The organism is Aeromonas sp. 602200 (assembly GCF_049173895.1).
In the GTDB taxonomy this organism is placed as follows: domain Bacteria; phylum Pseudomonadota; class Gammaproteobacteria; order Enterobacterales; family Aeromonadaceae; genus Aeromonas; species Aeromonas veronii_A.
Map to the genome: position 1 here is coordinate 1 of NZ_JAAKSL010000016.1, position 115,343 is coordinate 115,343.

103 protein-coding genes and 2 tRNA genes (1 of these 105 running past the window's edge) are annotated in these 115,343 nt (G+C 59.6%); 63 read left to right on the forward strand and 42 right to left on the reverse strand.

The window, feature by feature from the left end:
- The first annotated feature begins 215 nt into the window (after positions 1 to 215).
- The 7 genes from G5221_RS16835 to G5221_RS16865 all read left to right on the forward strand — a co-directional run bounded on the left by G5221_RS16835 (position 216) and on the right by G5221_RS16865 (position 8,921).
- Positions 216 to 722, forward strand: a complete 507-nt coding sequence (locus G5221_RS16835; protein WP_227341338.1) for an NUDIX domain-containing protein — start codon at positions 216 to 218, stop codon at positions 720 to 722.
- A gap of 132 nt (positions 723 to 854) precedes the next feature.
- Positions 855 to 3,017, forward strand: coding sequence for an AsmA family protein (locus G5221_RS16840; RefSeq protein WP_227341336.1), 2,163 nt, complete (start codon positions 855 to 857; stop codon positions 3,015 to 3,017).
- Positions 3,018 to 3,162: 145 nt separating this feature from the next.
- Complete coding sequence (locus tag G5221_RS16845) at positions 3,163 to 4,545, forward strand: DUF3404 domain-containing protein (RefSeq protein WP_227341334.1); 1,383 nt, start codon at positions 3,163 to 3,165, stop codon at positions 4,543 to 4,545.
- A complete protein-coding gene (locus G5221_RS16850) occupies positions 4,542 to 5,189 on the forward strand; it encodes a response regulator transcription factor (protein ID WP_227341333.1) in 648 nt (215 codons plus the stop codon). The genes G5221_RS16845 and G5221_RS16850 overlap by 4 nt, the downstream gene beginning before the upstream one ends.
- Before the next feature lie 50 nt (positions 5,190 to 5,239).
- Complete coding sequence (locus tag G5221_RS16855; RefSeq protein WP_227341331.1) at positions 5,240 to 5,986, forward strand: DUF2861 family protein; 747 nt, start codon at positions 5,240 to 5,242, stop codon at positions 5,984 to 5,986.
- Between the two features lie 107 nt (positions 5,987 to 6,093).
- Complete coding sequence (locus tag G5221_RS16860; protein ID WP_421263613.1) at positions 6,094 to 8,295, forward strand: glycoside hydrolase; 2,202 nt, start codon at positions 6,094 to 6,096, stop codon at positions 8,293 to 8,295.
- A gap of 143 nt (positions 8,296 to 8,438) precedes the next feature.
- Positions 8,439 to 8,921, forward strand: a complete 483-nt coding sequence (locus G5221_RS16865; RefSeq protein WP_227343096.1) for a GNAT family N-acetyltransferase — start codon at positions 8,439 to 8,441, stop codon at positions 8,919 to 8,921.
- A gap of 88 nt (positions 8,922 to 9,009) precedes the next feature.
- On the opposite strand, the gene glnE is transcribed toward G5221_RS16865, so the two are convergent.
- The 9 genes from glnE to G5221_RS16910 form a co-directional block, all read right to left on the reverse strand.
- Positions 9,010 to 11,883, reverse strand: a complete 2,874-nt coding sequence (gene glnE, locus G5221_RS16870; RefSeq protein WP_227341327.1) for a bifunctional [glutamate--ammonia ligase]-adenylyl-L-tyrosine phosphorylase/[glutamate--ammonia-ligase] adenylyltransferase — start codon at positions 11,881 to 11,883, stop codon at positions 9,010 to 9,012.
- A 187-nt stretch (positions 11,884 to 12,070) separates the two neighbouring features.
- Positions 12,071 to 13,414 carry an NCS2 family permease gene (locus tag G5221_RS16875; RefSeq protein ID WP_005343409.1) on the reverse strand — a complete coding sequence of 448 codons (1,344 nt, stop codon included), beginning with the start codon at positions 13,412 to 13,414 and terminating at the stop codon, positions 12,071 to 12,073.
- 264 nt (positions 13,415 to 13,678) lie between these two features.
- Positions 13,679 to 14,008: a hypothetical protein gene (locus tag G5221_RS16880; protein WP_227341326.1), complete on the reverse strand. Its 330-nt coding sequence runs from the start codon at positions 14,006 to 14,008 to the stop codon at positions 13,679 to 13,681.
- Between the two features lie 126 nt (positions 14,009 to 14,134).
- On the reverse strand, positions 14,135 to 15,802 hold the full coding sequence (gene ettA / locus G5221_RS16885; protein WP_421263614.1) for an energy-dependent translational throttle protein EttA: 1,668 nt from the start codon (positions 15,800 to 15,802) through the stop codon (positions 14,135 to 14,137).
- A 187-nt stretch (positions 15,803 to 15,989) separates the two neighbouring features.
- A complete protein-coding gene (locus G5221_RS16890) occupies positions 15,990 to 16,820 on the reverse strand; it encodes a 5'-methylthioadenosine nucleosidase (RefSeq protein ID WP_216951989.1) in 831 nt (276 codons plus the stop codon).
- A 107-nt stretch (positions 16,821 to 16,927) separates the two neighbouring features.
- Positions 16,928 to 17,785 (reverse strand): lytic transglycosylase domain-containing protein, encoded by an 858-nt coding sequence (locus G5221_RS16895; RefSeq protein WP_216951988.1) that lies wholly within the window; start codon positions 17,783 to 17,785, stop codon positions 16,928 to 16,930.
- Positions 17,786 to 17,940: 155 nt separating this feature from the next.
- A complete protein-coding gene (locus tag G5221_RS16900) occupies positions 17,941 to 18,129 on the reverse strand; it encodes a hypothetical protein (RefSeq protein ID WP_421263615.1) in 189 nt (62 codons plus the stop codon).
- Between the two features lie 204 nt (positions 18,130 to 18,333).
- On the reverse strand, positions 18,334 to 18,939 hold the full coding sequence (locus G5221_RS16905) for a DUF2076 domain-containing protein (protein WP_245094942.1): 606 nt from the start codon (positions 18,937 to 18,939) through the stop codon (positions 18,334 to 18,336).
- A gap of 110 nt (positions 18,940 to 19,049) precedes the next feature.
- Complete coding sequence (locus G5221_RS16910) at positions 19,050 to 20,063, reverse strand: NAD-dependent epimerase (RefSeq protein ID WP_227341320.1); 1,014 nt, start codon at positions 20,061 to 20,063, stop codon at positions 19,050 to 19,052.
- Between the two features lie 307 nt (positions 20,064 to 20,370).
- Between G5221_RS16910 and G5221_RS16915 the strand changes: the two genes are divergently transcribed.
- Positions 20,371 to 20,982, forward strand: coding sequence for a YitT family protein (locus G5221_RS16915; RefSeq protein WP_005349421.1), 612 nt, complete (start codon positions 20,371 to 20,373; stop codon positions 20,980 to 20,982).
- Positions 20,983 to 21,083: 101 nt separating this feature from the next.
- Here G5221_RS16915 and G5221_RS16920 read toward each other — a convergent pair whose 3' ends face one another.
- The 5 genes from G5221_RS16920 to G5221_RS16940 all read right to left on the reverse strand — a co-directional run bounded on the left by G5221_RS16920 (position 21,084) and on the right by G5221_RS16940 (position 27,359).
- Positions 21,084 to 22,130 carry an ABC transporter ATP-binding protein gene (locus tag G5221_RS16920; protein WP_100654460.1) on the reverse strand — a complete coding sequence of 349 codons (1,047 nt, stop codon included), beginning with the start codon at positions 22,128 to 22,130 and terminating at the stop codon, positions 21,084 to 21,086.
- Complete coding sequence (locus G5221_RS16925) at positions 22,127 to 23,185, reverse strand: ABC transporter ATP-binding protein (protein ID WP_227341318.1); 1,059 nt, start codon at positions 23,183 to 23,185, stop codon at positions 22,127 to 22,129. Before G5221_RS16925 ends, G5221_RS16920 begins: the two co-directional genes overlap by 4 nt.
- Before the next feature lie 31 nt (positions 23,186 to 23,216).
- On the reverse strand, positions 23,217 to 25,034 hold the full coding sequence (locus G5221_RS16930; RefSeq protein WP_227341316.1) for an extracellular solute-binding protein: 1,818 nt from the start codon (positions 25,032 to 25,034) through the stop codon (positions 23,217 to 23,219).
- Between the two features lie 149 nt (positions 25,035 to 25,183).
- On the reverse strand, positions 25,184 to 26,227 hold the full coding sequence (locus G5221_RS16935) for an ABC transporter permease (RefSeq protein WP_013724081.1): 1,044 nt from the start codon (positions 26,225 to 26,227) through the stop codon (positions 25,184 to 25,186).
- A gap of 106 nt (positions 26,228 to 26,333) precedes the next feature.
- On the reverse strand, positions 26,334 to 27,359 hold the full coding sequence (locus G5221_RS16940; protein ID WP_031227629.1) for an ABC transporter permease subunit: 1,026 nt from the start codon (positions 27,357 to 27,359) through the stop codon (positions 26,334 to 26,336).
- A gap of 740 nt (positions 27,360 to 28,099) precedes the next feature.
- On the opposite strand from G5221_RS16940, the gene G5221_RS16945 reads away from it, so the two are divergent.
- The 8 genes from G5221_RS16945 to G5221_RS16980 all read left to right on the forward strand — a co-directional run bounded on the left by G5221_RS16945 (position 28,100) and on the right by G5221_RS16980 (position 37,250).
- Entirely contained in the window at positions 28,100 to 30,655 is a 2,556-nt protein-coding gene (locus G5221_RS16945; protein WP_227341314.1) for a TonB-dependent receptor, read from the forward strand.
- A 108-nt stretch (positions 30,656 to 30,763) separates the two neighbouring features.
- The gene (locus G5221_RS16950) at positions 30,764 to 31,528 is read left to right on the forward strand and encodes a DUF3450 domain-containing protein (RefSeq protein WP_005343435.1); all 765 of its coding nucleotides are present in this window, start codon (positions 30,764 to 30,766) and stop codon (positions 31,526 to 31,528) included.
- Positions 31,525 to 32,898, forward strand: coding sequence for a MotA/TolQ/ExbB proton channel family protein (locus G5221_RS16955; RefSeq protein WP_110303404.1), 1,374 nt, complete (start codon positions 31,525 to 31,527; stop codon positions 32,896 to 32,898). Before G5221_RS16950 ends, G5221_RS16955 begins: the two co-directional genes overlap by 4 nt.
- Positions 32,899 to 32,908: 10 nt before the next feature.
- Complete coding sequence (locus G5221_RS16960) at positions 32,909 to 33,436, forward strand: MotA/TolQ/ExbB proton channel family protein (protein WP_005338936.1); 528 nt, start codon at positions 32,909 to 32,911, stop codon at positions 33,434 to 33,436.
- 67 nt (positions 33,437 to 33,503) lie between these two features.
- Complete coding sequence (locus G5221_RS16965; protein WP_005338933.1) at positions 33,504 to 33,911, forward strand: ExbD/TolR family protein; 408 nt, start codon at positions 33,504 to 33,506, stop codon at positions 33,909 to 33,911.
- Between the two features lie 16 nt (positions 33,912 to 33,927).
- Entirely contained in the window at positions 33,928 to 34,563 is a 636-nt protein-coding gene (locus G5221_RS16970) for an energy transducer TonB (protein ID WP_064337222.1), read from the forward strand.
- Between the two features lie 11 nt (positions 34,564 to 34,574).
- Complete coding sequence (locus tag G5221_RS16975; RefSeq protein ID WP_216951981.1) at positions 34,575 to 35,819, forward strand: tetratricopeptide repeat protein; 1,245 nt, start codon at positions 34,575 to 34,577, stop codon at positions 35,817 to 35,819.
- A 510-nt stretch (positions 35,820 to 36,329) separates the two neighbouring features.
- Entirely contained in the window at positions 36,330 to 37,250 is a 921-nt protein-coding gene (locus G5221_RS16980) for a L,D-transpeptidase family protein (protein ID WP_227341312.1), read from the forward strand.
- A gap of 91 nt (positions 37,251 to 37,341) precedes the next feature.
- Here the strand turns inward: G5221_RS16980 and sppA are convergent, their stop codons facing one another.
- Entirely contained in the window at positions 37,342 to 39,186 is a 1,845-nt protein-coding gene (sppA, locus tag G5221_RS16985; RefSeq protein WP_421205867.1) for a signal peptide peptidase SppA, read from the reverse strand.
- 208 nt (positions 39,187 to 39,394) lie between these two features.
- Here sppA and G5221_RS16990 point away from each other — a divergent pair, with 208 nt between their 5' ends.
- The gene (locus G5221_RS16990) at positions 39,395 to 41,422 is read left to right on the forward strand and encodes an FAD-dependent oxidoreductase (protein WP_368209715.1); all 2,028 of its coding nucleotides are present in this window, start codon (positions 39,395 to 39,397) and stop codon (positions 41,420 to 41,422) included.
- A 114-nt stretch (positions 41,423 to 41,536) separates the two neighbouring features.
- Positions 41,537 to 42,085 (forward strand): NAD(P)H nitroreductase, encoded by a 549-nt coding sequence (locus tag G5221_RS16995; RefSeq protein WP_227341306.1) that lies wholly within the window; start codon positions 41,537 to 41,539, stop codon positions 42,083 to 42,085.
- A 382-nt stretch (positions 42,086 to 42,467) separates the two neighbouring features.
- Here the strand turns inward: G5221_RS16995 and G5221_RS17000 are convergent, their stop codons facing one another.
- The 3 genes from G5221_RS17000 to G5221_RS17010 all read right to left on the reverse strand — a co-directional run bounded on the left by G5221_RS17000 (position 42,468) and on the right by G5221_RS17010 (position 45,619).
- Entirely contained in the window at positions 42,468 to 43,022 is a 555-nt protein-coding gene (locus G5221_RS17000; RefSeq protein ID WP_167556678.1) for a sugar O-acetyltransferase, read from the reverse strand.
- Positions 43,023 to 43,186: 164 nt separating this feature from the next.
- Entirely contained in the window at positions 43,187 to 44,065 is an 879-nt protein-coding gene (gene prmA, locus G5221_RS17005; protein ID WP_005349476.1) for a 50S ribosomal protein L11 methyltransferase, read from the reverse strand.
- Positions 44,066 to 44,602: 537 nt separating this feature from the next.
- Positions 44,603 to 45,619: a zinc-binding alcohol dehydrogenase family protein gene (locus G5221_RS17010; RefSeq protein ID WP_181223327.1), complete on the reverse strand. Its 1,017-nt coding sequence runs from the start codon at positions 45,617 to 45,619 to the stop codon at positions 44,603 to 44,605.
- 100 nt (positions 45,620 to 45,719) lie between these two features.
- Here G5221_RS17010 and G5221_RS17015 point away from each other — a divergent pair, with 100 nt between their 5' ends.
- A complete protein-coding gene (locus tag G5221_RS17015) occupies positions 45,720 to 46,592 on the forward strand; it encodes a LysR family transcriptional regulator (RefSeq protein WP_005358412.1) in 873 nt (290 codons plus the stop codon).
- Position 46,593: 1 nt separating this feature from the next.
- Here G5221_RS17015 and G5221_RS17020 read toward each other — a convergent pair whose 3' ends face one another.
- The 7 genes from G5221_RS17020 to acs form a co-directional block, all read right to left on the reverse strand.
- Positions 46,594 to 48,021: a PTS transporter subunit EIIC gene (locus G5221_RS17020; protein ID WP_421263616.1), complete on the reverse strand. Its 1,428-nt coding sequence runs from the start codon at positions 48,019 to 48,021 to the stop codon at positions 46,594 to 46,596.
- An 89-nt stretch (positions 48,022 to 48,110) separates the two neighbouring features.
- Entirely contained in the window at positions 48,111 to 49,568 is a 1,458-nt protein-coding gene (gene panF, locus G5221_RS17025; RefSeq protein WP_421172937.1) for a sodium/pantothenate symporter, read from the reverse strand.
- Complete coding sequence (locus G5221_RS17030; RefSeq protein ID WP_254204220.1) at positions 49,558 to 49,821, reverse strand: DUF997 family protein; 264 nt, start codon at positions 49,819 to 49,821, stop codon at positions 49,558 to 49,560. Before G5221_RS17030 ends, panF begins: the two co-directional genes overlap by 11 nt.
- 207 nt (positions 49,822 to 50,028) lie before the next feature.
- A complete protein-coding gene (gene accC / locus G5221_RS17035) occupies positions 50,029 to 51,369 on the reverse strand; it encodes an acetyl-CoA carboxylase biotin carboxylase subunit (protein WP_216951972.1) in 1,341 nt (446 codons plus the stop codon).
- A 15-nt stretch (positions 51,370 to 51,384) separates the two neighbouring features.
- Positions 51,385 to 51,840, reverse strand: a complete 456-nt coding sequence (gene accB / locus G5221_RS17040) for an acetyl-CoA carboxylase biotin carboxyl carrier protein (protein ID WP_216951971.1) — start codon at positions 51,838 to 51,840, stop codon at positions 51,385 to 51,387.
- Between the two features lie 36 nt (positions 51,841 to 51,876).
- Positions 51,877 to 52,326 (reverse strand): type II 3-dehydroquinate dehydratase, encoded by a 450-nt coding sequence (gene aroQ, locus G5221_RS17045; RefSeq protein WP_216979390.1) that lies wholly within the window; start codon positions 52,324 to 52,326, stop codon positions 51,877 to 51,879.
- A 288-nt stretch (positions 52,327 to 52,614) separates the two neighbouring features.
- Positions 52,615 to 54,561 (reverse strand): acetate--CoA ligase, encoded by a 1,947-nt coding sequence (acs, locus tag G5221_RS17050; protein WP_139740027.1) that lies wholly within the window; start codon positions 54,559 to 54,561, stop codon positions 52,615 to 52,617.
- A 169-nt stretch (positions 54,562 to 54,730) separates the two neighbouring features.
- Here acs and G5221_RS17055 point away from each other — a divergent pair, with 169 nt between their 5' ends.
- Positions 54,731 to 55,009, forward strand: a complete 279-nt coding sequence (locus G5221_RS17055; RefSeq protein ID WP_227341301.1) for a hypothetical protein — start codon at positions 54,731 to 54,733, stop codon at positions 55,007 to 55,009.
- Between the two features lie 277 nt (positions 55,010 to 55,286).
- Positions 55,287 to 55,520 carry a hypothetical protein gene (locus G5221_RS17060; RefSeq protein ID WP_216951968.1) on the forward strand — a complete coding sequence of 78 codons (234 nt, stop codon included), beginning with the start codon at positions 55,287 to 55,289 and terminating at the stop codon, positions 55,518 to 55,520.
- Here the strand turns inward: G5221_RS17060 and G5221_RS17065 are convergent.
- From G5221_RS17065 to torC, 6 genes are all read right to left on the reverse strand, one after another.
- The gene (locus G5221_RS17065; RefSeq protein ID WP_227341299.1) at positions 55,510 to 56,133 is read right to left on the reverse strand and encodes a MipA/OmpV family protein; all 624 of its coding nucleotides are present in this window, start codon (positions 56,131 to 56,133) and stop codon (positions 55,510 to 55,512) included. The genes G5221_RS17060 and G5221_RS17065 overlap by 11 nt on opposite strands.
- Entirely contained in the window at positions 56,123 to 57,262 is a 1,140-nt protein-coding gene (locus G5221_RS17070) for a hypothetical protein (protein WP_227341298.1), read from the reverse strand. Before G5221_RS17070 ends, G5221_RS17065 begins: the two co-directional genes overlap by 11 nt.
- 170 nt (positions 57,263 to 57,432) lie before the next feature.
- On the reverse strand, positions 57,433 to 57,801 hold the full coding sequence (locus tag G5221_RS17075; RefSeq protein WP_227341296.1) for a hypothetical protein: 369 nt from the start codon (positions 57,799 to 57,801) through the stop codon (positions 57,433 to 57,435).
- A 7-nt stretch (positions 57,802 to 57,808) separates the two neighbouring features.
- Positions 57,809 to 58,477, reverse strand: a complete 669-nt coding sequence (torD, locus tag G5221_RS17080; protein ID WP_042060061.1) for a molecular chaperone TorD — start codon at positions 58,475 to 58,477, stop codon at positions 57,809 to 57,811.
- A gap of 99 nt (positions 58,478 to 58,576) precedes the next feature.
- Positions 58,577 to 61,069, reverse strand: coding sequence for a trimethylamine-N-oxide reductase TorA (gene torA / locus G5221_RS17085; protein WP_227341294.1), 2,493 nt, complete (start codon positions 61,067 to 61,069; stop codon positions 58,577 to 58,579).
- A gap of 27 nt (positions 61,070 to 61,096) precedes the next feature.
- Entirely contained in the window at positions 61,097 to 62,263 is a 1,167-nt protein-coding gene (gene torC, locus G5221_RS17090; protein ID WP_227341292.1) for a pentaheme c-type cytochrome TorC, read from the reverse strand.
- A 145-nt stretch (positions 62,264 to 62,408) separates the two neighbouring features.
- Here torC and torR point away from each other — a divergent pair, with 145 nt between their 5' ends.
- Positions 62,409 to 63,122, forward strand: a complete 714-nt coding sequence (torR, locus tag G5221_RS17095) for a two-component system response regulator TorR (RefSeq protein ID WP_042080622.1) — start codon at positions 62,409 to 62,411, stop codon at positions 63,120 to 63,122.
- Between the two features lie 36 nt (positions 63,123 to 63,158).
- Here torR and G5221_RS17100 read toward each other — a convergent pair whose 3' ends face one another.
- Together G5221_RS17100 and torT are read right to left on the reverse strand one after the other, a co-directional pair.
- The gene (locus tag G5221_RS17100; RefSeq protein ID WP_227341290.1) at positions 63,159 to 63,563 is read right to left on the reverse strand and encodes a GFA family protein; all 405 of its coding nucleotides are present in this window, start codon (positions 63,561 to 63,563) and stop codon (positions 63,159 to 63,161) included.
- A 37-nt stretch (positions 63,564 to 63,600) separates the two neighbouring features.
- Entirely contained in the window at positions 63,601 to 64,647 is a 1,047-nt protein-coding gene (gene torT, locus G5221_RS17105) for a TMAO reductase system periplasmic protein TorT (protein WP_227341288.1), read from the reverse strand.
- Positions 64,648 to 64,717: 70 nt separating this feature from the next.
- On the opposite strand from torT, the gene torS reads away from it, so the two are divergent.
- Positions 64,718 to 67,543 carry a TMAO reductase system sensor histidine kinase/response regulator TorS gene (torS, locus tag G5221_RS17110; RefSeq protein ID WP_227341287.1) on the forward strand — a complete coding sequence of 942 codons (2,826 nt, stop codon included), beginning with the start codon at positions 64,718 to 64,720 and terminating at the stop codon, positions 67,541 to 67,543.
- A 52-nt stretch (positions 67,544 to 67,595) separates the two neighbouring features.
- Here the strand turns inward: torS and G5221_RS17115 are convergent, their stop codons facing one another.
- Positions 67,596 to 67,880 carry a hypothetical protein gene (locus tag G5221_RS17115; protein WP_005343504.1) on the reverse strand — a complete coding sequence of 95 codons (285 nt, stop codon included), beginning with the start codon at positions 67,878 to 67,880 and terminating at the stop codon, positions 67,596 to 67,598.
- Positions 67,881 to 68,204: 324 nt separating this feature from the next.
- Between G5221_RS17115 and glyA the strand changes: the two genes are divergently transcribed.
- From glyA to G5221_RS17180, 13 genes are all read left to right on the forward strand, one after another.
- Positions 68,205 to 69,458 carry a serine hydroxymethyltransferase gene (gene glyA / locus G5221_RS17120; RefSeq protein ID WP_040068624.1) on the forward strand — a complete coding sequence of 418 codons (1,254 nt, stop codon included), beginning with the start codon at positions 68,205 to 68,207 and terminating at the stop codon, positions 69,456 to 69,458.
- A gap of 150 nt (positions 69,459 to 69,608) precedes the next feature.
- Positions 69,609 to 70,058, forward strand: a complete 450-nt coding sequence (gene nrdR / locus G5221_RS17125) for a transcriptional regulator NrdR (RefSeq protein WP_005338880.1) — start codon at positions 69,609 to 69,611, stop codon at positions 70,056 to 70,058.
- Between the two features lie 199 nt (positions 70,059 to 70,257).
- The gene (gene ribD, locus G5221_RS17130; protein ID WP_421263617.1) at positions 70,258 to 71,367 is read left to right on the forward strand and encodes a bifunctional diaminohydroxyphosphoribosylaminopyrimidine deaminase/5-amino-6-(5-phosphoribosylamino)uracil reductase RibD; all 1,110 of its coding nucleotides are present in this window, start codon (positions 70,258 to 70,260) and stop codon (positions 71,365 to 71,367) included.
- 55 nt (positions 71,368 to 71,422) lie between these two features.
- Positions 71,423 to 72,076 carry a riboflavin synthase gene (locus G5221_RS17135; protein WP_421263618.1) on the forward strand — a complete coding sequence of 218 codons (654 nt, stop codon included), beginning with the start codon at positions 71,423 to 71,425 and terminating at the stop codon, positions 72,074 to 72,076.
- A gap of 149 nt (positions 72,077 to 72,225) precedes the next feature.
- Positions 72,226 to 73,335, forward strand: coding sequence for a bifunctional 3,4-dihydroxy-2-butanone-4-phosphate synthase/GTP cyclohydrolase II (gene ribBA, locus G5221_RS17140; RefSeq protein WP_206900404.1), 1,110 nt, complete (start codon positions 72,226 to 72,228; stop codon positions 73,333 to 73,335).
- 276 nt (positions 73,336 to 73,611) lie between these two features.
- Complete coding sequence (gene ribE, locus G5221_RS17145; protein WP_005338866.1) at positions 73,612 to 74,082, forward strand: 6,7-dimethyl-8-ribityllumazine synthase; 471 nt, start codon at positions 73,612 to 73,614, stop codon at positions 74,080 to 74,082.
- A gap of 14 nt (positions 74,083 to 74,096) precedes the next feature.
- A complete protein-coding gene (nusB, locus tag G5221_RS17150; protein ID WP_005343514.1) occupies positions 74,097 to 74,510 on the forward strand; it encodes a transcription antitermination factor NusB in 414 nt (137 codons plus the stop codon).
- Positions 74,511 to 74,567: 57 nt separating this feature from the next.
- Positions 74,568 to 75,527, forward strand: a complete 960-nt coding sequence (gene thiL / locus G5221_RS17155; protein ID WP_227341283.1) for a thiamine-phosphate kinase — start codon at positions 74,568 to 74,570, stop codon at positions 75,525 to 75,527.
- On the forward strand, positions 75,524 to 76,018 hold the full coding sequence (locus G5221_RS17160) for a phosphatidylglycerophosphatase A (RefSeq protein WP_227341281.1): 495 nt from the start codon (positions 75,524 to 75,526) through the stop codon (positions 76,016 to 76,018). The genes thiL and G5221_RS17160 overlap by 4 nt, the downstream gene beginning before the upstream one ends.
- 487 nt (positions 76,019 to 76,505) lie before the next feature.
- Positions 76,506 to 78,230, forward strand: coding sequence for a dipeptide ABC transporter ATP-binding protein (locus tag G5221_RS17165; protein WP_100654430.1), 1,725 nt, complete (start codon positions 76,506 to 76,508; stop codon positions 78,228 to 78,230).
- A 70-nt stretch (positions 78,231 to 78,300) separates the two neighbouring features.
- Positions 78,301 to 79,857, forward strand: coding sequence for an ABC transporter substrate-binding protein (locus G5221_RS17170; RefSeq protein WP_164536188.1), 1,557 nt, complete (start codon positions 78,301 to 78,303; stop codon positions 79,855 to 79,857).
- 99 nt (positions 79,858 to 79,956) lie between these two features.
- The gene (locus G5221_RS17175) at positions 79,957 to 80,931 is read left to right on the forward strand and encodes an ABC transporter permease (protein WP_005343520.1); all 975 of its coding nucleotides are present in this window, start codon (positions 79,957 to 79,959) and stop codon (positions 80,929 to 80,931) included.
- A gap of 4 nt (positions 80,932 to 80,935) precedes the next feature.
- Positions 80,936 to 81,877 carry an ABC transporter permease gene (locus G5221_RS17180; protein WP_019445927.1) on the forward strand — a complete coding sequence of 314 codons (942 nt, stop codon included), beginning with the start codon at positions 80,936 to 80,938 and terminating at the stop codon, positions 81,875 to 81,877.
- A gap of 209 nt (positions 81,878 to 82,086) precedes the next feature.
- Here the strand turns inward: G5221_RS17180 and dxs are convergent, their stop codons facing one another.
- From dxs to xseB, 3 genes are read right to left on the reverse strand one after another with little or no spacing between them, the layout of a single operon-like run.
- Complete coding sequence (dxs, locus tag G5221_RS17185) at positions 82,087 to 83,955, reverse strand: 1-deoxy-D-xylulose-5-phosphate synthase (protein ID WP_227341279.1); 1,869 nt, start codon at positions 83,953 to 83,955, stop codon at positions 82,087 to 82,089.
- A gap of 21 nt (positions 83,956 to 83,976) precedes the next feature.
- Positions 83,977 to 84,867 carry a (2E,6E)-farnesyl diphosphate synthase gene (gene ispA, locus G5221_RS17190; RefSeq protein ID WP_216951956.1) on the reverse strand — a complete coding sequence of 297 codons (891 nt, stop codon included), beginning with the start codon at positions 84,865 to 84,867 and terminating at the stop codon, positions 83,977 to 83,979.
- Entirely contained in the window at positions 84,868 to 85,119 is a 252-nt protein-coding gene (gene xseB, locus G5221_RS17195) for an exodeoxyribonuclease VII small subunit (protein ID WP_421263619.1), read from the reverse strand.
- 210 nt (positions 85,120 to 85,329) lie between these two features.
- Here xseB and pomA point away from each other — a divergent pair, with 210 nt between their 5' ends.
- From pomA to greA, 3 genes are all read left to right on the forward strand, one after another.
- Positions 85,330 to 86,088 carry a flagellar motor protein PomA gene (pomA, locus tag G5221_RS17200; protein ID WP_216951954.1) on the forward strand — a complete coding sequence of 253 codons (759 nt, stop codon included), beginning with the start codon at positions 85,330 to 85,332 and terminating at the stop codon, positions 86,086 to 86,088.
- Between the two features lie 8 nt (positions 86,089 to 86,096).
- Positions 86,097 to 86,990 (forward strand): flagellar motor protein MotB, encoded by an 894-nt coding sequence (locus G5221_RS17205; protein WP_216951953.1) that lies wholly within the window; start codon positions 86,097 to 86,099, stop codon positions 86,988 to 86,990.
- Between the two features lie 155 nt (positions 86,991 to 87,145).
- Positions 87,146 to 87,622: a transcription elongation factor GreA gene (greA, locus tag G5221_RS17210; protein WP_227341275.1), complete on the forward strand. Its 477-nt coding sequence runs from the start codon at positions 87,146 to 87,148 to the stop codon at positions 87,620 to 87,622.
- A 54-nt stretch (positions 87,623 to 87,676) separates the two neighbouring features.
- On the opposite strand, the gene G5221_RS17215 is transcribed toward greA, so the two are convergent.
- The gene (locus G5221_RS17215) at positions 87,677 to 88,261 is read right to left on the reverse strand and encodes a PilZ domain-containing protein (RefSeq protein WP_227341273.1); all 585 of its coding nucleotides are present in this window, start codon (positions 88,259 to 88,261) and stop codon (positions 87,677 to 87,679) included.
- A 103-nt stretch (positions 88,262 to 88,364) separates the two neighbouring features.
- Entirely contained in the window at positions 88,365 to 88,661 is a 297-nt protein-coding gene (gene yhbY / locus G5221_RS17220) for a ribosome assembly RNA-binding protein YhbY (RefSeq protein ID WP_033114153.1), read from the reverse strand.
- Positions 88,662 to 88,758: 97 nt separating this feature from the next.
- On the opposite strand from yhbY, the gene rlmE reads away from it, so the two are divergent.
- The 15 genes from rlmE to pnp all read left to right on the forward strand — a co-directional run bounded on the left by rlmE (position 88,759) and on the right by pnp (position 104,160).
- On the forward strand, positions 88,759 to 89,388 hold the full coding sequence (rlmE, locus tag G5221_RS17225) for a 23S rRNA (uridine(2552)-2'-O)-methyltransferase RlmE (RefSeq protein WP_216951950.1): 630 nt from the start codon (positions 88,759 to 88,761) through the stop codon (positions 89,386 to 89,388).
- Between the two features lie 45 nt (positions 89,389 to 89,433).
- Positions 89,434 to 91,380: an ATP-dependent zinc metalloprotease FtsH gene (gene ftsH, locus G5221_RS17230; RefSeq protein WP_216951949.1), complete on the forward strand. Its 1,947-nt coding sequence runs from the start codon at positions 89,434 to 89,436 to the stop codon at positions 91,378 to 91,380.
- A 59-nt stretch (positions 91,381 to 91,439) separates the two neighbouring features.
- On the forward strand, positions 91,440 to 92,285 hold the full coding sequence (gene folP / locus G5221_RS17235; RefSeq protein ID WP_227341270.1) for a dihydropteroate synthase: 846 nt from the start codon (positions 91,440 to 91,442) through the stop codon (positions 92,283 to 92,285).
- Positions 92,286 to 92,300: 15 nt separating this feature from the next.
- A complete protein-coding gene (gene glmM, locus G5221_RS17240; protein WP_005338823.1) occupies positions 92,301 to 93,635 on the forward strand; it encodes a phosphoglucosamine mutase in 1,335 nt (444 codons plus the stop codon).
- Between the two features lie 131 nt (positions 93,636 to 93,766).
- Positions 93,767 to 94,531, forward strand: coding sequence for a triose-phosphate isomerase (gene tpiA / locus G5221_RS17245; protein WP_216951947.1), 765 nt, complete (start codon positions 93,767 to 93,769; stop codon positions 94,529 to 94,531).
- Positions 94,532 to 94,858: a preprotein translocase subunit SecG gene (gene secG / locus G5221_RS17250; RefSeq protein WP_005338811.1), complete on the forward strand. Its 327-nt coding sequence runs from the start codon at positions 94,532 to 94,534 to the stop codon at positions 94,856 to 94,858.
- A 7-nt stretch (positions 94,859 to 94,865) separates the two neighbouring features.
- A tRNA-Leu gene (locus G5221_RS17255) sits at positions 94,866 to 94,950 on the forward strand.
- A 92-nt stretch (positions 94,951 to 95,042) separates the two neighbouring features.
- A tRNA-Met gene (locus G5221_RS17260) sits at positions 95,043 to 95,119 on the forward strand.
- Between the two features lie 166 nt (positions 95,120 to 95,285).
- The gene (gene rimP, locus G5221_RS17265) at positions 95,286 to 95,744 is read left to right on the forward strand and encodes a ribosome maturation factor RimP (protein ID WP_005338809.1); all 459 of its coding nucleotides are present in this window, start codon (positions 95,286 to 95,288) and stop codon (positions 95,742 to 95,744) included.
- Between the two features lie 14 nt (positions 95,745 to 95,758).
- The gene (gene nusA, locus G5221_RS17270; protein ID WP_216979372.1) at positions 95,759 to 97,258 is read left to right on the forward strand and encodes a transcription termination factor NusA; all 1,500 of its coding nucleotides are present in this window, start codon (positions 95,759 to 95,761) and stop codon (positions 97,256 to 97,258) included.
- Between the two features lie 24 nt (positions 97,259 to 97,282).
- Positions 97,283 to 99,988, forward strand: a complete 2,706-nt coding sequence (infB, locus tag G5221_RS17275) for a translation initiation factor IF-2 (protein ID WP_421263620.1) — start codon at positions 97,283 to 97,285, stop codon at positions 99,986 to 99,988.
- Positions 99,989 to 100,043: 55 nt separating this feature from the next.
- Positions 100,044 to 100,481, forward strand: a complete 438-nt coding sequence (rbfA, locus tag G5221_RS17280) for a 30S ribosome-binding factor RbfA (protein ID WP_236296001.1) — start codon at positions 100,044 to 100,046, stop codon at positions 100,479 to 100,481.
- Between the two features lies 1 nt (position 100,482).
- A complete protein-coding gene (gene truB, locus G5221_RS17285) occupies positions 100,483 to 101,433 on the forward strand; it encodes a tRNA pseudouridine(55) synthase TruB (RefSeq protein WP_245094887.1) in 951 nt (316 codons plus the stop codon).
- Positions 101,434 to 101,579: 146 nt separating this feature from the next.
- Positions 101,580 to 101,849, forward strand: a complete 270-nt coding sequence (gene rpsO / locus G5221_RS17290; RefSeq protein WP_216979371.1) for a 30S ribosomal protein S15 — start codon at positions 101,580 to 101,582, stop codon at positions 101,847 to 101,849.
- 169 nt (positions 101,850 to 102,018) lie between these two features.
- Entirely contained in the window at positions 102,019 to 104,160 is a 2,142-nt protein-coding gene (pnp, locus tag G5221_RS17295; RefSeq protein ID WP_216979370.1) for a polyribonucleotide nucleotidyltransferase, read from the forward strand.
- A gap of 226 nt (positions 104,161 to 104,386) precedes the next feature.
- Here the strand turns inward: pnp and G5221_RS17300 are convergent, their stop codons facing one another.
- A complete protein-coding gene (locus G5221_RS17300) occupies positions 104,387 to 105,475 on the reverse strand; it encodes a ketoacyl-ACP synthase III (RefSeq protein WP_184234440.1) in 1,089 nt (362 codons plus the stop codon).
- A gap of 225 nt (positions 105,476 to 105,700) precedes the next feature.
- Between G5221_RS17300 and G5221_RS17305 the strand changes: the two genes are divergently transcribed.
- The 3 genes from G5221_RS17305 (at position 105,701) to G5221_RS17315 (ending at position 109,347) form a co-directional block, all read left to right on the forward strand.
- Complete coding sequence (locus tag G5221_RS17305; RefSeq protein ID WP_323913378.1) at positions 105,701 to 106,642, forward strand: LysR family transcriptional regulator; 942 nt, start codon at positions 105,701 to 105,703, stop codon at positions 106,640 to 106,642.
- A gap of 127 nt (positions 106,643 to 106,769) precedes the next feature.
- On the forward strand, positions 106,770 to 107,378 hold the full coding sequence (locus G5221_RS17310) for a LysE family translocator (RefSeq protein ID WP_058057313.1): 609 nt from the start codon (positions 106,770 to 106,772) through the stop codon (positions 107,376 to 107,378).
- Positions 107,379 to 107,475: 97 nt separating this feature from the next.
- The gene (locus G5221_RS17315; protein ID WP_421263621.1) at positions 107,476 to 109,347 is read left to right on the forward strand and encodes a peptidase U32 family protein; all 1,872 of its coding nucleotides are present in this window, start codon (positions 107,476 to 107,478) and stop codon (positions 109,345 to 109,347) included.
- Positions 109,348 to 109,414: 67 nt separating this feature from the next.
- Here the strand turns inward: G5221_RS17315 and G5221_RS17320 are convergent, their stop codons facing one another.
- Both G5221_RS17320 and G5221_RS17325 read right to left on the reverse strand, forming a co-directional pair.
- Positions 109,415 to 109,888 (reverse strand): methylated-DNA--[protein]-cysteine S-methyltransferase, encoded by a 474-nt coding sequence (locus G5221_RS17320; RefSeq protein ID WP_227341259.1) that lies wholly within the window; start codon positions 109,886 to 109,888, stop codon positions 109,415 to 109,417.
- The gene (locus tag G5221_RS17325; RefSeq protein WP_421263622.1) at positions 109,885 to 111,429 is read right to left on the reverse strand and encodes an AlkA N-terminal domain-containing protein; all 1,545 of its coding nucleotides are present in this window, start codon (positions 111,427 to 111,429) and stop codon (positions 109,885 to 109,887) included. Before G5221_RS17325 ends, G5221_RS17320 begins: the two co-directional genes overlap by 4 nt.
- Positions 111,430 to 111,823: 394 nt before the next feature.
- On the opposite strand from G5221_RS17325, the gene G5221_RS17330 reads away from it, so the two are divergent.
- The 6 genes from G5221_RS17330 to G5221_RS17355 all read left to right on the forward strand — a co-directional run.
- The gene (locus tag G5221_RS17330; protein ID WP_421263623.1) at positions 111,824 to 112,213 is read left to right on the forward strand and encodes a type IV pilin protein; all 390 of its coding nucleotides are present in this window, start codon (positions 111,824 to 111,826) and stop codon (positions 112,211 to 112,213) included.
- A 1-nt stretch (position 112,214) separates the two neighbouring features.
- On the forward strand, positions 112,215 to 112,631 hold the full coding sequence (locus G5221_RS17335; protein WP_421263624.1) for a GspH/FimT family pseudopilin: 417 nt from the start codon (positions 112,215 to 112,217) through the stop codon (positions 112,629 to 112,631).
- On the forward strand, positions 112,628 to 113,035 hold the full coding sequence (locus G5221_RS17340; RefSeq protein ID WP_421263625.1) for a type IV pilus modification PilV family protein: 408 nt from the start codon (positions 112,628 to 112,630) through the stop codon (positions 113,033 to 113,035). Before G5221_RS17335 ends, G5221_RS17340 begins: the two co-directional genes overlap by 4 nt.
- Positions 113,029 to 113,577, forward strand: a complete 549-nt coding sequence (locus G5221_RS17345; protein WP_227341254.1) for a PilW family protein — start codon at positions 113,029 to 113,031, stop codon at positions 113,575 to 113,577. Before G5221_RS17340 ends, G5221_RS17345 begins: the two co-directional genes overlap by 7 nt.
- Positions 113,574 to 115,205 carry a DUF7305 domain-containing protein gene (locus G5221_RS17350; RefSeq protein WP_421263626.1) on the forward strand — a complete coding sequence of 544 codons (1,632 nt, stop codon included), beginning with the start codon at positions 113,574 to 113,576 and terminating at the stop codon, positions 115,203 to 115,205. The genes G5221_RS17345 and G5221_RS17350 overlap by 4 nt, the downstream gene beginning before the upstream one ends.
- 94 nt (positions 115,206 to 115,299) lie before the next feature.
- On the forward strand, positions 115,300 to 115,343 hold the 5' portion of the coding sequence (locus G5221_RS17355; RefSeq protein WP_227341251.1) for a VOC family protein. Its footprint extends 358 nt past the window's final position; only the first 44 of its 402 coding nucleotides appear in the window; the start codon lies at positions 115,300 to 115,302; its stop codon lies beyond the right edge, outside the window.

A 115,343-nucleotide genomic window follows, 5' to 3' on the forward strand; every position in this document is an offset into this window, starting at 1 on the left:
ATTCGCCATGCGAGAGTAGGACACTGCCAGGCACCCAATACAAGAAACCCCGCTCATCGAGCGGGGTTTTTTATTGCATGCAATTTATTAAATCGTCTGATAATTGTCCCGTTTTATTCCTCTCCCTTTGAATGCCTAGTCTTCCCCGTCGGTTTTACTCATAAAAAACGGTCACAACAGCGTAAAATGGTGCTTTATTTCGTCGGAGATAGCCCATGTTTTGTCCAAAATGCGGTGGTCAAACCTTGCAGAGCGTCAGCCCTAAAGAGTTTCTCTGTGGCTGCGGTTTTCATTTTTTCCAGAATGTGGCGACGGCGGTGATGGTGGCGCTTTGCTGGCAGGATGAGGTGCTGGTTGCGGTGCGTGCCCGCAATCCGGGCAAGGGGTTGCTGGATCTGCCGGGCGGATTTGTCGATCCCGGCGAGTCGCTGGAGGAGGCACTGGTGCGCGAGTTGCAGGAGGAGCTGGGGCTCGATGTCAGCGCTCATCCTTGTACCTATCTCGGTTCCTTTCCCAATATCTATCTCTACGATGGCATCACCTATCACACCTGTGACACCTTTTTCGCTATCAAGCTGAGTGAAAAACCGTTCATCCAGCCGGCTGACGATGTGGCCGCCTGTCAGTGGCTGAAGATCAGCGATATTCCCTTGCCCCGCTTTGCTTTCGAATCGACGCGCACCGCGGTGGCGCGGCTGCAGCAATCCTCTTTGCAAGCCTGATCCCTGCTGATGACGATGGGGATTGGCAGCGACCATCCCTGTCTCATCCTTGTCCACTTTTGTCCCGCAGACGCCATTCGTCAGACGGTGAGTGGTATAGTCAGCAGTGGATCCGGATTCAAGGAGCATATCGTGAAGAAGATAGTTCTCATCTTGCTCGGCATCGCCGTGGCAGCCTTGCTGGCCATAGTGACGTTGATAAGCCTTATCGACCCCAATCAATTCAAGCCCCAACTGGCTGAACAGGTGCGCAAGAGCACGGGCCGGGAGCTGGTGATGGCGGGGGAGATTGACTGGCGTTTCTGGCCGAGTCTCGGGCTCTCGCTGGAGAAGGTGGCTCTGCGCAATCCGGCCGGTTTTGCCGAGCTGGATCTGGTTCGTTTCGAACAGGGGGAGGCCTCGGTGGCTCTGTTGCCGCTGCTCTCCCATCGCCTGGAGATTGGCAAGGTGACCCTGAGTGGCGCCCATCTCTTTATCCAGACCAAGGTGGATGGCAGCTCCAATCTGAGCGGACTGATCAAAGATGCCACTGCTGATGCAAGCGAACCGGTCGTCCCCGCAACCCCTGCGCCAACCGCTGATAGCAAGCCCTGGCAGATCAGCTTGCAGGGTGTCGCGCTCTCCCAGGCCAGTGCGCTGGTACAGGATGATCGCAGCGGCACCTCGCTGCGACTGGATCGACTCGATCTCGATATGGGGCAGCTGGCCACCGGTCAGTGGGTACCCGTGACGCTGGCCGCCAAGGGGAGTGCCGACAAGCTCGCTTTCGACGTTAAAGGGCAGACCCAGATCAAGCTGGCGCAGGAGGTGATGGCGAGTGAACTGAAAGATCTGAGCCTCAGTGGCAGCCTGAGTGACTCGTCCCTGCGACTCGACAGTTTCTCCATCAAGGGGGACCGACTGGCCCTGGGTGAGTGGAGCAACCTCACGTTGGCGCTGAAAGGGGTCAAGGTAGAGGGGCAGCAAGCTTCACTGGCTGGCTCGCTGGAAGGAACACTCAAGGGACGGCTCGATAAAGAGATGAAGCTGGCCGAGCTCTCCGATGTGCTGCTGACGGCAGCGCTGGAAGGTGATGCGCTGCCACGCCCGCAGATGAAGCTGAAACTGGCCGGGTTTGCCCGTGCCGAGCTCGACAAGCAGTTGATTACCCTGAGCAAGCTGGTGATGAGTGCCGATGAGGCGCTGTTGAGTGGTGATGGAAGCGTGCAGCTTGGCGCTGTTCCCTCGATCAGCTTCGATCTCAAGGGGGAGAAGCTGGATCTCGACAAATGGCTCGCCAGATCGGCACCGACCACACCAGCGCAGGCGAGAGAGGACAAACCAACGGTCGGTGCTTCCAATACCGCTGCAACTGGCGATAAAGAAGCAACCGGCAAGAGCGAAGCCCTCTCCGCGGTTGAACCGGATCTGGGCGCGCTCAAAGGTGTGGATCTGGATGGTCGGTTGCAACTCGGTAGCCTGCGCCTGAAAGGGCTGGATCTCGGTACTGTCGATCTGCAGGTGGTTTTGGCCAAGGGACTGCTGACGCTCAAACAGTTCAGCGCGACCGTGGCGGGCGGTCAGGTAAGCGCGAAAGGGGTTCTCGACGCACGCCAGCAACCCGTCACCTACAAGGTGCACAAGCAGGTGGCCGGAGTGAACATTCGTCCCTTGCTGCAGACTCTGGCCCAGAGCGATCTGCTGGAGGGTAAGGGCGATCTCGATGTGCAGGTGCAGGGGCGTGGTCTCTCTCCTCTGGCACTGCGCAACGGAATGCAGGGCAAGGTGACCTTGAAGCTGAGCGACGGCGCCCTGCATGGCATCAACCTGCCGGAGATGATCCGCGAGGCGCGGGCCACCCTCGCCGGCAAGGGGGCCGAGCAGGTGAAGGAGGCGCGCAAGACCGACTTCAGCGCTCTGACCGCCAGCTTCCAGATTGCCGATGGCATCGCCCGCAGCAACGACATCCAGCTCTTTGCCCCCGCCTTGCGGGTCAAGGGGGAGGGGCAGACGGCGCTGGTGCCGGAGAGCCTCGACTTCCTGTTCCTCACCTCCATTGTCGAGAGCAGCAAGGGGCAGGGGGGCAAGGATGTGGATGAGCTCAAAGAGATCACCATTCCGGTGCGGATCGGCGGTCACTGGCAGACCCCCAGCTACCAGCTCGATGTGAAGGCACTGCTCAGCAACAACAAATTGCTGGAGGATAAGGCGCGCAAGGAGGCCGAACGCGGCCTCAAGAAGCTGCTGGGTGACAAGGCCGACAACGAGGCCGTCAAAGGTGTGGCTGACCAGCTGCTCAAGGGACTGTTCAAATAGGTGACTGTTCATATGGGCTGGCGGGAGCCGCGTAAATGCCGTTAGCGGTTGACCGGATGTCAGCGCCATTGAAAAATGGCGCTGACATTTTTTATGGCGCAGTGATCTGCTGTGCCTTGATCCGGAGTCATCTCGAGTTGAACCCATGCGCCTGATCCTGCTGCTCTGCTCCCTGATCTGCTACGGCATGGCTTCTCCCGTGCTGGCCGGGCCGCTGGCGGATCGTCTGGCGGGCGAGCTGGCCAGGCAGGTTCCCGAACATACGCTGCCCCTTGACGAGGTACAGCGGCTCGACCGTCGCCTGATTGCTCCCGACTCCCTCTATCCCGCCTGGCAGCGCTATCCGCTGCGCCAGCTGCAGGCCATCTATCGCTACCAGCAGGAGTGCGGGACAGAGAATGACTTGCCCGCCGAGTGGCTGCCGCTGCTGAGGGCGCTTTGTGGCCAAGGGGCTAAGCCCTTGACCCGCTGGTTTGCCGCTCACCCCGTCTATCCGCTGGGCGGCTCCAGCGCGGCTCGCTGGCAGGCTGGTCATCCGGCGGCCGGGCTCGATGCTCTGCTCCATGTGCGGGAGCGACGCGACCGGTTGGGGCTGCTTGGCGAGCTCGGCGATGACAACCTAGACGCCCTGCTGCGGGGTGAGCGTTGGCTGCTGCAATCGGGTCAGCTCTGGCTGCTTGGCGATGGGCAGTGGCGCCGTTATGGTGCCGGGCAGTGGCAACCGCTGGCCGAGCGGCTTGGCGTGACGCTGGATAGTCGTATCGCGGGTACTTGTGAAGAGCGAGTCGGAGCGATCTGCTTCAATACTCGCCCCACGCTTGGTTGGCAGTGGCTGGCGCTGGCCAGCTCCCTTGCTTTCATCATGCTGCTGGGGTGGGCCAGCTGGCAGCGCTGGCGCCTGCTGCGGGAGCGGCGTGTCGCATTGCAGATGCTGACCCACGAGCTGCGTACTCCCATCATGGCGCTCTCCGGAATCAGCGAGGAGCTGCGCCACGATTTCGACCGGCTGCCCCCTTCCGCTCAGCAGAGCGTGGGGCAACTGCTGAGCAGTGTCGCCCGTCTGCATCAGCTGGCGCAGGCCAGTCGCCACTATCTGGCGGCTGAGACTCTGGAAGATGAGCGGGTGGCGGTCAGTCTCACCGAGTGGCTCACCCTGGCCTGCGAGCGGCATGACGCCACCTTCTGTCTTGAGCGGGAGATGACTCTGGCGCTCCCCTTTTACTGGCTCGATCTCGCCCTCGACAACCTGCTGCGCAACGCCAGCCAGCACGGCCGCGCGCCGGTTCGGATCTGTGCCAGCTGGCAGGCGGAGCGTCTGATCCTCGCGGTCAGCGATGGCGGCGAGCTGCCGGGGTACCGGCTCGCCACCTTGCTGCGCCGCGGTGCCCGTGCCGATGGTTTGGGGTTGGGGCTTGCCATCGTGCGCCATCTGTTGCGCCGCCTTGGCGGGCGCCTCACCCTATCCGGCCCGCCCACCACCTTCACCCTGACGCTGCCCTGCCAACTCTGGAGCACCCCCGAATCATGAAGACCATCCTGCTTGTCGAAGACGAGGCGCTGCTGGCGGAGAACCTGCAACGCTATCTGACCCGCGAAGGGTATCGCTGCCTCTGGTGCGACACTCTGGCTGCGGCGGAGCAGCAGTGGCTGGCGGCGGATCTGGTGCTGCTGGATCGCACCATGCCGGAGGGGGATGCCCTCGGCTGGCTGCCCCAGTGGCTGGCGCGCAAGGCGCTGCCGGTGATCGTGCTCACCGCAAGGGTGGAGGTGAGCGATCGGGTGGCCGGGCTCGATGCGGGGGCGCGTGACTACCTGACCAAGCCCTTCTCCCACGACGAGCTGCTGGCGCGGATCCGGGCTCAGCTGCGCCAGCTGGGGGATGGCACTCAGGCGGTGGGCGGCTTGCAGCTTCATCCCGCCAGGATGCAGGCGAGCTGGCAGGATGCGGAGGTGAGTTTTACCCCCACCGAGTTTGCCCTGCTCACCCTGCTGGTGCGGATGGCGGGGCGGGTGCTGAGCCGGGAGGAGATCCTCAACCGGGTGTGGGGCTATCAGGCGTTTCCTTCTACCCGCACCGTCGATACCCATATTCTGCAACTGCGCCAGAAGCTGCCCGAGCTGGCCATCGAGACGGTGCGCGGCATCGGCTACCGGCTGGAGGTGCCAGCGTGAAGCGTGCAACGCGGACTGGACTGCTGTTGGCTCTAGGCGCTGGCTGCGTTATGGCAACTGAACGTGCCGATCCGCTGCAACCAGCTACTTTGGCGCTGTTGCAGGGAGATAACCGGCACGCCTGGCAATCTTTGCAGCAGGCATGGCCCGCCCTCACAAGTGATGCCGAGCGCCGTAGCTGGCAGGGGATGCTGGCCGCGCTGAGTGCCCAGCACTGCGGCAAGGATTTCCCTCTCACTCTGCCTGATGGGGTGAGCGAGCTGCGCCTTGAGCTGATCCAGCGCGATGCGCCGCTGTTGCGAGACTATCGGGTGCAGTTGACCGGAGAGGGGGCCATCACCGCCTCGGAACTTGTCGATCCCGCTGGCCACAACCGGTTGGCAGGTGCCCAGTGGGAGGCGGAAGGGAGTAAGGGGGTCAGGGTCGTGGGGGCCGATCTGCCGATGCCTTTACCAGTCGGACTCTATCAGCTACGGCTGACGGTGGCGGGCAAGGAGTGGCAGGTGGCGTTGCCGCTGCCTGCGGTGCAGGATCTGGACTGGCTATCCCGCTCGCCACAGGCGGTAGCCAATCCCCCCGCCAATCCCGCTTCCTGTACGCCGCTCTGGCTTGAGCAGACTGTGCTGGCCCGCCCGCAATACTCCCTGCTCTGGTGGCACCGGATTGCGACTGATGAGCCGGTGAACTGGCCAACCGCTACGCCCGATAGCTGGCGTACCCTCTCGCTGGTGCAGACCAACCAGCGCGGTCAGCTGGTGTTGCAGCTGAGTCACAGTCAGGCGGGGCCGGTGGACTAATGGATGTCGTGATGGTCAGGTCACCGCAATCCTGACATTGCCCTGACAATCCAAGTCCGCGGATCTGCTGCAATGGCGGCTCCCGTTTTTATCAGGAATTACCGACCATGACTCTTCTTCCCGTGCTAACGAGTCGGATCCGCCCGCTGCTGCTGTTGGCGCCGCTGTTCTCCCTGCCTGCCGAGGCGCTGACCCTTGCCAACGAGCAGTGGCGCATTGAGCTGGATCCCGCCACCCTGGCGGCCGAGGCTGTGCTGCCCTCGGGCAAGCACCTTGCCATCTCTTCCCCCGGTCCGCGCCAGCCGGTCACCGCTCTGCAGCAGGAGGGGGAGCACGCCAGCTGGCTGACCCGTGCCGATGGCGAGGTGCGGGCCTCTGCCCGTCTCGAGGGCAACCGTCTGCTCCTCACCCTGAGCCGTGCGAGTGCTGGCGAGCTGGTGTGGCCGCGGGTGCCGGCAGGGGCGCAGGCGCTGATGCTGCCGATCCACGAGGGTTTTCGCATCCCGGTTGATCATCCCGAGTGGCGCAAGGCATTGGCGCAGGAGTATCAGGGGATCAACACCACCGAGGATCTCACCCTGCCGCTGGTCGGGCTGGATCACGGCGATCAGCAGCTGGCGATCCTCTTTGCCAACCCCTTCAACAACCGGCTCACCTTTGCTCCGAAGAAAGATGGCATTGCCCTCACCGCGACCCACAGCGTCAATCGCCTTAATCAGGCTGACCCCTATGAGGTGGCGGTGCCGCTGCAGCCGGGCAACGACTGGCTGGCGGCGGCCAAGGCCTATCGCAGCTGGTTGCAGGAGCGAGGCGAGCTGGTCTCGCTCGAAAGCAAGCTGGCGGCAGTAAAGGATGGCAAGCGGCTGATCGGCGCCTCTCACCTCTACCTCTGGGGCGAGCGACTACTGGTGCCACAGGATGTGAAGAGTTGGCCCGCGCTGCGCCGCCTGATCCCTGCCGACTGGCTCAAGGGGGAGAGCAAGCGTGCGCTGCAAGCGCCCGATCTTGATCGCAACCGCTACCTGCAAAACCGGGTGCTGTCCGGCGTGGAACAGGCGCTTGCGCTGCGCCATCCGGGTCAGCAATCGGCCGATTTCGCTGCCCGGCGTGCGCTGGCTGCCACGCAACTGGGGGCTGCGCTCAACGAGCCGCAGAGTTGGGGGGATGGCAGCTCGACCAAGATGATCGCCGCTCTCAAGCAGGCTGGACTAACAAAACTCTGGCTGGGTCTGCCCCAGTGGACGGCGGGCTTTGCTGCGCCGCAGGGGATTGAACTTGCCAAAGCGGCGGGCTATCTCATCGCTCCTTACGACTCCTACGATACCGCGCTGCCGGAGGGTAATCGCCAGCCGAGCTGGCTCACCGCCCAAATGGGGCAGGACAGCTATCTGCGCTGCGGCATCATGCAGGAGAACGGGCGGCGCAAGAGCGGCTTTCAAAACAGCGGCGTCTACACCAATCAGGCCTGCGTGCGCCCGGTGATGGAACAGCGCGTACCCTGGTTGCAGCAAGCGAGCCACTACAACAGCTGGTTCCTCGATGTGGCGGCGACCGGCATGGTGTTTGACGACTTCGACCCGGCCAAGCCAACCAGTCAGGCGCAGGATGCGGACAACCGGATGGCAGGGATGGCGTGGACTGCCAAGAGTCAGGGTGTGCTGGTGGGCTCCGAGGAGGGCGGCGCGGTTGCCAACCGCACCGCGGCCTTTGCCCACGGCCCCCAGACCAGCGGCTTTGGCTGGCAGGATCCCGATATGCGCCGCAACAAGCGCTCTCCCTACTATCTGGGAGCCTGGTATCCCGACTATCAGCCCGCGTTCTTCTTTCGCCAGAGCCATCTAAAACCTGAGTATCAGGGGCTCTACTTCGATCCGGCGCTGCGGTTGCCTCTGTTCCAGAGCGTCTTTCACGACAGCATAGTGACCACCCACCACTGGACGATGGATAGCCTCAAATTCAGGGAGAGCCGTCAGGTAACCGAGCTGTTGCAGCAGCTCTACAACGTGCCGCCGCTGCTCAACCTCAGTCTGGATAGTGCCAGCGCGCGCATTCCCTACCTCAAGGGACTCGATGCCTTCTTCCGCCCGTTGCATGAGCGGCTCTACAACCAGCCGCTCACCGGTTTTCGCTGGCTCGATAAAAGAGGTGTGGTGCAGCAGAGCGAGTTTGCCGATGGCACTCGACTGATTGCCAACTTCGGTTCGGCCACCGAGCTGGCAGGGATAAAACTGGCCGCTCAAAGCGTGTTGGCGCTGCTGCCAGATGGCAGCCAGCAGCAGTTTGTCTCGCAACCGGATGGCGCCCGCTAATCTGGCGTTCTGGCTTTTATTTCATCAGAGGATGATGTGGCAGAAATTTTCATGTATAGATGAACGTTCTGCAAAATAAACGAGAGGCAGTTCTGATGATTGAGAGTGAAGTGATTAGAGAGGTAAACCATCCGGCGTGACCGCTGGTCTGGCAGATCTATGGCGAGAGTTTTCCCCGCTACGAGCAGCGCCAGTCACAGCATCAGCCACAGAAGATGCGGGATCCTCGCTATCACTGCCAAATCTTTTATCAGGACGGCCTGTTGCTCGGTTTCATCTTCTGGTGGGCGTGTGGCGAGCAGATCTATATCGAACATCTGGCCATCAATCCGGCGCTGCGCGGCCGCAATTACGGTAGCCGCCTGCTGGCCGAATTTTGCGAGCGGGCTGGCAAAACCGTCATTCTCGAGATCGATCCGCCAGAGGATGAGATTGCCATTCGCCGTTTGCGCTTCTATCAGGGACTGGGCTTTTGTCTCAACGACTATGCCCATCTCCACCCACCCTATCATCCTGACTACGAGGGTCATGCACTACGGGTGTTGAGCTATCCGAAGCTCCTTGAGGAAGAGGCCTATCAGCGTTTCAACCAGATGCTGGTGGAGACGGTGATGGATCACGGCTGAGCAGCCGTAAGAATGCTGATTTACCGATAAGAGCTGGGCCCGCCTGAAGCAATTCAGGCGGGCCCCTTTTCATTGCCGCTGGCGGGAATTACTCCCCCAGCAGGGTTTGCCAGACGCCGAGCACATGGCTGCGCTCACTCTGCAGCTGATCGTCGCTCACCTTGCGGGAGATCTCCGAGAGGTTGAGGCGATGGCCGAGGTTGCGGATCTCCAGATAGGCCTGCTTCAGCCCCTCCGCCTGCTCTAGCGTCAGCACCCCCGCCATCACGCACTCGTCGAAGATGCGTACGTTATCGGACCAGCGTGTGAGGGCATCGGGCTCGCCGCAGGCGTGGGCCAGCACCAGATACTGGGCGATAAACTCGATATCCACCATGCCGCCGGGGGACTGCTTGAGGTCGAACTCGCCAGCCCCCGCTTTCAGCAGGTGATCCCGCATCTTGTGGCGCATCTCGCGCACCTCGCGGGCCAGGGTCGGCAGGTCGCGCTCCTTGGCCAGCACGGCGCGGCGGATGCGGGCAAACTCGGCGATCACCGCCTCATCGCCATAGATGGGACGGGCCCGCACCAGCGCCTGATGTTCCCAGGTCCAGGCCTCGCTTTGCTGATACAGCTCGTAGGCCGACAGCGACGAGACCAGCAGGCCGGAGTCGCCGGAGGGGCGCAGCCGCATATCGATCTCGTAGAGAATGCCGGAGGGGGTGCGGGTGCTGAACAGGTGCAGGATCCGCTGGGCAAGGCGCAGGTAGAACTGGCGGCTATCGATGGGCTTGCGGCCATCTGTGTAGCTGTTGGGATCGCCGCCGTGCAGGAACACCAGATCGAGATCCGAGCCGTAGCCGAGCTCGATGCCACCCAGCTTGCCGTAGGCCACCACCGCAAAGCCGCGCTGGCCGCTCACCGCCACCTCGGGTGGCACCCCGTAGCGCTCGCTCATCTGGGACCAAGCCTGATTGACCACCTCTTCGGTGATCGCCTCCGCCAGCCAGGTGAGGTGGTCGCTCACCTTCATCAGCGGCAGGGCGCCGGCGATGTCGGCCGCCACGATACGCAGCAGTTGCACCTGCTTGAACTGGCGCAGCGCCTCCATCTGCTGCTCCACGTCCTCTTCGGGGATGCGCAGCAGGAACTGGCGCAGCTGGGGCTTGTACTGATCGAGCGGGGTGGGGTGATAGAGGTGCTGGGGATCGAGCAGCTCGTCCAGCAGGATGGGGTAGCGGGCCAGCTGCTCGCTCACCAGATGGCTGGCGTCACACAGCCGCACCAGCTGGCGCAGGGCGCCCGGGTTTTCCGCCAGCAGCTGCAGATAGGCGCTGCGGGTGAAGATACGGGTCAGCAACTCGCACACCCGTTCGAACAGGCGGGCGGGTTGCTCGCTGGCGACCACCAGCCGCAGCAGCTCCGGCATCAGCCAGTCCAGCGCGATGCGCCCCTGCGGCCCCACCTGACGGCGCTTGTACTCCTCCTTGAAACGCAGCAGAGCGGCGCAGAGCGGGGCGGGCTCGGCCACCCCCTGCGCGGTCAGCAGTTGCTCCAGCTCGGCGGCGTCAAGCTCGGTGCGCCAGAGATCGAGCCAGAGCTGCTCCAGATGGGCGGGGGCCTCCTTCTCTTCCCCCACCACGGCGGCGAACTCCTGATGGACGGCGGCCATCTCCTCATCCAGATGAGCCATAAAGGCGCCCCAGTCGGCAAAACCCAGAGCAGCGATCAGCCGCTGGCGATCCCGCTCTTCGGTGGGCAGGGTCTGGGTCTGCTGATCGCCGATCTCCTGCAATATGTTCTCGACCCGGCGCAGGAAGCGATAGGCCGTCAGCAAGCGATCGCAATGGGCAGATTCGAGGGCGCCACATTGGGCGATGGCAGCCAGCGCTTCGGGCAGGTGGCGCACCCGCAGCGCCGGTTCACGACCGCCGCGAATAAGTTGCAGCGCCTGGGCGATAAACTCCACTTCACGGATGCCGCCAGCCCCCAGCTTGATGTTGCCCTCCAGCCCCTTGCGGCGCACCTCGGCGGCGATCATCGCCTTCATCTGGCGCAGGCCGTCGATGACGCCAAAGTCGATATAGCGGCGAAACACGAAGGGGCGCAGCATCTCGGCCAGCTCCACCGCGTGTTCACACTGGGGCCCCAGCACCCGCGCCTTGACCATGGCGTAGCGCTCCCAGTTGCGGCCGTGATGCTGGTAGTAATCCTCCATGGCGGCAAAGGAGATGGCGAGCGGCCCCGCATCGCCAAAGGGGCGTAAGCGCATATCGACCCGGAACACCTGACCATCCTGAGTGGGCTGGTGGAGGGCGTTGATGATGCGCTGACCGAGTTTGATGAAAAATTGCTGGTTGGCCAGCTCGCGCCGCCCGCCGACCGTGTAGCCGTTCTCGGGGAAGGTGAAGATAAGGTCGATGTCCGAGGAGAAGTTGAGCTCGCCACCGCCGAGCTTGCCCATGCCGAGGATAAGCAGCGGTTGCGGGTTGCCGTTGCCGTCCATCGGGGTGCCCAGTTCGCCACACTGTTTGGTGTAGAGCCAGTCGCGGGCAGAGCAGATCAGGGCATCCGCCAGTTTGGTGAGGTGGATAAAGCTCTCTTCTACTTCAGCGTGGCCCAGCAGCTCGCGCCAGGCGATCACCAGCATGCGGCTGCGGCGGAACTGGCGCAGGATGCGCTTGAGCGCCTCTTCATCGCTTACCTCGGCGAGCAGGGCGGTCAGATCGTGCTGGTAAGCGGGCCAGCGTTCGGTTCGTTCGAGATCACCGGAGGCGAGCAGTTCGGTCAGCAACTCCGGCTGTTTGAAGAGGGAGTCGGCGACAAAATCGGAGAGGCCGAGCAGGGTCAGCAGGGTCTGGCGAACGGGCTCGGGCAGCGAGCCATAGTCGGGGGCCAGCTCGACCAGTCGCTGCCATTGGCGCTCGGCCTGTTCTTGCAGCAGGGGGGAGAAGGCGGAGAAAGAGGGAGAGTGCTGGGCCACGGTTGCCGTCCTTGTGGTTCACGACAGCGGGTTAACGACACGAGGTTAACAACGCTGCCGGTTCAAAATGGTGGCTGCCAATCTAGCACTGTCAGGCCCCCGCGTCACAGCGCAGGGGCGAGAAGCATGATCCGGCAAATAAAAATGGGCTCCCTGTCGGGAGCCCATCGGATTGCGCTGGTCATTATCAGTGGCTATCGACCCAGACGAACTTGAGCACGAACAGCAGGGCCACCACCAGCACGCAGGGGTTGATCTCGCGCCAGCGGCCGGTACCCGCCTTCATCACGCAGTAGGAGATAAAGCCGACGGCGATCCCCTCGGTGATGGAGAAGCTGAACGGCATCATGACGGCGGTCATAAAGGCCGGTACCGCTTCGGTCAAATCTTCCCACTTCACCCGGGTCAGCTCGGAGCACATCAGCACGCCCACATAGATAAGGGCGCCAGCGGCAGCATAGGCCGGCACCATGGCGGCGACCGGGGAGAAGAAGATAGCCAGCAGGAACAGCAGGCCGACCACGATGGCGGTCAGACCGGTACGGCCGCCGACGGCGACGCCGGAGCTGCTCTCGATAAAGGCGGTGACCGAGGAGGTGCCCATGAAGGCGCCGCCGACGGAGCTCACGCTATCCACCATCAGCGCCTGTTTCATGCGCGGGAAGTGGCCCTTGTCATCGGCCAGCTTGGCGCGGTTGGTGACGCCGATCAGGGTGCCGGAAGAGTCAAACAGGTTGACCAGCATAAAGGAGAAGATGATGCCGGCCAGGCTGATGTCGAGCGAACCCATCAGATCCAGCTGGCCGAACACTGGCTCGATGCTGGGGGGCATGGAGACGAAGCCCTTGAAGGTGACATCGCCAAACAGCCAGCCCAGACCCGTGGTGACCACGATGGCGATCAGCACGGCGGAATGAACGCCGCGGGCGGAGAAGATGCAGATCAGGAAGAAACCGAGCAGACCCAGCAGGCAGGGCAGGGAAGTGAGGTTGCCCACGGTCACCATGGTCGCGGGGCTGGCCACAACGATCCCGGCGTTGTGCAGGCCGAGCAGGGCAATCAGCAGACCGATACCGGCGGTGATGCCAACCCGCAGGGTGAGCGGAATGTTGCCGATCAGCCAGTAGCGCACCCGCAGCAGGGTGAGGATCAACAGACCCATGGCACCCCAGAAGATGGTGCCCATGCCCACTTGCCAGGAGTAACCCATGCCGGCGACCACCACGAAGGCGAAGAAGGCGTTGAGGCCCATGGCGGGGGCCAGCGCGATCGGCAGGTTGGCCAACAGGCCCATCAGGATGCTGCCGATACCGGCGATGAGGCAGGTGGTGACGAACACGGCCTGGGTGTCCATGCCCGCAGCAGAGAGGATCTGCGGGTTGACGAACACGATGTAGACCATGGTCAGGAAGGTGGTGATACCTGCGATCACTTCGGTGCGGGCGGTAGTGCCATGGCCTTGCAGGGCAAACAGGCGCTCAAGCAATCCTTGCCCGGCGGCCTGATTGGCAGCTTGGTGTTGTTGATTCATGTTGGATTCCAATAGGTGACGTGAAATAAGCAGCAGGGGAACGGGCTATCCCATCCATGCGGGGTAAATTGCCCTGTTTCTGGCGGTTAAGTAACCAGACTCGTCCTGATACCGTGACAGCGCGCACATTTTTACACAGGCGGCGCCGTTTACAAACCCCGGATCTGCGAAGCGGATCAATGAATAGAGCAAAAATTCAAACGTTTGCTTTTTGAGCATGAAAAAAGGTTCTCAGCAGAGAACCTTTTATCGAAAAGTGGGGACTTAAAGGGTCTTGAAGTAGCGCTCGACCAGCTGGGCCAGCACAGAATCGAGCCGGTCTTGAACCTCACCCAGTTCGCGGCCGAGGCGGCGCAGAAACAGGCTTGCCTGCTCTTCGGTCAGCTTGCGCCCCTCGATAAAGAACTCTTGCTCCGGCAGCTGCTTGTCATAGCGGGGGATCAGCACCCAGCTCACCAGCTCGGGCTCCACGGCGGCAAAAATCTTGGCAGCAGCGGCACAGAAGGTCTCTATATGTGTCTTGCCATCCGGCCCGAGACAACCCGGTTCAACCCGGATCTGGATGGTGAGTTTTTTCTCTATGGGGGTCGTCATCGTGCTACATCCATGCAAAGGCATCCGTCTAGGATTGTAAGCCAAAAGACAACAGAAAGGGGAGCCGGAGCTCCCCTTGTGACGTTGGTCGCAGCTGCAATGGTACGGCTTGTACCGACTGACAGCTTACTTGGCGATGCGCTTGTACTTCGCGCGGTGCGGCTGGATCGCCTCGGCGCCGTAGGTCTTCTTCTTCCACTCTTCGTATTCGGTGAAGTTGCCTTCGAAGAACTCGATCTTGCCCTCGTCCTGATAGTCCAGGATGTGGGTGGCGATGCGGTCGAGGAACCAGCGGTCGTGGGAGATGACCATGGCGCAACCCGGGAACTCCAGCAGGGCGTTCTCGAGGGCGCGCAGGGTTTCGATATCCAGATCGTTGGTCGGTTCATCCAGCAGCAGCACGTTGCCGCCGGTCTGCAGCAGCTTGGCCAGATGCAGACGACCGCGCTCACCACCGGAGAGTTCGCCAACCCGCTTCTGCTGGTCGGAACCCTTGAAGTTGAAGCGGCCAATATAGGCGCGGCTCGGGAACTCGTAGTTGCCGATGCGCAGGATATCCTGACCGTCAGCGACCTCTTCGAATACCGTCTTCTTGTCATCCATGCTGTCGCGGAACTGATCGACAGAGGCCAGTACCACGGTTTCACCCAGGGTGATGGTACCGGAATCCGGCTGCTCCTGACCCGACATCATGCGGAACAGGGTCGACTTACCGGCACCGTTCGGGCCGATGATGCCGACGATGGCACCCTTCGGAATGGCAAATGACAGATCGTCGATCAGCACCCGATCACCGTAAGATTTGCGCAGGTTGGACACTTCCACCACCTTGTCGCCGAGGCGCGGTCCGGGCGGAATGAACAGCTCGTTGGTCTCGTTGCGCTTCTGGTAGTCGTTGGTGTTGAGCTCTTCGAAGCGAGCCATACGGGCCTTTGACTTGGCCTGACGCCCTTTCGGGTTTTGACGAACCCACTCCAGCTCTTTCTCGATGGACTTGCGACGGGCAGCTTCAGAACTTGCTTCCTGCGCCAGACGGGCGTCCTTCTGCTCCAGCCAGGAGGAGTAGTTGCCTTCCCACGGGATACCTTCGCCGCGGTCCAGCTCCAGGATCCAGCCCGCTACGTTGTCGAGGAAGTAACGGTCGTGGGTGATCGCCACTACAGTGCCTTCGTAGTCGTGCAGGAAGCGCTCCAGCCAGGCCACGGATTCCGCATCCAGGTGGTTGGTCGGTTCGTCCAGCAGCAGCATGTCCGGCTTTTCCAGCAGCAGACGGCACAGTGCCACACGGCGGCGCTCACCACCGGAAAGGTGCTTGATCTTGGCATCCCATGCCGGCAGGCGCAGGGCATCGGCCGCCCGCTCCAGCTGGTTTTCCATGTTGTGGCCGCCCTGAGCCTGGATGATGGCTTCCAGCTCGCCCTGTTCGCGGGCCAGCTTGTCAAAGTCGGCATCCGGGTCGGCGTAGGCCGCATAGACCTCGTCCAGACGGGCCATGGCGCGCTTCACTTCGCCAACGGCCTCTTCGACCGCCTCGCGTACGGTCTGCTCCGGATCCAGCTTCGGCTCCTGCGGCAGGTAGCCGATCTTGATGCCGGGCTGCGGACGGGCTTCCCCTTCGATCTCGGTGTCGATGCCTGCCATGATACGCAGCAGGGTCGATTTACCGGCGCCGTTCAGACCCAGCACGCCGATCTTGGCGCCTGGGAAGAAGCTCAAGGAGATGTTCTTGAGAATATGACGCTTGGGCGGCACTACCTTGCCGACCCGGTTCATGGTGTAAATAAATTGAGCCATTGGCTAATTCTCTTCCTTTTCAGCAGGTTAATGTCTTGGCATTAACAGACTGATGTCGTGGTGGGGCCTGGTCGACACAGGTCAACCCGGTTCCAAAAAACGTTCCGATTGTAAACCAATGGGCAAGGGGGGGCAAAGATGGGGGGGGGAAGATAGGCCGCCTGTCATGACGGCCTCTTATAGGGCCTTATGCCTTGTGGAAACTGTTGATCAGCGCGTTTGCGTAATCAATGACAAATTGCTGGCAGTGGATGGCAGTCTGCGGGTCAAACTCTTCACCGTGGAGATCGGTATTGGAGAGTACCCGGATGCCGACAAAGGGTACCTTGTAGGCCTCAGCCACTAGGGCGGCGGAGGAGGTTTCCATCTCTTCCGCGGCGGTCTGGTAGGTCTGATGCAGCCAGTTGATGCGCGCTACCTGTCGGTTCCACTCATCGGCGGTGCCAATGATGCCGCCTACTACTCGGCCGTGGCGATAGCGATCGGCCATACCGAGGGCGCGGCCAATCAGCTCGGGATCGCCAGCGAACGAGCTGTGCTCCACCAGCTTGCCGTTATCGCGCAGACGCATGGTGACCTCGAAGTTGTGCCATTTGCTCGGATCGACGCCTTGCTCGGCGGGCATCAGGTCACTGCGATAGGCTCCCATGTTGAAGCTCTTGGTGCCGATAACGATATCGCCCCGGTGCAGTGCCGGATCATGGCCTCCTGCCGTACCCTGATTGATGATGAGACGCGGCTTGAAACGCTCAATCGCCAACGTGGTGGCGGCAGCGGCATTGGCCAGACCCACCTCGGTGCGGGAGATGACCACCGGATAGTCCGAGATAGTACCCTGCCAGTATGTCCAGGCCCCCACAGTCAGCTCCGTCTTGTCTTTCAGTGCGGCAACGAGAGTTTCGACTTCGACGTCCATCGCCCCCTGGATCAGGATGGGGGCCGGGGTGGCCGCCATCACGCTGGAGGAGAGGAGGGCAAAGAGGGTGAGCAGGCGCGAACAGCGTTTGATGATATTCATGGGATACCTGTAGGGCTGGCGAGAAAGCGCCGGATCCTACCGAAAGGAAAACGGTTGCGCAATGTTGGTGCGTGTTTTGTCAGTAACGGACATGCTGATGAATGGCCTCAGGGCTGCTTGTGGCCAGCGAAGTAGAGCACCCGTTTTACATACTCCTGTGTTTCGTCATAGGGTGGGATCCCGCCATAGCGTTCCACCGCTTTTTCCCCGGCATTGTAGGCCGCCGAGATCAGTACCCAGTCGCCATCGAAGCGGCGATCCAGCCACTTGAGATAACTGACGCCTCCCTTGATGTTCTGTGCCGGATCAAAGGGGTGAGTGACACCAAACCGCTGCTGGGTTTCGGGGATCAGCTGCATCAGCCCCTGAGCATTCTTGGGTGAAACGGCACGGCTGTTGAGATTGGATTCGGCGATGGCAATCGCCAGCACCAGCCGGGCATCCACCTTATGGTGTTTGGCGGCGTGGCGCAGCATGGTGACCAGTTCTTGCTTGGCAGGAGGCTGGCGGGCCACCCAGGTGTCGACATTGAAGGGGGTGGAAGGGAGCCCGGCCAGATAGCCACCCTGACCGCCACGGATCCCGATGCCGCACTGATCACCCATGGGGGCATTGCCGATGCGAGCGTTGTAGTAGCGGGCAGCCTGCCGGTTACCAAGGCGCATTGCCATGGCGAGGTAGCTGTTGGCCAGCTTGGCGCTGCGTACCGAGGCGGGGCCGGTGGCGAGCAGGCGGCCGATTCGGAAATATCCCTCTGGGTTGCCAGTGCTGGCGGCGACACAGTAGAGGGTGATGGCCTTTTGCAGATTGCCGTGTTGCTGGGCCACTTGACCCTGCTTGATCGCCGTCAGCGCCTTGGGGGCCTGTCTGAAATCCCTGCCTTGTGCCATCGCCCGCGGCGTACCTGCCAGTAACAACGACAAAAAAAGCAGCAAAAACAGTCCGTTTTCGCTGATGTGCCTCATGGGTTATCTCCTGTTTGAGTACAGAAGATATAGAGGAACATGGCTGCTATCGCCATGAACCCAGTGGATCCTGTTGTTATAGCCGGTTGGTTTCAGAGAGCAAAACGGTATGGAACTAACGGCATCTCGACAGTTTCACACCATTTTTCATCCGGTTAAAAGTCGTGGTGATACTCCTGCTCATCCAGCACGGCGGGAGGAAGCGCGCGATAGAAGCTGCCAATTTCGCTGACAACCCAGAGCAAAAACAGGGCCAGCAGGCTGAGCAGGGGAAGCAGAGAGTGGCTCTGGGTCAGGGCATAGGCCGCAATGGCGGCACCGGTCAAAAGCAGGGTTCGGATCATGAGGTGGCTCCTTGTCGTCATGGGGGGGTTGCGTGGCCACGGACAGAGCGCCTGGGGTCGGGAGTTGTTCCCGGGTGGCACGAAGCGCGCTGAGTATATCGCGTCATGCCGCTGCCGATCCGTGGTGTCATCACACTTTCCATAGTCATGGGTTTCGTATCGAGTTGGGCCCCGCCAGATGCGGGGCCAGTAATGGTTTGACGGTCAGAAGAAACCGCCGTTGTTATCGTCACTGTCGGCCCAGCCGCCACTCAGGTTATCGTCGTCGAGAAAACTGCTGCCAACATCGGGAGGTGAATCCCAGCCGTCCCAGCGTACCGGTTCCGCATCGACCGGATTGGCGATGGGCGCTGGCTCTATTATGTCGATGATCTCCTCGGGCCGGTTGCTGTGAAACAGTCCGCCGATCATGTCGGCCAGCATCACGCCACCGGCAACCCCGGCTGCGGTTTGCAGGGCGCCCCCTAAAAAGGAGCTGGCACGGGACGCGGGCTGGGCAGGCGCGGTTGCCGGTGGCGGCGTAAAGCGCGGGGGCGTGCTGCTCTCGCTACCAAACAGGCCGGAGAGAAAACTGCCGCCGCTCGAACTGTTCTGGCTGGCCTCCAGCTCCTTGACTCGATCGTTGAGGCGGGTAAGGGCTGCCTGCTGGATCAGCAGCGCCTGGGCCATGTAGTAGGGGGCATCGGGCTGCTCTGCCAGATGCTGGCGGATCAGCTGATCCGCTTGTGGGTCTCGTTTGCTATCCCTGGCTTGCGCTTGCTTGAGGCGGTCGAACAGTCCATCGATCAGACCCTGTTCCTGTGATTGCATCTCAAATCCTCGCTATGGTGCGCAGACAGTGCGTTCAGCCATCCTAAAACCCGCGGGGCATCAGTGGTATCTGATTAACTCATCAATGACCGAGAGGCTGCCCGTGCTCGTCAGCGGACGGGCCGGTAGTAGTTGAGATACCAGCGGACAAACTCGGCAACACCTTGCTTGAGGGGCGTGGCGGGGCGCAGGCCGGTGAGGGTGTGCAGCGGCTCGCTGTCGGCCCAGGTGGCGTGCATGTCGCCTGCCTGCATCGGCTGCATCCGCTTGATGGCGGGCTTGCCGATGGCCTCTTCCAGCGCCTCGATAAAATCGAGCAGCCGCACCGGCTGGCCGTTGCCGATATTGAGGATGCGGTAGGGGGCGGCGCTCTCGGCCGCGCTCTGCTCGCTGGCATGCCAATCGGGATTGGGGCGGGGCGGCTGGTCGGCCATGGTGAGGATCCCCGCGACGATGTCGTCTATGTAGGTGAAGTCGCGGCTGAGATCGCCGTGGTTGTATACGTCGATAGGCTCGCCCGCGAGGATGGCGCGGGTGAACTTGATGATGGCCATGTCAGGCCGGCCCCAGGGGCCGTAGACGGTAAAGAAGCGCAGCCCTGTGGTGGGCAGGCCATAGAGCGCCGAATAGGCGTGGGCCATCAGCTCGCCGCTCTTTTTGGTCGCAGCGTAGAGGGAGACCGGGTGATCCACCTGCTGCGCGGTGGAGTAGGGCATCTGATCCCCCATGCCATAGACCGAGCTGGAGGAGGCGTAGATGAGGTGCTGAATCCCGTGGTGACGACACCCCTCCAGCACCGTCAGCATGCCGGTAAGGTTGCTGTCGGCATAGGCGAACGGATTGTCGATGGAGTAGCGCACCCCCGCCTGTGCCCCCAGATGGATCACCCGCTCGAAACCGTGGCTGGCAAAGAGGGCCGCCATGGCTTCACGATCCGCCAGATCCAGCCGCTCGAAGCGAAAATTGGGGAAACTGGCCAGTTGGGCCAGCCGTGCCTCTTTCAGAATCACCTCGTAGTAGTCGTTAAGGTTATCGATCCCCACCACCCGATGGCCTGCGGCGCACAGCTTGCTGGCCACATGAAAACCGATAAAACCGGCGACGCCGGTGACCAGATACGTCATGGTTGGGGTCCTGTGCAGATCATGGGGCTCCTTACGGTGATGGGAAAAGGGGGCTGCGCTTTGTAGCAGAGCCGGCGCGTTTGTGCCATGGCAAACCGCCTCTGACGGCGCGGCATGCTGCATCTTGGTGCAGCGAGTGTCAATGCCAGATGACAGGCACCAGAATGGGGCGTTCAGCCTGACTGTTGTGATCCTTTTCACAAAAAATAGACTGGACCCCATAACGAAGCCCTGTGGACAGGGCTCGCAGCCCGCCCGCAACGGCAGGCGACAGACACTCTCTCTTTACTTCGCTTGGATACAGGTTATGGACAACACCTCGATTCGCACTGCCCATCCTATTTATGAGGATGTGCTGGCCCTGCTGACGGCGGCCGGCTTTGTTTCCCTCGGCATCTTTCTGTTTCATCAGGTTGGCCTGCTCACCGGCGGGACTGCCGGGCTGGCGCTGCTGCTGCAAAAGGTGACCGGCATCAGCTTCGGCCTGCTGTTTTTCGGCATCAACCTGCCCTTCTATGCGCTGGCATGGCTGCGGATGGGGCCACGTTTTACCTTCAACACCTTTGTCTCAGTGGCAGCAGTCTCCTACATGACAGATCACCTTAACGGGGTGTTGCAGATCGGCAAGATAGAGCCCCTCTATGCGGCGCTGATCGGCGGCACCCTGATTGGCATGGGTCTGCTCATCATGTTCCGTCACAAGTCGAGTCTGGGGGGGTTCAACATTCTGGCGCTCTTTATTCAGGATCGCTTTGGCATCCGGGCGGGCAAGCTGCAGATGGGGCTCGATTGCGCCATTGTTGTCGCCTCGTTTTTCGTGGTGCAGCCCTGGATCCTGGCGCTTTCCATCGTGGCGGCGGTTATCTGTAATCTGGTGTTGACACTCAACCACAAGCCGGGCCGTTACCAGATTGCCTGACAAGCTGCGGCAGTGGCTCGATATTGCAAGAGTGACCCGATAGCACGAGGCGGCCTGATGGCCGCCTCGTCTGTTTCTACCCTGGTGTTTGTTCGCTGCGCCTAGCTTGCCTGCTCCAGCCTGCTGTCACCGCTCATGGCGTTGCCACTGATGGCGCTGCCGCTGATAGCGTGACCACTGACGGCGAGCGGGGTGTGGCAGGCCACCTGATGATGGGCCTCATCACACGCCTCAAGCTTGGGCGCCTTGCTTTTGCACAGCTCGGTCGCATGGGGGCAGCGCTGGTGGAAGTGGCAGCCGCTTGGCGGCGAGATGGGGGAGGGCACATCGCCGGTCAGCAGAATGCGCTGGCTGCGCCTGCGCGGGTCCGGCACCGGAATGGCGGAGATCAGCGCCTGGGTATAGGGGTGGCGCGGCGCCAGATAGAGCGACTGGGCATCCGCCAGCTCGACGATCCGTCCCAGATACATCACCGCGATGCGATCCGAGATGTGTTTGACCACCGACAGATCGTGGGCGATGAAGATGATGGAGAGGTTCATCTCTCGCTGCAGGCTGAGCAGCAGGTTGACGATCTGCGACTGCACCGAGACATCGAGGGCCGAGACTGCCTCGTCGCACACCAGCAGCTTGGGCTTGAGGGCGATGGCGCGGGCGATGCCGATCCGCTGGCGCTGACCGCCGGAAAACTCGTGGGGGTAGCGATCCACCGCACTTCCCGGCAGGCCCACTTTTGCCAGCAGCTCTTGCACCCAGCCGCGCCGCTGCTCAGTGTTGCCTTTACCGTGGATGATAAAGGGCTCCTCCAGGATCTGGCCCACGGTGTGGCGGCTGTTGAGGGATTCTGCAGGGTCCTGAAACACCATCTGCATCTCCTGACGCAGGGAGCGCATCTCCTTCGGGCTGAGGGCGGTGATGTCGCGCCCCTCGAAGGTGATGGTGCCTGCGGTCGGCTCGAACAGCTTGAGCAGGCTGCGCCCGAGGGTGGACTTGCCGCAGCCCGACTCACCCACCAGCCCCAGCGTCTCCCCCTGCTTGAGATCGAAGCTGATGCCATCCACCGCATGAACCGTATATTGCTTGCGCAGGAAGCCGCCTCCCAGCCGGAAGTGCTGTTTCAGATCCCTGACCGATAACAGAGTGCTCATGGGGTCAACTCCTTCCAGTAGTGACAGGCGACATGGTGGCGCGGATTGAGTTGCTCCACCGCCGGAATGGCGCTGATGCAGAGATCGGTCGCATGGGGGCAGCGGTTGGAGAAGCGGCAGCCAGCGGGCATCTCGTGCAGGGCTGGCACCTGTCCCTTGATGGTCTTGAGCAGGCTCTTGGGCTCATCCTCCAGGCGCGGGATCGAGCTCATCAGGCCGTGGGTATAGGGGTGACGGGGATGGTCAAACAGTTCGAACACATCGGCCTGCTCCACCGCCCGCCCGGCGTACATCACCACCACTTCGTCGCACAGCTCTGCAACCACCCCCAGATCGTGGGTGATAAAGATGATGGCCATCCCGGTCTGGGCCTGCAGCTCTTTCATCAGTTCGAGGATCTGGGCCTGAATGGTAACATCCAGCGCCGTGGTCGGCTCGTCGCAGATAAGCAAGTCTGGCTCGCAGGAGAGCGCCATGGCGATCATCACCCGCTGGCGCATACCGCCGGAGAGGTTGTGGGGATAGACCGCAAAGCGTTGGGCTGGTTCCGGGATCCCCACCTTCTGCAGCATGGCGATGGCCGCGGCTTTACGCTGGGCCTTGTCATACTCGGGGCGATGGAGACGAAACACCTCCATCAGCTGCTCACCGACCGTCTGCACCGGGTTGAGGGCCGTCATCGGCTCCTGAAAGATCATCGAGATGCGGTTGCCGCGCACCTTGTACATCTGATCCGGCGCAAGCGACAGCAGCTCCTCCCCCTGAAAGCGGATAGAACCGGCGACCACCTGACCGTGGGGTTTGGGCAAGAGCCCCATGATGGCGAGCGAGGTAACGCTCTTGCCACAGCCGGACTCGCCGACGATCCCCAGCGTCTGACCCGGGGCCACCTTGAAGCTGACCCCGTCGAGCACCTTGATCTTGCCGTCATCGACGGCGAACTCCACCTCGAGATCGCTTACCTCAAGGATTGGGGTCTGGTGCTGGCCGTTATCCTCGGCGAACTCCCCCCCGTTATCCGGTACGTCAAGAATGGGGGCCTGGGTGTTGGGCATAACGGCTGCTCCCTTCGCAATGGCCTGAATATCAATGACGTGCATAGGTCTTGTCGAGCAGGTTGATGGGCGCCAGCGCCTCCCCTGCCTCCTTGGCGTTGCGGGTCTCTTCCTTCACCTTGGGATCGAGCCAGAGCAGACCGCCACTACTGTGAGGATAACCGTCCATCGGCCAGTAGAGCAGATCCGGCGTGTTCCTGGTGGCAGGCACTTCCGGCAGCATCACATAACGCCAGCTGCTGGCCCGCACATAGTTGAGCTGCACCCCGGGCACGAAGATGGCGAGATCATAGATGCGCTGCTGGATCTGGCGGGAGATCTCGGCCCGTTTGGCCATGTCGAATTCGACGTTGTAGGCGTCGATCAGTGCGTCGAGCTCCTTGTCAGCCACGTTGAACAGGTTGTTGGTCTGCGGTTTGTTGGCATTGGCGGAGTGGAACGACTCCCAATATTGTGGATAGAGACCGCCGCCGCCCCAGCCAAGCCAGGCCGCCTCGTGTTTCTTCTCCAGCATCACCTTGAAGCCGGTGGCGCCATCCACTAGGTTAAGCTCCAGATCGAGACCCGCTTTCTTGGCCTCCTCTTTCAACACGGTCAGGCGCTTGGAGTGCTCCTGACTGGTGTAGGTGAGTGCCAGCGTCAGCCGCTCCCCCTTCTCATTTTGCAGGATGCCGTCCGGCCCCGGCTTGTTGTAGCCGCCTTTGGCAAAGTACTCCCGCGCCTTGCCGATGTCATAAGCCCGCTCCGGCAGCGTCATGTCGGTGAACTCGCCAAAACCCGAGCCGAAGGTGGTGGCTCTGTCATAGTCGCCGCGCAGCACGGTCTCGATCATCTTGTCGATGTTGAAGGCGTGCTGGATGCCGAGGCGCACGTTCACGTCTGCCAGTTTGGGGTTGGCCACATTGAGGTGAACTCCCTGACCGCCCTGTTTGGTGTCGGTCATGGCCATCACCTTCTGCACGTACCCCTTCTTGTACTCCGGGGTGACCGCTTTTTCATGCCACCAGTTGGGCAGGATCATCTCGAAGGTATCGATCTCCCCTTTCAGGAAGTGGCGGAAGGCGATGTTGTGGTCGCGGATCACCTGCACCTTGATGGTGTCGATGTTGAATCTGTGCTGGTTGTAGCGATCGTCTTTTGCCCACCAATCCTTCTGCTTGCTGAAGGTGACCGACTTGCCCTTCTTGACGTCGCTGATCACGTAGGGACCTGTGGTGGGCACCACGGCCCAGTTGTACTGCTTCACCCAGTTGGGGGTCAGCTTGTAGTAGTGCTTGGGCTGGGGCCACAGCTCGGTGGTGTTGAGCAGATCCAGCTTGGCCTTGCGGCTGCCCGCTTTGACCATAATGGTGTGATCATCGATCTTCTCTACCGCGACCACTTCAGTGGTGTAGTAGTTGTTGAACCAGGGCCCCTTGATGTGTTTGGAGCGCATCATCTCGTAGCCGAAGGTGTAGTCATCGGCATTGACCGGCTTGCCATCCGACCATTTGGCACGGGGATCCAGCTTGAAGTAGACGGTCTGGCTGTCTGGCGCGATGGCCCAGTGGGTCGCGAGCGAGGGGATGGGGTTGCCGGTATTGGGGTGGAAGCTGATGAGTCGCAACTGGTTATCGAGAATAAAGGAACGAAACGAACCGTTGGAGTCAGGCCCCACGGTACGAAACGTCAGCGGAAAGCTGTCCACAAACATATTGAGGCTGCCACCCGGCAGCGCCTTGGGGGAGGCGAACACAGGATCCGTGTCGTTGGTCTCCCATTTGAGATCCGCGGGCAGGCTGGCCGCCCAGACCCAGGATCCGTTTACCAGCACGAAGAGAGCACCTATCCATTTGATTTTATTTTTCATGTTTGACTTCCAGGTCTGGCCCCTACACTGGGGGTCTTGATTGATAACGGGATTATCCCTTGCTCCCGGGACCGCCGATGGCGGCGGCCCGTCCTTCATTAATCACTGTTCGTTACCCGACGCCTGCCGATGCGCTGGCATCGGCTGGCTTATTGGTAACGGGTAAATTTGCGCGGATCGAACGCCTCGCGGATCGCCTCACCGATAAAGGAGACCATGATCAGCACCAGACTCACCGCGGCCACCACCGAGCTGACGATCCAGATGGCATCCAGATTGTTGATGCCCTGGGAGAGCAGCTCCCCCCAGCTCGGGGTCGGCGGTGCCAGCCCGAAGCCCAGATAGTCGAGGGCCGTCAGGGTGGAGATATTGCCCACCACGGCGAATGGCGCCAGGGTAACGATCATCATCAGGGTGTTGGGCAGGATGTGGTTGAAGATGATCCGCCCGGTGGTCGCCCCTTGCGCCCGCGCCGCCATCACATAGTCTCGCGCCCGCTCCTTGTAGGTGAGGGTGCGCATATACCAGGTGATCCCCATCCAGCCGAACAGCACGTTGATGGCGACAAACAGGCCGAAGTTGGGCTTGGCCAGCGACACCAGGATCATGATGACGTAGAGAAACGGCACCTGGGACCAGATCTCTATAAAGCGTTGCAGAATGAGGTCAAAGCGGCCGCCGAGAAAGCCCATCAGACAGCCGATGGTGACCCCGATGGCGTAACTGGCCGCCAGCGCGATAAAGGCAAAGCCGATGGCGATGCGAAAGCCGTAAACCAGTCGCGCCAGCACGTCGCGGCCGCTGGTGTCGGTGCCGAGGAAGTGGCGCTCGGCCGCGCTGGGGGCGTAAGGCGGGTAGGCATCCTCCTTGAAATCCTGCTCGTAGGGGTTCCAGGGTACCGGCGGCAGCAGCACCCAGTCGCCCTGGCCCTCTGCGGCAAATTTGGCCTTGAGCTGGCGGTAGTTGGTTTCGTACTCGTAATCGAGCCCGAACTGCTGACCGGGGATCACATCGCCATAGGTGGGGAAATGCAGCTGGCCCTGATAGCTCACCATCAGTGCCCGGCTGTTGACCAGCAGCTCCGCCAGCAGGGAGAGCAGCACCAGGGTGGTGAAGATGATGAAGGAGTAGTAACCGCGCTTGATCGATTTGAAGCGCTTGAGTTTTTTCAAGGTAACCGGATTGAGCTTCATGGTCAGTCTCCAAACCGCACGCGGGGATCAACAAGGGCAACACAGATATCGGAGACGATATGGCGTGATATCAGCATCGGCATGGCAATAGAGGTCTGGTTCATGGTCAATCTCCAAACCGCACACGCGGATCAACCAGGGCAACGCAGATATCGGAGACGATATTGCCAATCAGCATCAGCATGGAGGTGATGGCCAGAATGCCCATGACGGTGGGGTAATCCCGTTCGACGATCGCCTCGTAACCGAGCAGGCCGATGCCGTCGATGTTGAAGATGGTCTCGATGAGGAAGGAGCCGCCAAAGAAAACGGTGAGTACAGACCCCAGGTGACTGGCGATGGGGATCAGGCTGTTGCGCATGGCGTGGTCGGTGACCGCCTTGCGAAACGGCAACCCCTTGGCCACGGCGGTGCGCACGTAATCCGCCGACAGGTTCTCCATCAGGCTGTTTTTCATGGTCATGGTGAGGATGGCGAAATCGCCGATGGCGTAGGCGATAAGCGGCAGCAGAGCGTGGGCAAAGACAGTGCGGATCTGATCCCAGCTGCTCTCCATGTACTCAAAGTCGTCCCCCGGAAAACCGCCCATTGGCAGCCACTCCAGATGGAAGGCGAAGACGGTGATGAGGAAGATCCCCACCACGTAGGCGGGCAGGGCATAGGCCATGTAGATAAGCATGGAGCTTAACGAGTCGAAGCGGCTGTTGTGCCTGAGCGCCTTGGCCACCCCCAGCGGAATGGAGACCGCATAGCTCAGCAGAAAGGTCGCCAGTCCAAAGAAGGCGGTAACGGGGAGCCGCTCCTTGATGAGGTCCCACACCGGCTCGTAGTAGCGGGTCGATTCGCCCAGATCCAGCACCGCCAGCTTCTGCAGCCACTCCCAGTAGGCGACCAGCATCGGCTTGTCGAGACCATAGAAGGCCTTGAGCTCCTCGATCTGCTCATCTGAGAGGGCTTGCGCCCCCTTGCTGCCGCTGGAACGGCCGGATTCATTCTGGGAAACCTGGGCTTGCAGCAGCATGCGTTCGACCGGTCCGCCCGGCACGAAACGGGTGATGGTGAAGACGAGCAGGGTGATACCGAGAAACGTCGGGATGATCAAAAGCATCCGGCGTAGGAAATACGACAGCATGGTGGAACCTCGTCCTTGTTGTTCTTTTTTGCGGCCAGTCAAATCCGGTGACGGGCCTGTCCTTCCTGGCATTACGCGCTGGATTGGTTGCCAAACAGCAGACAATCCGCTTGGCCACTGTAAAAGCTCTGCAACAAAAATCAAGTACAAGGAAATGGAAAACTGGGACAAATGACCCGCTGAGACCAAAAGCACCGAAAAATGACGTTTTTTATCTGAAAAGTGAAAATCAAAACAAAACGCTACTGCTCAACATTATTTTAAAAAATATAAACAGCTGTTTGTTTGAATCTTATGTTTGTTTATGTGATTGAATTTTAAGTGCTTTTATTTCTGCTATCAAAGAAGGGAAAACGATATCATCTCGACAAATTTATCTATCTCCCCCATCGGAGTGGTCAGTCACAATAATAATTAAAATAGAGTTTTATTCTTATTTTTGCCAATAAATCGAAATAAGATATAAAGAGACAGCACGTAAACAAATAAGTTCATCAACTTTTAATTCAGCGTCTTTTACATGTTTTAACAACGATTTCACATTGCGCGGGATGTTTTTGGCAGAATTATTCACTAATTATGCCGGTCAAAATTAATACACTCCGCTTATTCCACATCTCACCCTCCCGATCCCCCCACTCCATTGACGTCGCCAGTCAAAGATTGATAAGCCTTACGCATCGCTCCAAAGAGGGCGGTATCAGGAAGCAAACAATAAACAACCAGGAAGGATATAAGCGATGCTTAGGAAGAGCAGAATCTCTGCTGCGATTGCGTTCGCCTTGGCGAGCCTTGCGGCGGCCCCATCCGTATCTGCCGAAGAAGGGCAGAACGTCGAAAAACTGCAGAAAATCAAAGTCACTGGCTCCCGTATCTCTCGTGTTGATGTTGAGGGGGCGACTCCGGTTGTCTCTGTCAGCAAGGCCCAAATTGAACAGTCTGGCCAGCAGACTGTGGCTGATTATCTGAAACAGGCCTCCTACAACTCCTTTGGTGGTTTCTCTCCATCCTCCGGTAGCTCAGCCCAGTCACAAGCCACCGTAGGGCTGCGTGGCCTTGGTGAAGATCGCACACTGGTGCTGCTCAATGGCAAGCGTATCGCCGGTTCTCCCTCCATGGGGGGCACCGCCATCAACCTCAACACCATCCCCATGGCGGCCGTTGAGCGGGTGGAAGTGAACCTGGACGGTGGCTCTGCCCTGTATGGTTCTGATGCCATCGGTGGCGTTATCAACGTGATCCTCAAAGAGGGTTTTGAAGGTTTGTCATTCCAGGGGCGCGTCGGTTCACCGACCGAGGAAGGTGGTGACGAACAGAGTGGTTCCATCGTCAGCGGTATTTCGGGTGAGAAAGGTTCCCTGATGATGGTCTACGAGCATGATGTGAAAGACGAGATCTATTACAAGGATCGTGACTATCTGGCCAAGCAGGGGGCTGAGTCTCCTAGCCTCTATGGTCGCAATATCAAGGGAGTAGACGCGGCAACTGGCAAGACCGTAACCCGTACTCTGAATGGGGTCGACTGTGAAAGCACCGGCGCCGGTTTTGTCACCAAGGGTACGGCTTGCCGCTTCGACTTTGCCCAGGTCGCAGCCAAGACCGCCTCGCGTACTCGCGACACCGTCTATGTCAACGGCCGCTACCATATCAACGACAATGTGGATTTCGTGCCACAGATGATTGGTTCCCGGGTCACCAGTTTTGGTCGTTTCGCCCCTGCTGCTGGTGCCTTCACCGTGGATGGCTCCACCCCTGAAAGCGCTGCAGTCCTGTCTGCCAACAACTTCAGCACCGCCAAGGCTGCGACGGTTTACTACCGCTTCAACAACGTCGGTCCCCGTGACAACGAAGTGACCGACTTGACCGGTACCCTGAACCTGGGTTTTGAAGGGATGGTTCCGACCGAGGCGGTTGGCGATCTGGAGTGGAACGCCGGTTACATGTACTCCAAGACAGATAACCAGAGTATTGGTAATGGCTATGTATTGGAGCCGGCGGTTCAGACTCAGGTAAACAGTGGAAACTTCGTCAACGGCAGCTTCTCCGCTGATGCCACCAAGGATCTCTCTTATACCACCAGCCGCAACTCCAAGATGGATTTCTTCCAGTGGTATGGCGGTCTGGGTTGGGAGATGGGCGAACTGCCTGCTGGCCCGGTCAGCTGGTATCTGGGTGCCGAGTATAACGATTGGGTTTATTCCGACACCTACGACAGCCAGTCCGAAGCGGGTAACGTACTGGGTTCATCCGGCAACTCCGGTAGCGGTGTGCGCGATGTGTTTGCCACCTACATCGAGAGCCTGATCCCCATCACCGAGCAGATCGAGCTGAACCTGGCGGGTCGTTATGACAAGTACAGCGACTTTGGCAGCGCCTTCTCGCCCAAAGCGAGTCTGCGTTATCAGCCACTCGACCAGCTGATGTTCCGTACCTCCTGGTCCCAGTCTTTCCGCGCGCCGGGTCTGAATGATCTCTATGCGGCGGATGCCCAGTCAGCGGATTTTGCCAAGGACTATGTCTACTGCCAGGCCAATGGTATTGCAAACTGTTCCGAAGAGCAGTACGAGACAACGCGCCAATCCAACAAGAACCTGAAGGAAGAGACCGCCAATACCTTCACTATCGGGGCGGCCTACAATCCGCTGGACAATCTGAACCTGTCGCTCGATTACTACTACATCAAGATTGATGACGTAATCCAGCTGGCTACCACCCAGACCCAGTTCTATCAGGAGCTCAATACCGGCAGCAACCCGAACGTCATTCGTGACGCCAACGGCGATGTCGAGAAGGTCTATGCCGGCATGGTCAACCTGGGGCAACTCAAGACCAGTGGTATCGACTTCAAGGCGGACTACAAGTACGACTTCAACTCCTTCACCCTGCGATACGACTTTGGCAGCAGCTACATCCTGAAATATGAGGAAGGTCTGTTTGCTGGTGGCCCAATGGTTGACAAGAAGGGCTGGAATGGCAAACCCGATTTCCGTTTCAACTCCGGGATCGGTGCCAACTTCCCGCAGCTGTGGAATCTGGATACCTACCTGAGCACCAACTATATCGACTCCCAGAGCCAGGACTATGTGGATGACAAGGAAGAGGGCCATATTGCTTCCAACACCATCTGGAACCTGAACGTCGCGGTCGATACCAGCTGGAATGCCAAGATCCAGACCGGCGTGAAGAACATGTTCAACCGTGGACCTTCCCTGTCAAATGATGGTTACACCTACGATGAATACCTCTACAGCATTGACGGACGGGTCTACTACATCGACTACACCCAGAAGTTCTAATCAACCCCGTTGATATACAACCTCAGTCGGCCCGGTCGGGCCGGCTGTGCCCAACGTCCAAGGAAGTTACGGAGATAGGGTAATCCTATGAAGACAAGGACCATTACAATGAAGAAAGCGCTCCTTGGCAGCCTGGTTTCGGCCGCCTTGTTGACCAGCTTCAATCTGAGTGCCGCCACTGCCGGTCAGGCCGTGGACGCTCAAGCCGCCACCGACAACGCATCCAAAGTTTCCCAGCAGAAGATCGACAGCTATGCCGAATCTGCCGAATCCGCACTGGCCCAGTACAAGGCAGCCCTGCGTCAGGTCGACAGTCTGCGCACCTACAACGAGCAGGTGAGCAAGATGGTCGAGTCCCAGAGTGCCGAGCTGGCGTCGATGCAAAAGCAGATCGCCCAGATTGATCAGACCAGCACCGAAGTTGTCCCCCTGATGCTCAAGATGATCGACTCCCTCGAGCAGTTTGTGGCGCTGGATCTGCCGTTCCAGAAGGTCGAGCGCGAGGACCGCGTAGCAGCCCTGACCGACCTGATGAACCGGGCCGATGTCACCATCTCCGAGAAGTACCGCAAGATCCTGGAGGCCTACCAGATCGAGGAGGGCTTCAGCCGCACCATCGAATCCTACAAGGCGAGCCTGGACAAGGATGGCAGCGAGAAGACCTACGAGTTCCTGCGCGTTGGTCGCATCGCGCTGCTCTATCAATCCCCGGATGGCAATGAGACCGGGATGTGGAACAAGAAGACTCGCCAGTGGGAAGAGTTGCCCCAGGAGTATCGCAGTGCGGTTGAACAGGGCCTTCGCATCGCCAAGAAACAGGCGCCTCCCGCGCTGATCAAGCTGCCGGTTCAAACTGCGGAGAAAGCATCATGAAAGGAATCAAACTTGCGATTGCCTCCCTGATTGCGGGAGCAACCCTGGTCACCCTGCCGGTGACCGCCGCCGAAAAACCGGTGGATCTCAATGCGCTGCTGAACCAGGTCAAGGCCTCCAGCCTGAGCGAATCCCAACTCAACAAGGAGCGGGAAGCCCGCTTCCTGGCTGACAAGAACGAGCAGGGGGCGCTGCTGGCCAAGGCCAAGGCCGAGCTGGCTGCCGAAACCGCCAAGGGCGAGCAGCTCAAGGCGACCTTTGATGCCAACGACAAGCAGCTGACCGAACTGACCGAAACCCTGCGCCAGCGTTCCGGCAACATGGGCGAGATGTTCGGCGTACTGCGTCAGTTCGCCGGTGAGTTCAAGGGGATCTTCAACGCCTCCGCCCGTCGGGTCGAGCATCCGGAACAGACCGCGCTGCTGACCCGTCTGGCCGAGAGTAAAGAGCTCCCCTCCAGCGACGATCTGGAAGCGTTCTGGACCACCACCCTCAGCCGCATGGTGGACGGTGGCAAGGTGAGCCAGATCCCGGCGACTGTGGTCTACGGCGAAGGCAACCAGGCCGAGAAGACGGTCACCCAGATCGGTGAGTTCAACACTGTCTCCGAAGGCAAGTACCTCACCTTCGTGCCGGAGACCGGCAAGTTCGAGCAGCTTTCCCGTCAACCTGACAAGGGGGTGCTGGCACCGATCGCCGAGTTTGAACAGGGCGGTGACGGGGTCAAGCCCATCTTTATCGACCCGTCTCGCGGCGTGATCCTCTCTCTGCTGGTGCAGTCACCGACTCTCAAGGAGCGGATCGATCAGGGTGGTGAAGTGGGTTACGTCATCATGGTGCTCGGCGTGCTCGGTACCCTGCTGGCCATCTTCTGCGGTATCCGCCTGTCGCTGATCGGCTCGTCCATGCGCAAGCAGCTGAAATCTGATCAGATCATCAAGGGCAACCCCATTGGTGACATGCTGGGGGCCTACCAGAGCCATCGCGGTGACAACATCGAGGATCTGGAGTCCAAGCTCGACGAGATCATCCTGCGCAACGTGCCCAAGTTCGAGAAGGGCATCAGCATCATCAAGCTGATCGCTTCCGTCGCGCCGCTGCTGGGCCTGCTCGGTACTGTAGTGGGGATGATTGCCACCTTCCAGGCCATCACATTGTTCGGTACCGGCGATCCCAAGCTGATGGCGGGCGGTATCTCGGAGGCGCTGGTGACCACCATGCAGGGTCTGGTCGTCGCGGTGCCCATGCTGTTCCTCTACACCATTGTGCAGACCCAGAGCCGTCGTCTGATCCAGGTGCTGGAAGAGCAGAGCGCCGGTTTCGTTGCCCGTTATCAGGAACGTCTGCACGCCTCCAAAGCCGCAGCGTAAGGAGTCACCCATGTGGTTCTGGTTGATTGAAGAAGTCGAGTCGGTCCGCCGGTTTTTGGGATTGGGGGGCGATGTACTGGTCGCCCTGTTCTTCCTGACCCTGATGATGTGGGCCCTGTTGCTGGAGCGCTGGTTCTACTTCATGGCGGTCTACCCCAAGCAGGTGAAGCAGACCAAGGCCACCTGGCTGGCCCGTACCGATCATCTCTCCTGGTCTGCCAAGCAGATCCGGCGCGAGCTGGTCTCACGGGTTGCCATGGCGGTGGACAAGGGGATGCCGGTCATCAAGGTGCTGATCGCTCTCTGCCCGTTGATGGGGCTGCTCGGCACTGTGGTGGGGATGGTGCAGGTGTTTGACACCCTGGCCATCACCGGCACCGGTTCGCCGCGGGCGATGGCATCGGGGATCTCCAAGGCAACGGTACCGACCATGGCGGGCATGATCGCCGCCCTTTCCGGCCTGTTTTTTGTCAACCAGCTCGATCACAAGGCCAAACTGGCGGTGCAAAAGCTGGAAGACAACCTGAAACACGGTTGATGCAGGATGCATACCCCCGGCGAGGCATGGCCTGCCGGGGGCACAGAACAAGCAAGGAGTTTCTGCTATGAGAAAACGTTACAGCGACAGCGGTGCTGACGAGGCGGCTATCGATTTGACCCCCATGCTGGACATAGTGTTCATCATGCTGATCTTCTTCATCGTCACCACCTCCTTCGTCAAGGAGTCCGGTGTCGAGATCAACCGTCCCAGTGCCAGCACGGCCGAGACGGTGAAGAAGGGCAATATCATGGTCGCGGTGCGCGAAAACGGTCAGGTCTGGGTCGACAAGCGGGTGGTCGAGGTGGGGGCGGTACGCGCCAACATCGAGCGGCTGCGGGCCGAAAACCCGGAGAGCGCCGTGGTGATCCAGGCCGATAACGAATCCCGTTCCGGTCTGGTGGTGCAGGTCATGGATCAGATCCGCATGGCCGGTGTCCAGAACATCTCCATCGCGGCAGACAAGAGCAGCTGATGCCGGAGAGAGACCTATGAGATACCTGATATCGTTGGCGGTCTCCTGTGTGGTGGTGTTCTTTCTGTTTCTGGGAATGAACAAGCTGATCACACCGGATCACCGGGAGCTGGTGGAGAAGGAAGACGTCAGCATGACCGATTTCATCCGCCTCAAGCCCCAGGAGACCCTGCAAGAGAAACAGCGGGAGCTGCCCAAACCGCCGCCGCCCAAGCGTCCGCCACCGCCTCCCGAGATGGAAGTGGCCAGCACGGATCGGCCTAAGATGGAGAGCGCGCCGATGGACATGCCCAAGCTCGACATCCCGGTCAACATCGGTGGTGGCAACGCGCTGGGGGCCTACAGCACCGGCGGCGGTGGTGGCGGAGTCGGTGGCAACAACGGCGCCATTCCGCTGGCAACCTTCGAGCCCATGATGCCCCGCAAGGCGGCGCTGGCGGGCCTGGCCTCCGGCAAGGTGCTGGTGGAGTTCACCGTCACCGAGCGCGGCACCGTCAGCAACGTGCGGATCGTCAAGGAAGAGCCGCGCAGCTATGACCTCGGCAAAGAGGCGCGCAAAACCATCGCCAAGTGGACGTTCAAACCGGCCATGGTGGATGGCAAGCCGCAGGCGAGCCGTATGCAGCAAGAGATCGAGTTTGCGGTCAACTAAGGAAGGTGGCGATGAACAAGTTACACAAGATGATCCTCGCCCCGGTCGCCATGGCGGTGCTGCTCAGCACCGCCAGTTGGGCCGCCGAGCAGCCGGCCCTGTCGGATCGGGCCTATCGGGCGGTCAACAAGGCGCAGGAGCTGATCACTGACAAGCAATACGGTCTGGCGAATGCCAGATTGCAGGAGGCACTCTCCAGCGTGGGTGATCGGGTCTACGACAAGGGGGTCATATTGCAGACTCTCGGTTTCGTAGCCGCCCAGCAGGAGAAATACGGTCAGGCGACCAAGTACTTTGCCGATGCCATCGCGACAGGCGGCCTGCCGCCACCGGTGGCCCAGCAGGTGCGCTACAACCTGGCCCAGCTCTATATGGCTGAGGGTAATTATCAGGGCTCGATCAAGACCATGAAGGAGTGGTTTGCCAACCAGGGCAAGGATGACAAGCCCAACTCCCATGCCTATATCACGCTGGCCAACGCCCACGTGCAGCTCAAGCAGTACCGTGACGCGATCCCGGCGGTGGATCAGGCGATCAAGCTGTCGGCAGGTAAAGCGCCGGAGTCCTGGTATCTGCTGAAGATGGGCGCTCACTACGAGCTGAAACAGTACAAACCGGCGACCGAGGTGCTGACCTCTCTGGTCAATATGTTCCCGGAGAAGAAGAAGTACTGGACCCAGCTGTCGGCCATGCATATGCAGGCAGGCAACGATGGCAAGGCGCTGGCGGCGCTGGAGTCGGCCTACAACCTCGGCATGTTGACCGAGGCTGCCGAGCTGCAGCGTCTCGCCAACTACCTCGCCTTCACCGGCATTCCCCATCGCGCCGCACGGGTGATGGAGAAGGGGATGAAGGACGGGGTGATTGAGCAGAGCGCTGGCAACTACAAGACCCTGGCCAACTACTGGCATCAGGCCAAGGAGCTGGATCCGGCCATCGACACCCTTGCCAAGTCCTACCAGCTGGCCCCGAGCGCCGAATTGCAGCTGAAAATGGCGCGCATGATGATCCAGAGCAAACGCTATCAGGATCTGGTGGCGCTGGCCGCCAAACCGGCAGCCAATGCAAATGGTGAACAGCGGGCGGATCTCAAGTTCCTGACCGGGGTCGCCTATTTTGAGCAACAAAAGCCGAAGGAGGCCCTCAACGCCTTCACCCAGGCGGCTCAGAATGGCAACGTCAGCGGTCGGGCATCCCCCTGGATCAGCTTCCTCAAAGAGCAGAGTGGTGCGGCGGGGGAAGCGGCCGTCCAGTAATTCCAATGACAACGCTTGAAGTCCCTTTTATGGTTGCCTGGTGGCTCCATTAACCGCTCTTCGGAGCGGTTTTTTTATGGTGGCAGCCAGTCCCTGCTGTAGTCGAAGCGCTATTTTCCACCTTTTCGCTCCAATGAAAGTGCCACAGTCAACATTGGCCTATCTCCTCCGAGGTGACAAACGTTTCAGCCAGGGCTGCAACCGTGACACCAGGTGGCACAGCGCTGTGGTCTAAGGGGGCGGGGTTGGTCCGCAGAGAGGGGGCTATGCTGTACATCTCTCTTTCAATGGCGACTTGCCAAGGGGGCTTTTGCTCTGTTGATAAGCATCACACCGAAAACGGCCACTTTTAACAAGAAAAGCAACATATGGAAGTTGAAATTTTGGCCGACTCGGGAAAGAATGCGCGCTCGGTTATTTGGCGCCGTGGTGCAGGTTGACCCGCCACCGGCAGACCGAAGATAAGATGGCCTCCGGCCCATTTGGTACAGGAAACCACACAGGAATTTTATGAGCCCCCTTCGCACTGCCGCTTCGGCCCTTTTATGCACACTTGCGCTGATCAGCCAGCAGGCTGCCGCCGTCGAGTACCGTCTGCCTGCGGCCAACAGCCGTCTGATCGGTGAGAATCTGGAATATGTGGTGCCTGCGGACAATCGTCCGCTGGAGCAGATTGCCTCCGAGTTTCAGTTGGGTTTGACCAATATCATGGAAGCCAACCCGGGCGTTGATCCCTATCTGCCCAAAGCGGGCAGCACCCTGATCATCCCTCACCAGTTGATCCTGCCCAACGCGCCCCGCGAAGGGATCGTCATCAACGTTGCCGAGATGCGCCTCTACTACTATCCGAAAGGGAAGAACGTGGTACAGGTATTGCCCATCGGCATCGGTCAGCTGGGGGTGAACACCCCGGAGAACTGGATCACCAAGGTAGAGCGCAAGCGCGCCAATCCGACCTGGACCCCGACCGAGAACATCCGTCGTCGCTATGCCGCCCAGGGCAAGACCCTGCCGGCAGTATGGCCAGCCGGTCCGGATAACCCCATGGGTCTGCACGCCCTTTACATCGGCAACCTCTATGCCATCCACGGAACCAACGCCACCTTCGGTATCGGTCTGCGGGTGAGCAGCGGTTGCGTGCGTCTGCGCGCTGACGACATCAAGTATCTGTTCGACAACGTGCCGGTCGGCACCCGCGTCCAGTTCGTCAACCAGCCGGTCAAGACCACGGTCGAGCCGGATGGCGGTCGCTACATGGAAGTACACGAGCCGCTGTCACGCACCGAGGAGGAGTTCAACTCCACCGCCTCCGTGCCGCTCCCGATGACACCGGCCATCACCCGCTTCATCGCTCACGCCGAGTCTGACTCCAACGTGGTCAAGCAGGTGCTGGAACAGCGTACCGGTATGCCGACCCGCCTCAATCCCTGATTGAGCAAGTTGGCGGTGCCGCGCGCACTGGCTGAATAAAGAAAACGGCGACCATCTGGTCGCCGTTTTTTATGGGTGAGTCACCGCTTGCTCACTGCACGCAGACCGGGCAGAAGGCGTAGGTGCCTTGCGGATCGTTGAAGCGGGTGAGCGGGTCAAGACTGCGGTTCACTTCCACCAATGCCTTGCCAAATCCAGCCGGCAGCCAGCTTTGCAACTGGGGGGCCAGCACTTGGGCACTGCTGTCAAACAGCTGGCGCAGGAACTTGTCCTTGGTGGACTCCTCCTGCTCGATGGGGGTGACCTGCCACTCCTTGAGGTTGGCCAGTTCGGCGGCGGCCTTGATGGCGTCATCCAGATTGCCGAACTCGTCCACCAGACCCAGGGCCTTGGCATCTTCGCCGGTCCAGACTCGGCCTTCGGCCGCTTTTTCGGCCTCTTCCGGGCTCAGACCACGGCCCTTGCTCACCAGACCGATGAAGCGCTGGTAGGTATCCTCCACGCTCAGCTGGATGGCCTGACCGACGTGATCCGGCAGGGCGCGGGTCGGGCCGACACCGACGTAATCTGTGGTGCCAACCCCGTCGGTATGGACACCGAACTGGGCCAACGCCTTGTCGATGGTGGCGAACATGCCGAATACCCCGATGGAGCCGGTGAGTGTGGTCGGGGAAGCGAAGATCTTGTCCGCATCGGCGGAGATCCAGTAGCCACCGGAGGCGGCATAGCTGCCCATAGAGACCACTACCGGTTTGCCTGCCTGTTTCAGGGCCAGTAGCTCGGCGCGGATCTGCTCGGCGGCGAAGGCGCTGCCGCCCGGGCTGTCGACCCGCAGGACCACGGCTTTGACCTTGTCATCGCGGCGGGCATCGGCCAGCAGGTCGGAGAGGCTGTCGCCGCCGATGGTGCCGGCAGGCTGGACGCCATCCATGATGGCGCCGCTTGCGACCACCAGACCCACCTCATCCTTGCCGCTCTGGGGATATTGTTCCGGAATGGCAGCCAGATACTCTTTCAGGCCGACCCCTTTCCAGCCGTGGTCGTCCGCTTCACCCACCTCTTTAATGACCGCCTGGGTCATCTCGTCGCGGGTGGCCAGCTGATCCACCAGCCCGTTGTCGAGGGCGTAGTTGGCGGCATTGCCACCGGCTTTGCGCAGCAGCTCGAGGAAGCGCTCCTTGCCCGGTGCGACCGCATCGGGTTCGATCTCCCGCTGCTCGGCTACGTCAGCCACATAGGATTGCCACAGCTGATCCAGCCAGCGCTGGTTCGCTTCTTTGCTCTCGGGGGACATCTCGTCGCGGGTATAGGGTTCGACGAAGGATTTGTAGGTGCCGACCTTGAATACATGCGGGGTGATGTTGAGCTTCTCCAGCGCCGACTTGAAGTAGGTCTGGTAGACCCCAAGCCCCTCGATCACCACGGCGCCGCTCTGGTTGAGCAGCACGTGATCGGCGTGGGCCGCCAGCAGGTACTGGCCTTGAGTGTAGAAGTCGGCCATGGCAATCACCGGTTTGCCGCTCTCCCGGAAGGAGTCGATGGCACTCGCCACCTCCTGCAGTTTGGTGAAGTTGGCTCCCTGCAGCCCTTGCGGCTTGATCACCAGCGCCTTGATGCGCTCGTCATCCTTGGCATTCTTGATGGCCCATAGCAGGTCGGAGAGGACGATCTCGCTCGGCTGCTCGTCGCTGCTGTCCATCTGACGCAGCAGTTGTACGGTGGGGTCTGTCTGGGAGCGTTGCTCCACCAGCACGCCGTTGAGATTGAGGGTCAGCGCCCCTTCGATGGGCGCCTTGGGAGCCTCTTTCTGGCTGACGCTGAAGACGATGACCAGCACTACGATGAGAAACAGCAGATTGACCAGCATCAGCCGGGTGAAATTGAGCAGGCGCCACAGGCTGCGGAACAACCAACCCAGACCTTTGAAAATAGACATAGTCGCGTTATCGCCCTGTTAATGGGTAGAGAAGAGCCATTATTAACCAGTTGCGGGCGAAATTGCCATTTCCGACTGGCGGATCCCGTCTATCTTCGTTCAGGGCACGGCTGTTCGCTGAAAAATTGTCCAAACATTTGTTTGAAAAAGAATTTTCGATTCTTTACTCTAGCCTCAGTTTGATAACAAAAAATTAACTGGAGGCATCGTGAGCCGCTATCCGACCCTGCTGACCCCGCTCGACCTTGGTTTTACCCAGCTGCGCAACCGCGTCTTGATGGGCTCCATGCATACCGGCCTCGAAGAGGAGAAGGGCGGTTTTGACAAGCTGGCCGCCTTTTACGCCGAGCGCGCCCGTGGTGGCGTTGGCCTTATCGTCACCGGCGGCATTGCCCCCAACCTGCGCGGTCGGCTGGTGCCTCACGGCTCTCAGCTGAGCTTTCCCTGGCAGGTGAGCAAGCACAAGAAGGTGACCAGCGCCGTGCATCAGGAGGGGGGCAAGATAGCGCTGCAGATCCTTCATGCGGGCCGCTATGCCTACCATCCGTTCAGCCTGGCGCCGAGCGCCCTCAAGGCTCCCATCTCCCCGTTCAAGCCGCGGGCCATGAGCGAGCGGCAGATCCGCGGCACCATTCGCGACTTCGCCGCCACTGCGGCGCTGGCCAAGGCGGCCGGTTATGACGGGGTCGAGGTGATGGGGTCGGAAGGCTATCTCATCAACCAGTTCATCTGCGAACGCACCAACAAGCGCACCGATGGCTGGGGCGGCAGCAGCGAAAACCGGATGCGCTTCCCGGTGGAGATTGTCCGCGCCATCCGTGAGCGGGTGGGCACGGATTTCATCATCATCTTCCGCCTCTCCATGCTGGATCTGGTGGAGCAGGGCTCGACCCTGGAAGAGGTGATTGCCCTTGGCAAAGCGCTGGAAGCGGTGGGGGTGACCCTGATCAACACCGGTATCGGTTGGCACGAAGCGCGTATTCCCACCATCGCCACCAGCGTGCCGCGCGGCGCCTTCAGCTGGGTGACCGCCGAGCTGAAAAAGCATCTCAAGGTGCCGCTTATCACTACCAACCGGATTAACACCCCAGAGGTGGCAGAGCGGATTCTGGCGGGTGGCGAGGCGGATATGGTCTCCATGGCGCGCCCCTTCCTGGCTGATCCCGAATTTGTCATCAAGGCGGCCGAAAATCGGGCGGACGAGATCAACACCTGCATCGCCTGCAATCAAGCTTGCCTTGACCATGTGTTCAAGCAGAAGCGCGCCTCCTGTCTGGTCAATCCCCGCGCCTGTTTCGAGACCGAGCTGACCTTTGGCCGCGTGCCCCAGCCCAAGAAGCTGGCGGTAGTGGGGGCGGGCCCGGCCGGGCTGGCGTTCGCCTGTTACGCCGCCGAGCGCGGTCATCAGGTGAGCCTGTTCGATCAGGCCAGCGAAATCGGCGGCCAGTTCAACTTCGCCAAGCAGATCCCGGGCAAGGAGGAGTTTCACGAGACTCTGCGTTATTTTGCCAAACGGCTGGAGAAGTGCGGCGTCGAGCTCTATCTCGGCCAGCGCCAGAGTGCCGAGAGTCTGCTCGGCGGCGGTTTTGACGAGGTGATCCTCGCTACCGGTATTCGTCCGCGCACCCCCAATATTCCGGGCATCGAACATCCCAAGGTGATGAGTTATCTCGACGTATTGCGGGATCACAAACCGGTCGGCCAGAAGGTGGCGGTGATCGGTGCCGGCGGCATCGGTTTCGATGTGGCTGAGTATCTGGTCGAGAAGAAGGTGGAGATGGATGCCGATGGGCACCGTGATCACTGGCTCAAGGAGTGGGGCATCGACAAACAGCTTGGCGAGCGCGGTGGCCTCACGGTTCCTGAAATCGACGCCCCCGAGCGCCAGATCTGGCTGCTCCAGCGCAAGGAGAGCAAGGTGGGTGACGGACTTGGCAAGACCACCGGCTGGATCCATCGTACCGTGCTCAAGAACCGCAAGGTGCAGATGCTCTCCGGGGTACAATATCTGGGGATCGATGACGAGGGCTTGCACATTCAGGTGGGCGAGACCAAACAGTGTCTGCCGGTGGATCAGGTGATCGTCTGCGCCGGGCAGGAGCCCCTCAAGGAGCTGCAGGCCGGGTTGCAGGCGGCAGGCAAGCCAGTGCATATCATCGGCGGAGCCGACGTGGCTGCCGAGCTGGATGCCAAACGCGCCATCCGGCAAGGGGCCGAGCTGGCTGCGATCATCTAGCCAGCGGCGCCTTCTTGCCCTTTATAGTGCGATAAACCCCTGAGCCTCAGGGGTTTTCTTCATTCGGTGCTGTGCTAAGGTAGCGCCATCATTGCCCCAGAGAAGGAATTGCCCATGGATGCCCTCACCCTGTTGCTCAATCGCCACTCTTGTGGCCGTCTCGCCGATCCCGCCCCGAGCGGTGAGGTGCTCGACAATATCCTCAAGGCGGGTTTGCGCGCCCCGGATCACGGCACCCTGACCCCCTGGCAGTTCATTCTGTTCGAAGGGGAGGGGCGCGAACGGCTGGGTAAGCTGCTGGCCGAGGTGGCCCGTGCTCGTGGCGAAGATGAAGAGAGCATCAAGAAGTGCAGTGAAGCGCCGCTGCGGGCGCCCTTGGTCGTCGCCGTGGCAACCCGTTATCAGGATCACCCCAAGGTGCCGAAACTGGAGCAGGAGCTCTCTGCCGGTTGTGCCCTGATGGCGATGCAGATGGCGGCGCAGGCGCAGGGTTTCAACGGCATCTGGCGCTCCGGCTGGTTTATCTTCGATGAGCAGATCAACAAGGGATTGGGACTGGCGGCAGAGGATCAGCTGGTGGGTTTCCTCTATCTCGGTACCCCCATGCTGGAAGCGCGTAAACTGCGCGAGCTGCCCATCGATGAGTTTGTCCGCCGTTTCTGACTTTTTGGCCACGTTGCGGTTGAGAGAAGCAAAGCCTCGAGAAATCGGGGCTTTTCTGTTTAACCGTGAATAGTAACCAGAGTGATTGGGGAAAATAAATGGCTCAAAGAGGCTTCGCGTGCCATAGCAGGTAATTATTTAAATAGTGCGATGTACCTCGCAATCCTGTGGTATTTCACTATGTAAAACGTTTGCGCATTCGCTAATATCTCCCTGCCAGTTTAGAAGGGCACTCCTTCTAATTTTTCTGCGATGAGAGTCGCAATTCCGTAGCACCTTTTAACAGCCCAACGTCTTCGTGACATTGGGCTTTATTTTTTTATGGGGTGTCGGGGCTGTTGTGAGTTGATGGCGGTATCGGCATACAACCCGGTTGGCTGCCTTATGCCCTGTTTGTGGCTGGCAGGATCCGGGCCGGGTTGCCGACTACCCGAGCACCGGCCGGTACATCTTTGGTGACTACGGCACCCGCGCCGACGATCGCCTCCCGCCCTATGGTGACGCCGGGCAGCAAGATGGCGCCGCCCCCAATCCAGACCTTGTCTTCAATGGTGACCGGCAGTGCCGTCTCTGTGCCCTGAATCCGTTCGTCGGCCTCCAGCGCATGGGCTGCGGTATAGATCTGCACGTTTGGCCCAATCATCACATGGGCGCCGATGCGAATGGGGGCATTGTCCAGCAGGGTCGCTCCCATATTGATGTAGGAGTCCTTGCCCAGGTGGATGTGGCGGCCATAGGTACAGTAGAGGGGCGGGCAGATAAAGGCATTCTCAGCCAATTTGCCAATCAGCTCCGCCAGTAGTGCCCGCTGCTCTGCCTCATCTTCCGCCTGATTGAAACGGCGATAGCGCCGTGCCGCTTCCCGGCGCAACAGGGCCAGCTCGGGTGCCATGCAGTTGTACGGTTGGCTGCTAATCATCTTCTGGTATTCGCTCATGGCAGGGCCTCAATGATGTGGAAGAACGATGTTAATCCCTTATTGGCCAGAGAAGCGTGAACCGTCCCCCAGAGTAGGAAAGGGGGGAGAAACAACAAGAGCACCCGTGGGTGCTCTTGTTTAATAAAGATGCTGACTTGCCGCCTTGAGAGTGGGAGCTATGTTTAGCCGTGCTTGCGGCCGGAGAGGCGGCACCACTCCTCCTTGACTGCGGTCGGGTCCATCTCGAACCACTGGCCGTAGATAGTTTCCAGTTCCGGGGCCTGGCTCTCCAGCACGCCGGAGAGGGCCATCAGGCTGCCCGGCTTGCCGTGGCCGGCGATCAGCGGAGCCAGTTCGCGCAGCGGGCCTGCCAGGATATTGGCGACCACCACGTCCGCTTCGACATCTTGCGGCTGGTCGGCCGGCAGGTAGAGCTCAATCTGGTCGGCGACGCCGTTGCGTGCGGCGTTGTCGCGGCTGGCCTGAATGGCCTGCGGGTCGATGTCGATGCCGATGACGCGGGCAGCACCCAGTTTCAGGGCGGCGATGCCGAGAATGCCGGAGCCACAGCCAAAGTCGACCACGGTTTTACCGGCCAGATCCAGCCCGTCCAGCCACTGCAGGCAAAGGGCGGTGGTGGGGTGGGTACCGGTACCGAAGGCCAGACCCGGATCCAGCATGACGTTGACTGCATCGGGGTTCGGCACATCGCGCCAGCTCGGGCAGATCCAGAGGCGCTCGCCAAACTGCATGGGGTGGAAGTGATCCATCCACTCGCGCACCCAGTCCTTGTCTTCCAGCTGCTCGACCTTGTAGCCGACATTTTCGCCGAAGATCTGCTGGAAGAAGGCGATAGTGGGGGCCGGATCGGTTTCGGCATCGAACAGCCCCATCACTTCGGTCTCGCCCCAGAGCGGGGTTTCACCGGGCATGGGTTCATAGACGGGCACATCCTTGGCATCCATAAAGGTCACCGCCTGGGCTCCACGCCCCAGCAGCATGTTGCTCACCTTGTCTGCGGTCTTGGCAGTGGCGTTGATTCGAATTTGTATCCAGGGCATGGCGTCGACTCTTCATAAATGTGAAACCGCGAGATTCTACCATCATGGGGCAGTGCTGTCGTGGTTTGCCCATGACGTGGAGGGATACGGGGGCTTTTGCCGGATTGGCACGGTTCCTGTATTGCTCTATGCAGGCGAAGACGACCGGTTTTCGCTGAACGCTTTGCTCAAGTTCCGTCATCTTTCACTGCCACCCTCGGGTGGCATTTTTTTATCTGCACTTGTTTGCCTAGTAAACAGTCTGCCAGATAAAAAAAGAGCAAGGTCGGCACCTTGCTCAAGGACGGGCTGACGCCGTTTTGGCGCATTCATGCTGCTGTTGGCACGCCAGATGCAAAGACTAATATGTCCTGCATAAGGATATGTGTGTGATTGTTACCCCAATGTTCAGGTATTCAGGCCATTTCTCGCGAAATGGCCTCTTTTTTGGCTGATTGTCGGACGTTGGTCTGCCACAGGCTGTCATGAGTGCCGCTGATTGTGCCCGTTTGGGGCATCTCCTTGGTGAACTTATCCCATCATGGTGCGTTGGAGGGCTTAGTTGGCAAAGCCGCTCATGTCGATCACCAGCTTGCCTACCATGCGGCCTGCTTCCACCTCGGCATGGGCCTGAGCCAGCGTGACCGGGGTCAGTGACGGGATGGTTCTGGTCAGGGTGGTCTGCAATACCCCTTCATCGACCAGTGCCGCCACCCGGCCGAGCAAGCGGTGCTGTTCGATCATGTCCGGGGTCTGGAACAGGGAGCGGGTGAACATGAACTCCTGGCTGAAGGTGACGCTCTTGCTCTTGAGCAGGGAGAGATCCCACGGCTCGCTCGATTCAGCGATGGTGCAGATATGGCCAAATGGGCGGATCAGCCCTGCCATGGTAGCCCAGTGCTCGGCGGTGGCGTTGGTGCAGAAGATGGCATCGACCTGAGTGATGCCAAGGGCGGTCAGCTCCTCCTGCAACTTGTGGTGGTTTACGACCTGATGGGCGCCCATCTCGAGGCACCACTCACGGCTCTCGGGGCGGGAGGCAGTAGCAATCACCTCCATGCCGGTGAGCTGGCGGGCCAGCTGGATGGCGATGGAGCCTACGCCACCGGCGCCGCCGATGATCAGCAGTTTGCCACGGCTCTCGCGGGTGAGGGCAAAGCGCTCGAACAGGGTCTCCCAGGCGGTGATGGCGGTCAGCGGCAGGGCGGCGGCCTCCACATCGCTCAAGCTGGTGGGGGCGATGGCGGCGATGCGCTCATCCACCAGTTGCAGGGCGCTGTTGCTGCCCGGGCGGCTGATATCACCGGCATACCAGACTCGGTCGCCCGCCTTGAACAGGGTCACTTCGCTGCCGGTGGCGATCACTTCCCCCACCGCATCCCAGCCCAGCACCCGGGGCGAGCTTTCAATTTTGGCCTTGGGGGAGCGCACCTTGGTATCTACTGGATTGACGGAGGTGGCGGTGACCCGCACCAGCAGATCCCGCGGGCCCGGAACCGGATCGGGCAGGTTGGCGGCGATGAAGCAGTCGGGGTGGTCGCTTGGCAGATAGTGAGTCAGGGCAATGGCTTTCATGGTTTTTCCTTTCAAATCGCTGTGTTCGGGATTGCCACTCACTCTAGTCTGGTTGATTATCAAGATTAAGATGGGTAATCGGTAAAGACTGTTTGAATATATGAACAATGTCGATCTGGAGTTGATGGGGCTGTTTGCCACCGTGGTGGAGCAGGGGAGCTTTACCCGGGCTGCCGAGCTGCTCGGTATGCCCAAGTCATCGGTGAGCCAGAAGATCTCGCGGCTCGAATCCCAGCTCGGGGTACGGCTGTTGCAGCGCACCACCCGCAGGTTGAGCCTGACCCCGCAGGGGGAGCTCTATGTGGAGCACTGTCAGGGGCTGCTGGCACTGGCCCGCAGTGCCAATCTGGCGATGGCACGGCTGCGCTCGGCCCCGGCGGGGCGGGTGCGGATCACTGCCCCCGAGGCGACCGGTACTCTATTGCTTGGCCGGATCCTCGCCGAGTTTCGCGCTCTCTATCCCGAAGTGGTGCTGGAGTTGACCCTGAGTGACGAACAGCTCGATCTGGTGGGGGAGGGTTACGATCTGGCGCTGCGGGCGGCGCCGCTGAAAGACTCCAGCCTCATCTGTCGGCGCATCGGTCAGGTGGCACGCCATCTGGTGGCCGCACCTGCCTATCTGGCGGCCCACGGCATGCCGCAACAGCTGAGCGAGCTGGGCCGCTATGCCTGTCTGGTGCACTCGGCCATGCCGGTGTGGCCATTGCAGGAGGGTGGCTGGCGGCCGCAGGGGGCCTGTGTCAGCAACAGCTTGCTGGCGCTGCGGGAGATGGCACTTCATGACGGGGGGATTGCCCTTTTGCCCCACCATGTCTGTGAAGGGGATTTGGCCGCGGGGCGGCTGCAGAAGGTGTTGCCGGATCAGCCCATTCCGGCCAACCCGTTCTACCTAATCTATCCGAGTCGGGAGCATCTGGCCCCCGCTCTGCGCACCCTGATGGATTTCGTGGCCGAGCGGTTGCCGTTTGCTTGAGTTACCAGCTGCTCTGGCTGGCCGACTCCTGATTGGGTTTGAGGCCGAGGGGGACCGACTGGCGCTCTGCCAGCATGCGGATCTGCCCTTCAATCAGGCTGGCGCTGGGGCCCAGCACCAGCACCAGCTGGTGGTCGTTGAGCTGGATCCAGGAGAGGCAGCCCAGGCCCAGCAGGCGAGATTCATCCACCAGTGAAATATCGCGCACCCGCAGGCTGAGGCGGGTGATACAGACACTCATCGCCACCAGATTGTCCATCCCGCCCAGTACCTTGAGATACTGGATCGCCAGCATCTGCGGGTCTGAGGGGGCAACGCTGGCAAGGCGCGGATGCTCCACCGCGATGGGCTTGCTCGGCATGCTGAGGGGGGCGCGCTCCAGCAGTTGGTAAAAGAGCAGGGTGTAGGCGACGAAAAACAGGATACCGACCGGAATGAGCCAGAAGCTGTGCTCCCCAGCCTGATAGCTCAGCACCAGATCCAGCATACCGGCGGAGAAGTAACTGCCCACCTTGATCCCCAGCCCGCTACAGACAGCGAGCGATAGCCCGGTCAGCAGGGCGTGGGCGAGAAACAGCCAAGGGGCGGTAAAGGCGAACAGAAATTCGATAGGCTCTGTGATACCCACCAGTGCCGAGGTGAGCGCCAGGGTGAGCAGCAGCCCGCCCTGTGGCAGCCGCTGCATCCGTTGGCGGTGCAGCCAGATGGCAAAACAGGCGCCCGGCAGGCCGAACATGATGATGGGGTAGAGACCGGCCACATACCCTTCATGAAGGGGTTGGGCGGTGGCCAGCGCCTGCAGGTTGCTCTCGCCAAGGCCGATGACGCTACCCAATACCTGATGCAGCCCGAGCGGGATCAGCAAGCGGTTGAGGGTGCCGTAGCAGAAGGCGCCAAACGGCGTGGTAAGCAGCTCGGAGGTGAGCAGGGTCAGCCCGCGCTCCAGTGGCGGCCACAGCAGCGAGAGGGGGATGGCGATCAGCAGGCAGGCCAAGGCCGACACCAGCAGGCTGGGAAACTCCCCCCTGGCGATCTGCAGCCAGCGGGGCAGCGTTTGCTGGTGAACCCAGGGATAGATAATGGCGGTGGTGAGTCCCGCCAGCAGGCCGCAGATCATGTCGGCGTGCAGGTTGGGGGCTAGCGTATTGAAAGCTGTGCTGAGCAGCAGGAAGTTGACCGCCCCCGCCAGCGTCTGTCCGCCCAGCTCCTGCCGACTCAGGCCAAAGGCGATCGCCACCGCATAGATAAGCGGCATCTGGCTGAAGATCGCCTGACCGGTGAGGGAGAGCACCGCCAAATCGAGCCCGTCGGGTTGCCCAAGCCGGTAGATCAACGCCGCCATCGGCAGGATGGAGACGGGCAGCAGCAGGGCATAACCGAGCCGCTGCAGGGCTTGAGTAACGACTTGTCGAGTGGCTTTAACGGGCATACAGCGGCTACGTTCTGTGACTTGGCGCACAGTCTAACCGGAAAACACCTATTTGGGGATAGTTTTGGAAACCCTAATTTATATTTTTATTATTTCTGCCCGAAAAGCTCGCGCACTTCCCGCGAGGGCGGTGCCGTCAGCAGGCTGACCGTGATAAAGACGACCAGCGCCAGCGTGAGGCTTGGCACGATGGCGTGCAGGCCAGCCAGCTTGATCCCCCACTGACTCAGTACCCCATAGCTGACGATGCCGCTTACCATGCTGGCCAGCGCGCCCGGGCCGTTGGCCCGCGACCAGTAGAGGCCGAGCACCAGTGGCCAGAGGAACACCGCCTGCAGACCGCCAAAGGCGAGCAGGTTGAGCCAGATGATCATCTCGGGCGGTTGCAACGCCGCTAGCAGCACCAGAGTGCCCAAGATCAGGGTGCAGAGCAGAGAGAGGCGGGGAATGCGCACTTCCAGCTTCTCCTGCTTTGGACTCAGATAGTTGAGGTAGAGATCCTTCACCAGAGTGGCGGAAGCCTGGATCAGCTGGGAGTCGATGGTGGACATGATGGCCGCCATCGGCGCAGCCAGGAAGACCCCGGCCAGCCAGGGGGGCAGCACTTCCATCATCAGGGAGGGCATGATCTTGTCCGGGCTGTCCATGCCGGGCAGGATGGCGCGGCCGAGGGCGCCAGCCAGATGCATGCCGAACATCAGCAGGGCGCTGACCACGGTGCCGATCAGAATGCCACGATGGAGCGCCTTGCTGTCGCGATAGCCAAAACAGCGCAATGCCGAGTGGGGCAGCCCCACCACCCCGACACAGACCAGGATCCAGAAGCTCAGCATAAAGGGCTGGGTCAGCATGTCGCCGGCCCCTTGCGGGCTTACCAGCTTGGGATCGATCTCCCTGAGCTGGTGGATGAGGTTCGGCAGGCCGTCACCGGCAATCAGAATTCCTGCCAGCAGGGCGCCGGTGCCGATCAGCATGATGATCCCCTGCAGGGCATCAGTCATCACCACGGCGCGGAAGCCGCCGATGATGGTGTAGAGCAGCACACAGCTGGCAAACAGCATCAACCCCTGCTGGTAGGAGAGCCCGGTGGCGGTCTCCAGCAGGCGGGCACCGCCGATAAACTGCACCACCATGGTCGCGATAAAGGCGAGGATGATAGTAACGGAGCCGAGGATCACCACTGCCTTGCTCTGATAGCGGGCCCACAGCATGTCGTTGATGGTCACCGCATTGACCCGGCGGGCGATGATGGCGAACTTCTTGCCCAGTACTCCCAGAGTGAGCCAGACGGTGGGCAGCTGGATCATCGCCAGCAACACCCAGCCCAGACCGATCTTGTAGGCCGCGCCCGGCCCACCGATAAAGGAGGAGGCCGAGGTGTAGGTGGCCACTAGCGTCATCGCCAGCACCAGCCCGCCCATGCTGCGGTTGCCGATGAAGTACTCCTGCACGAAGTTGCCTTCAGCTCTATGACGGCTGGCCCAGAAACCCACCCCCAGCACCAGCACCAGATAGATGAAGAGCGGCAGCATCAGCTCAAGATTCATGGGATGACTCCTTGCCGGAAGGGGCTGGGGTATCGAGGGGGATATCCACAAACAGTCGATCCACCATCAGGGCACATAGTGCGATGAACAGCAGTGGCATCGCCACGCAACTGAGCAGGAACCAAAGGGGAATGTCCCAGCATTCGATCTCTTCCGGGATCAGATAAGCCGTGCCATACCAGGCAAGAAAATAGAGTAGGGTCAGCAGCAGGCAGAAAGCTGCTTCCCGGCGGGCGAGAGCAAAACGGTTCACCTTGGCCTCCGACAATTTTGAGGGGCGCAAGGATAACAAAAAAGGGCCATGTCGCCATGGCCCTTTTTCAGCAGAGGCTCCTTGCGGAGCAGACTTCCACCGGAAGTCCGGTCTCTATCAGAGATCCTTACAGACCCAACTTCTTGTGCAGATAGTGGGCGTTGGTACTGCCACCGTGCAATGTCATCGGGTCTCTATCAGCGATCCTTACAGACCTAACTTCTTGTGCAGGTAGTGGATATTGGTGCCACCGTGCTGGAAGTTTTCGTCTTTCATGATCTCTTTTTGCAGCGGTACGTTGGTCTTGATCCCTTCCACTACCAGCTCGTCCAGCGCATGGCGCATGCGGGCGATGGCAATGTCACGATTCTCGCCGTAGCAGATCAGCTTGCCGATCATCGAATCATAGTGGGGCGGTACCTTGTAACCGGCATAGATGTGGGAGTCCCAACGCACGCCCAGACCACCCGGCGCGTGGAAGCGCTGCACCAGACCCGGAGAGGGCATGAAGGTGGCCGGATCTTCGGCGTTGATCCGGCACTCGATGGCATGACCACGGATGCGGATATCCTGCTGGGTGATCGACAGGGGCTGACCGGCGGCGATGCGCAGCTGCTCCTTGATCAGATCGATACCGGTGACCATCTCGGTGACCGGATGCTCAACCTGGATACGGGTGTTCATTTCGATGAAATAGAACTCGCCGTTCTCGTACAGGAACTCGAAAGTACCCGCACCGCGGTAGCCGATCTCGATACAGGCGCGCACACAGCGCTCGCCGATGAACTTGCGCATTTCGGCGGTGATGCCGGGTGCCGGCGCCTCTTCCACCACTTTCTGGTGGCGACGCTGCATGGAGCAGTCACGCTCGCCCAGATAGAGGGCGTTGCCCTGGCCGTCTGCCAACACCTGAATTTCGATGTGGCGCGGGTTTTCCAGGTACTTCTCCATGTAGACCATGTCGTTCTTGAAGAACTGGCCTGCTTCGGATTTGGTTAGGGCAATGGCGGAGGCTAGCTCGGCCTCGCTGCGTACCACGCGCATGCCACGACCACCGCCGCCACCGGCGGCCTTGATGATCACCGGATAGCCGATGCGCTTGGCAATGGCGGCGTTGCGCTTGGTGTCGTTGTCCACCGGACCGTCAGAGCCCGGTACACACGGTACGCCTGCCTTCTTCATCGCTTCGATGGCGGAGACTTTGTCACCCATCAGGCGGATGGTCTCGGCGCGCGGGCCGATGAAGATGAAGCCGGATTTTTCGACCACTTCGGCAAAATCGGCGTTCTCGGAAAGGAAGCCGTAACCCGGGTGGATGGCCACGGCACCGGTCACCTCGGCGGCGGCGATGATGGCCGGAACGTTGAGGTAGGAGTCGGTACTGGCTGGTTTGCCGATACAGATGGATTCGTCGGCCAGCAGCACATGTTTGAGCTCCCGGTCGGCGGTGGAGTGAACGGCCACTGTCTTTATCCCGAGCTCTTTGCAGGCGCGCAGGATCCGCAGGGCAATTTCACCGCGGTTGGCGATGACTACTTTGTCCAACATGGGTGGCGATTTCCCTTATTCGATGATGAACAGCGGCTCGTCAAATTCGACGGCCTGACCATTTTCAACCAGGATCGCTTTGATCACACCGGCCTTGTCAGACTCGATTTGGTTCATCATTTTCATGGCTTCGACGATGCACAGGGTATCGCCGACATTGACTTGCTGACCCACTTCCACGAACGGCTTGGCTTCCGGGCTGGAGGAGCGGTAGAAGGAGCCAACCATGGGAGAGCGCATCAGGTGACCGCTCGGTGCGGCATCTGCGGCCGGCGCAGCGGCAACCGGGGCGGCGGCTGGAGCGGCAACCGGAGCGGCTGCTTGCTGCATGATCATCTGCGGTGCGGCAGTGACCTGGCCTGCGAAGTTGCGGCTGATGCGAACGGACTCTTCACCTTCGGAGATCTCCAGTTCGGCGATGCCGGACTCTTCAACCAGTTCAATCAGCTTCTTGATTTTGCGGATATCCATTAGCATTCTCTTTCTTCTTTATCTGATCAGTGATTATCAAGCCGCGTGCAGATGGCGCACGGCCGCGGTTAAAGCGAATTGATAGCCATCGGCCCCCAGACCACAAATGACCCCTTTGGCGACATCAGACAGATAGGAGTGATGACGAAACGGCTCCCTGGCATGAACGTTTGACAGGTGAACCTCGATAAAGGGGATGGCGACACCCAGCAGCGCATCGCGGATGGCGACGCTGGTGTGGGTGAAGGCGGCCGGATTGATGATGATGAAATCCACCTGACCCATGGCCTGATGGATGCGGCTGACCAACTCATGTTCGGCGTTGGATTGCAGATGTTCCAGAGTGACACCGAGTTCGCTGGCGTTAAGCTTCAGATCGGCGACGATCTCATCAAGCGTCTTGCTGCCGTAGATACCCGGTTCCCGTTTGCCCAGCAGATTCAGGTTTGGTCCGTTGAGCAGGAGAATTCGGTGATTTTGCGACATATTGAGTACATCCTCGATGATAATGCTGCTATCTATCAGCTATCTTGTGGACTACCAGAAATCTAGCCATTTTCTGCGCAAATCGGTGTGCCCTGGCACACAGATTTCGCAATTATATTGATTTCGTGAAAATTAGCAGCATTTTACTGGTCTAATCTCTACATCTGGCTATTTATTGCACATTTTGGTCGACAAGGCTCCGTAGCTACCGCCTTGCTGTTTGCTGGCGGATAAGAAACGACAAAGCCGGCACAAGGCCGGCTTTGTTGAGCAACAAACGAAGCGGGATCAGGCAGCTTCCGACTTCTCGCGAATGAGTTTGTCTACCACCCCCGGATCCGCCAGGGTGGAGATATCCCCCAGGCTGTCGGTCTCGCCGGTGGCGATCTTGCGCAAGATGCGACGCATGATCTTGCCGGAACGGGTCTTCGGCAGCCCCTCCGCCCAGTGAATGACATCCGGCGTGGCAATGGCACCGATCTCCTTACGCACCCACTCCTTCACCTCTTTGTGCAGCTCGCGGCTTGGCTCTTCTCCGGCGATCAGGGTGACATAGGCATAGATACCCTGACCCTTGATCTCGTGGGGCACCCCCACCACCGCCGCTTCAGCGATCTTGGGATGGGCCACCAGCGCCGATTCAATTTCGGCGGTACCCATGCGGTGGCCGGAGACGTTCAGTACATCATCCACCCGACCGGTGATCCAGTAGTAGCCGTCCTCGTCGCGACGGGCACCGTCGCCGGTGAAGTAGCGGCCCGGGAAGGTGGAGAAGTAGGTCTGCTCGAAGCGCTCGTGATCGCCGAACACGGTGCGCATCTGGCCCGGCCAGGAGTCGGTGATCACCAGATTGCCCTCGGTGGCCCCCTCCAGCGGCTCGCCCATGTTGTCGACCAGCGCCGGTTGCACCCCGAAGAAGGGACGAGTCGCCGAGCCCGGTTTCAGGTCGGTGACGCCGGGCAGCGGCGTAATCAGGATGCCGCCGGTTTCGGTTTGCCACCAGGTATCGACAATGGGGCAGCGCTCGTCACCAATGGTGCGGTAGTACCACTCCCAGGCTTCCGGGTTGATGGGTTCACCCACCGAGCCCATGATGCGCAGGCTCTGGCGTGACGTGCCGGTGACGGCTTCGGTGCCTTTGGCCATCAGGGCGCGGATGGCGGTGGGGGCGGTATAGAGAATAGTGACCTGGTGCTTGTCCACCACCTGACTCATGCGGTTGGTGGCAGGGTAGTTGGGCACCCCTTCGAACATGATGGTGGTGGCACCGTTGGCAAGCGGCCCGTATACCAGATAGGAGTGACCGGTAACCCAGCCCACATCGGCGGTACACCAGTAGATATCCTCTTCGTGGTAGTCGAACACATATTTGAAGGTGAGGGTGGCATAGACCAGATAGCCGCCGGTGGTGTGCAGCACCCCCTTGGGTTTGCCGGTGGAGCCGGAGGTATAGAGGATAAAAAGCGGATCTTCGGCGTTCATCGCCTCGGGCGGGCAGTCGCTGCTGACGGTGGCGGTCGCTTCATGCCACCAGATGTCGCGGTGATTGTGCCAGGCGACATTGCCGCCGGTGCGCTTGAGGACGATCACCTTGTTGACCTGGGTTTCCGGGTTGGTGAGCGCTTCATCCACATTCTTCTTGAGCGGCACCGGACGGCCACCGCGCAGTCCCTCGTCGGCGGTGATCACGATGCGCGAGCCGGAGTCGATGATGCGACCAGCCAGCGCTTCTGGCGAGAAGCCGCCGAAGACGATGCTGTGTACCGCGCCGATGCGGGTACAGGCCAGCATGGCGATGGCGGCTTCGGGTACCATCGGCATATAGAGGCAGACCACGTCGCCGCGGTGAACCCCCTGTGCTTTCAATACGTTGGCAAACTTGCACACTTCGCTGTGCAGTTCGCGGTAAGTGAGTTTGCGATCTTCGGCAGGGTTGTCCCCTTCCCAGATGATGGCGACCTTGTCACCCCGTTCGGCGAGATGGCGATCGAGACAGTTGGCGGAGACGTTGAGCTGGCCATCTTCAAACCATTTGATGGAGACATGGCCCGGATCGTAGGAGGTGTTCTTGACCTTGGTATAGGGTTTCATCCAGTCGAGAATTTTTCCCTGCTCTCCCCAGAAGGTATCGGGATCCTCGACGGAGGCCTGATACATGGCGGCGTAGTCGCCCTTGTCTAGCAGTGCATTGCTGCTGATGTGGGGTTTGACCGGGTAGACCTTGCTCTCGCTCATCTGTCACTCCTTTGAATACATACTTTTAATAATTAAGTAACAACTTATACCTTTGGCTGATGGGGGCAATTAGACTTTTGGATAGACAGCAACATTTGGTTACAGGGTTATGGGTGACACTCACGCAGTGAGTCGGTAAAAAGGAGGACTTCGATGGATGGAGGTAGTTATGTTCTCTCTATTGCTCTGTGCATCCCTGTGGCAGTTTGATACGACTGTTCTTGCAGACAACCCTCCCAAAGAGTTTGCGATTACACACCAGGAGCCTTCACTGACTGTGCGGGAGCGGGTTGCCGATGAGCTTGGCAACGCATGGCAGGCAAAAAAACCGGGGGCCAAATTTTCCCTCAGTGAGCCTGGATCCCGTTATTCGGGCGACTCCCCGCTCACACGCATGCTCAATGAGCGGGATGATGGTGGTGTTCCCACCCTGACGTTTGGCAGATAGTCATATCTATCGCCAGGGGATTTTCCCCTGCGGCACCAATGACATCATCATCCTTTGATGAACGCAGTCGACCTGACGTTGCGTACCAATAGATAATCCCTTCTTCCCCTGTTAAGGGCTTGTGGGCACAGATGTTCAGCCTGAGTTGCAAGCCCTTGCTACCGTGGTCCTTTTGACATCCCGAGAGAGCGTTATGTCGCTAACAGAGGATGTTTATCATGCGCGATCAGAGCGTTAGTGCTTGAGCTGTGCGGCTTGCTGGCAAAGAGGGCTGACGATGATTGACTCTGTTGTAATGGAATTTGGCAACATGGTTGGCATGTTGCCATTTGGTCAGGAAACCTGGAGTGCGCAGCAACAGGATATCCCCCTGATTGCAGGAAGCAGTTGCATTGTAGAGCCTAATGATGCGATGGGTTTGACTGTCTGTGCGTTTTCATTTGGCTGGACCCAAGATAGGTGGGCGCTGGTAAACGTGGAAGTTGCCTGTGGTGTGAGTGTTACCAGCTGAAGCGATAGCTCAGGGTCAGGTTCACGACGGGTTGCCAATCGCGATCCTTGATGAGCCACTGCTTGGCACCCGCTTCTGCGTCGAGTTGCCACTTTTGCCAAGCCCAACTGTGCTCCAGGGTTAGCCCCCAGTCTCGCCAACCTTCATGAGCATCATAAGCGGCCATGTGTGCCTGATTGCCCCGGGTCAGCCTGAGGTTGAGGGAGAGCCCGGCCGGCAGCGGCAGGCTGTGCTCCATGTACCAGAGCTGGCCATAACGGCCAGTGAGGTCGACGAGCTGGGACAACGTCAATTGATGGTCATCATCCAGCTGCCATCCCAGGCGCCACATAGCACTGAAACGGGTACTATCAACCACTGGCATGGATCCAACTCCCAAGGCGATAAAACTCTTTTCATAGAGAGGTAGTGCCAGCCCGGCACTGCTTCCGTTAGTGAAAAGGAGCCCAACCTGGGTCTCCCGTTCATAACCCCACCAGAGTTGGCTGTGCTGGGTTGCGTTACTACTGGCCTGGTTACTATCCAGTTGCCAGCTGCTGCCCAGTAACAACTCCTTTGCTTGCAATGGTAGCGTCACCAGTATTAGCAGCGACAGCCAATACTTATTTGCCATATAGCCGCGCCCAGTCCCGATCCTGATGCATTCCCATCAGATGACAGATGATGCCGGAGCGCTGGAAAGCATAAATAAGCAGTATGCTGGCGGTGCAGAGCAACATGATAAGGCCAAAACTGTTGGGCAGTATGGTGCCCTGACGGGCGGTCCACCACAGTAGCAAGGGGCCCCACAGGTGCACGAAGATGCTCTTGTGGAAGATGAAGACGGTCAGCGAGTACATGCCGATCCAGTTGAGTGGTCGCCAGCAGAGACGGATATTGTGTTGGTGTAGCCAGAGCACGGTACCGATCACCAGAAACTCCATACCCCAGATCCCGGCTCGGCCGATCATGTCCAGCGCCAGTTCGTGTTCGTTGGCGTAGATGTCGTTGAGCTCGACCGTGCTTGTCTCGCCGAACATGAGATAGATGGCCAGCGCCACCAGCGACAGCGTCAGTACCAGACGGTTGAGGCGATCTCGCCATTGTGGGCGCTGATGCCAGCACCAGCCATAGAGAAAGCCGAAACAGCCACTGGCCATGAAGAGGTCGAGACGGGCATCCAGCTCATAGTCGGGGTGAACGTGCAGCTTCATCCAGCTGTCGATATGGCCGAGCAGATCCTGTACGCCGAGTTGATCCAGTAGCAGGCTTAGAAGGGTCAGCAGGAGCATGCCGCGGATGCCAAACCAGGCATACACCATGGAGAAGAGCGCCAGCAGGCACATCCAGAGCATGACCGGGTAGAACGAGATGGCCTCGCCGAAGTTGGGGGCGATGACCAACCCTTCGACATAGAGCATCAGTATGATGCTGGCAAACAGGGCCAGCTTGCTGCCCAGCTGCGGTTTGAAGTTGGCCTGATCGCGGCGGCTCAGGTTGAATGCGGCCAAGGCCAGGTAGATCTGGCTGACCCAGGGGATTAACCAGGCTGATGCGTGTGCTGTCAGCTGATCCATGGGGAGCAGGTGTCCCGCCATTGCCTTGTGTGATACATAGAAGCTGTCCCACAAGGCATGTTCCCGATTGAAGAAATCGATGTACCAGTAGTTGAGGTAACCGGTGTAGTGCTCAAAAACGGCCATGAAGATGACAAGCCCGCGCAACAGATCGAGGCCTGTGATGCGCGCATCCTGTGGAGGCATACGATTGCTCCTGTGTAGTGTGGCGAAAGGAGCGGCACTATATCGGCTTTTGTAAAACTGAACGGGAGCTGAATGTAAGCAAATATTACGGGGTGCTGTACCGATGTGCTTGTAATCGCTGGGAAGTGCCTGACCTGGCTGTCATGATTTGCAATATTATTGGCTGTTTTTTAGCCTTTCTCTCGGCCAAATGCTTGAATACCGCGCACAAATACCAGCCAGCCGAGCAGATGGAAGGGGAGGGCGAGCAGATAGAGCAGCAGGAAGTGCGACTCGCTGCCACTGCTGTTGATGAAGTCGATCCAGGCGGCCAGCAGCGCCAGCATGCCGGCAATCTGGAAGCGGCGGCGCAACACCACCTCGACGCCGAGATTGGCAAGGTAGAGGGTGAGCAGGATGCCGGCAAAGCCGGTGAGCTGGGCGGTGCCGTAGAGCTCGCGATCCGGGTTGAACAGCAGCGCGATCAGGGGAGTAATGCCCTGATCCAGCGGGATCAGGGCCAGCAGCCAGCATGCAATCAGAAGCAGGGCTGTCTTCATCGCGGCCTCAGTCGGCGGACGGTGCCGGTTTGACCAGAGAGAGGTAGTTGGCATCCATCTTGAGGAAGACCCCCAGCAGACGGGCACTGGCGCCGTAGAAGCCAAACCGGTCGGCGGCGCGACAGGCGCTTTCGAACTTGTCAAACCAGCCCAGCAGATGGCCGTGCAGCAGCGCTTCCTGCTCATCGAGCCAGCGTTCCCGCTCGGCCGCGCTCTTGGCTTCCGCCGCACGGATGATGAGATTGCCCATCAAATCCAGCTCGATGGCCAGATGGTCGGCAGGCTCTTTGTATTTATCGCTGACATTGATACCAAGGCGATCGAGGCGGGCCTGCATCTCGGCCATCGGGGCCTGCATCAGCAGCTTGGCATCGCCACGATAGAGCGATTCGTAGGGCAGGGCGCCCTGTTTGGGATCCACCAGAAACAGGCCGGCGAAGTCGGCGGCGAGTTCGAGCTGGCGATCCGGGCGCACCAGCAGGCGGGCGATGGCCTCGTTGAGTTCGGCCACGGCTTCGCGCATCGGATCCAGGGTGGAGAGGCTTTTCAGGAAGCTTCGCACATCATAGGTGTCATATTCGGCGATCTGCTCATCACTGAGTTCGGCGGCGAACAGGGTGGAGAACCACCAGTAGAGTTCGGCCCGGCGTTCGCTGGTAGCCATAAATTCCTGCATTTTTCCTCCGTGGATGGCAATCGGGAGCCTTGATGGCTCCCGATTCTAACGACTTTAAAAATAAAGGAAACTCAAGGGGTCGCTTTCGTCCCCTTGGGGTCAGAGTGCCGGGAACATGGGGTCGATGCCCTTGGCCGATTCCGGCGCGCCGAAGGCAGTGACGGCGGGCGCCTGTCCGCGGAACTTCTCGATCTCCACCAGCGCGGTATGGGCCGTGGTGGCCTGCGCTAGGCTGGAGGAGCCGATGTCGGCGGTCAGCACGTTGGGATCGCCGTAGGTACAGAGCGTCCCCACCTTGCCACCTTCTTGCGGGCCATACCAGGCTCCTTCCTGAATGCGCACCACGCCGGGGGCGTAGTCATCGCTCACCACCAGCCCGGCCAATACCTGACCGCGACCGTTGAACACCCGCACCAGATCGCCGTCCTTGAGGCCGCGGGATTTGGCATCCTGCGGATTCATATAGACAGGCTCGCGACCCTGCACCGTGTAGGTTGCGCGGTAGTTGTCGGAGGAGCAGAGCTGGCTGTGTAGCCGCTTGTCCGGGTGGCAGGATTGCAGGTGCAGCGGGTACTGTTTGCTGCCCGGCCCGCCGTGAGAGCGCTCGTAGGGTTCAATCCAGACCGGGTGGCCCGGGCAATCCCCATAGCCGTAGTCGGCGATGGTCTTGGAGTAGATCTCGATAAGGCCGGAAGGGGTGCCCAGTGGCTCCAGATCCGGCTCCTGACGGAACGACTCGTGGCGCACCCAGGGTTGGCCCGCCGGGAAGGTGACGAAGCCTTCGCCGTGCCAGAACTGGCTGAAACGGGGCAGACGAATGCCGATGCCGCGGCCCTGCAGGCGGGCGTCGTCATAGATGCTCTGGATCCACTCCAGCTTGCTCTTGCCGCCGGTGAACTCGGCCTCACGACCGAAGCGACGGCAGAGATCGGCGAAGATGTCGTAGTCATCCCGCGCCTCGAACAGCGGCTCCACCACCTTGTACATGGCCAGAATGCCCGCGTTGGAGTGAGATCCCCACTGCTCGATGTCATCCCGCTCATAGGTGGTGGTGGCGGGCAGCACGATATCGGCGAAGCGGCAGCTGGCAGTCCACTGGTGATCGATGCTGACCACGGTTTCCAGCTTGCGCCAGGCGGCGACCATCTTGTTGCGATCCTGCTGGTGGTGGAACGGGTTGTTGCCGCAGAACACCGCCATCTTCATGTGGGGGTAGGTGATGGTCTGGCCGTTGAAGGCGATCTGCTTGCCCGGATTGAGGATGCAGTCGACGAAGCGGGCCACCGGAATGTATTTGGAGTAGCCCTTCCAGTCGCCGTCATGGAGCGGCTTGACCCCGGGAATGACCGAGCTGAAACCTGACATGATGGGGCCGCTGGAGGTGATGGTGCCCGCCCCGTTGTAGTGCCAGCCAAAGCCGTAACCGCCCCCCGGCAGGCCGATCTGGCCAATCATCGAGGCCAGAACCACCAGCATCCAGGCGTACTGCTCGCCGTGGTGCATGCGCTGCACGCACCAGCCGCCGATAAGCTGGGTGCGGCCGCTGCTCATGGTGCGGGCCAGCTCGCGGATGGTCTCGGCTGGTACGCCACAGATGGCGGCGGCCCACTCGGCGTCCTTCACCTGACCATCGCTGGTGCCCAGCAGGTAGGGCAGGAACTTGTCAAAGCCGGTGGTGTAGTTCTTCAGGAACGCCTCGTCGTGGCGCTTCTCGCTGTAGAGGGTGTGGGCGATGCCCAGCATCAGCGGTACGTCGGTTTGCGGATTCAGGGTCACCTGATCGCAGTTGAGGTACTTCTGGGTCTTGGATTTGACCGGGTCGACACTGATCACCCTGATCTCACCTTTGGCCACCTTCTCTTTCAGCTGCGCCCAGTAGTCGTAGACGCTGTGATCCGGCACCAGCCAGCCCACCTGCAGGTTCTTGATGGGATCGGAGCCCCAGATGACGATGGTCTTGCTGTGTTCCAGCACCAGCGGCCAGGAGGTCTGCTGCTCATACACCTCCATGGCGCCCGCCACGTGGGGCAGGATTACCTGGGCGGCACCGGTGGAGTAGTCACCGGCCTTGGCCAGATAGGTGCCGTGCAGGTTCATGGCGCGCCCCAGCATGGCACCAGCGGAGTGCAGCTTGCCCACCGACTGCCAGCCGGAGTGGCCGGCATAGAGGGCGCTCGGGCCATAGGTCTTCTGCACCCGCTCCAGCTCGTGATAGAAGAAGTCCAGCGCCTGGGACCATGTGACCCGCACGAAGCGGTTTTGGCCGCGTTCGCTGGTGTCGGACTGGTGGCCCTTGCGCAGCCAGTCTAGTCGCACCATGGGGTAGCGGATGCGGGAGGGGTTGTAGACCACCTCACTCAAGGCCTTGAGCATGTCGGTGGGGTGCTTGTCATGCTCGAACGGCAGGGTCTCGACCCAGCGCCCATCGACCACCCGGGCACGGAAGGCGCCCCAGTGGGAGCCGGACTGCACCAGCTTGTCGCCAGACTCGGCGGCCATCACGGCGCGACCGAGCAGGGAGGGGCCGATCAGGGCAGAGGCACCGCTGGCCAGCAAGCCACCCAGAAAACCACGACGGGAAATATTGATCATCTTGTTATTCCTCTTTCGAATCCGGACTTAGTGGCTGTCCTGACCACCGGTATCGGCGGCATGGTTTTGCAGGTATTTGAGCAGGGTGCGCTCCTCTTCCTTGCTCAGGCGATAGTAGGCAGACATCGCCTTGAGTCCCGAAATCCAGCCGTTGGCAGTGAAGTGAGCGGGATCCGGCGCGCCGTGGCAGGAGTTACAGGTGGATTTGTACATCTCGCCGGCGTAATCCCAGATTGGCTTGAGCGAGGACTCAAAGCCCTTGCCATCGACCCAGGCCTGCACCTGAACCTGCTCCCACTTGATATGGGTGGCGCTGTCGGTCTCCTGCTTGAGCACTTTCTCGCTCGCTTTCAGTTCGTCACGGATGGTGGCGACGAAGACCCGCTTGCCCATGTATTCGCTCAGCACCCGGCCCTTGCCATCGCTCTCGCGCCACCCTTCGATGGTTACCTTGAGGCGATCGCCGCTGCGGTCTACGACGTCGATGCGGGAGGCGGGCAGCAGTTTGCCGACCGGGTCGGTGCTCTGTTCGCTGGCGTAGAGATCTTTTTCACCCAGGTTGTAGAGGGTCTCGGTGGCTGGCGCCTCTTGCGCGTCGTTGACCAGGGTGGCGTAAGTGGCCCGGAAGCCGCCCGCCATGTTGGGCAGTTCGTGGGCGATGCCTTTGTGGCACTCGATGCAGTTCATGTTCTTCGCCGCCGCATCTTTCATCGCCAGCGCTGCCGCCTGGGACTGCTTGGCGTGATCCATGTTGTCGTAGCTGTGGCAGGACTTGCAGGTCTTGGAGTTCTGGCTGCTCATCCGCGCCCACACCTTCTCGGCCAGATGCAGGCGCCGGTCCTCGAACTTCTCCTGGGTGTCGATGCTGTGGCCTATGTACTCCTGATAGAGGTCGTTGGCCGCCTCCATCTTGCGGGCCACCTTGCCGACGAAATCTTTCGGCTGATGACAGTCGGTACAGACCGCCTGTACCCCTGAGGCATTCTTGAAGTGGATGGACTCCTTGTACTCCGGATAGACGGTGTCTTTCATGGAGTGGCAGGAGATACAGAATTCGAGGCTGCTGGTTTTCTCAAAGCCATAGTGCAGGCCGACGGTGCCCGCGAGGGTGACGCCGACGCCCACCAGAAGCAGCGCCAGTACCGACCAGCGACGGCTGGGGGTGCGCAGGAAGTGCCACAGTTTTTTCATCATGCTCTCTCACATCACTTTTTTGATGGGAGCCATGATAGGGAGGCGTTGTGAACAGAGCTGCCGCCACAAATTAATGAAATAGGGGTATTTATGACAAAATGTGAATAGAATAATCCTCCCTTGTCGACCATCGTGAACCCTGCCCATGAGCTACCACATTCTGGTTGTTGAAGATGATGCGGTTACCCGCGAGAAGCTGACCGGCTATTTCGAGCGGGAGGGCTATCGGGTGACGGCGGTCGAAAACGGCCAGGAGATGCGCGCCGTGCTGGCGGAACAGACGGTCGATCTGGTGATGCTGGATATCAACCTGCCGGGAGAAGATGGTCTGCTGCTGACCCGTGAACTGCGGGCGCGCAGCACGGTGGGGATCATTCTGGTCACCGGCCGCAGTGATGCGGTGGACCGGATTGTCGGCCTCGAGATGGGGGCCGATGACTATGTCACCAAGCCGTTCGAGCTCAGGGAACTGCTGGTGCGGGTCAAGAATCTGCTGTGGCGGATCTCGCTGGCGGCCGCCGCGCCGAGCGAGCCTGCGGTGGCTGACGATGCGGTGCGCTTTGGCCCCTGGCGTTTTGATATTCCCCGCCGTCAGCTCAGCAAGGACGGAGTGCCGGTGCGTCTGACCAAGGCCGAATATGAAGTGCTGGTGGCCTTTGTCGCCCATGCCGGGCGGGTGCTCAGTCGGGAGCGGATCCTGACCCTCATCAGCCATCGCGGCGATGGCCCGAGCGATCGCACCATAGACGTGTTGATCCGGCGGCTGCGCGGCAAGATGGAAGCGGATCCGCGGGATCCCCAGCTGTTTGTGACCGTCCATGGTGAAGGCTATCTGTTTGCCGGTGAGATAGCCTCCTGATCCCGTTACGGTGGCCTTGACCTGTTTGACCGGGTATCAGACCGGCGGGCGAGTATCAAATTGCGGGCAGTCGTCGCCAATCTGGTGCCAGGGCGCCTTGGAGCCGACAAAGATGTGAAACGCGGGCCGCTGGCTCGGCACATCGTCCAGTACCCCGAGGCGCAGGTTGATCTTGCCGCTGCTGCTCTTCTGGCTGAACAGGCTGGAGCCGCAGTGACGACAGAAGGCCTGTGTGGTCTCTGCCGATTTCCTGTAGCGGCCGATGGCCTCTTCCCCCTTCACTATGGTGACCTTGTTGCCATCCAGTCCGCCGACCGAGGCGTAATCTCCCCCTGAAAACTTGCGGCATTCGCTGCAGTGGCAGTTACCCATGTAGTCGAACTGATCCGGCAGGGTCAGGGCGACGGCGCCGCACAGGCAGCTGGCATGTAACTCTTTCATCTCTTCTCCTTGAGTGTGCTGATCGGATTTGGAACGGCTATTCGACCCGATAGACGGGACGAAAAGCGCCATCCGAGAGGGAATCGGCGGGGTCGGCCAGCGGCGCAGACAGCGTCAGAATGGGTGGCCCCATCACCCGAGGGCACTGCTCGGCATTGGCATCAGGGTGTTGCAGCAGGCAGACCGCCTGAGCGACCGCAAGGCGCCCCTGCAGCCGCATCTGATCGCTGTTGGCGGCGAGGATCTTGCCCCGGCGCAGGCCCCGCTGTACCCCGTGGCTGAAGTAGGTGCTCAGCACCTGGGGCCTGTCGAGATGGCGCTGTGACAGTTCGTTGACGGCCACTTCAGCTGCGATGGCGCCCCCCACCAGATAGTCGAGGCCGGGATAGCGGGCCAGCGTCTGCTGCACCAGCGTGCGCTGGATTTCCCGGCTGTTGTCGCCGCGCTCGGTGGTGACCAGCTTGATGGCGCTCCCCTTGATGGCATCGGCAAAGCCCGGCTCGACGAAGTTGTTGCCGCCGCTCGCCTGCGGGCCGGGGAAGAGGGCAACCGAGACCGGTTTGCTACCGGCGGGGTGGCGCTGCGCCAGCCAGTGGCCGATTTGCCAGCCCATCTGGTACCAGGAGACCCCCACCTTGGCCTGCACCAGACCGCTGGGCAGATCGTTGACCAGACCAAAGACCGGCAGCGGTGTGACCTTGATGGCCTCGCGCAAGCCCTGATAGCTCACGGCGCCGAGCAAGATGGCGTCGCTCCCTTCCTGCACGCAGCGCTGCAACTGCTGGCGCTGCTCGACGAGGGCGCCGTAACCTCCCGCTTCGTGGATCTGCAACTTCACTCCCAGCCGCTTCGCTTCGTCCACCATGCCCTGATTGACCGAAAGCCAGTAGGCGTCGCGCAGATGGGGGTAGAGGGCACAGAGGGTCAGCGGTTTGGTTGCCGCTGCGGGTTCCGGCCACTGCTGGCGCACCGGCTGGCCGCTGAATTCGCCGCCGCGCCAGATATCGACCGCAAAGGCGAGGGCGGCGCGGGGAAGCATTAGTAACCAGATCAGCAACAACGGGGAGAGATAGACGCTTCGCATGGTCAGGGGTTTTGTTAAAGTGTTGGGCCATATTATCCGGTCAAAGCCGACCACAACCAAGGGACTTCCCGTGAGAATCTTTTCCGGCTTGGGTGGCAAGTTGCTGCTGGCCTTCTCCCTGATGGCGTTGCTGACCCTGAGTGCCTCCCTGCTGGGCTGGGTGGGGCTTAGCCATCTGCGCCAGCTGGAGCAAGGGGTGCAGCAGACTCTGGCCGATCAGGAGCTGGCCCGCACGCTCTCTCGCCTCAGCGGCGAGATCCAGAGCGCGTCACGGCTGTTGGCCACCGCAACCAGCGAGCAGGAGCGGGAGCATCAGGGACGCCTGCTCACCCTGCAGGGGCAACAGCTGCAGCAGGTGTTGGCTCAACTCGGCCGTGGGCAGGGTTCAACAAGCCTCGATCAGCTCAGTCAGAGCATTATCGGCAATCTGGGCCAGCAGGGCTGGCTGGTGGGGGAGCGGTTGACCCTGATGACGCAGGGTGAAGCGCAGCGGGCCCGTCTGGTGGCGGCAGCCGGGCAGATCGCCGAGCTGGCGCGCAGCCAGATGGAGAACGCCGAAACCGTGATGGTGGCGGGATTGGGTTCCCTCTACCAACAGCAAGGCGCGCAGGCGACCCGGACGCTAGACCGCCTGCTGGAGCAGGATCTCGACTGGCTGGAGCAGATGACCGAGCTGCGTCATCGTACCCTGATGCAGCAGCAGCGCATCGAGGAGATGTGGCGCAGCGAACGACAGGAACAGTTGCAAACGCTATTGCAAGAGGGGCTGCGGGAGCTGGCTATCTTGCAACTGCGAGCCGGGGCGGTGACCGATCCGGCTCGCCGTCAGGCGGTGGAGCAGGCGCTGACCGTGCTGGCGCAGAGTGACAAGCTGGTGCAACTGCGCAGCGACTGGCTCGGCAAGGGGGAGGCACTGCGGGTGCTGGCCAGCGCCAACGACGCCCTGATGAGCAGCCTCAATCAGCAGGTCGGTGAGCTGGTCAGCCGTGCCCGCGATTCGCTGGGGCAGAGCCAGCAGGCGCTAAGTCAGCGCCTCAGGCTGCTGGAGCAGGCGTTGATGGGCATTGGCCTGCTTACGCTGCTACTGCTGATGCTGTTGATGTGGCGCATGGTCTACGGCCGGATCGTCTGGCCGCTGCAACGGGCGGTGGCGGGGATGAGCCGGTTGGCGCGCGGGGATCTGGCCCCCCTTGAGCCGATCGCCAGTACCGGGCGCGATGAGCTGGCGGAGTTGGGGCGGGCCCTGCAGGTGTTTCGTGACAATGCGGTTGAGCTGGGCCGTTATCAGCGCGAGCTGGAGTCGCGGGTCGAGGAGCGCACCGGCCAGCTCAGCCACGCCAACGAGCGGCTCAATGAGGAGGTGGAGAAGCAGCGGCAGGCCCGCGCCGAGGCAGAACAGGCCAACCGCGCCAAGTCGGTGTTTCTCGCCACCATGAGCCACGAGATCCGCACCCCTATGAACGGCATTCTCGGGGGCCTGACACTGCTGGAAGATACCCACCTGAGCGATACCCAGCAGCGCTATCTGGCCGCCATCGAACACAGCGGCGAATCCCTGCTGGAGATCCTCAACGACATTCTCGACTACTCCAAGATCGAGGCGGGCCATGTGGAGGCGCGCCGTGAGCCCTTCCCCCTGTTCCAGCTGGTGGATGAGCTCAGCGCGTTGTTTCGGCCAAAGGCTGCGGCCAAGGGGGTCACTCTGGCGCTGGAATATGCGCCCGGGCTGGCGCCTGTGGTCGAGGGGGATCTGGGCAAGCTGCGGCAAGTGCTCGGCAACTTGCTCGGCAATGCGGTCAAGTTTACCGCCCGTGGCCAGATTACCCTGACGGTGGCGCCTCTTGCCTGCCAAGGCCCTTGCGCCGAACCCTGCATCCTGTTTGTGGTGCGCGATACCGGCCCCGGCATTCCGGCCGATGAGCAGGATGCGGTGTTCGAGGCGTTTCGCCAGCGCAAGCGTGATATAGGCCATCAGGGCGGCACCGGGCTGGGACTGGCGATCAGCCGCAAGCTGGTGGCCGCCATGGGGGGCGAGCTGAGCCTTGTCAGCGAACCGGGCAAGGGGTGTGAATTCAGCTTCAGCCTGCCCTTGCAACGCTCGAGTGCCCAGCTGCCCGCCGAGGCGCAACCGCTGCACCTTGGCCAGTCCCGTGACATCCTGCTGGTGGAGGATAACGAGATCAACCGGTTGGTGGCGCACGGCATGCTGACCCGCCTCGGCCATCGCGTCACCCTGGCGGAGGATGGCCGCAGCGCGCTGGCGCTGGTGACTGCGCGCCCCTTCGAGCTGGCGCTGCTCGATATCAATCTGCCCGATATGGACGGCATGAGCCTGCGCGAGGATCTGGCCGCCATCAGCGAGGAGATGCATGAGCGGTCGCTGCCCGCCATCGCCATCTCGGCCCAGATGTATCCGGAGGATATCCGCCACTGCCTTGCCGCCGGCTTCGTCGATTTTGTCGGCAAGCCGGTGCGGCTGGCGGTGCTGGCGAACGCCATCGATCAGCTGTTTCGGCAAGAGGGCGCTTCTATCGAGCCACAGGTGCAATTACCTGCAGCCGCGCCCCCAACTAACCAACCCGAGTGGACCAATCCGGTGCTGGACGCCGATCTGCCCCTGCTCGGCATGGCGCGGATCCGCCAGCTGGTCGCGCTGTTTGAGTCGCAAGGGCGGGTGTTGGTGGATAAGTTGGCTCAGGGTGAGGGGAGTGAGCAACGTCAGCTGGCGCACAAGCTCAAGGGGAGTGCGCTGGCGCTGGGGTTGACCGAATTTGCCAGCCACTGTGCGGCTCTTGAGGCGGGATGCGGTGAGCCTGCGGCAATCGGGGCGCAATTTGACGCGGCGGTGAGCGGGTTGCAGCAGTGGTTGGCGGCCAACAGGGATGCGCAGCCCTGATCCCTGCTGGCGATGTACGGCGTTTAGGGAGGGTAGCCAGCCCCTGCGCCGTTTATTCGATCTCGCGAAACAGCACCTGCTTGCACTTGGCACAGACCCATTCCCGGCGAAAATCTGTCAGGTGTACCATGCCCACCTCCAGCAACTCATGGTGGCCGCAGTGATAACAGAAGATGATATCGCCATCGACTGATTCAGGGTGGGCCACCAGATAGTCGGCTTTGGTGGGGAGCTGCTCCCACGAGGTGGTGGGGACATGCTTGCGTTGGCTGGTGTAGTAGACCCAGTAGAACAGAAAAAAGACCGCCAGGATCACGAATGTCAGCAGATGGTCCATCTTGAACTCCTCCGGTTAGGTGCAGCCCCTCGGATGCATGGCTGCAATCAGCTCCATCATCATTAAATTTGTTTCGAATGAATATGCTACAGGATGGATAAAGAGGGCGTTGTGATCCCCTTCGGGTTTTGCCCGCCCACCACGGGATGAAAAATGTGCCGTTTGGCGGAGCGGCCAGGGTATTGAACGGGGAGGGAATCTTGCTTTTTACAACATAAATTCAACATTTTTTTAGGTGGTTGGACTGTCTCTTTGATCCAGCTCACGTTACAATGCCCGCGCCCACTTCACCTAACGCGCAAACGATTTTCAGGAGAGAAACGGATGTTGAAACGTGACATGACCATCGCCAATTATGATCCGCAATTGTGGCAGGCCATCACAGACGAAACCCGTCGTCAGGAAGAGCATATCGAGCTGATTGCGTCTGAGAACTACACCAGCCCCCGTGTCATGGAAGCCCAGGGCTCCCAGCTGACCAACAAGTACGCCGAAGGTTACCCCTCCAAGCGTTACTACGGTGGTTGCGAGTATGTGGATGTGGTTGAAACCCTGGCCATCGAGCGCGCCAAAGAGCTGTTCGGTGCCACTTACGCCAACGTGCAGCCGCACTCAGGCTCCCAGGCCAACAGCGCCGTTTATATGGCTCTGCTGCAGCCGGGCGACACCGTACTGGGCATGAACCTGGCCCACGGCGGTCACCTGACTCACGGCTCTCCGGTCAACTTCTCCGGCAAGCTCTACAACATCATCCCCTACGGTATCGACGAGTCCGGCAAAATCGACTACGACGACATGGAGCGCCAGGCTGTCGAGCACAAGCCGAAGATGATGATCGGTGGCTTCTCCGCCTACTCCGGTATCGTTGACTGGGCCCGCATGCGCGAAATCGCCGACAAGGTCGGTGCCTACCTGTTCGTCGACATGGCTCACGTGGCTGGTCTGATTGCCGCTGGCGTCTACCCGAACCCGGTTCCCCACGCGCACGTGGTCACTTCCACCACCCACAAGACCCTGGCCGGTCCGCGCGGTGGTCTGATCCTCTCTGCTGCTGACGACGAGGAGCTCTACAAGAAGCTCAACTCCGCCGTCTTCCCGGGTGGTCAGGGTGGCCCGCTGATGCACGTCATCGCCGGTAAAGCCGTTGCCTTCAAAGAGGCGCTGGAGCCGGAGTTCAAGACCTATCAGGCTCAGGTCGTGAAAAACGCCAAGGCGATGGCCGCGACCTTTATCGAGCGCGGTTACAAGATCGTCTCCGGCGGTACCGACAACCACCTGATGCTGGTTGACCTGATCGGTCGCGAGCTGACCGGCAAGGATGCTGACGCGGCGCTGGGCAAAGCCAACATCACCGTCAACAAGAACTCAGTGCCCAACGACCCGCGCTCCCCGTTCGTCACCTCCGGTGTGCGGATCGGTACCCCGGCCATCACCCGCCGTGGTTTCAAGGAAGCCGAGTCCATCGAGCTGACCCACTGGATCTGCGACGTACTGGACAACCACGACAATGATGCCGTGCTGGCCACCGTACGCGAGAAGGTGCTGGATATCTGCCGCCGCTTCCCGGTTTATGGCTGATAAGCCAGACCATCCGGTTTGAGACCAATGCCACCTGCGGGTGGCATTGTTTTTTCTGGCTTTTACCGGCTTTGGATGGCCGTGTTACACTGGCCGACCTAGATCCTGGCCCGCCGGGCCGGTCCCTGTTCTATTAACACCGGAGGTCCGATGCATTGCCCGTTCTGTAGTGCGGTTGATACCAAGGTGATCGATTCTCGTCTGGTGGCAGAAGGTCATCAGGTGCGCCGCCGTCGTGAGTGTCTGCTCTGTCACGAGCGTTTTACCACCTTCGAGATGGCCGAGCTGGTGATGCCCCGCGTCATCAAGTCCAACGGTTCCCGCGAGCCGTTCAATGAAGACAAGCTGCGCGCCGGTATCCTGCGGGCGCTGGAGAAGCGGCCGGTGAGCATGGAGGCCATCGAAAAGGCGGTCAACCATATCAAATCCCGTCTGCGCGCTACCGGCGAACGTGAAGTTGCCTCCGAGCTGGTGGGCAATCTGGTGATGGATGAGCTCAAGAGTCTGGACAAGGTGGCCTATATCCGCTTTGCCTCCGTCTATCGCAGCTTCGAAGATATTCGCGAGTTCGGCGAAGAGATCGCCAAATTGGAGAAATGATGGTATCTGATGGGCAAGTGGATATCCGCTTCGCCCCTCTCTACCTCAGGACACGAAGATATTCGCGAGTTCGGTGAAGATATTGCCAAGCTGGAGAAGTAAACCGCCATTCTCACCCATGTTGCCGCGTCCGATTACGCTGCGCTAATCGAACCTACGATACTGCGTAAAGCCGAGATGTGTTGTCAAAGGAGCCCGAATGTTTAGTCAAGATGATTACCAATGGATGAGTCGGGCCCTCGAACTGGCCCGCCGCGGCCGCTACACCACGGCCCCCAACCCCTGCGTCGGCGCCGTGCTGGTCAAGGATGGCGTGGTGGTTGGCGAAGGGTGGCATCAGAAGGCGGGCGAGCCCCATGCCGAGGTCTACGCCCTGCGCGCCGCCGGTGACAACGCCCGTGGCGCTACCGCCTATGTAACTCTCGAACCCTGTTCCCATCATGGTCGTACTCCCCCCTGCGCCGAGGCACTGATCAATGCTGGCGTAGCGCGGGTGGTGGCGGCCATGGTCGATCCCAATCCCCAGGTGGGTGGACGTGGCCTGCGCATGCTCTCCGAAGCGGGGATCAAGACAGATTTCGGCCTGCTGGCGAGCGAAGCCGAGGCGCTCAACCCGGGCTTTTTCAAGCGGATGCGTACCGCCTTCCCGCGGGTGACCGTCAAGCTGGGGGCCAGCCTCGATGGCCGCACCGCCATGGCGAGCGGCGAGAGCCAGTGGATCACCTCCCCGGATGCGCGCCGTGACGTGCAACGGCTGCGGGCCCGCCACGATGCGGTGCTCTCCAGCGCTGAAACCGTGCTGGCCGATGGTGCCTCCCTGACCGTGCGCTGGGACGAGCTGCCTCCCTCGGTCAAGGTAAGTTATCCCAAGGAGACCCTGCGCCAGCCGCTGCGGGTTATCGTCGATTCGCAAAACCGCCTCACACCCGACTTGCCTCTGTTCCAGAGCGAGAGCCCGGTGCTGCTGGCCCGTCACAAGGCGTCCGGCGAGTGGCCCGCATGGGTGCAGCAGCTGGAGCTGCCGCTGCTGGATGGCAAGCTGGATCTGGTCAGCCTCTTCATGCTGCTGGCCAAGCAGAACGTCAACTCGGTACTGGTCGAGACGGGCCCGCGGCTCTGCGGCGCTCTGCTGGAGAAGGGGCTGGTGGATGAGCTGGTGCTCTATCAGGCACCCAAACTGATGGGTGACGAAGGGCGCGGCCTGTTCCATCTGCCGGGCCTGACCCGGCTGTTCCAGGCGCCCAAGCTCGCCATCAAGGACGTGCGCATGGTGGGGCCGGATATTCGCATTACCGCCAAAATAGCCTGATTTATCAATGTTCAAGGGGGCATAATCAGCCCCCGTCATCAGCAAGGTGATCTGCATGTTTACCGGAATTATCGAAGCGGTGGGAACCCTGGCCGAACTGCGCCGTCAGGGCGATGACATGGCCCTCACCGTCCACTCACTAGGTCTGGATTTTAGCGACGTCAAACTGGGCGACTCCATCGCCACCAACGGCGTCTGCCTCACCGTCGTTGCGCTCGGCGACAAGAGCTATACCGCCGACGTGTCGCTGGAAACCCTCTCCCGAACCGGCTTTGCTGCCGCCAAGGTGGGCGATCGGGTCAATCTCGAGAAGGCGCTGATGCCCACCTCCCGCCTCGGCGGCCATCTGGTCTCCGGCCACGTGGACGGGGTAGGGGAGGTGAAAAGCGTCTCCAGCAGCGGCCGCGCCATCGAGTACTGGATCAAGGCGCCGGGCGAGCTCTCCCGCTATATCGCCGAGAAGGGATCCATTGCGGTGGATGGCATTAGCCTCACCGTCAACGCGGTACAGGGGGACCTTTTCCGCCTGACTATCGTGCCCCACACCGCCCAGGAGACCACCATCGCCAGCTGGAAGCCGGGCCATAAGGTCAACCTCGAGGTGGATCAAATCGCCCGCTATTTGGAGCGGCTGATGATGGGAAAAAGTCAGGAGAGCAGCGCCTCGACCCTGACCATGGAGACGCTGGCCAAGGCCGGTTTTCTCTGACGGTGAGCGCTGAATCTGGCCCCCAAAACGATTTTCTGTGATCCCGCTCTGATTGAAATGGAGCCGCTAGCCCCAATCTAGAGCAACATACACTCGCATTTGCGTTGAGCCTGCTGGCTCAACCCCCAAGCACACTGATGGAGTAGCCCATGGCGCTGAGCACAACCCAGGAAATCATTGCCGATATCAAGGCTGGCAAAATGGTGATCCTGATGGATGACGAAGACAGGGAGAATGAAGGGGACCTCATCATGGCCGCCTCCTGCGTCCGTCCGGAGGATATCAACTTCATGGCCCGCTACGGCCGTGGCCTCATCTGCCTGACCCTGACCCGTGATCGCTGCAAGCAATTGGCGCTGCCGCTGATGGTGGATCGCAACAATGCCCAGTTCTCCACCGCCTTTACCGTCTCCATCGAGGCGGCAGAAGGGGTGACCACAGGTATCTCCGCCGCCGATCGTGCGGTGACCGTGCAGGCCGCTGTGGCGCCCAATGCCAAGGCGGCCGATCTGGTGCAGCCGGGCCACATCTTCCCGCTGATGGCGCAGGATGGCGGCGTGCTGACCCGTGCCGGTCACACCGAAGCGGGCTGCGATCTGGCCCGTCTGGCCGGTTTCGAGCCTGCCGCCGTCATCGTCGAGATCCTCAACGAAGATGGCACCATGGCGCGCCGTCCGGATCTGGAGATTTTCGCCGAGGAGCACGGCATCAAGCTCGGCACCATCGCCGACCTTATCGAGTACCGCAACCAGCACGAGACCACAGTCGAGAAGGTGGCAGAGTGCAAGCTGCCGACCGAGTTTGGCGAGTTCGACCTCATCACCTTCCGCGACACCATCGACAATCAGGTTCACTTCGCCCTGAAAAAGGGTGAGGTGCAGGCCGACCAGCCGACCCTGGTGCGGGTTCATCTGCACGATGTGCTGAGCGATCTGCTGCTGACCGACCGCCATGCAGCCCGCAGCTGGCCGCTGCCCAAATCCATGGCCCGCATTGCCAGCGAAGGCGGCGTGCTGGTGATTTTGGGGGCGGAATCCCATGGCGCCGAGCTGCTGGCCCGGGTCAAGGGTTTTGAAGCCGCCGACAAGGGGCTGGCGCCGGAAGGAGCCAAGTGGCAGGGCACTTCTCGCCGGGTGGGGGTCGGTTCCCAGATCCTCAAGGCCCTTGGCGTGAGCAAGATGCGTCTGCTGAGCTCGCCGAAGAAGTACCATGCCCTCGGTGGTTTCGGTCTGGAAGTGGTTGAGTACGTCGGCGAGTAAAGCTCTACCAGAGAAGTACCATCCCCTTCCGGGTGGTTTCGGTCTGGAAGTGGTTGAGTACGTAGGCGAGTAAAGTTCCACCAGAGAAGTACCATCCCCTTCCGGGCGGTTTCGGTCTGGAAGTCGTGGAATTTACCGGCGAGCAAGTGCGCTGGACTGGTTACATCGCGATCATGGCCGTCTATTGCGGCCATGGTTTTTGTCGTGGGTCTGTTGTGCTAGAATGTGCGCACTTTTGACTCCGGCCCTTTTGATTGCACAGATACAGGATTTCCAATGAAGGTTATCGAAGGAAATATCGCCGCTCCTGAGGCGCGCGTTGCTATTGTTGTTGCCCGTTTCAACAGCTTCATCAACGACAGTCTGGTGAACGGCGCGGTGGACGTACTGAAGCGTCAAGGTCAAGTGCAGGACAGCAACCTGACACTGGTAAAAGTGCCGGGCGCGGTTGAAATGCCATTGGTCATCAAGAAGCTGGCCAAGAGTGGTCAATACGATGCCATCGTGGCGGTCGGTACTGTCATCCGTGGCGGCACCTACCACTTCGACCTGGTGGCAAACGAGAACAGCAAGGGCATGGCCCAGGTAATGATGGAATATGAAATTCCCGTTGCCTTCGGTGTGCTGACCACTGAAAACATTGAACAAGCCATCGAGCGTGCAGGTACCAAGGCGGGTAACAAGGGTGCAGAGGCTGCACTGGCAGCGCTCGAAATGATCAACGTCCTGAAAGAACTGGACGTGTAACGAGGAGAAGTACATTGAAACCGTCTGAGCGCCGTAAAGCCCGCCATTGCGCCACCCAGGCCATCTACCAGTGGCAGATGACCAAGGCTAACGTGGGTGACATCGAAGAGCAGTTCAAGATCGATCAGGACACCAAGGGTGTAGACCTGAACTATTTCCGCGATCTGCTGTTCGGGGTAGCCCTCCACTGCAGCGAGCTGGACAAGGTGTTTGCACCTTTCCTCTCCCGTCCGCTGGAAGAAGTGGACATGGTGGACAAGGCGATCCTGCGTCTGGCGACCTACGAGCTGACTCGTCGTGATGATGTACCGCCGCGCGTGGTCATCAACGAAGCGATCGAGCTGGCCAAAGCTTTTGCTGCCGATGACAGCCACAAGTTTGTCAACGGTGTACTGGACAAGGTGATCAAATCGCTGAACAAGCGTTGATCCTGCTGTCCGTCAGCATCTAAGAGAGGAGCCAGCTTATTGCTGGCTTTTTACTGTATGGGTGAATTTGAGCTGATTGATAAGTACTTCAAGGTCCCCCACGCCCGCAAGGACGTGGTGATGGGCCCTGGAGATGACTGTGCCCTGCTGACCCTGCCCACCGATACCCAGCTGGCGGTGAGCACCGACACTCTGGTGAGCGGCGTACACTTCTTTCCCGACATGGATCCGGTGGATCTCGGCTACAAGGCGCTGGCGGTCAATCTCTCCGATCTCGCCGCCATGGGGGCCGAGCCGCGCTGGGTGTCGCTGGCGCTGACCCTGCCTGCCATCAACGAAGGTTGGGTTGCCGGTTTTGCCGAAGGGTTTCTGGAACTGGCCGAGTACTACAACGTGGCGCTGGTGGGCGGAGACATGACCCGCGGGCCGCTCTCCATCACCATCTCGGTGAAGGGGTCGGTGCCTGCCGGTCGCGCCCTGATGCGCAGCGGTGCCAAAGCCGGTGACGGCATCTATGTGACCGGCACTCTGGGTGATGCCGCGCTGGCGCTCTCCCACCTGCTGGGCAAACGCACCCTCAACGAGAACCAGCTGGCTGCCGTGCTGCCACGGCTCGACCACCCCCATCCCCGCATTCTGGCCGGACAGGCGCTGCGCGGGCTGGCGGGCAGTGCGCTGGATCTCTCCGATGGTCTGGCATCGGATCTCGGCCATATCCTCAAGGCGTCCGGTGTGCGTGCCCAGATCGATCTCGATCTGCTGCCGCTCTCACCGGTGCTGCAGGATGCGGTGAGCGAGCAGGAGGCGTGGCAACTGGCGCTGGCCGGTGGCGATGACTATGAGCTCTGCTTCACCGTACCGGAGGAGCACCGCGGCGCGCTCGATACGGCGCTGGCCCACAGCGGGGTCAAGTTCAGCCGCATCGGCCGCATCGTGGCGGGCGAGCCGGGCATCGACTACCTGCGTGGCGACCAGGCGGTCGAGTTGCAACTGAAAGGGTGGGATCACTTCGCATGAGTTTGTTCAGGATAAAGCTCGAGCTGACACGACTGGATCTGAAAAATCCGCTTCATTTTTTGGCGGTGGGGTTTGGTTCCGGTCTCAGCCCCAAGGCGCCGGGCACCATGGGCACCCTGGCGGCCATTCCGCTCTACCTGCTGGTGAGCGGGCTGCCGACCCACTGGTTTATCGCCTTGCTGGCGGTGGGTTTTGTGGTCGGTATTCGTATCTGCCAGAGCGCCACCGATGCCATCGGTATGCCGGATCACGGCGCCATCGTCTGGGACGAGGTGATCGGCTTTGGCGTCACCATGATCGCAGCGCCAGCCGGTTGGGAGTGGGTGGTGGCGGGATTCGCGCTGTTCCGGTTGTTTGATGTGCTCAAGCCCTGGCCCATCTCCTGGTTTGATCGCCGGATCCACGGTGGCCTGGGCATCATGCTGGACGATCTGATCGCCGGCCTGTTCGCCCTGTTTTGTATGCAATTACTGGCATTCTGGCTCGGTTGAGAGCCATCTTCCGGGGGATGACCGTTCTGGCATCCCCCGATTTATATCTGCTTAATTTTCATTCATCGGCATATGCTGCCGTTTATCATCCATTTCACATAAATATTCACTACTCATTCGGGGCTGGTGATCGTTTTGGAAATAGTGATAAATGCTGCTTGTTGCGTTGTTGTTGAAATTAAAGTAATGATACCAATAGATGTGCGGACGCACCGGCCATTTGTGTGATGAAAATCATCATTTATCTCTGCCGAATTGGTGGTTATCTGCACAAAACATTGCGGAATTGTATAACTCAATCATTTACACCCGTGGTCAAACCGTCTAAGTTACTCGCGGGTTATTCCAAAAAAATGCAAAAAACCCGCCCGGATCGCTGGTTTCGCTGCCTCATGGATTGAGCAAATATTGCCCAAGGTAACAACCGGCATCTGCGGCTGATTTACGGACGAATTATTTGGGACGGATGTCCCCCGCAGAGGTAAACATGTCCTTGCTCGAAGTAAAGAACTTGCGGATCGAGTACCCCTCCCGCTACGGGGTGCTGGCCGCGGTGAAGGATCTCTCTTTCTCTATCGAAAAGGGTGAGATTGTCGGGGTGGTCGGTGAATCCGGCGCCGGCAAGTCCACCATCGGCAACGCCGTTATCGACCTCCTGAGCCCGCCGGGTCGCATCGCCCGTGGCGATATCTATCTCAATGGCGAGCTCATCTCCGGCAAGAGCCAGAACGAGATGCGGGCCATCCGTGGCTCCCGTATCGGGTTCATCTTCCAGGACCCCATGACCTCCCTCAACCCGCTGTTCACCGTTGAGCATCAGTTGGTGGAGACCATTCTGGCCAATACCGACCTCTCTCGCGAAGCTGCTTTTGCCAAGGCGCTGGAGCTGATGGGGGCGGTGGGTATTCCGCAGCCGGAGCTGCGTATCAAGCAGTATCCGCACCAGTTCTCCGGTGGCATGCGTCAGCGGGTGGTTATCGCCATTGCGCTCTCCTGCGATCCGGAGCTGATCATCGCCGATGAGCCGACCACGGCGCTCGACGTATCCATCCAGGATCAGATCCTCCAGCTTATCCGCGCCCTCTGCAAAGAGCGTCAGGTGGGCTGCATGCTGGTGACCCACGACATGGGGGTGGTCTCCAACGTTACCGACAAGGTGGCGGTGATGTATCGCGGCGATCTGGTGGAGTTCGGCCTGACCGAACAGGTACTGGGCAGCCCCAATCACCCCTATACCCGCAGCCTCATCTCGGCGGTACCTCGCTCCGACGTGAAGCTGGTGCGTTTCCCGCTGGTCTCCTATATCGAGGATGCCAGTGCGCCGGATACCAATATTGACCTCAAGACCCACTGGCTTGGCCAGAGTCAGGACGAGCGTGCCTATGAAGGGGCGCTGCTGCGGGTGGAGAACGTCGATCTGAAGTTCGTCACCAAGGACTCCATCTTCCCGAGCCGCCGCCAGTATGTGCGCGCCTGCAACAACATCAGCTTCGAGATCTTCGAAGGGGAGACCTTCGGTCTGGTGGGGGAATCGGGCTCCGGCAAATCGACTATTGCCCGCGCCATCACCGGTCTCTATCCGCCTGATACCGGCAAAATCTTCTTTGAGGGGATCGATCTGACCGCTCTCAAGAGCGAGCGCGAGCGTCGCCCGCTGCGTCGCCAGATGCAGATGGTGTTCCAGAACCCCTATTCGTCGATGAACCCGCGGATGAAGGTGCGCGACATCATTGCCGAGCCGATCCGCTTCCATCAGCTGGCGAGCAGCGAGAGCCAGATCGAGGGGATCGTCGGCGATCTGCTGGATCACGTGGGTCTCGGTCGTGGTGCTGGCCTCAAGTATCCCCACGAGTTCTCCGGCGGTCAGCGTCAGCGCATCTCCATTGCCCGCGCCCTGGCCACTCGCCCGCGCTTCCTCATCTGCGACGAGCCGACCTCGGCGCTGGATGTGTCGGTGCAGGCCCAGATCCTCAACCTGCTCAAGGATTTGCAGCAGGAGCTCAAGCTCACCATGCTGTTCATCAGCCACGATCTGCCGGTGATCCGCCAGATGTGCGACCGCATCGGGGTGATGCAGCACGGTCATCTGGTGGAAGTGGCCGAGACCGAGAAACTCTTTACCAATGCCGAGCATGAGTACAGCCGCAAGCTGATCTCCCTCATGCCGGAGTTCAAGGGAATGTCCCGCGAGGGGCTGGAAATCGCAAGCTAGGAGAGCGCCGGTGCGCCGGTCTGCTTGTCAAAAAAAGTGTCATAAGAAAGCCAAAAGCATGGAGAACAAGATGAAGAAAGGATTGTCCAAGATTGCCCTGGCGCTGTTTGCCGCCGGTTTCGCCTTCAGTGTCTCAGCCGCTGATATCAAGGTGGGTGTCGCTTCTGACGCCACTTCGCTGGATCCGCAGGAGCAGCTCTCCGGTCAGACCCTGGAGATGTCGCACCTGGTATTCGATCCCCTGATGCGTTACACCCAGGACCTGCAGTTCGAGCCCCGTCTGGCCGAGAAGTATGAGCGTATTGACGACAAGACCGTCCGCTTCCACCTGCGCAAAGGGGTCAAGTTCCACTCCGGTAACGACTTCACCGCTGACGACGTGGTGTGGACCGTCAACCGCCTGAAATCCTCCGTCGACTTCAAGGCGATCTTCGATCCCATCAGCGAAGTGAAGAAGGTCGATGACTACACCGTCGATCTGATTACCGCCAAGCCCTTCCCGCTGGTGCTGCAGACCGTCACCTACATCTTCCCGATGGACTCCAAGTTCTACACCGGCAAGACCGAAGCGGGCAAAGACAAGGCCGAGATCGTCAAGAATGGCGACTCCTTTGCCTCTACCCACGTCTCCGGTACTGGCCCGTTCACCGTCAAGTTCCGCGAGCAGGGTGTGAAGCTCGATTATGCCCGCAACGCCAACTACTGGGACAAGGCCTCCAAGGGTAACGTCGAGAACCTGACCGTGGTGCCGATCAAGGAAGATGCGACCCGTGTTGCAGCCCTGCTGGGTGGCGACGTGGACATGATCTATCCGGTTGCGCCGAACGATCTGGAGCGCGTGAAGAATGGCAAGGACTCCCAGCTGGTTACCCTGTCCGGTACCCGTGCCATCATCATTGAGCTGAACCAGAACACCAATCCGGCGCTGAAAGACAAGCGCGTGCGTCAGGCGATCAACTACGCCATCAACCAGGTGGGTATCGTCGAGAAGATCAACAAGGGCTTCGGTACCCCTGCTGGCCAGTTGAGCCCGAAAGGCTATGCCGGTCACAACGAGGCGCTGGTGCCCCAATATGATCTGGCCAAGGCCAAGGAGCTGATGAAAGAGGCCGGTTACGAGAAAGGCTTCAAGATGACCTTCATTGCCCCCGCGGCCCGCTACGTCAACGACGTCAAGATTGCCCAGGCGGTCTCTGCCATGCTGGCCAAGATCAACATCAAGGTGGATCTGAAGACCATGCCGGTAGCCCAGTACTGGCCCGAGTTTGACAAGTGTGCCGCGGACATGCAGATGATCGGTTGGCACTCCGACACCGAAGATACTGCGAACTTCTTCGAGTTCCTGACCTTCACCAAGGATGCCAAGACCGGTATGGGCCAGTACAACTGCGCCGGTTATGCCAACGCCGAAGCTGACAAGCTGGTGATGGATGCCAACGCCGAGACCGATCCGGCCAAGCGTGCCGAGATGCTGAAGAAGGTCGAGGCCATGGTGATCGAAGATGCTGCCTATGTGCCGTTGCACTGGGAAGATCTGGCCTATGGCGCCAAGAAGAACGTCGATATCAAGCCGGTGGTCAACGTGATGAACTTCCCTTACCTGGGTGACCTGGTGGTCAGCAAGTAAGAGAACGTCGCAAGGAAGGACGGGGCGGGGTGGTCAGCTGGCCACTCCGCCCACTAACAGAAGCCTGTGCCACGACACAGGCCACGTAGAAGGACAAGCATGTTTACATTCCTGCTGAAACGGTTCTATCAGGCCGTGATAGTGATGTTCGTCATCAGCCTGGTCGCCTTCTCCATCCAGGACAACCTGGGTGACCCGTTGCGCGAGCTGGTGGGACAATCCGTCTCCGAAGCCCAGCGTCACGAGTTGCGCGAGAAGATGGGCCTTAACGATCCCTTCCTCATCAAATACAGCCGCTTTTTGAAAAATGCGGTGCATGGGGATTTGGGCACCTCCTATTTCTTCAAGCGACCCGCTCTCGAGGTGATCCTCGACAAGCTGGTGGCTACCCTTGAGCTGGTGTTTGCCGCCGCGCTCATCATCGTGGTGGTCTCCATTCCACTCGGTGTCTATTCGGCGATCCGCCCGCGCAGCATTCCCACCAAGATCATCATGGCGGGGAGCAGTATCGGCATTTCGATCCCGGTGTTCCTGACCGCCATCATGCTGATGTACCTATTCTCCATCCAGCTGGGCTGGCTGCCGGCCTATGGCCGCGGCGAAACCCGCAACCTGCTGGGTTGGGAGTCGGGTTTCTTCACCTGGGATGGCATCAAGCACCTGATCCTGCCTGCTGTGTCCCTCTCCTCCATCATGCTGCCGCTGTTTATCCGGCTGGTGCGCTCCGAGATGCTGGAGCAGCTCTCCTCCGAGTACGTCAAGTTCGCCCGCGCCAAAGGTCTGGATAACAACAAGGTCTACTATCAGCACGCTCTCAAAAACACCATGCTGCCTGTCATTACCGTCGGCGGGGTGCAGATCGGCACCATGGTGGCCTACACCATTCTGACCGAGAGCGTGTTCCAGTGGCCGGGCACCGGCTTCCTGTTCCTTGAGGCGATCCACCGGGTCGATACGCCGCTGATCACCGCCTACGTCATCTTTGTGGGACTGATCTTCGTGGTGACCAATACCCTGGTCGACCTGCTCTACGGGTTGATCAACCCGACCGTTAACCTGACTGCCAAGGGGTAAGCGCATGACTAATGCTGTAACTGCAAGCCCAAGCCGTTGGGCACGATTCAAGAACTCTGACATCGTCTACTACTTCCTGCGGGACAAGGTAGCCATGTTCAGCTTTGCGGTGTTTGTGGTGTTCGTGCTGGCGGCGCTGCTGGCGCCCTGGCTCGCCCCGCACAACGTCTATGACCAGACCAGTTTTGATCTGATGGATGCCGAGTTGCCCCCCTCTTGGCTCGAAGGCGGTGAGGAGCGCTTCTGGCTCGGCACCGACAACCAGGGGCGGGATATCTGGAGCACCATTCTCTATGGCGCCCGTATCTCCCTCACCATCGGCCTGTTTGCGGTGGCGCTGCAGCTGGTGCTTGGTATCGTCATCGGTCTGATTGCTGGTTACTTCGGTGGCCGCATCGACAACCTGCTGATGCGCTTTGCCGATGTGCAGTTGTCGTTCTCCACCATGATGGTGGCGATCATCATCTCCGCCATCTTTCAGGCAACCTTTGGCTCCGAGTTCTACTCGAAGTTCGCCATCATGATGCTGGTGGTGATCATCGGTATCGCCGAGTGGCCGCAGTATGCCCGTACCGTGCGCGCCTCTGTGCTGGCGGAGAAGAAGAAGGAGTATGTGGAAGCAGCCAAGGTGATGGGATTCCGCGCCCCGCGCATCATGTTCCGCCACATTCTGCCCAACTGTTTGTCGCCCATTCTGGTGATCTCCACCGTGCAGGTGGCCAACGCCATCATGAGCGAGGCGGCACTCTCCTTCCTCGGTCTGGGAATGCCGGTTGATCAGCCCTCGCTCGGTTCGCTTATCAGCGTCGGCTTCAACTACATCTTCTCCGGCTCCTGGTGGATCACCGCCTTCCCGGGAATCTGTCTGGTGGTGCTGGTGCTGGTCATCAACCTGCTGGGCGACTGGCTGCGGGATGTGTTTAACCCCAAGATCTACAAAGGTTGATAACCTGCGCAAGAACTTACTGCGAGGCCGTGATCAAGGCTCATGTGCTGCTCGGAATCCTCATGTATTCACATATACTCCGGTTCCTGCGCTGCTCTTTACCTTGTTGACGGACTTCTCGCAACAGTTCTTGAACAGGTTCTAGATTATGAAGAACAAGAAGGGCGCCAGTGAGGCGCCCTTCTTTTGCTTGATAGCTTTAAGCGTTATCAGGCTTTCAGCCAGCTTTCGATACTGCGCTGGATGCCTGCATCGTCCAGACCAAGCAGGGCATAGACCTCCTGCTGGGTACCCTGTTCCACGAAGCGATCCGGCAAGCCGAGGTTGAGTACCGGCTTGCACTGTTTATTGCGCATCAGCAGCTCGTTCACCGCCGAACCGGCGCCGCCCATGATAGCGTTGTCTTCGATGGTGACGAAGTGATCGTGGCTGGCCGCCAGCGACAGCACCAGCGCCTCATCCATCGGTTTGACAAAGCGCATGTCCACCAGGGTGGCATCCAGCGCTTCGGCGGCCGTTTTCGCGTGGTGCAGCAGGGTGCCAAAGGCCAGAATAGCGGTACCCTTGCCCTCTCGCAGGATACGTCCCTTGCCGAGCTCCAGTGCCTGCATCTCTGACGAGATGGGGGAATCGCTCAGACTGCTGCCGCGGGGGTAACGCACGGCGACAGGGCCTTGCTGAAGATAGCCGGTATAGAGCATCTGGCGGCACTCGTTCTCGTCAGATGGCGTCATCACCACCATGTTGGGCACGGTGCGCAGGAAGCTGATGTCGAACGCTCCCTGATGGGTCGGGCCGTCGGCGCCCACCAGACCGGCCCGGTCGATGGCGAATAGCACCGGCAGATCTTGCAGCGCCACGTCGTGGATCACCTGATCGTAGGCGCGCTGCAGAAAGCTCGAATAGATGGCCACCACTGGCTTCTTGTCGGCGATGGCAAGACCGGCAGCGAACGTGACTGCATGTTGCTCGGCAATGGCCACATCGAAGTAGCGATCCGGATACTGCTGGCTGAATTTCACCAGCCCGGAGCCTTCTCGCATGGCAGGGGTGATGCCGACCAGCTTCTCGTCTTTGGCGGCCATGTCGCACAGCCATTGGCCAAAGATGGCGGAGAAGGTTGGTTTGGCGGCGCTCGCTTTCGGCAGGGAACACTCGTCCGGATTGAACTTGGGCACAGCGTGATAACCGATGGGGTCTTTCTCCGCCGGCTCGTAACCCTTGCCCTTCTTGGTCTTGACGTGCAGCAGCTGAGGGCCCTTGAGATTGCGCATGTTGCGCAGGGTCTCGACCAGCGCTTCTATATCGTGACCGTCGATGGGGCCGATATAGTTGAAGCCGAACTCCTCGAACAGGGTGCCGGGCACCACCATCCCCTTGAGGTGCTCTTCGGCCCGCTTGGCCAGCTCCTTGACCGGTGGCAGGCCTGCCAGCACCTTCTTGCCACCTTCGCGGATGGTGGTGTAGAGCTTGCCGGACATGACCCGGGCCAGATGGTTGTTGAGCGCCCCGACATTCTCGGAGATGGACATCTCGTTGTCGTTGAGGATCACCAACATGTCCTTGTGAACATCGCCGGCGTGGTTGAGCGCTTCAAAGGCCATCCCTGCGGTAATGGCACCATCACCGATCACTGCAACGACCTTGCGACCCAGCCCTTCACTCTCGGCGGCGACCGCCATACCGAGCGCCGCACCAATGGAAGTGCTGGAGTGGCCGACGGAGAGCACGTCGTATTCACTCTCGCCACGCCAGGGGAAGGGGTGCAGACCATCCTTCTGCCGGATGGTGTGGATCTGATCACGGCGCCCGGTCAGGATCTTGTGGGGATAGGCCTGATGGCCCACATCCCAGATCAGCCGATCGAACGGGGTGTTGTAGACGTAGTGCAGGGCGACGGTCAGTTCGACCGTGCCGAGACCGGAGGCAAAGTGTCCGCTGGAGCGGCTGACAGAGCGCAGCAGATATTCGCGCAGCTCGTTGCACAGCACCGGCAGCCGATCTTTGGGCAAGGAACGCAGCTCGACCGGAGTGTCCGCGAGGGCCAGGTTGGGGAAATTGCTAATATCAACGCTCATATTGTTACTGTTATCCAGCGTTTAGTGGGTTCGCTCGATGATGTAATCGGCAAACGCTTCCAGAATGTCGGTATTGTAGGGCAAGGATTGCAGGGCTGTTAAGGCTTTCCCATGCAGTTCGCGAGCCAGCTCACGGGCATTTTCGAGTCCGAGCAGGGCCGGATAGGTACTTTTCTCCAGCGCCAGGTCAGAACCTTGCGGCTTGCCCAGGGTGGCGGTATCACCTGTGATGTCGAGGATGTCATCCTGCACCTGAAAGGCGAGGCCAATCGCGGCGGCATAGGTTTGCAGGGCAATCAGGGTTGCGTCATCGACATCGGCTTTGCACAGGGCGCCGAGCGCCACGGCGCACTCAATCAGCGCACCGGTCTTGTGGCGGTGTACCTGCTCCAGTTCGGCAAGCGTGATCTGGCGCCCTTCAGCCTGCAGGTCCAGCGCTTGACCGCCACACATACCCAGATAGCCGGAGGCGCGGGCGAGGGTACTCAGCATCCGCACCCGGTTGGCCATCAAGGAGTCGGGCATGGGGTGATCGGCCAGAATGGAGAACGCCAGGGTCTGCAGCGCATCACCGGCCAGAATGGCGGTGCCCTCATCAAACGCCTTGTGGACGGTTGGTTGGCCGCGACGCAGATCGTCGTCATCCATGGCTGGCAGGTCATCGTGCAGCAGGGAGTAGGCATGGATGCACTCCACGGCAGCCGCAGGGCCGTCCAGCAGGTCGCTCTTTACGCCCAGCATTTCGCCGACCGCGTAGACCAGAAACGGGCGAACCCGCTTGCCGCCCAGCAGCAGGCCATATTTCATGGCATCACGCAGACGAGGCGCCATGGGTGGCAAAGCTTCAAGTTTTGCCAACAGGCAGTCATCAATACGCTGGCGATGCTGACGGGAAAAATGGACCAGTGCCACTCACTCGTCTCCTTGTTCTGGCTGGAAGGGGGGCAGCTGATCACTGCCATCGGCTTGACTGAGCAGGATCTGGATCTTCTGTTCGGCCAGTTCCAGCTTCTGCTGACCGGCCCGCACCAGATGGATTCCCTGCTCGAACTGTTTGAGGGCCTCCTCCAGCGGTAGGGAACCTTGCTCCAGCTGATGAACGATGGTTTCCAGCTCTTCGAGAGTGGCGTCAAAACTCAGACGGTCGATTTTTTTACTGGCCATGTCCATCCTCGGGAATTGAAAAAACGGCTTATATTAACATCGACCGCCCACCGGGGGGAGGCTGAAAAACGCTGCCTCCTCAAACTCTCGATAAACTGGCCGATAATGAACCATGATTCTCAGTGGATGCATGCTTGCCGCTTGGGTCGCAATAGCAGAAAATTCAACAAACTATAATTGGGCATAAGAACCGGTGACAGGAGTAGGGACGTGGATCTAGGCAGTCTGATAGGGATAGTGCTGGGTTTCGGGGTGGTGGTGTACGGCATGCTGCTGGGGGGCCCCATGAGCATGTACGTCGACATGCCATCGGTCTACATCACCGTATTGGGCTCCATCTTCATCGCCATGATGAAGTTCAACCTAGGCCAGTTTCTGATGGCGTTTAAGGTCGCTGGTAAAGCTTTTATGTACAAGGGCGACAAGCTGGAAGACCTCATAGTTAAAGCCGTTGAGCTTGCCGATGCCGCCCGTAAAGGCGGATTTCTGGCGCTTGAAGCGGCCGAGATTCCCAATCCCTTCATGAAAAAAGGGATCGATATGCTGGTGGATGGCCATGATGCCGATGTAGTGCGCGCAGTGATGGAAAAGGATATCGAGTTGACTGCCGAACGTCACGTCATTGCGATCAAGGTGTTCCGTACCCTTGGGGATCTTGGCCCGGCGATGGGGATGATCGGTACGCTGGTGGGTCTGGTGGCCATGTTGGCCAATATGAGCGATCCCAAATCTATCGGTCCTGCCATGGCTGTAGCCCTCTTGACCACTCTGTATGGTGCGATCGAAGCCAACATGCTGGCCATCCCGATAGCCGACAAGCTGGAACTGCGAAGCGGCGAAGAGCGCCTTAGCCGTTCGCTGATCCTCGATGCCATCATGGGGATCCAGGATGGCCAAAACCCGCGGGTGATCCAGTCCATGCTGCAGAACTATCTGAACCAGTCCAAACGCAACAACGGCAGTGAGTAGGGAGCCCTATGTCTGATTGCAAATGCCCGCCTCCCGGCCTGCCCGGTTATATGGGGACCTTCGCCGACCTCATGTCGCTGCTGATGTGCTTTTTCGTGTTGTTGCTCTCCTTTGCCGAGATGGATGTGCAGAAGTTCAAGCAGATTGCGGGGTCCATGGAGAAGGCATTCGGGGTCCAGAATATCCTTGAGGTGAAAGATATTCCGAAGGGAACTTCTGTCATTGCCCAGGAGTTCCGTCCTGGCCGCCCAGAGCCAACCCCGATTGATACCGTGATGCAGCAGACCATGGACATGACCCAGACCGAGCTGGATTTTTTGCCCGGTGAGGCCGAGCAGGCAGGTGGTCAGGACAAGAGTGATGGCAAGCAGACGGGGGGGGACACAGCTCAGGATGCTCAGAAGGCGCAGCAGCAGTCCAATACCCTGGCAAAGGCGCTGGCCGAGCAGATGAAAGATCAGATCCAGGATGGTGCCATCGAAATCGAGGCGTTGGGACAGCAGATTATTATCCGGATCAGGGAAAAAGCCTCCTTCCCGGCTGGCTCGGCGTTTCTGCAACCCCAGTTCTGGCCGGTTATTCGCAAGGTCGCGACCCTGCTCAAGGATGTACCGGGTGAAATCACCATATCCGGTCACACCGACAACGTGGCGACCGAGGACGAGCTGTTTCAGTCCAACTGGGAGCTTTCGTCCCAGCGAGCAGTGGCTGTGGCACACCAGATGATCAAGGTCCCAGGATTTGATCAGGGACGCTTGATCGTGCAGGGGATGGCCGATTCCCAACCATTGGTGCCCAACAATACTCCCGAGAATCGCCGGATGAACCGACGGGTAGAGATCGCTATCATGCAGGGCAAACCGACCATTTCCTCTCCTATTTCGGTACCGGAAGGAAAGTAATATTTCTTGGAGCAACAGATAAAGCGGGATCTGCATCAGGGGGCCGACATGGATTTTGTGTTGGCTTCATATTAAGATGCGCCATCCGAACCGAGTGCTGCGGCGTCCTGACAGATAGCCGCAGCTTCTATTTTCAAGCAACCCAGGTTTCGACTATGAATCATACTCCGATGACTGTTCGCGGCGCTGAGAAGCTGCGCGAAGAGCTCGAATATCTCAAGACCGAGCTTCGTCCCCAGATTATCGAAGCGATTGCTGAAGCCCGTGAGCACGGTGATCTGAAAGAGAATGCCGAATACCATGCCGCCCGTGAGCAGCAGGGGTTCTGTGAAGGCCGCATTCAGGAAATTGAAGCCAAGCTCTCCAATGCGCAGGTGATCGATGTCACCAAGATGACCAACAACGGCCGCGTTATTTTTGGCGCGACAGTGACTCTGCTCAAGAGCGAGACAGAGGAAGAGGTGGTTTACCGCATCGTGGGTGACGATGAGGCTGACATCAAGCAGAACCTTATCTCTGTCAACTCTCCGATTGCCCGCGCTCTGATTGGCAAGGAAGTGGACGATGTGGCGCTCGTCAAGACGCCCGCAGGTGATGTGGAGTACGAAATCCTGGACGTTGCCTACATCTGATGTAGTTAATGCGGGATGAGACGGGGGAGCACTTGCTCCCCTGTTTGTTGCGCTTCAGGCTGGTTGGTAAGCGTCGTTGAAGGTGTCCTGATGGCGCTGAAACAGCCAGTGACGAAGTCGCTCTATGTTTGCCTCGCTCATCTGGAAACTGAGTGCCCAGGTTGCATGGTCTGCATTAGATTTGACCCGTCTCACCAGCCTGGCCTGCAAGGGAAATGGCGCCTCTGTGGCGATCTGCAGAGTTCCCTGCAAGGTAGTATCCGCCATCATATCTGTGGGCAGATCTTCCACGATGAGGCCATTGAGCGAAAGGCTCAGCACTTGGAGTACTCCATGAGCTGTTTGCAGTGTCGCTTTCTGGGCAAGTCTCCAAGCTCTTGGCTGGGCAAACCCCAGCTCCCGGATCACTGGCGCAGCGAGCCGAGGCTCGACAAAGCCATCTTCTCTCTGGATAAAGGTGAGGGGGAATCGCAACTGATGGCCTGCATAGCGGGCTTCCAATACCAGCTGTTCGGCTTTTTGCAGCAAGCCAAGCATGGGGTTGTCGAGATGTCCGCTCAGAAGGTGGGTCGCCTCCGAGCATCCCAGCTCCCGCAACATGGTCAGTTCATCGTCGGTCAGAATAGGATGGTGAGCCATGGCGCGTGTCCGAAACTATTCATCGCAGGTTAAGGGCTTGGCGACTACTGTGGCAAGCGACTCGGGAAGAAGTGAAATAAGGAAAGAGCAATGCTCTTTCCTTTTACTTGCGAGGCAGCTGGATTTTGGGTTCGTTGGCCTGACGATAGATGGTCAGCACATGACCCATGCTCTGTACTTTTACAGAGCCTGTTTCACGGACGATGGCATCCATAACCAGTTGTTTCATCTCGCGATCTTCAGAGGCAACCTTAACCTTGATCAGCTCGTGATGGTTCAGCGCCAGATCGATCTCCGCCAGTACACCTTCGGTCAGACCGTGCTGACCCAGCAGGACGACAGGCTTGAGGCTGTGGGCAAGGCCCTTGAGGTACTGTTTCTGTTTATTGTTGAGAATCATCGCAATTTCTTCATAAGTCAGGGTTGAAAGGGGCGTATTCTACCCCCACTTAGCCCTTAATACTAATAACCCTTGTGGTTTTTTAAAGCCGATTATCATGACCCAGAAAAAACGTTCCGCCAGCTCCACCCGCTGGTTAAAAGAACATTTCGACGATCAATACGTCAAAAAAGCCCAGAAATTGGGGCTGCGTTCCCGTGCTGTTTTCAAGATCGACGAGATCCAGGGCAAAGACCGCCTGTTGAAAAATGGCATGACGGTAGTGGATTTGGGGGCTGCCCCCGGCGGCTGGTCCCAATTCGCGGTCGAGCAGGTTGGCGAATCGGGTCGGGTCATCGCCTGCGATATTCTGCCTATGGATCCCATTGCCGGTGTCGATTTCCTGCAGGGGGACTTTCGGGAGGAAACTGTACTCGGTGCCTTGCTGGAGCGAGTCGGACCCGACAAGGTCGATGTCGTGATGTCCGACATGGCCCCCAACATGAGCGGCACCCAGCAGGTGGATCAGGCTCGTGCCATGTATCTGGTCGAGTTGGCTCTGGACATGTGTCATCAGGTATTGCGCAGTGACGGCAGTTTTGTGGTGAAGGTGTTTCAGGGGGAGGGCTTTGATGCCTATCTGAATGAAATTCGGAAACTTTTCTCCGCCGTTAAAATTCGTAAACCAGACTCATCCCGCGCCAGATCACGGGAAGTCTACATTGTGGCTACCGGTTTTAAACTGTAGTACCCTAACCTTCATCGTTAACTGTCAGTCTGCGAGGTTACTGATTTGAGTGACATGGCGAAAAACTTAATCCTGTGGCTGGTCATCGCCGTCGTATTGATGTCGGTGTTCAATAGCTTCAGCCCCAGCGATACCACCAGTCGCCAGCTGGACTATTCCAGCTTCGTTAAAGAGGTGACCCAAGATCAGATCCGTGAAGTGCGGATGGACGGTAAGGTCATTAATGGCGTCAAGCGTACTGGTGAACGATTCACCACCATCATCCCGGCGCCGGATCCCCAGCTGCTCAACGATATGCTCAATCACAACGTCAAGGTGATGGGCGAGAAGCCGGAAGAGCCGTCTTTGCTGACCTCTATCTTCATCTCCTGGTTCCCGATGTTGCTGCTGATCGGTGTCTGGGTCTTCTTCATGCGTCAGATGCAGGGCGGCGGTGGCAAAGGCGCCATGTCGTTTGGCAAGAGCAAGGCTCGCCTGATGAGTGAAGATCAGATCAAGACTACCTTTGCCGATGTAGCTGGTTGCGATGAAGCCAAGGAAGAGGTGAAGGAGCTGGTCGACTATCTGCGCGACCCGAGCAAATTCCAGAAACTGGGTGGCAAGATCCCGACTGGCGTACTGCTGGTAGGTCCTCCCGGTACCGGTAAAACCCTGCTGGCCAAGGCCATTGCGGGTGAGGCCAAGGTGCCCTTCTTCACCATCTCAGGTTCTGATTTCGTGGAGATGTTCGTGGGTGTCGGTGCCTCCCGGGTACGTGACATGTTCGAGCAGGCCAAGAAATCCTCCCCCTGCATCATCTTCATCGATGAAATTGATGCGGTCGGTCGCCAGCGTGGCGCCGGTCTGGGCGGTGGTCACGATGAGCGTGAGCAGACCCTTAACCAGATGCTGGTCGAGATGGATGGCTTTGAAGGCAATGAAGGGATCATCGTCATCGCTGCCACCAACCGTCCTGATGTACTGGATCCGGCACTACTGCGTCCGGGCCGTTTCGACCGTCAGGTTGTGGTCGGTCTGCCGGATGTCCGTGGTCGCGAGCAGATCCTGAAAGTGCACATGCGCAAAGTTCCGTTGGCGGATGACGTCAATCCGGCGCTGATTGCCCGTGGTACACCCGGTTTCTCCGGTGCGGATTTGGCCAACCTGGTCAACGAAGCTGCCCTCTTCTCTGCTCGCGAAAGCCGCCGAGTGGTCTCCATGGCTGAGTTCGAAAAGGCCAAGGACAAGATCATGATGGGGGCGGAACGTCGCTCCATGGTGATGAAAGAGTCTGAAAAAGAGATGACTGCGTATCATGAAGCCGGTCACGCCATTATTGGTCGCGTGGTTCCGGATCATGATCCCGTTTACAAGGTCTCCATTATTCCGCGTGGCCGTGCGCTGGGTGTGACCATGTACCTGCCTGAGCAGGATCGCTGGAGCCACTCCAAGCAGCATCTGGAGTCGATGATCTCCAGCCTGTATGGCGGTCGTCTGGCGGAAGAGTTGATCTACGGTGCCGAGAAGGTCTCGACCGGCGCGTCCAACGACATCGAGCGAGCTACCGATATCGCACGCAAGATGGTGACCCAGTGGGGTATGTCCGAGCGTCTCGGCCCGATGCTTTATGCGGAAGAAGATGGTGAAGTGTTCCTCGGCCGCAGCATGGCCAAGGCCAAGCACATGTCCGACGACACTGCGCGCATCATCGATGCCGAGGTGAAGCAGGTCATTGATCGCAACTACGACCGCGCCAAGCAGATCCTGCTGGATAACATGGATGTACTGCACAGCATGAAAGATGCGTTGATGAAGTATGAAACCATCGACGCCAAACAGATCGATGATCTGATGGCGCGTCGCGAGGTTCGTGCTCCGAGCAACTGGCATGACGAGCACGGTGATACCCCGCAAGGCGGTTCCACCGTGGCTGCCGAGGCCAAGCCGGCCGATGAGGCTGCACCGGTGGCGGATGTCACTATCGACAAAGCCAACGACGCGCCGGCCAAATAATCGTGACTCTCCAAACCCCGGGCTTGCCCGGGGTTTTTCTTTATCAGATGGACATGAAAATGCAGTTAACCAGCAAGGGGCTCAGCCTCTCCCTCGATCGTCCCCATGTGATGGGGATCCTCAATGTGACGCCCGACTCCTTCTCCGATGGCGGTAATTTCAACCAGTTTGAACGGGCAATGGCCCATGCGCGCCAGATGGTCTCTGACGGTGCGACCCTCATCGACATCGGTGGCGAGTCAACCCGCCCTGGTGCGCCCGATGTGAGCGAGCAGGAGGAGCTGGACAGGGTCATTCCTGTCGTGGAGCAGATGGCCCGTGAGCTGGATGTGATGATCTCCCTCGATACCTCCAAAGCGGCTGTGATGCGGGAGGGTTGCAAGGTGGGTGCCCATCTGATCAACGATGTGCGGGCACTGCAAGAACCTGGAGCACTGCAAGCCGCGGCCGAAGCTCGGGTTCCGGTCTGTCTGATGCATATGCAGGGGCAGCCGAGAACCATGCAGGTCGAGCCGCACTATGAGGACCTGATCGGGGAGGTTCGCGCCTTCTTTGATGAGCGTATTGCGGCTTGTCTGGCGGTCGGGATCCGTCGTGAAGAGCTGTTGCTGGATCCTGGATATGGCTTTGGCAAGACCCTTGCACACAACTATCAGCTGTTGGCGGCTCAAAAGGAACTGCTTGAATATGGCTTGCCGCTATTGGTGGGGATGTCGCGAAAGTCTATGATAGGCAACCTGCTGGGCCGTCCGGTGGATGAGCGTCTGGCGGGCAGTCTGGCATGCGCCCTTATCGGCATGCAGCATGGAGCCCGAATCATCAGGGTTCACGATGTACGGGAGACCATGGACGCATTGCGCGTCGGTTGGCTGGCAATGACGGGACAAGATTTTATTTCCAAATAATAAAGAGAACAGACAATGGCAAGAAAGTATTTCGGTACCGATGGTGTGCGCGGCAAGGTTGGCGAATACCCGATCACCCCTGATTTTGTGATGAAATTGGGTTGGGCTGCCGGCAAGGTGCTCTCCAAGAAGGGCACCAAAAAGGTGCTGATTGGCAAAGATACCCGCATCTCCGGTTACATGCTGGAATCCGCGCTGGAAGCGGGGCTCTCTGCGGCAGGCCTCAAGGCCATTCTGATGGGGCCCATGCCCACGCCGGCGGTTGCCTACCTGACTCGCACTTTCCGTGCCGAAGCTGGCATCGTCATCAGCGCTTCCCACAACCCCTTCTACGACAACGGCATCAAGTTCTTCTCCGCCGATGGCACCAAGCTGCCCGATGATGTCGAGCTGGCTATCGAAGCCGAGCTGGATCACGAGCTCAAGTGTGTCGAGTCTGCCGAACTTGGCAAAGCGGTCCGCATTGATGATGCCGCCGGTCGCTATATCGAATTCTGCAAGAGCACCTTCCCCTCCCACATGAATCTGGATGGGGTGAAAATGGTGGTCGACTGTGGCCATGGCGCCACTTACCACATTGCGCCGTCGGTTTTCCGCGAGCTGGGCGCCGAAGTGATCACCATGGGCTGTGCTCCGGATGGCCTCAATATCAACGATGGTGTCGGTTCGACTGCACCTGACGCTCTGGTTGCCAAGGTGCTGGAGTGCAAGGCCGATCTGGGGGTTGCCTTTGATGGTGATGGTGATCGTCTGATCATGGTTGACCATACCGGCTATCTCATCGACGGTGATGAAGTGCTCTATATCATCGCGCGCGATGCCCTGCGCAATGGTCGCCTCAAAGGCGGTGTCGTCGGCACCCTAATGGCCAACATGGGTCTGGAGCTGGCGCTGCAAACCCTGGGTATTCCGTTTGCCCGTGCCAAGGTGGGTGACCGCTATGTGCTGGAGATGATGGAAGAGAAGGGCTGGCGCATCGGTGGCGAGAACTCCGGCCACATCATCTGTCTGGATCAAACCACTACGGGTGATGGCATCGTAGCCGCCTTGCAGGTGCTTACCGCTATGCGCAGTGCCGAGATGCCGCTGGCCAAGCTGCGCTCCGGCATGAGCAAGTTCCCGCAGGTTCTGGTGAATGTTCGCTTTGCCGAAGGCAAGGATCCGCTGGCCGCGGATGCTGTCATGGCTGAGGTTGCCAAGGTGGAACAGGAGCTGGCTGGCCGTGGTCGCGTACTGTTGCGTAAATCCGGTACCGAACCACTGATCCGGGTCATGGTCGAAGGGGAGCATGAACAGCAGGTGCGTGACATGGCTCAGCGCATCGCCAAGCAGGTTGAATCGGCGTTTTAATGAACAACCAGGGCGGCTTTTTAGCCGCCCTGGTTGTATCTTGTTCAAACGATTCAAAAATTTAAAAATAGCACTTGTCAGCTGAGCATCCTCTGGATATTATCAGCCCCGCTTTCGCAAGGGAGTTGCCGATGGGACATCGCAAGCCGTTTGTAGCAGCCAACTGGAAGTTGCACGGTAGTAGGTCGCAGTTAGAGCAGTTTACGAGTCAGTGCCTAAACGGCGTTGACGGAAAAGTAGATGTGGTTCTCTGTCCTTCCCATGTGCATCTCGATTTTAGCGCTTCACTGCTCAATGAGCAGAAAGTAATAAAGTTGGGGGCTCAGAATGTGAGTCAGCACACGACTGGCGCTTACACTGGAGAAATCTCGTGTCAGATGCTGGTTGAGGCAGGGTGTCGTTACGTATTGGTAGGGCACTCCGAGCGCAGGCGTCTCTTTGGTGAGACCAGTTTTATCGTCGCAGAGAAGTTTGCGGCAGCCAGAGCGGCAGGCTTGATTCCCATCCTCTGTTTAGGTGAATCAGGTGCGGCGAGGCAGGCGAGAAGAGCCTTCGAGGTGATCGCTGAAGAGCTGGATATCGTCATAGAGAAAAATGGCGCGATGGCTTTCGATAATGCTATCATCGCCTACGAGCCGATTTGGGCTGTAGGTACAGGTAAATGCGCCACACCCGAGCAGGCACAAGAGGTTCATTCCTTTATACGTGGTCGCTTGGCGGAGGATACTCCGGTAATAGGTGAGAAAGTCAGAATCATCTATGGTGGGAGCGTAACGCCGAGCAACGCGAGAGATTTGTTTGCACAGCCCGACATTGATGGCGGACTGATTGGCGGAGCAAGCCTCGATAGCGATGCGTTTTTAGGAATTGTTGAAGCGGCAAAGGGTGCAAGTTAAATGTACGAGATTCTTTTAGTCGTTTATCTGCTGGTTTCACTGGCTCTGATTGGTCTGGTGATGATTCAGCAAGGTAAAGGGGCTGATATGGGCGCCTCCTTCGGCGCAGGGGCATCGAACACAGTATTCGGCTCCGGTGGTTCAGGCAGTTTCCTGACCCGAACAACAGCAATTTTGGCTACTCTGTTTTTCGTTATCAGCCTGGTGCTCGGATCTATGTCCAGCAACAAGGTAAAGCAGGGTAGTGAATGGGAAAATCTGCAACAAACCCAACAGGTTGAGCAGACCAAAGCGCCAGTGAAGAAAGATACTGACGTTCCCGAGTAAGAGTTTTGCCGTGGTGGTGGAATTGGTAGACACGCTATCTTGAGGGGGTAGTGCTCTAGGGTGTGCGGGTTCGAGTCCCGCCCACGGCACCAATTAAGCAGTGAGCTCGGGAAACCGAGTGTATTATAGCCAGTCAGTCTTGTGTCGAGAGAGTGAAGTGGCTATAATCTCGCACGATTTCGGACGCGGGGTGGAGCAGCATGGTAGCTCGTCGGGCTCATAACCCGAAGGTCGTCGGTTCAAATCCGGCCCCCGCAACCAAATTTCACGCATTTCCTACGCTCAGGAAGGCGGTCGCTGCGAGGCGACAATCAGGGTAAAGCGCCAAGCCCCGATTTGACATCGGGGCTTTTTGTTATGTGCAATTTACTCTGAATCGATATCTATCTGGGCTTTATGCCCTTTTTTTGTTTTTCGGAGGGTGACTTTGGCTACGTTGGAACAACGTTTGACCGATCTGCTCGAGGCTCCGGTCGTTGCCTTGGGTTTTGAACTTTGGGGTATTGAGTTTATCCGCGCGGGTAAACACTCCACCTTGCGTGTCTATATTGACGGCGAGCAGGGTGTGACTGTCGAGAACTGTGCTGAGGTCAGCCATCAGGTTGGCGCCATCATGGACGTCGAAGATCCCATCACCGAGGAGTACTACCTCGAGGTATCCTCCCCAGGCCTGGATCGTCCCCTGTTCAAGGTTGCCCATTTCGAAAAATACGTTGGCCAAGAGGCGGCGGTAACGCTTCGGATGGCAACAAACAACCGCCGCAAGTTCAAAGGCGTAATCAAAGCTGTGCAAGGCGACATGATCACCCTGACAGTAGATGGTAAGGACGACGTGTTGGCTTTCACCAATATCCAAAAAGCGAACATAGTGCCGAACTTTGGTTAACGAGGCTATCGGATATGAATAAAGAGATTTTGCTGGTCGTTGACGCAGTATCCAACGAGAAAGCGGTACCCCGCGAGAAGATCTTCCAGGCTCTGGAAACCGCGCTGGCGACTGCGACCAAGAAGAAATATGAAGGCGAGATTGAAGTTCGGGTCGAAATCGATCGCAAGACTGGTGACTACGACACCTATCGTCGCTGGCTGGTAATCGCAGATCAAGCCGCGATGGAGAACCCTTACGCCGAGATTACCCTGGAAGCTGCTCAGATTGATCAGCCGGATATCCAGGTCGGTGAATATGTTGAAGACCAGATTGATTCTGTCACCTTCGACCGTATCACTACCCAGACCGCCAAGCAGGTTATCGTGCAAAAAGTGCGCGAAGCCGAGCGTTCACAAGTAGTTGATCAGTTTAAAGATAAAGAAGGCACCATCATCAGTGGTGTGGTCAAGAAGAGCAACCGCGACAACGTCATCCTGGATCTGGGCAGCAATGCTGAAGCCGTGATCTTCCGTGATGACATGCTGCCGCGTGAAACCTTCCGCCCGGGCGACCGTGTCCGTGGCCTGCTCTATGCAGTGCGTCCGGAAGCCCGTGGTTCCCAGCTGTTTGTCAGCCGTTCCAGCCCGGACTTCCTGAAAGAGCTGTTCCGTATCGAAGTACCGGAGATCGGTGAAGAGATGATCGAAATCATGGGCGCTGCCCGTGATCCGGGTTCCCGCGCCAAGATCGCGGTGAAGACCAACGATCGTCGTATCGACCCGATCGGTGCCTGTATCGGTATGCGTGGTGCCCGTGTGCAAGCTGTCTCCGCAGAGCTGAGCGGTGAGCGCGCCGATATCGTGCTGTACGATGACAACCCGGCCCAGTACGTGATCAATGCCATGGCTCCTGCCGATGTGGCCTCCATCATCGTTGATGAAGACAACCACACCATGGATATCGCCGTGGAAGCTGCCAACCTGGCTCAGGCCATCGGTCGCAATGGTCAGAACGTGCGTCTGGCCTCCCAGCTGACCGGTTGGGAGCTGAACGTGATGACCGTCGAGGACATGCGTGCCAAGCACCAGGCCGAGAACGACCGCATCATGAACCTGTTCACCAGCACCCTGGATATCGATGACGATTTTGCCGGTCTGCTGATGGAAGAGGGCTTCTCGACTCTGGAAGAGATCGCCTTCGTGCCGGTTAACGAGTTGCTGGCTATCGACGGTCTGGATGAAGACATGGTCGAAGAGCTGCGCAAGCGTGCCAAAGATGCCCTGACTACCCAGGCGCTGGCCAAAGAGGAGTCTTTTGATGGCGTCGAGCCGTCCGAAGAGCTGCTCAATCTGAACGGTCTGAGTCGTGAACTGGCATACGCTCTGGCGGGCCGCGGCGTGGGTACCCTGGAAGATTTGGCTGAGCAAGGTATCGATGACCTTGCTGGTATTGAAGGGCTGACTGCCGAGAAGGCGGGTGAGCTCATTATGGCTGCTCGCAATATCTGTTGGTTCGGAGAAGAGCAGTCTTAAGTAAGATCAAACGGAGGAAAATGAATGGCAGAAGTATCAGTCAAACAACTTGCCACTGACATCGACACACCGGTTGATCGTCTTCTCCAGCAGTTTGTCGATGCCGGTATCAGCAAGAGCAAGGCCGACGACATGGTCAGCGAGTCTGAAAAGCAGACTCTGCTGGCACACCTGAAGAAACAGCATGGAGGTGACGAGGTCGCCGCTCCTGCCCGCATGACTTTGCAGCGCAAGACCAAGAGCACCATCAGTGTTCAGGGAACCGGCGGCAAGAACAAAGAAGTGCAGGTGGAAGTTCGCAAATCTCGCACCTATGTAAGACGCTCGGCGCTGGAAGAAGAACAGCGTCAGGCGGAAGCCGAGGAAAAAGCGCGTTTGGAAGCAGAAGAAAAAGCTCGTCGCGAAGCCGAAGAGAAGGCTCGCCTCGAAGCTGAAGAGAAGGCTCGCCGTGAGGCTGAGCAGGCTCGTCGTGAAGCTGAGGAAAAGGCGCGGATCGAGGCACAACAAAAGGCTCGACAGGCTCAACAGCCCGCCAAAGCAGCCAGTAGCACAGCTCAGCAAGAGGCAGAAAAGATGGCCAAGCGCGAAGCAGAAGAACTGAAGCGCCAACAGGAACAGACAGCTTTGAAAAAAGCTGAAGAACTCGCCGCGAAGAAAGCCGAAGAGGCTCGCATCATGGCGGAACAGAACGCAGCCCGCTGGGCTGAAGAAGAAGCTGCTCGTGCCAAAGAGAGCAGCGATTATCACCTGACAACCAACAAGCATGCGCAAGCTGCAGAAGACGAGCTGGATCGCAAAGAAGAGACCAGCCGTCGTACTGCCGCTGCCGCTGTCAAGGCCCCGAAAAAGGCGGGTCGTCGCGATGATGATCGCAATGATCGCAACTCCCGTGATCCGCGTGCCCGTAAAGGCAAACGTGGCAAGGTCGCTACCCCGAACGCCATGAAGCATGGCTTCAACAAGCCGGCTGCCGTGGTGAACCGCGACGTTGTCATCGGTGAGACCATCACCGTGGCCGAGCTGGCCAACAAGATGGCCGTCAAGGGCGTTGAAGTCATCAAGGCGATGATGAAGATGGGGGCCATGGCCACTATCAACCAGGTGATCGACCAGGAGACCGCTCAGCTGGTCGCCGAGGAGATGGGTCACAAGGTTGTGCTGCGTCGTGAGAATGAGCTGGAAGAGGCGGTACTGTCCGATCGTGACGAGACCTCCGAAGCCAAGCCGCGCGCACCTGTCGTTACCATCATGGGTCACGTTGACCACGGTAAGACCTCGCTGCTCGACTACATTCGTAAAGCCAAGGTTGCTGCTGGCGAAGCCGGTGGTATTACCCAGCATATCGGTGCTTACCACGTCCAGACCGGCAGTGGCATGATCACCTTCCTGGATACCCCGGGTCACGCGGCGTTTACCTCCATGCGTGCTCGTGGTGCCAAGGCGACCGACATCGTTGTTCTGGTCGTTGCTGCTGACGACGGCGTGATGCCGCAAACCATCGAAGCTATCCAGCACGCCAAGGCTGCCGGTGTGCCGCTGGTTGTGGCAGTCAACAAGATCGACAAGCCGGAAGCGGATCCGGATCGCGTCAAGACCGAGTTGGCTCGTTACAACGTCATGTCCGAGGATTGGGGTGGAGACTGCCAGTTCGTGCACGTATCTGCCAAGTCCGGTCAGGGTATCGACGATCTGCTGGAAGCCATCCTGATCCAGGCTGAAGTACTGGAGCTGAAAGCGGTGGTTGACGGTATGGCCAACGGCGTCGTGATCGAATCCTTCCTGGATAAAGGTCGTGGTCCGGTTGCTACCGTACTGGTACAAGAGGGTACTCTGCGTCAGGGCGACATCGTTCTGTGTGGTCTCGAGTACGGCCGTGTTCGCGCCATGCGTGACGAACTGGGTCGCGAGATCAAGGAAGCGGGTCCGTCCCTGCCGGTGGAAATCCTGGGTCTCTCCGGCGTTCCCTCTGCCGGTGACGAAGCCACCGTTGTCCGTGACGAGAAGAAAGCCCGTGAAGTGGCGCTCTACCGTCAAGGCAAGTTCCGCGAAGTCAAGCTGGCTCGCCAGCAGAAGGCCAAGCTGGAAAACATGTTCGCTAACATGACCGAGGGCGAAGTGTCCGAAGTGAACGTGGTGATCAAGGCCGACGTACAAGGTTCTGTGGAAGCGATCTGCGATGCGCTGGTCAAACTCTCCACCGACGAAGTGAAGGTGAAGATCGTGGGTTCCGGCGTAGGTGGTATCACCGAAACCGACGCGACCCTGGCTGCCGCTTCCAGCGCCATCCTGGTTGGTTTCAACGTCCGTGCCGACGCGTCTGCGCGCAAGGTTATCGAATCCGAGAGCCTGGATCTGCGTTACTACTCCGTCATCTATGACCTGATCGACGAAGTGAAGCAGGCCATGAGCGGCAAGCTGGCCCCAGAGTATCGTCAGGAAATCATCGGTCTGGCTGAAGTGCGTAGCGTCTTCAAGTCTCCGAAGTTCGGCGCCGTTGCCGGCTGTATGGTTACCGAAGGTGTGGTCAAGCGTTCCAACCGTATCCGCGTTCTGCGTGACAACGTGGTTATCTATGAAGGCGAGCTGGAATCCCTGCGCCGCTTCAAGGATGACGTCAACGAAGTTCGCAACGGCTACGAGTGTGGTATCGCGGTCAAGAACTACAACGACGTGCGCGAAGGCGACCAGATCGAAGTTTACGAGACTGTTGAAATCCAACGGACTCTGTAAGCCGAGAGTTAGACAAAATAGGGGGCCGCGGCCCCCTTTTATCGCAGGATAGAATATGGCCAGAGAATTCAGCCGGACCCGTCGGGTCGGACAGCAGATCCAGCGTGAAATCGCGCTGATCCTGCAGCGCGAGGTGAAAGACCCGCGCATCGGCATGGTGACCGTTTCCGATGTGGAAGTGTCCCGTGACCTCAACTATGCCAAAATTTACGTCACCTTCTTGCAGCTGGAAAATGATGCCGAGCGCATCAAGGAAGGCTTGCAGGGTCTGACCGAAGCAGCCGGATATATCCGTAGTCTGCTGGGCAGTGCCATGCGTCTGCGCGTGGTGCCCGAGCTGCGTTTCTACTACGACCAGACCCTGGTCGAGGGGATGCGTCTCTCCAACCTGGTGACCAAGACTGTGCGTGAAGACAAGCGCCGCATGGCCGAATCCGGCCGTGACGAAGAAGCTGAATCCGCACCGGATGACACGACTGAGGATAAAGCCTGAGATGACCCGAAGACGTCGTTTCAAGGGCCGTGATGTGCACGGCATTCTGCTGCTGGACAAGCCGACCGGCCTGACCTCCAACGATGTGTTGCAGAAGGTCAAGCGGATTTACAACGCTGCCAAGGCCGGTCATACCGGGGCGCTGGATCCGCTGGCGACCGGCATGCTGCCGATTTGCCTCGGTGAGGCCACCAAGTTCTCCCAGTATCTGCTGGAAGCGGACAAGCGCTATGAGGTGACCGCCAAACTGGGCGAGCGCACCAACACCAGCGACTCTGATGGTGAGGTGGTCTCCACCCGTCCGGTGAACGTGGCTGTCGGTACCCTGATCGAGGCGCTGGACCAGTTCCGCGGCCCCATCATGCAGGTGCCCTCCATGTACTCCGCGCTCAAGCACAACGGCCGCCCGCTCTACGAATATGCCCGCGAAGGCATCGAGATCGAGCGTGAAGCCCGTCCCATCACCGTATTCGAGCTCAAACTGCTGAGCTTCGAAGGTGATGAAGTGCGCCTTGAAGTGCACTGCAGCAAAGGCACCTACATCCGCTCTCTGGTGGATGATCTGGGTGAAGTGCTTGGCTGTGGTGCCCACGTGACTCAGTTGCGCCGTACCCAGGTGGCCAGCTATCCGTATGAACGGATGCTGACTCTGGAGCAACTCGAGTGCATCTTCGAGCAGGCCAAGGCCGAGAGTATCCCGCCGCGCGAGCAGCTGGATCCGCTGTTGCTGCCGATGGACACCGCCGTGGCAAGCTTGCCCGAGGTGAACATGCTGGCTGTTGTGGCTGCCTATGTGAATCAGGGCCAGGCCGTGCAGGTGGCGGGTGCGCCGCACAGCGGTCAGGTTCGTATGACGGTCGGCCCGGAGCGCGAGTTCATCGGGGTTGGCGAGATTGATGACGATGGCCGCGTCGCCCCCAAGCGACTGGTACGTTATCACGACGAGGAGTGATCCTCAGGCGGTATCGGCGTGCTCTTTCCCTCTCTCGCTTCTTTCTCGTTGCGAAAATGGGCAGGGACGATTATCATACCGCCCTCATTTCACGGCTGAATTAGAGATTGGCTGTGAACCTTTAAACACTCTACTGGAGTAATACCATGTCTCTAAATGCTGAGATCAAAGCTCAAATCGTTGCCGAGCACGCTCGTGGCGCCAACGACACCGGTTCCCCCGAAGTGCAAGTTGCCCTGCTGACTGCCCAGATCAACCATCTGCAAGGTCACTTCAAAGAGCACTCCAAGGACCACCACGGTCGTCGCGGTCTGCTGCGCATGGTTTCCCAGCGTCGTAAGCTGCTGGACTACCTGAAGCGTAAAGATTCCGAGCGTTATGCTGCTCTGATCGCCAAGCTGGGTCTGCGTCGTTAATCGACCATCAGATTTCGCGAAAAGGGGAACCTCCGGGTTCCCCTTTTTTATTGCTCTTTAGCGGCTTGTTGCCATCCTCACAGAATTCGCGTCGCCGCTTACCTTTTGCATCGAATCAAGTATACTTGTGCGCGAATTTAAAGAGCCAAATTGTAAAAAGGAAATTCACGTGAATCCTATTGTTAAGTCATTCCAGTACGGTCAACACACCGTCACACTGGAAACCGGTGTGATGGCCCGTCAAGCCACTGCGGCCGTTATGGTCAGCATGGACGATACCTGTGTATTTGTGACCGTCGTAGGCAAGAAAGAGGCCGATCACGGCCGTGATTTCTTCCCGCTGACCGTCAACTACCAGGAGCGTACCTATGCTGCTGGTCGTATCCCGGGTGGTTTCTTCCGTCGTGAAGGCCGTCCGAGCGAAGGCGAGACCCTCATCTCCCGTCTGATCGACCGTCCAATTCGTCCGTTGTTCCCGGAAGGCTTCTTCAATGAGGTTCAGGTGGTTGCCACCGTCATGTCCGTGAATCCGGCAGTCTCCCCCGATATCGTTGCCATGATCGGCGCCTCTGCTGCGCTGGCCATCTCCGGCATTCCGTTTGGCGGCCCGATCGGTGCTGCTCGCGTGGGTTACATGAACGGTCAGTATGTGCTGAACCCGACCACCACCGAACTGCCACAGAGCGATCTGGATCTGGTTGTTGCCGGTACTGCCAACGCCGTACTGATGGTTGAGTCCGAAGCGGCCATCCTCTCCGAAGAGGTGATGCTGGGCGCCGTGGTATACGGTCACGAGCAGATGCAGACCGTTATCAACGCCATCAACGAATTTGCCGCTGCCGTCGGCACCAAGCCGTGGGACTGGACTCCGCCTGTCGTCAACGAAGCGCTGAAAGCCAAGGTTGCCGAGCTGGCGAGCGCCGAGCTGGGTGAAGCCTACCGCATCACCGAGAAGGCTGTTCGTTACGAAACCATCGCGGCCATCAAGGGTCGTGTGGTTGAGCAAGTTATCGCTTCCGGCGTGGAAGAAGATGCCAAGAAGATCGGCGAAGAGTTCCACAGCCTGGAAAGCCGCATCGTTCGTGGCCGCGTAGTGCGTGGTGAGCCGCGTATCGATGGTCGCGATCCGGAAATGATCCGTGCCCTGTCTGTCGCTACCGGCGTATTGCCCCGTGCTCACGGTTCTGCCCTGTTCACTCGTGGTGAAACCCAGGCTATGGTCGTTGCGACCCTGGGTACCGAGCGTGACGCCCAGAACATCGACGAGCTGACCGGCAACCGTGCCGATCGCTTCATGCTACACTACAACTTCCCGCCATACTGTGTCGGTGAGACCGGCATGATGGGTAGCCCGAAGCGTCGTGAAATCGGTCACGGCCGTCTGGCCAAGCGCGGCGTTGCTGCCGTGATGCCGAGCGCCGCCGAGTTCCCGTACGTGGTGCGCGTGGTCTCCGAAATTACCGAATCCAACGGTTCCTCCTCCATGGCGTCTGTCTGTGGTTCCTCTCTGGCGCTGATGGATGCCGGTGTGCCGATCAAGGCCTCCGTTGCCGGTATCGCCATGGGTCTGGTGAAGGAAGAAGAAGGTTTCGTCGTGCTGTCCGACATTTTGGGTGACGAAGATCACCTGGGCGACATGGACTTCAAAGTAGCCGGTACCACCGAAGGTGTGACCGCGCTGCAGATGGACATCAAGATCGAAGGCATCACCAAAGAGATCATGGAGATTGCGCTGAAGCAAGCTCGTGGCGCTCGTCTGCACATCCTGAAAGTGATGGACGAAGCTATCCAGGCTCCCCGTGCCCAGATCTCCGATTTCGCACCGCGTATCCACACCATCAAGATCAATCCTGAGAAGATCAAGGACGTGATCGGTAAGGGTGGTTCCGTGATCCGTGCGCTGACCGAAGAGACCGGCACCAACATCGAGCTGGATGATGACGGTACTGTACGTATCTCCGCCGTGGCCAACGAAGCCGCCATGGAAGCGATCCGTCGCATCGAGGCTATCACCGCCGAGATCGAAGTGAACCGCATCTATGAAGGTAAAGTTGTCCGTCTGGCCGATTTTGGTGCATTCGTCAACATTCTGCCGGGCAAAGATGGTCTGGTACACATCTCCCAGATCACCGACGCTCGCGTGCAGAACGTGGCTGACCATCTGACCATCGGTGACGTGGTCAAGGTGAAGGTACTGGAAGTGGACCGTCAGGGCCGCGTACGTCTCTCCATCAAGGAAGCGAACGCTCCGACTGATGCAGCCCCGGCTGCTGATGCTCCGGTTGCTGCCGAAGCGCCTGCCGCAGAGTAATCTGTCCTCCTGAACCGGGTTCTCCGGTTGCAGTAAAAAGTCCGGCGCCCTTTGGGGCGCCGGACTTTTTTATGCGCTCAGACTCATCACGCCGAAGTTGGCTCTTTGCTCAGGATGTGGTGGGCATTGCCGGAGCCTCAAGAGGTCAGGTTAGAAAAGTATCGCGAAGGGGGAGGGAGAACGGGGTGGGAGAAAGGAGCCTGAGGATTCAGGCTCCTGATAAGGATCAGGCCTCGTTGGCGTGGGCCTTCTGACACCCTTCGACGGCGTGAGCAATCAGTTCCAGTGCGCTCTGGTCGCACGGTGGCAGCTCGGCCTCGCACTTGTTGATAGGGGTAACACGATCGCCCCACTTGATGATGGCTGCGCCCCAGGTCAGGCCGGCACCGAAGGCGGCAGTCAGCAGATAGGAATTCGGCTTGACGCGCCCCTGCTCCAGCGCTTCGCACAGGGCGATAGGTACGGTGGCTGCGGAGGTGTTGCCGTAGTTTTCGATGTTGACCATCACCTTCTCCATCGGCGCATTCATCCGTTTGGCGAGGGTCTCGATGATGCGGATATTGGCCTGGTGCGGCACGATCAGGTCGACCTGCTCCGGCGCAATACCGGCCTGCGCCAGCACAGTGCTGGTGGCCTCACCCATGCCGCGCACAGCACGTTTGAAGATCTCCGGCCCTTCGAAGTTGAAGGTGAACAGGCCATCGATATCGGCAAAACGCACCCGATCGGTACCGAAGTTTGGTACGTGCAGGATCTCACGCGCTTCGCTGTCACAGCCCAGCTTGTTGGCGATCAGGCCACACTCCTGCTCGCTTGCCTCTATCACCACGGCACCGGCACCATCGCCAAACAGTACGGCGGTATCGCGGCGTGCCCAGTCCAGCAGGTAGGTGAGGCGCTCGGCGCCAATCACCAGCACCTTCTTCATCATGCCAGTCTGCACCAGCGAGGTAGCGACGGAGAGGGAGTAGACGAAACCGGTGCAGGCCGCGTTGAGGTCAAACACGGCGGCGTTGACGGCGCCCAGCTTCTTTTGCACCGCAGAGGCGGCGCTTGGCAGCAGGTTGTCCGGGGTGGCGGTGGCCAGGATGATGCCATCGAGATCGCTCGCTTCCAGACCAGCACAAGCCAGTGCGCGGCGACCGGCCAGGGTGGCGAGATCCGAGGTGCTGACATGGGAGATCCGGCGGGCCTTGATGCCGGTGCGCGGATAGATCCACTCGTCTGATGTATCCATGATGGTGCTGAGGTCGTCGTTGGTCAGCACGGAGGGAGGCAGGCATTTGCCCCAGCCGGTGATATTGGCGTATTTCATCTTGTTACCGCTTCTCAAGTGGATCGCCCGCGGGCGGAAAATCGTGCAATTATGCCGTACGAGACAACCACTGTCATCTTGTGGTCATGGTTATGTGCAGGGGGCTCAGCTGTGCCATCTGGTCGCAAAGGGCTGCAACGCGCGGAACATGGCTGGAAATTTTGCTTAAAACGCGGGACTCCTCTGCCCTAAGATAGGCGTTTCACCACCGATGAGGGTATCTCCTTGCTCAGAGCCAATCTCAACTTGTTGCCGACCCTCAAGGTGCTGCTGGAGACCCGCAATATCAGCCGCGCCGCCGAGCTGTTGCACCTGAGTCAGCCCTCCATCAGCAAGCAGCTTGCCCAGTTGCGCAGCGAGTTTGATGACGAGTTGCTGGTGCGGGAGGGGCAACGCTGGCTGCTGACGCCACGGGCCGAACTGTTGGCCGCCCAGCTGGCGGATTCTCTCGGTGCGCTGGAGCGGCTCTACGAGGCGCCCGGATTTGACCCGAGCCGCTGCGAGCGGGTATTTCGGCTCGCCTCCTCCGATTATGTGGCCCAGCATATCCTGCCCGATATCTGTGCCGCGCTCGCCAAAGAGGCGCCGTTGGCGGCGCTGGAGTACAGCCTGTGGGACAAGCGTCAGCTGCCGCAACTGTGGCAGTCGGAGCTGGATCTGGTCTCCACCATCACCGAGCAGGTACCGGAGCAGATCCGTGGTCTGCATCAGGGGGAAGATCGGCTGGCGGTGCTGATGGGATGTCACCACCCGCTGGCAGGCAAGACGCTTAATCTCGATGACTATCTCGCCTGGCCTCACCTGCAGGTGAGTGGCGGTGGCGACAAGGACAGCCCGGTGGAGCAGGTGTTGGCGCCGCAGGGACTGAGTCGGCGCTGGTTTGCCAGAGTTCCCTTCTTTCAGGCGGCAGTGGAGGTGTTGCTGCGCACCGATTGCCTGATGACCACCCCGGCCCATATCGCCTGGCAGCTCTCCTGCGACCATGAGCTCACCTTTGTCGATCTGCCCTTTGCGACCCGCGACCAGCAGTATCATCTGCTGTGGCATCAGCGCCACCATCAGGATCCAGCCCACCGCTGGTTTCGCGAGCTGGCCTACCCCTTCCTGCGGGATCATCTGCAACGCACCGTTGGCGAGAGTCGCAAGCTGCTCGATCTCGGCGGTTAGCCCCGGTCAGTTGTGTGGCGTTATAGCCATGGGTTATGGAATCTATTCATAACTTTCACTACTGGCATAATGGCTCAGCCCGTACCCTGAGTGCAGGTCATCATATCGAGCACAAAAGAGGAAAAGCATGGAACTGACGAGTTGGCTGGCACTGGCCGCAATCTGCGTGATGGGGGCCATCAGCCCGGGGCCGAGTCTGGCGCTGATCATCCGCAACACGGTGCAGGGCGGGCAGGGGCATGGCGTCGCTACTGCGCTTGGCCACGGCCTCGGGGTTGGTATCTATGCGCTGGTCACGGCGCTCGGCCTTTCCATTTTGATCACCCAGACACCGATCCTGTTTGATCTGATCCGCTACGGCGGCGCCGCGTTTCTTGCCTGGCTCGGGGTGAAAGCCCTGCTGGCAAAACCAGCCAGTGACGAAGGGAATGAAGAGGTACATCAGTTGCGCGGTCGGCAAGGGGCCTTTGAAGGTTTTATGGTTGCCTTCCTTAACCCCCAACTGGCGGTTTTCTTCATCGCTCTGTTCAGCCAGTTTGTGCGGGCTGATACCGGCTGGAGCGAAGGGGGCATCATGATGCTCACCGCGGGCGGGATCGATGCCGTCTGGTACGTGCTGGTGGCGCTGGTGCTCTCCCGCGGGCCGGTGCTGGCGTGGCTTAAAGCCAAATCCTTTGTGATCGACAAGGTGAGCGGCCTGGTGCTGCTCGGGCTGGCGCTCAAGGTGGTTATCTAATCCTGTATTTCGCAGATACCTTAAGCGGGATCAAGGCACGCGGGTGGTGAATGGGCTAGAGTAGCGCCCATTTGCTGTCCGCCCTGATCCCGAGACCATGCACCAGAACAAGCACCCATTAAGCCACAATAACCGGTTGGAGCTGCTGGCTCCGGCCAAGAACCTCGCCTACGGCATAGAAGCCATCAACCATGGTGCCGATGCCGTCTACATGGGTGGCCCTGCCTTCGGCGCCCGCAGTGCGGCGGGCAACTCCATCGAGGATATCGAGGCGCTGGCGCGCCACGCCCACCGTTTCGGTGCCCAGGTCTTTGTCGCCTTCAATACTTTGCTGCACGATCACGAGCTGGAGCAGGCCCGGCGGCTGACCCACCAGATCTACGAAGCCGGTGCCGATGCGCTCATCGTGCAGGATATGGGACTGCTGGCGCTGGATTTGCCTCCCATCGCGCTTCATGCCAGTACCCAGACCGACAACCGCACGCCGGAGAAGGTGAAGTTTCTGCAGGATGTGGGCTTCTCTCAGGTGGTGCTGGCGCGCGAACTGTCTCTTGCGCAGATCCGCGAGATCAGTGCGGCGACCAATGTGCAGCTGGAGTTTTTTATCCACGGCGCGCTCTGTGTCTCCTACAGCGGCCAGTGCAACATCAGCCATGCCCGTACCGGTCGCAGTGCCAACCGCGGCGAGTGTGCCCAGCTCTGTCGCTTGCCCTGCTCGCTGCAAAAGCCGGACGGTGAAGTGCTGGTGGCCGACAGCCACCTGCTGTCACTCAAGGATATGGATCAGACCGACAACCTGGAGGCCTTGATCGAGGCGGGGATCCGCTCCTTCAAGATCGAGGGGCGACTCAAGGGGCTCGACTACGTCAAGAACGTTACCGCCTGGTATCGGCAGAAGCTGGACGCCATTCTGGATAGTCGCTCCGATCTGGTGGCCGCCTCTGCGGGTCGTTGCAGCTACAGCTTCACGCCTGACCCCAAAAAGAGCTTCAACCGCGGCAGCACCGACTACTTCCTCCATGGTCGCCAGCAGGGGATCGACTCCACCAGGAGCCCGAAATATGTGGGTGAACCGCTGGGGCGGGTCACCAGAGTCACCAAGGATGGCATCGAGATCGATGGCAAACAGGTCACCCTCAACAACGGCGACGGTCTCGGCTTCTTCAAGCCGAACAACGAGCTGGTGGGGATGCGCCTCAACAAGGTCGAAGAGAAGGCAGAGAGTAAGCTGTTACTCCTGTCAGAACGCATGCCGGGGCTAAAAGTGGGGACCGAAATCTACCGCAACCACGATCAGGCGTTCAGCAAGATGCTGGAGAAGGCCAGCGCGGATCGCCGCATCCGGGTCGATATGGTGCTGGCAGAATGCGATGAGGGCGTGAGCCTCACGCTCACCGACGAACAAGGCATCAGCGCCGCGGTGACACTTCCCTGTGACAAACAGCCTGCCGACAACCCGGAGCGGGCGCAGCAACAGGCGCGGGATCAGCTTGGTAAACTCGGCAATACCCTGTTTGTGGCGCGCAAGATTGAGTTGGCATTCACTCACCCGCTGTTTATCGCTGCATCACAGCTCAACGGTTTGCGCCGGGATGGCATCGCCGCGCTAGAGGCGGCGCGGGTGGCCAGCTACCAGCGCCCCGAGCGACGGATCGCCCTGCGGGATATCAACTATCCCCAGCACCGTCTCTCCTACCTTGGCAACGTGCTGAACAGCGCCGCCGAGCAGTTCTTCCGCGAACACGGGGTGGAGCGCATCGCTCCCGCCTATGAGGCGAACAAGGAGGAGCGGGAAGTGGTACTGATGATCACCAAGCATTGCATCCGCTACAGCCAGAACCTCTGCCCGAACGAGGTGCCCGGTCTCAAGGCCGAGCCGCTGGAACTCAAGATGGGTAAAGACACCTTCCGCCTGCGTTTTGACTGCAACCGCTGCGAAATGCATGTGATGGGCAGCCTGAAACGCTGAGCAATGAGCCCCTTTCTCCGTCCGGAAAGGGGCAGTTTTTTATCGCAGGTTCTCTGCCTACCCTCCTTTAATTGCCCCTCTCCAGCGCCAGCAGTGCTTTTTTGATCTCCAATCCCCCCGCATAGCCGGTCAGGCTGCCGTTTTGGCCGATCACCCGATGGCAGGGGACGATGATCGAGAGCGGATTGCGGCCATTCGCCGCGCCCACAGCCCGCACCGCCTCTGGCTTGCCGATGGCGCGGGCAATATCGCTGTAGCTGCGGGTCTCGCCATAGGGGATGTCGCACAGCGCTTGCCACACCGCCTGCTGAAAGGCGGTGCCACGGGCGGCAAGGGACAGGGAGAAGCGCTGCAAGCGACCGGCAAAATAGGCGTCAAATTCGGCGAGGAAGGGAGCCAGCTCTTCGTGATCTTGCTGCCAGCCACTCATATCGGGCAGTGCCCGCAGGCCCGCCACAAAGTCCACGTGCACCAGACCAGATTCATTGATGGCGACCAGCAGATCGCTGCAGCGGGTCGGCAGGATATCGTAGCGGATCATGGGGTTATCTCCTGTTGTTGGCTATCCTGCTGGTTTTTGTTGCCAGTGGCACGGAGTAGCAAATCGGGCGCTTCACTCATGGCATGCCACAGCCAGCTGGCCGCATAGCTGCGCCACGGCTGCCATGCTGCGCTTTGCGCCAACACCTCTTTTACCGGCAGCTTGGTGCCGCCGCCGAGTGCCTTTTGCAGCACCAGATCGGAAGCGGGGAAGGCATCGGTATCCAGCCCGCAGCGCAGCCGCCAGTAAGAGACCGTCCACGGGCCTATGCCCGGCAGCGCCAGCAACTGCTCGTCACTGGCTGTCGTTAGGGTCAGCTCGCCGCTGGCCAGCGCCTGTGCCACGCCGCGCAGGGTACGAATGCGGCTGCCGGGCATGCCGATACCGTCGAGATCGAGTTCGCACAACTGGGCGGGGGTCGGCAGTTGCGCCATCCCGAATTGCGCCTCGGTGCGAGCCACCAGCCGCCCGAGTATGGTGATGGCCCCCTTGACCGAGACCTGTTGGCCGACGATGGCGCGCAGCATTACTTCGTACTCATCCCAACCACCTGGCAGCCGTACGCCGGGCCAGCGCGCTTGCAAGCGGGCGAGCAGCGGATCCTGACCGAGCAGATCACCGATCCGCTGCATATCGGCATCGAGATCCCACATCCTGCGCACCCGATAGAGCAGATCGGGCAGCGCCGCGAGCGGCAGATCATGAACGGTGAGTTGCAGGCTGTGCCCCTTGCCCTGCGCGATGCGCACCAGCGCGACCTGATCACCGACCTGGTAGCGCCGCTCATACACCTCGCCATCTACCCGCTCCAGCCTGGGGATCGCACGCAGCCGGTAGAACGCCAGCATGGCCGCCACATCATACGGGGGACGGTAGGGCAACTGCAGCGTCAGCGTTGCGCCGCGCGGCTGATCGTTCATGTGCTCTGGCGCGTCACCGTGCTGCTCCTGCTGGCGCAGGGAGCGCGGGGCCAGTCCGTAGGCGTTGAGCCAAGCATCATTGAAGCGGCGGATGCTGGCAAAGCCGGCGGCAAACGCGATGTCGGTAATGGGCAGCCCAGTTTCAGTCAGCAGCCGTTTCGCGAGCAGCAGGCGGCGCGTCTGCTCCACCTGTTTTGGTGAGGCGCCGAGATGTTGCTCGAACTGGCGGCGCAGGGTGCGTTCGCTGATCCCTGCCTCAGTGGCCAGTTTGGCGAGCGTGCCCTCCGCCAGCTCTCCGCGATCGATGCGTGCCAGCAGACGTGCCAGTTCAACCGGCAGATCGCCACGGGCGGCGGGGGCCAGCTCAGGGCGGCAGCGCAGGCAGGGTCGCAGCCCATACTGCTCGGCGGCCGCGGCGCTTTGGAAGTAGCGCACATTGTGCTCGTGCGGTGGCCGTGCCGGGCAGACTGGCCGGCAGTAGATGCCGGTCGAGATGACGCCGGTAAAAAAACGGCCATCAAAGCGAGCGTCGCGGGCGAGCCGTGCGGCGTGACACTGTTCACGGCTGAGGGTGTTGATCACCTCATCCGGTGACAACTCAGGGCTTGGTTTTGCATTCATGGTGTTGGCGGCTTTGCTGGAACAGATGGCAAAAGAGTAAGGGGGCTCGGGGGCCGTGACTAGCCAGAAGCGGACAGGGATAGGAAAAATCGGCCGCAGGTTTCGTTGCACTCTTCCATGTCGACTACCCCTTCATTTTGTTTACCACTGTGCACGGGTAGCAGAGCCCATAGCGGATAGATGGGGGCGCAATGGGTTTAACTTTATTTGTATTGCGAGATTAGTTGTGATGAGAAAGGCTTGGAAATTAACAATGGATCACATAATTAGCTTTTTTACATTGAGCATTACAATTTTGTGTTGTTCAATTGAGTCGGTTAATTTTTGATGATTATTAAGTCATCGCATCTACGGCTCAGGGCCGACCAATAACAACACTTGCCAAGGATGATAAGTGAACGACTGTAAGGCATGGCCCCATTGCCGGGGCTTTAGTCTGATCGAGTTGTTGATCGCCATGACGGTTGTCAGCATTCTCGCAGCCATCGCGTTGCCAGCGTATCAGGGTTATCTGCAACAGGGACGTCGTTACGAAGCACAGCAGCAATTGCTGGAGCAGGCGCTCGCCCTCGAACGTATCTATACCGAACAGGGGCGTTATCCCGCCACGTTTGCCACCCCTTCCAACACGGATTTCTACCAGTTCAGCTACAGCCAGCAAGATGCTGGTGACTATCTGCTCAAAGCCATTCCAACGACGCGACAACAGGATGAATGCGGCACTCTGACCCTCGATCAGACCGGTTATCGCGCGGCCAATCGCCATGACTGCTGGGGATCATAAGATGAACGTGCGCGGATTTACTCTGATTGAGTTGATGATCACGGTCGGCATCGCCGCTATTTTGCTGCTAGTCGGGTTGCCCTCCATGAGTCAGCGCCTCGCGGCCGAACGACTCGATCGCAGTGCGACCGAGCTCGCGTCAGCCTACCGCTTTGCCCGCAGCGAAGCGGTCAAGCTGACCCTGCCGGTGGTACTGCAGGGCACCGAGAACGGTGGCTGGGAGGTGATGGCCGACAGCCAGCGGTTGCGTCAGGCATCGGCTCCCGGTGGCGGCGTGGTGATCAAGCCGTTTGACCCCATCCAGATCGCGCCAACCGGCAGCAGCCACGCCGAGATCATTCTGGCCAATCGCCTCGGTGAGCAGCGGGTGCTCTGCGTGGCCCCGAGCGGCCAGCTGCTGCAAGGGAGCTGCTCATGAGACACGCCGCACTTGCCCGCCAGCAAGGCTTCAACCAGCAAGGCTTCAATCTGGTGGAGATCATGGTCTCCATGGTGTTGGCGGTGATAGTGTTTCTTGGTCTCGCCAAGGGGCAGGTGGTCTCGTTGCAGCAGGCGCACTATAGCCTGCAGAGCACCCTGGCCACGATCGAGGCGAGCAACAGCGTGGAGCAGGTCTGGGGTTCGCTGTGCGAAGTGCAGCGCAAGCCGGAGCGGTTCACCCAGGGCGATTTTCTTGCCCGCTTCACCCTGCTCGAGGGCCACCAGCTGGTGCTGCCGAGTCGCTACAGCGACCACTTTGTGGTCGCCATCGAGTGGCGTGATGCGCGGATCTCCGGTGCCAAGCGGGTTGAGCTGACCGCAGGATTTCCACCACTATGCTGAACGTTCCCTTCCGACAGCGAGGTGTCAGTCTCGTCGAGCTGATGATCTCCATGGTGCTCGGTCTGATGCTGATGCTGGCTATTTTTGCCGGTTACGTGCCTATCAAGAGCACGGTTGAGCAGAGCAAGGCGCTGGAGCAGGCGAACGAAGTGCTGCGCTTTGCCACTCTCACCTTTACCAACAGCGTCAAGCAGGCGGATCAGCTGATAGCGGTCACCCCTGATCGCCTGACGCTGGTTTTCAAGGTAGAGGGGGGCAGTCCGGTGCTCTCCTGCCTTGGCAACCAGAAAACCGCCGATTTTACCGAGCAGTACCGCTTCACGCCGCCGGTACTCAGTTGCGATGACGGGGATGGCCCGCGCCTGTTGCTGGCCCATCTTCAGGATCTTGAATTCGGCCAGCAGGGGGCGCTGGTCAATATCCGCATCTTGCCCGAAGGGCTGCCGAGCTATCTGGCGCCTGGGGTAGAGGTGCAGGTGGCACGCCGCAAGGCGGTCTGGGCGGCAGCACTGGCCACATCCGGTGCAGGGGGAGCAGGATGAACAAGGGATTGCAGGGGCAGCGAGGAGCCGTATTGCTGGTGGTGCTGGTGGTGAGCCTGCTGTCGAGCCTGCTGGTGTTTACCAGCATTCAGGAGAACCAGCTGCAAACCCGCCTGAGCGGCAATTTTCACAAGAAGATCAATGCACAGCTCAGTGCCGAGCAGGGGATGAACGACAGTTATCGCGCCCTGCATCAGGCGCTCGGCGCCGAACCACGGATAGAGTGGGATCAACTGGTGCAGAAGGTGCCAGGCAAGGGGGAAGGGGCTATGGCGGGCAGCCGCTTTCGCATCGATCAGCTGGATGCTTCTACAGGCAGCAAACTGGCGTTGCAGAGCCATGGCCGTTATCTGGAGGGCAATGCCAGTCTCAACGCGCTGTTTGCCCTCAAGCGCGAACCCGGCAATCTCATCTTTCAGGATTCGGTGGTGGCATGCGAAGGGCTAAGCCTTTCCGGTAGCGGTTTTATCGACAGCTATGATTCGCGCAAGGGAGCGTACAAGGATTCTGTTTCCGGGACCCTTAATCAGGGGCAGAACGCCAAGGTGGCGACCGTCAGCGACAAGGCCAATGTAGTGCTCGCCGGGCACTCCCCAATTTGGGGTGATGTGCGGGCGACCGGCTCGGTGACCTTGAAAGGTTCTTCACCTGTTGCGGGTAATGTACTTGCTGGCGGCGATATCACCATTTCTCCCTCTGATGGGGTCGTCAGGGTTGAGGGCAGCGTGAACGGGAGTGGAAATTTTGCCTTGCAAGGGGGGCATATTGCCGGAGCTGTTGCGATCAATGGGGATGTTTCTATGGGTCATGGCACAAGCATTGCTGGCGACAAGTTGAACTATGGTGGGAACGGGGCATTCCTTGATGCCAAGCATCAGAAGTATCTGGAGCCCAAATACCGAACTCATCCCAAGCTACCGCCTGTTGTCGGGCAGGTGTGTGACCCGCTCAATGTGGCCGCGCTGCCCAAATCGTTCCCCCCTGCAACATTGCCCATCAATGGTCCCCTGACGCTCGGGGCCACCCAGCAGATGGTGCTGACCACGGATCCCTCCACCGGCTCGGTCACCAGCAGCAACCAGCAAAAGCCTGGGCTGCCGTTCCCCGGCAAAGGGGAGCTGTTTGGCAAGGAACAGACTATTTACAAGCTCGACAGCCTCAATATGGGGGCCGATGCCAGTCTCACCATCAAGGGGGATGTGGTGCTGCTGATCGACAAGGATTTCACTATGACAGGCAGCAACAAGTTGACGGTGAGCGAGGGGAGCAGCCTGATCCTGATCGTCAGCGGTAAGGTCGATCTTGGGGCCGGTGCCGAGGTGACGGCAGCCAAACAGGGGCTGACCGCTGGCGGTACGCCCGCTATCTCTATCTATTCCGCGTATAGCGGCAAGGATGGGGTCAAGCTGTCGGGCAATACGCCGCTCTATGCCGCTCTCTATGCCCCGCTCACCGAGATGAAGATCAGCGGAAGTGGCGGTCTGTACGGGGCGGTGCGGGCAAAACACCTGACCGAGAGTGGCGCGGGCGGTGTGCACTATGACGAGGCGCTGGGCATGGCAGATTTGGGGGATGATCAGGGGCCGCCTCCGACACTGGCACTGCGGCAGTGGCACTTTGTGCAGTGAGGCTGGCGAGTCGCTAAAAAGGATCGAATGGGGCGCGCAACTGTGAGATGGTGGAGATCTGTCCACCCAGTTGTTCACTATTGAGGAGTGCTCCATGCCAGGCCCCGCTCGCGCCGGTGCCCTGATCTATGCCAAGGA

Coding starts and splice junctions, on each gene's coding strand:
- G5221_RS16875 (WP_005343409.1), bottom strand. CDS start 13,414: ATGAATCAACAACACCAAGCTGCCAATCAGGCCGCCGGGCAAGGATTG.
- torT (WP_227341288.1), bottom strand. CDS start 64,647: ATGCGAAGCGTCTATCTCTCCCCGTTGTTGCTGATCTGGTTACTAATG.
- G5221_RS16900 (WP_421263615.1), bottom strand. CDS start 18,129: ATGATCCGAACCCTGCTTTTGACCGGTGCCGCCATTGCGGCCTATGCC.
- accC (WP_216951972.1), bottom strand. CDS start 51,369: ATGTTGGACAAAGTAGTCATCGCCAACCGCGGTGAAATTGCCCTGCGG.
- ettA (WP_421263614.1), bottom strand. CDS start 15,802: ATGGCTCAATTTATTTACACCATGAACCGGGTCGGCAAGGTAGTGCCG.
- G5221_RS17065 (WP_227341299.1), bottom strand. CDS start 56,133: ATGGCAAATAAGTATTGGCTGTCGCTGCTAATACTGGTGACGCTACCA.
- ribD (WP_421263617.1), top strand. CDS start 70,258: ATGTTTAGTCAAGATGATTACCAATGGATGAGTCGGGCCCTCGAACTG.
- folP (WP_227341270.1), top strand. CDS start 91,440: ATGCAGTTAACCAGCAAGGGGCTCAGCCTCTCCCTCGATCGTCCCCAT.
- G5221_RS17175 (WP_005343520.1), top strand. CDS start 79,957: ATGTTTACATTCCTGCTGAAACGGTTCTATCAGGCCGTGATAGTGATG.
- torR (WP_042080622.1), top strand. CDS start 62,409: ATGAGCTACCACATTCTGGTTGTTGAAGATGATGCGGTTACCCGCGAG.
- G5221_RS17215 (WP_227341273.1), bottom strand. CDS start 88,261: ATGGCTCACCATCCTATTCTGACCGACGATGAACTGACCATGTTGCGG.
- torA (WP_227341294.1), bottom strand. CDS start 61,069: ATGATCAATATTTCCCGTCGTGGTTTTCTGGGTGGCTTGCTGGCCAGC.
- glyA (WP_040068624.1), top strand. CDS start 68,205: ATGTTGAAACGTGACATGACCATCGCCAATTATGATCCGCAATTGTGG.
- tpiA (WP_216951947.1), top strand. CDS start 93,767: ATGGGACATCGCAAGCCGTTTGTAGCAGCCAACTGGAAGTTGCACGGT.
- torD (WP_042060061.1), bottom strand. CDS start 58,477: ATGCAGGAATTTATGGCTACCAGCGAACGCCGGGCCGAACTCTACTGG.
- G5221_RS17325 (WP_421263622.1), bottom strand. CDS start 111,429: ATGAATGCAAAACCAAGCCCTGAGTTGTCACCGGATGAGGTGATCAAC.
- G5221_RS16930 (WP_227341316.1), bottom strand. CDS start 25,034: ATGAAAAATAAAATCAAATGGATAGGTGCTCTCTTCGTGCTGGTAAAC.
- infB (WP_421263620.1), top strand. CDS start 97,283: ATGGCAGAAGTATCAGTCAAACAACTTGCCACTGACATCGACACACCG.
- thiL (WP_227341283.1), top strand. CDS start 74,568: ATGGGTGAATTTGAGCTGATTGATAAGTACTTCAAGGTCCCCCACGCC.
- accB (WP_216951971.1), bottom strand. CDS start 51,840: ATGGATATCCGCAAAATCAAGAAGCTGATTGAACTGGTTGAAGAGTCC.
- torC (WP_227341292.1), bottom strand. CDS start 62,263: ATGATGAAAAAACTGTGGCACTTCCTGCGCACCCCCAGCCGTCGCTGG.
- secG (WP_005338811.1), top strand. CDS start 94,532: ATGTACGAGATTCTTTTAGTCGTTTATCTGCTGGTTTCACTGGCTCTG.
- G5221_RS16895 (WP_216951988.1), bottom strand. CDS start 17,785: ATGAGGCACATCAGCGAAAACGGACTGTTTTTGCTGCTTTTTTTGTCG.
- G5221_RS17165 (WP_100654430.1), top strand. CDS start 76,506: ATGTCCTTGCTCGAAGTAAAGAACTTGCGGATCGAGTACCCCTCCCGC.
- G5221_RS17000 (WP_167556678.1), bottom strand. CDS start 43,022: ATGAGCGAATACCAGAAGATGATTAGCAGCCAACCGTACAACTGCATG.
- G5221_RS17100 (WP_227341290.1), bottom strand. CDS start 63,563: ATGAAAGAGTTACATGCCAGCTGCCTGTGCGGCGCCGTCGCCCTGACC.
- acs (WP_139740027.1), bottom strand. CDS start 54,561: ATGAGCGAGAGCAAGGTCTACCCGGTCAAACCCCACATCAGCAGCAAT.
- G5221_RS16925 (WP_227341318.1), bottom strand. CDS start 23,185: ATGCCCAACACCCAGGCCCCCATTCTTGACGTACCGGATAACGGGGGG.
- G5221_RS17070 (WP_227341298.1), bottom strand. CDS start 57,262: ATGCCTCCACAGGATGCGCGCATCACAGGCCTCGATCTGTTGCGCGGG.
- G5221_RS17335 (WP_421263624.1), top strand. CDS start 112,215: ATGAACGTGCGCGGATTTACTCTGATTGAGTTGATGATCACGGTCGGC.
- G5221_RS17315 (WP_421263621.1), top strand. CDS start 107,476: ATGCACCAGAACAAGCACCCATTAAGCCACAATAACCGGTTGGAGCTG.
- G5221_RS16920 (WP_100654460.1), bottom strand. CDS start 22,130: ATGAGCACTCTGTTATCGGTCAGGGATCTGAAACAGCACTTCCGGCTG.
- sppA (WP_421205867.1), bottom strand. CDS start 39,186: ATGTCTATTTTCAAAGGTCTGGGTTGGTTGTTCCGCAGCCTGTGGCGC.
- G5221_RS17320 (WP_227341259.1), bottom strand. CDS start 109,888: ATGATCCGCTACGATATCCTGCCGACCCGCTGCAGCGATCTGCTGGTC.
- G5221_RS17075 (WP_227341296.1), bottom strand. CDS start 57,801: ATGAAGACAGCCCTGCTTCTGATTGCATGCTGGCTGCTGGCCCTGATC.
- G5221_RS16955 (WP_110303404.1), top strand. CDS start 31,525: ATGAAAGGAATCAAACTTGCGATTGCCTCCCTGATTGCGGGAGCAACC.
- G5221_RS16915 (WP_005349421.1), top strand. CDS start 20,371: ATGGACAACACCTCGATTCGCACTGCCCATCCTATTTATGAGGATGTG.
- G5221_RS17160 (WP_227341281.1), top strand. CDS start 75,524: ATGAGTTTGTTCAGGATAAAGCTCGAGCTGACACGACTGGATCTGAAA.
- G5221_RS17350 (WP_421263626.1), top strand. CDS start 113,574: ATGAACAAGGGATTGCAGGGGCAGCGAGGAGCCGTATTGCTGGTGGTG.
- G5221_RS17055 (WP_227341301.1), top strand. CDS start 54,731: ATGTTCTCTCTATTGCTCTGTGCATCCCTGTGGCAGTTTGATACGACT.
- G5221_RS16905 (WP_245094942.1), bottom strand. CDS start 18,939: ATGCAATCACAGGAACAGGGTCTGATCGATGGACTGTTCGACCGCCTC.
- glmM (WP_005338823.1), top strand. CDS start 92,301: ATGGCAAGAAAGTATTTCGGTACCGATGGTGTGCGCGGCAAGGTTGGC.
- ribBA (WP_206900404.1), top strand. CDS start 72,226: ATGGCGCTGAGCACAACCCAGGAAATCATTGCCGATATCAAGGCTGGC.
- G5221_RS16950 (WP_005343435.1), top strand. CDS start 30,764: ATGAAGAAAGCGCTCCTTGGCAGCCTGGTTTCGGCCGCCTTGTTGACC.
- G5221_RS17020 (WP_421263616.1), bottom strand. CDS start 48,021: ATGCCCGTTAAAGCCACTCGACAAGTCGTTACTCAAGCCCTGCAGCGG.
- G5221_RS16940 (WP_031227629.1), bottom strand. CDS start 27,359: ATGCTGTCGTATTTCCTACGCCGGATGCTTTTGATCATCCCGACGTTT.
- G5221_RS16970 (WP_064337222.1), top strand. CDS start 33,928: ATGAGATACCTGATATCGTTGGCGGTCTCCTGTGTGGTGGTGTTCTTT.
- G5221_RS17310 (WP_058057313.1), top strand. CDS start 106,770: ATGGAACTGACGAGTTGGCTGGCACTGGCCGCAATCTGCGTGATGGGG.
- G5221_RS17300 (WP_184234440.1), bottom strand. CDS start 105,475: ATGAAATACGCCAATATCACCGGCTGGGGCAAATGCCTGCCTCCCTCC.
- G5221_RS16980 (WP_227341312.1), top strand. CDS start 36,330: ATGAGCCCCCTTCGCACTGCCGCTTCGGCCCTTTTATGCACACTTGCG.
- truB (WP_245094887.1), top strand. CDS start 100,483: ATGACCCGAAGACGTCGTTTCAAGGGCCGTGATGTGCACGGCATTCTG.
- G5221_RS17015 (WP_005358412.1), top strand. CDS start 45,720: ATGAACAATGTCGATCTGGAGTTGATGGGGCTGTTTGCCACCGTGGTG.
- rpsO (WP_216979371.1), top strand. CDS start 101,580: ATGTCTCTAAATGCTGAGATCAAAGCTCAAATCGTTGCCGAGCACGCT.
- G5221_RS16835 (WP_227341338.1), top strand. CDS start 216: ATGTTTTGTCCAAAATGCGGTGGTCAAACCTTGCAGAGCGTCAGCCCT.
- nrdR (WP_005338880.1), top strand. CDS start 69,609: ATGCATTGCCCGTTCTGTAGTGCGGTTGATACCAAGGTGATCGATTCT.
- aroQ (WP_216979390.1), bottom strand. CDS start 52,326: ATGTCGCAAAATCACCGAATTCTCCTGCTCAACGGACCAAACCTGAAT.
- nusA (WP_216979372.1), top strand. CDS start 95,759: ATGAATAAAGAGATTTTGCTGGTCGTTGACGCAGTATCCAACGAGAAA.
- G5221_RS16880 (WP_227341326.1), bottom strand. CDS start 14,008: ATGACGACCCCCATAGAGAAAAAACTCACCATCCAGATCCGGGTTGAA.
- yhbY (WP_033114153.1), bottom strand. CDS start 88,661: ATGATTCTCAACAATAAACAGAAACAGTACCTCAAGGGCCTTGCCCAC.
- ribE (WP_005338866.1), top strand. CDS start 73,612: ATGAAGGTTATCGAAGGAAATATCGCCGCTCCTGAGGCGCGCGTTGCT.
- panF (WP_421172937.1), bottom strand. CDS start 49,568: ATGAATCTTGAGCTGATGCTGCCGCTCTTCATCTATCTGGTGCTGGTG.
- G5221_RS17135 (WP_421263618.1), top strand. CDS start 71,423: ATGTTTACCGGAATTATCGAAGCGGTGGGAACCCTGGCCGAACTGCGC.
- G5221_RS16965 (WP_005338933.1), top strand. CDS start 33,504: ATGAGAAAACGTTACAGCGACAGCGGTGCTGACGAGGCGGCTATCGAT.
- G5221_RS17170 (WP_164536188.1), top strand. CDS start 78,301: ATGAAGAAAGGATTGTCCAAGATTGCCCTGGCGCTGTTTGCCGCCGGT.
- G5221_RS16890 (WP_216951989.1), bottom strand. CDS start 16,820: ATGAATATCATCAAACGCTGTTCGCGCCTGCTCACCCTCTTTGCCCTC.
- G5221_RS16975 (WP_216951981.1), top strand. CDS start 34,575: ATGAACAAGTTACACAAGATGATCCTCGCCCCGGTCGCCATGGCGGTG.
- G5221_RS16935 (WP_013724081.1), bottom strand. CDS start 26,227: ATGAAGCTCAATCCGGTTACCTTGAAAAAACTCAAGCGCTTCAAATCG.
- G5221_RS16855 (WP_227341331.1), top strand. CDS start 5,240: ATGGCAACTGAACGTGCCGATCCGCTGCAACCAGCTACTTTGGCGCTG.
- G5221_RS16995 (WP_227341306.1), top strand. CDS start 41,537: ATGGATGCCCTCACCCTGTTGCTCAATCGCCACTCTTGTGGCCGTCTC.
- xseB (WP_421263619.1), bottom strand. CDS start 85,119: ATGGCCAGTAAAAAAATCGACCGTCTGAGTTTTGACGCCACTCTCGAA.
- G5221_RS17060 (WP_216951968.1), top strand. CDS start 55,287: ATGATTGACTCTGTTGTAATGGAATTTGGCAACATGGTTGGCATGTTG.
- G5221_RS17205 (WP_216951953.1), top strand. CDS start 86,097: ATGTCTGATTGCAAATGCCCGCCTCCCGGCCTGCCCGGTTATATGGGG.
- G5221_RS16960 (WP_005338936.1), top strand. CDS start 32,909: ATGTGGTTCTGGTTGATTGAAGAAGTCGAGTCGGTCCGCCGGTTTTTG.
- greA (WP_227341275.1), top strand. CDS start 87,146: ATGAATCATACTCCGATGACTGTTCGCGGCGCTGAGAAGCTGCGCGAA.
- G5221_RS16845 (WP_227341334.1), top strand. CDS start 3,163: ATGCGCCTGATCCTGCTGCTCTGCTCCCTGATCTGCTACGGCATGGCT.
- G5221_RS17010 (WP_181223327.1), bottom strand. CDS start 45,619: ATGAAAGCCATTGCCCTGACTCACTATCTGCCAAGCGACCACCCCGAC.
- G5221_RS16850 (WP_227341333.1), top strand. CDS start 4,542: ATGAAGACCATCCTGCTTGTCGAAGACGAGGCGCTGCTGGCGGAGAAC.
- G5221_RS17180 (WP_019445927.1), top strand. CDS start 80,936: ATGACTAATGCTGTAACTGCAAGCCCAAGCCGTTGGGCACGATTCAAG.
- G5221_RS16860 (WP_421263613.1), top strand. CDS start 6,094: ATGACTCTTCTTCCCGTGCTAACGAGTCGGATCCGCCCGCTGCTGCTG.
- G5221_RS16945 (WP_227341314.1), top strand. CDS start 28,100: ATGCTTAGGAAGAGCAGAATCTCTGCTGCGATTGCGTTCGCCTTGGCG.
- prmA (WP_005349476.1), bottom strand. CDS start 44,065: ATGCCCTGGATACAAATTCGAATCAACGCCACTGCCAAGACCGCAGAC.
- dxs (WP_227341279.1), bottom strand. CDS start 83,955: ATGAGCGTTGATATTAGCAATTTCCCCAACCTGGCCCTCGCGGACACT.
- G5221_RS16910 (WP_227341320.1), bottom strand. CDS start 20,063: ATGACGTATCTGGTCACCGGCGTCGCCGGTTTTATCGGTTTTCATGTG.
- G5221_RS17345 (WP_227341254.1), top strand. CDS start 113,029: ATGCTGAACGTTCCCTTCCGACAGCGAGGTGTCAGTCTCGTCGAGCTG.
- G5221_RS17115 (WP_005343504.1), bottom strand. CDS start 67,880: ATGGACCATCTGCTGACATTCGTGATCCTGGCGGTCTTTTTTCTGTTC.
- rbfA (WP_236296001.1), top strand. CDS start 100,044: ATGGCCAGAGAATTCAGCCGGACCCGTCGGGTCGGACAGCAGATCCAG.
- rlmE (WP_216951950.1), top strand. CDS start 88,759: ATGACCCAGAAAAAACGTTCCGCCAGCTCCACCCGCTGGTTAAAAGAA.
- G5221_RS17340 (WP_421263625.1), top strand. CDS start 112,628: ATGAGACACGCCGCACTTGCCCGCCAGCAAGGCTTCAACCAGCAAGGC.